The organism is Nocardia abscessus NBRC 100374 (genome assembly GCF_000308455.1).
Classification (GTDB): Bacteria; Actinomycetota; Actinomycetes; order Mycobacteriales; family Mycobacteriaceae; genus Nocardia; species Nocardia abscessus.
Genome location: NZ_BAFP01000071.1, coordinates 56,683 through 165,173, shown reverse-complemented (window position 1 = coordinate 165,173; position 108,491 = coordinate 56,683). Strand labels below are relative to the sequence as shown.

Here is a 108,491-nt window from a genome sequence, read left to right as displayed (position 1 = left end):
ACACCCCCGCCCTGACTCGGACCACGCCTTCCGGCGCTCCGGCAGCGGAGCCGCGAACCGTGCAGGAGGTCGACTCGTCCGCCATCCCCCAGGTACCGCACGCGCTGCCCGCAGGAGATGCGGCGGGCTCGCCGCTCACGGACACCCGTTCCGCGGCGAGTATGCCGGTTGCCGCGTCGAGCAGTCGGGTTCCCGGCGCCGCGCCGGCCCTGGACGGGCTGCCGCAGCCCGGGAAACGACCTGCGACAGCTGATGCCTCGCCGCAGGAGAGCAGGCCGGGGCAGTCGGGCGACCCTGGCTACCGCGGCGCGCTCTACGACCTCGGCGTCGCGATGTACCGGCGGGGCGAGGAAGAACAGGCGTGCGGCCTGTGGGCCCAGGCCTCCGAGGCGGGGCACGCGGGGGCCGCGTACGAACTGGGGATGGTGCGACTGCGGCGCGGCGATCCGGTCGGAGCCGAATCCTGGTGGCGCACCGCCGCCGACCGTCGCGAACCCCGCGCCATCGCCGAACTCGCCGATCTCCTCGATCAGCTTGGCAAGCACGCGGAAGCCAAGTCCTGGCGAACCTACGCCGCGGAGCAGCAGGACCCGAACGTGGTCGGCCAGTCGACGTCGCGCTGAACTCGGCGCGGCAATTCGGGCAAGGCGCCCCGGTCTCACTCATCGCCGAAAAGAAGTGGCACCCGACTGGGCGAATGTCGTACGTTCCGGGCATGTGTGGCAGTCCTGGTTTGAACGGAGCGTGCGCGGTCGGCGCGTACTACATCCGGCTGCGTACGGAGGCCTGGGCTCTGCCGGCGCACCGTAACGCTCCGATCTGCTGATCCGTTCGATCGGAATCCACGTCGGCGGCCGATAGGCCGCCGGACTCTTCGTGCCCTGGCATGGGTCCGGGCGAATCAACCTTCCTGATTCGACCACTCCGTTCGGAGGACACCCATGTCCCGTCATCGTTCTCTTTCGCATGCCCGCGGCAACAGCAGCCACTCCACGACCACCCGGAAGCGGCTATCGCAGAATTTCCTCACCGATGCCGGCGCCGCCCGGTTGATCGTGCGCACCTCCGGCGTCACCGGCGACGACCTCGTCCTCGAGATCGGACCCGGTGACGGCATGCTGACCAGGCAACTGCTCGGCACGGCAGGCCGGGTGCGCGCCTACGAGAAGGACCGGCGCTACGCGACCCTACTGCGCCGCCGATACGCCGATGATCCCCGAATCCGTCTGTATCACCAGGACTTCCGTACTGTGCGTCCGCCACGCGAGCCGTTCGCGGTCGTGGCCAACGTGCCGTTCGCCATCACGACCGACATCGTGCGGTGGTGCCTGGCGGCGCGAGCACTCACCTGCGCGACCCTGCTCACCCAGCTCGAGTTCGCCCGCAAGCACTCCGGCGCCTACGGCCGGTGGACCAAGCTCACCGTCGGCCACTGGCCCACGACGGCGATCGAACTCGGAGCGCGCGTCGGCAGGCACAGCTTCCATCCGGTGCCCCAGGTCGACGCCGCCGTCCTGCGGTTGCGCAACCGGCCCGTCGCGCTGCTGCCGCGTGAGCAGATCGCTGACTACCGCCGGGTGGTCGAGCTGGGTTTCTCCGGCGTCGGGGGCAGCGTCGCGGCGTCGTTGCGTCGAGAGTTCCCGTCCCGAACCGTGCGCAGCGCCTGCGCACTGGCCGGGATACCGCTCGAACAGCCGGTCGGACTGGTCTCCCCTGATCGCTGGTTGACCCTGTATCGCGCGTTGTGTGCCTGACCGGAACCGAGATCGCTACAGGAACGTATCGGATACATTCATGCATCGAGACGTGGACAGGAGCAGCGTGACCAACTTCGGCGACTACCAGAACGAGATCTACTTCCAGGGGCTCGGGGGTGTGCTGCCCGATCTTCCGATGACGTACGCCGAGCTGGAGGCGAAGGCTCGGGCGGCACTGCCACCGAGCATCTGGTCGTATGTGGCGGGCGGCGCGGGCGACGAACTCACCCAGCGTGCCAATGTGACGGCTTTCGAGAAACTGGGCCTGATCCCCCGCATGCTGTGCGCGAGCAAGACGCGCGACCTTTCGATCGAGCTGTTCGGGATGACGCTGCCGACACCGATCTTCCTGGCCCCGGTCGGCGTGATCGGACTGTGCGCCCAGGACGGGCACGGCGACATCGCCACCGCGAAGGCTGCCGCGCGCACCGGCGTCCCGATGGTCGCCTCCACCCTCACCGTCGATCCGCTGGAGGACGTGGCCGCGGAGTTCGGCGACACACCTGGCATGTTCCAGCTCTACACCCCGACGAACCGGGAGCTGGCGCAGAGCCTGGTCCGCCGGGCGGAGGCCGCCGGTTTCAAGGCCATCGTGGTCACCCTGGACACGTGGGTGCCCGGCTGGCGACCGCGCGATCTGGCGATGTCCAACTTCCCGCAGCTGCGCGGGCACTGCCTGGCCAACTACTTCAGCGATCCGGTGTTCCGCGCCTTGCTGCCCAGCCCGCCCGAGCAGGACCCGAAAACCGCCATCCTGACCTGGATCTCACTGTTCGGCAATGCGCTGACCTGGGACGACCTGGCATGGCTGCGGTCGCTGACCGACCTGCCGCTCGTGCTCAAGGGAATCTGCCATCCCGACGACGCGCGGCGGGCCAAGGACGCGGGCGTCGACGGCATCTACTGCTCGAATCACGGCGGCAGGCAGGCCAACGGCGGCATCCCGGCGATCGAGCATCTGCCGGAGGTGGTGGCGGCGGCCGGCGGCCTGCCCGTGCTGTTCGACTCCGGCGTCCGCACCGGCGCCGATATCGTCAAAGCGCTGGCGCTCGGCGCGACGGCCGTGGGTATCGGCCGCCCCTATCCGTACGGACTCGCCCTCGGCGGCGTCGACGGCCTCGTGCACGTGCTGCGTTCGCTGCTGGCCGAGGCCGACTTGCTCATGGCGGTGGACGGGTACCCGACGATCGCCGACCTCACCCCGGAGGCGATCCGGCGCGGCCCCTGACCCGGTACCTATGCCCGGGGCCGCATGCCGTGCGAAACGCCCCGCGCGTGCGGCCCGCCCCAACGGTTGGGCGGGCCGCACGCGCGGGGCGGCTCTCGATCAGGCCGACAGCGGCGTGAAGTCGCGGCTGCCGATGTAGCCCGGTCGCCGCGCCGGCGCGGCGAACGGCTCGACGAGCGTGTTGTGCACGCTGTTGAACACTACGAAGATGTTCGATCGCGGGAACGGCGTGATGTTGTTCGACGACCCGTGCATCAGGTTGGAGTCGAACAGCAGCGCCGAGCCCGCCCGGCCGGTGAACTGGCTGATCCCGTAGCGGTTCGCCAGCGCGGTGATGTCGTCGGTCGTCGGCACGCCGATCTCCTGCTCCTGCAACGACTCCCGATAGTGCTCCGCCGGGGTGCTGCCCAGGCACGGCACGAAGGTGTGGTGCGAGCCCGGCATCACCATGAGACTGCCGTTGATCGGGTAGTTGTCGGTCAGCGCGATCGACAGACTCACCGCACGCGGCGCAGGCATGCCGTCCTCGGCGTGCCAGGTCTCGAAATCGGAGTGCCAGTAGAAACCGGTGCCGCGGAAGCCGGGCATGTAGTTCACCCGGCTCTGATGCACGTACACCGGCGATCCCAGCACCTGCTCGGCCAGCTGGAGCACCCGCGGCTGACGCACCAGGTCGGCGATCGCCTCGCTCAGCTTGTGCACTTCGAAGACCGAGCGCACCCGGTTCGACGACTTCTCCACGATGACCCGGTCGTCCTCGCGCAGGGCCGGGTCGCTGGCGAGCCTGCTGATCTCGCCGCTGAATTCGGTCACTTCGTCGGGTGTGAGCAGCTGGTCGAGGATGGCGAACCCGTCGGCGTCGAACGAGGCGAGCTCCGGGCTCTCGACCTCCCCCCACACCGCGGGGTCGGCTCGCTCCAAGTGCGGAGCGGGCGCGCCGAGACGGGTCGGGTAGCGATCGTAGCGGGCCGCCTCGGGCCGGGTTTCGGTGTGCTGCAGAACCATTGGTGTTCTCAACCTCCGATCGTCGCGGCGACCAGCGGGTAGACGCCGTTACTGTCGTGAACCTCCTGCCCGGTCACCGGCGGATTGAACACGCACATCATCCGCATCGTGGTGCGCACCTCCAGGCGGTGACGTTCGTGTCCGTCGAGCAGGTACATCGAGCCGGGCGTGAGCTCGTAGGTGACGCCGTTGTCCAGATCGGTGAGGGTGCCCTCGCCTTCCACGAGCCATACGGCTTCCACGTGGTGCACATAGTGGAACTCGTGCACCGTCCCCGCGTCAATGGTGGTCTCGTGGAAGGAGAAGCCGACGCCGTCGCCACCGAGGACGATGCGCTTGCTGCGCCAGCCCTCGCCCGCCACGTCACGCTCGGTGCCGGTGATCTCCGCGGTCGTGCGCACGATCATGCGACCGCCCCCATTCCGCCGCACACCGACTCGACGGCGCCGGAGAGGATGTGCAGGCCCTGGTCGAGCTCCTGCTCGGTGACCGTCAGCGGCGGCAGCAGCTTCACCACCTCGTCGGTGGAACCGGAGGTCTCCACCAGCAGGCCGCGCTCGAAGGCGATCTGGCAGACCTTGCCCGCCTGCGAGGGGTCGTCGAACACGACGCCGTGCACCAAACCGCGGCCCCGAGTCGAGATACCGGGGAAGTATCCGGCCAGCTCACCCAGAGTGCGCGCGATCTTCTCGCCCTTGGCCAGGGTCGCGGTCTGCAGGGCGTCGTCGGACCAGTAGTGGCGCAGCGCGGTCGTCGCGGTGACGAATGCCGGGTTGTTGCCGCGGAAGGTGCCGTTGTGCTCACCCGGCGACCACTCGTCCAGCTCGGGCTTGAACAGCACCAGCGCCATCGGCAGGCCGTAGCCGCCGATCGACTTCGACAGCGTCACGATGTCGGGCGTGATGCCCGCGACCTCGAAGGAGAAGAACGGTCCGGTGCGCCCGCAGCCCATCTGCACGTCGTCCACGATCAGCAGGATGTCCCGCTCCGCGCACAGACCGGCGAGGTGGCGCAGCCACTCGGCGCGGGCGACGTTGACGCCGCCTTCACCCTGCACGGTCTCCACGATCACCGCAGCGGGACGGTCGAAGCCGGACGAAGTGTCGTCGAGCACCTTCTCCATCCACTGGAAGTCGGCGGTGGTGCCGTCGAAGTAGCCGTCGTAGGGCATGTGCGCGGCGTGCACCAGCGGCACACCCGCGCCCGCGCGCTTGGCCGCGTTACCGGTGACCGACAGCGCGCCGAGGGTCATGCCGTGGAACGCGTTGGTGAAGCTGACGATCGTTTCCCGGCCGGTGATCTTGCGGGCCAGCTTGAGTGCCGCCTCGACCGCGTTGGCGCCGGTCGGGCCGGGGAACTGGACCTTGTAGTCCAGTCCGCGCGGGATGAAGACGGTGTCGCGCAACGTCTCCAGCAGTTCCCGCTTGGCCGGGGTGGACATGTCCAGGCCGTGCGTGATGCCGTCGCTCGCGATGTAGTCCAGCAGCGAGCGCTTGAGCACGTCGTTGTTGTGGCCGTAGTTCAGCGCGCCCGCGCCCGCGAAGAAGTCCAGGTAGTCCTTGCCTTCCTCGTCGCGCAGCCAGCTGCCCTTCGCGGTGGTGAACACGGTGGGCCAGGCGCGGCAGTAACCGCGCACGTTCGACTCCAGGCTCTCGAAAACGGTGGTGTCGGCGTTGATCATCGGTGATCCTCCTCGGTGGTGCGGGCGGTCGGGGCGATGCGATACAGGTCTTCGGGTGCGTGGTTGTCAGGGAAGACGCCGGCGTCGAACAAGGGGCGCTTGGTCAGATCCGCGTCCCTCTCCTTCGCCACCGACGTGAACAGCGCGACGGAAGCGGCGTTGTCCGGCGAGATTGTCGTCTCGAGCACCGAAACGCCTTGCGCGGCAACACTGTTGAGCAGGGTGTGCAGAAGCTCCGCGGCGATGCCGCGGCCACGCTGCGCACGGTCCACCGCGATCTGCCAGACGAAGACGGTGTCGGGGGCCTGCGGGCGGACGAATCCGATCACGTATCCCACGACGCGGCCGTCCGCTTCGGCGACCACCGAGGTTCCGGCGAAATCCCGGCACCACATCAGGTAGGCGTAGCTCGAATTGACGTCGAGCACCGCGGAATCCTTGGCGATTCGCCACATCGGAGCGCCATCGCCCAACCGGGGCGTGCGCAGGACCACGGCCCGTCCGGTGTCTTTCCGGTTCGGGGTGACTCCCAGGGCGGCCGCGGCGTTGTCGACGCGCGATCGCTCGATCTCCGCTGGGGACAGGGTTGGCAGTGACATACAACTCCTCGTCGGTCAGCAGTACTTATCCAGGCTTACGAAGCGACTTTGAGGTGAACCAGTCGACTTCTTTACGGTCGTATTACGGATGGATGTCGCCGAGCCGGGGCAACCGCACGACGAATCGCGCGCCCCCGCCCGGCCGGTCGGTGCAGTCCACGCGGCCGCCGTGCGTGGCGACCGTCTCGGCGACCAACGCCAGACCGATGCCCGTGCCATCGGGCGAGCGGCGGCCGCTGCGGGCGGTCGCGAATCGCTCGAAGATCCGGGCGCGGTCCGCGGGCGCCACGCCGGGGCCCGCATCGTCGACGGTGAGTACGGCGTCGGTGCCGTCGCGGTCGACGGTGACCGCGACCACACCGCCGCCGTGGCGGTCGGCGTTGTGCAGCAGGTTGGCCACCGCACGTTCCAGCTCCACCTTGCGGCCGCGCACGGTGACGTCCTGACGCACCGTGAGCAGCTCGCCGGGGTAGCGCCGGTCGGCCAGGGTGTGGACCAGCAGGTCGCGCACCGACAGCGGCTCGGCGTCGCCGTGGTGCATACCCGCTTCCACCCGGGCCAGTGCGAGCAGATCGTCCAGTAGCTTGCGCAGGTGCTCCACCTCGGCGGTGACCAGGCCGAGCGCCCGCTGCGAACGTTCCGGCAGATCGCCGCGATGCCGGTTGAGCACGTCCACACTGGCCATCAGCGTGGTCAGCGGGGTGCGCAGCTCATGGCTGACGTCACCGAAGAGCCGGTGTTCGCGCTCGATGCGCCGTTGCAGTGAGTCCACCATGGTGTTGAACGACTCGACAGTGATGGCGAGGTCTTGGTCCGCGGTCGCGGGCAGCCGCAGGCCGAGGTCGCCGGAGGCGATCCGGGCGGCGGCGCCCGCGAGCTGGTGCAACGGGGTCAGCACCCGCCTGCTCGCCCACCAGCCGACCGCCGCGCCGATCAGGGTGACCACGGCGGCGCAGCCGATCAGCACGTTGCGCAGCAGATCGAGATCGGCGTTGAGATCGGCGGGCGACTCGGTGCCCGCATGCGCTCGTTGCGCCTCCAGGTAGCCACGGCTGATCACGAACACCGAGACGACCAGGACCAGCGACATCAGCGCGGCGATCGTCGCGAAAACGGCGGTCACCCGGCCGCGCAGGCTCCAGGCGTTCGGACTCCAGCGTTGGGCGTCGAGGCAGCGCTCAGCGCCGGACATCGAGGCGGTAGCCGAGCCCGCGCACCGTCACCACGATGCGCGGATCGGACGGATCCCGTTCGATCTTCGTGCGCAATCGGCGCATGTGCACGTCCACGATGCGCTCGTCGCCGAAAAACCCACGGTCCCATACCCGTTCGAGCAACACCGTGCGGCTGAGCACCCGTCCCGGCGACTCGGCCAGCTCACACAGCAAGCGGAACTCGGTGAGCGTGAGCCGGATCTCCTCGTCACCGCGGCGCACGACACCGCTGTCCTGGGCGAGCACCAGCGGCGCCGTTTCATCGGCCTCGAGCACCATTTCCTGCGGCGATTCCCGTTCGGCGGTGGGGCGGGAGCGCCTGCGCACCGCGCGCATACGGGCGGTGATCTCTTTGATCTCGAAGGGCTTGGTGACGAAATCGTCGGCGCCGGCCTCCAGCGCGGCCACTACGTCGTGTGTGTCGTCGCGGGCGCTGACCACGATGATCGGAACATCGTGGTCGCGGCGGATCTCGCGAATACACTCGAATCCGTCCATGCCACCGAGCATCAGATCGACGATCATCACGTCGGGAACACCATTGCTGCGCAGATGCGTGAGCGCGTCCTCGGCTTCCTCCGCCTCGTCGACGTCGTAACCCTCGTCCTCCATGGCGAGCCGCAACGCACCACGGACCCGGTCGTCGTCTTCCACGATCATCAGGTTTGCGCTCAAGACCTTATCCCTTGCAGACATGCGGAAGCGCGTCACGATGCGGACAACCGCATCCCCATACCGACGCGACCTTCCGCTTTTCGAGCAACCTTGCTCGGCTTGGGGTACCCGGGTTCGCGGCCGGTAAACGTCCGGCAGACCGATGCGGGCCCCTTCGTTCTTCTCTCGACGCTATACGCACGGCCGCCTCGGTGGGGCACAGGGGGGACCGGAGCAACCCGCCATTCCGGCAACAGCCGAACCTGAAGAAGGCGCACCTGCGCGCGAAAACAGCTCGGCAGCAGAGCTTTTCGATCGAAAAGCCGAATACCCCTGCGCCCGCATCGACCACAGGGCCGATAGCGAAGGTCACCTCGAATTCGTGCTCTGCGTCACATACTTCGCGTGCTCCGGTCACGAAGGCACGGCGGTGACCGGTCTCACGCCTGTTCCAGCGGTCCACCGGCTATCGCGGCGGCTCCAAGCGGTTGAAGTTGCTCGGCGGACGGTCGGAGCTCGGTTCCTGATACCAGAAACGCAGCTTCCTGTCATCGAACGTGGCGAACCACTCGTCCCATCCCACCCGGCGCAGTACGGCGCCCCCGTACCCGGGGAAGTCGAAGCGCAGCACCCCGAGCCGTCCGTTGTACTCGCTGCCCGGCACGGTCGCGGGCCGAGCGCCACGCTGTTCGGCCCAGCGGCGGATGACGTCGTGATTCCTGGTGACGGAAATCCCCTCGGCCTGGGTCGGCGCTGAACCACCCGGCCCGAACCGCGGATTCCGGGTGCGTGGTCGGCGCTGGTCGGTCATGACGAGCTCCTCGAGCCATCGGCATCTGTTCTCCGGCTCCTGTCTGACTACCCGTCGGACATAATCCGCAAACTGGTCGGACGAACCGGGCGCCGCACCGGCACGGCCCGGTTCGTCCGGCGATCGATGGGTAACCGCCCGATGATCGGCCGGACGCGTGGTTTTGCCGCGGCGCACGGCGATCGCCGACCACGAGGAGGAGTTCGCATGTCCAGCGTCAACGCGGCGCAACCGGTCCCACCCACACCCGAGCCGGACCCGGTGCCGCCGATTCCCGAACCGGATCCGGTGCCGCCGATTCCCGAGCCGGACCCCATTCCGGATCCGAATCCTGTTCCGCCGGAACCCGATCCGCATCCGCTGCCGCCGGTGCCCGGCCCCGCGCCGCGACCGCCCGGTCCGTCGCCGACGCCCCCGCTGCCGGACCCGGGCCGCCCGTCGCCGGACCCCGGGCTGCCCGGTCCGTCGCCGGACCCGGCGCCGCCGAACCCGGTGTAGCGACCGACGCTCAGTCCCGCAGCGCTTGCTCGCGCAGGGAGTTCAACGTCCTGGACAGGATGCGCGAGACATGCATCTGGGAGACGCCGAGCCGCTCGGCGATCTGGTTCTGCGTCAACGACTCGAAGAATCGCATGATCAGCACTTGTCGCTCCCGCTCGGGCAGCTCCCCGAGCAGCGGTTTCACCGCCATGATGTCTTCGACCAGGTGATAGGAGGGCTCCTCGATCCCGAGGCTGTCCAGCAGCGGCTGCGGAGCGCTCTCGACGTCCGCACCGGCGACCGCGTCGATGGACGACGACTGGTAGGCGTTGCCTGCGATCAGAGCCTGGGTCACTTCGACCAGATCGACGCCCAGCGCCGCCGCGATCTCCCTGGCTCGCGGCATCCGGCCCAGTCGCTGCGACAGCGTTTCGACGGTGGGGCCGATGCTCAGCTGGATCTCCTTCGTCCGGCGCGGCACTCGCACGGCCCAGGTGTTGTCCCGGAAATGCCGCCTGACCTCCCCCATGATGGTGGGCACCGCGAAGGACAGGAACGACGACCCGCGCGTGACGTCGAAGCGGTCGGCGGCCTGCACCAATCCCAAGCGGGCGACCTGCAACAGGTCATCGAAGTTCTCGCCGCGTCCGGCGAACTTGCGGGCGATGTGCTCGGCCAGGGGAAGACAGCGTTCGATCAGCTGTTGGCGCATCGGCTCGCGGCGCGGATCGTCCGGATCCAGAGCGGCGATCTTCTCGAACAGCGGCTCGATATTGTCGTAGGTGTCCCCCCGCGACCTCGGCTCACCCGCCATTCGGGGCACCCCGCACCCAACTGAAGTCGATCACAGTCGGATATCCGCCCAGCACGCTGTCGTAGGAACCCTGAGCCGCGGCGATCGAGTCGGTCAAGGTCCGCACGATGTGCCAGCCGAAGCCGGCTCGGCCGACCACCGAATCGGTCGCCGCGACCGAGGACACGTGCACGAACATCTTGTCGGTGTCGTAGGTGAACTCGCAGTCGATCATCGAACCGGCGGCCGCGTCCACGATGAGCGAGGTCGCCACCTCGTCGAGCGCGAGCCGGATGTCGGTCACCTCGTCCAGAGCGAAGTCGGCGATGAGGGCGACGGTCTCCGCGAGCGCGCGCAGCATGGTCAACTGCTCCAGCCGGGCGGGCACCCGTACCCCGACTGTCGTCGTCTCGGTAGAGGATCGGAAAGTCCACTCCCCCATTGCCCATCACCACCTTGTCCTCGCAGCCACTGCCCTGTGGCCTGGATACCGCTGCGGGTTCCGCTGAGCCACCGGAACACCGCCGACGCCGCGGACGGTGGAGCAGAAAGACCGCCCGTTCCTCGTCGAGGACGTACCCGCCGCAGGCGGATCGAAACGCCCGTCAGACGCCGTCGGTACGCTCGTGGGCGGTGAGCAGCAAATGATCGAACTCGGTCCGCAGACCCGGCGTGATGCCCGCGAGGCCCGGCAGATCGGCCACCAGACGCGCGGCCAGGATGCGCAATTTGACGTTGGTTTCCTGCGATCGCCAGCTCAGCACCCGGAACGCCTGCTCGGGGCCGATGCCGTAGACCAGCATGAGCGCGCCCTTCGCCTGTTCGATCACCGCTCTGGCGGCGTAGAGCTCGGGCAGGGCGCCGTCGAGCGTCTCCTGCCGGTGCTCCTCGAGGGTCTCGGTGACGTCGACGTAGTACCCGGAGGTGCCGACCACCGCACCGGACTCGTCGGCCAACCGATCGGCGACCAGGATCACGTGGCGCACGATGCCCGTGGTGTCGATGATGCGATGTCGGCTGGAGAACGGTTCCTCGTCCGCGACCGATCGCGCCAAGGCGCTGGCTACCGCGTCACGATCCTCCGGGTGTTTGTGCCGCAGCAGCAACTCCGTCGTCGGCGTCACCGTCCCCGGTGCGTAGCCGTGCATCGACGCGACCTCGTCGGACCATTCCCAGCGCTGGTCGGCGAACCAGAATCGGAAACTGCCGACACTCTGCGGCGTTCCCATACCGATCACCTGGTCCAGCGCGAGAGCGTCCTCGGGCTGCACCGACCTACTATCACTCACCGCTGAAGTATCCGATGCCGGTGCACCCGATGTGACCGGATCGGGTCGCGTCGCACCGGCAGGCTCCGCGGCGGCGCCCTGCTCAGGAGTCGAGGGCTGTCCGCATGGACGAGTAACTGGGGAACAACGACCGCACGCCGGTCACCTCGAGTGCCCGCTCCACTCCCGATCCGCCCGCGACGATGCGCAGATCCGGACGGCCGACCCCGTCCCTGCGCAGCGCGCCGAGCCGCACGGCAGCGCGCAGACTCATGAACCTCGCCGCCCGCAGATCGATCACCACGGCATCGCACGGGGACTGCAACGCACGGTCGACCGTCTCGAAGAACTCGGCCGACACGGCGGCGTCCAACTCGCCTTCGACTCGAACCACCACGCATTCGCGGCGGCGGTCCACCCGCTGTGCCCACAACCGGCTGTCCCTGCGACGTCCCGGTCCCGAACCATTGAGATGCACGCCCTCCGCGTGCTCCCGTAGCAGAGAAATGGCAGACAAGTCGAACCTCCCGTGTAGGGGGTATCCAGTCCTCGGCAGCGCTTCGGGGCGAGGGGCGGCGCGAACGCGAATCGGTTGCCGTGCCGTCCCATCGACCGGCTGCGCCGAATGCGTCGAACCGGGGTCGGCTGTGATCTCAACCTCCCTACAGTGTGGCACGGCCGACCCGCTATCGACAGCGTTCGGTAGGAGAACGTGACCGCCGCCGGACGCTCCACCCACCGGTACGAACCGACCGTTCGGCTGGCGATATGGCCGCTGAAGTGGGGTTTCATCGGGCCGCCCTGGGGCATACCCCGAACATCTATCCCGAACGTCACGCGATGCCGGTCGTAGGGCAGCCGCGCGGATTCGCGCGCCCGCGACAAGAACGGAGCACCCGGTGAAGATTGCCATGGTTTCCGAAGACGCCAGCCCGCTCGCCGAAGAAGGTCCCGCCGATGGGCGCGGCCGGGGCCGGTACGTGGCCGAACTGTCCGCGGCGTATGCGCGGCGCGGACACGAGGTGACCGTCTATACCCGCCGCACCGGTCCGCGCGCACCCGCCGAGCTGATCGCCGAGGGCGGCTACCGGGTAGTGCACGTCCAAGCCGGACCGCCGACTCCGCTGCCGATCGATCGCACACTGCCCTACCTCGGCGACTTCGGCACCTTCCTGCGGCGGCACTGGACCGCCGAGCAACCGGACCTCGTGCACGCGCACTACTGGAAATCCGGGCTCGCCGCCGAGCTGGCGTCACGCGCGCACGGCATCCCGGTGGTGCTCACCTTCCACGGGCTCGGCACCGTGCAGCGACGCTGCGAAGGTCTCGCCGACCCGAGCCCTCGCTCGCGCATCCGGTTCGAGCGGCTCATCGCGACGCGAGCGGCGCACGTCGTGGCGACCTGCTCCGAGGAGGTAGCGGAGCTGGCCAGGATGGGGGTGCCGCGATTCCGCATCTCGATGGTGCCGTGCGGGGTGGATCTCACCACATTCACCCCGGAGGGTGCCGCCGCCGACCGGCATGCCACCTACCGATTGGTCGCGGCGGGAGAGTTGGTGCGGCGCAGCGGATTCGACCCGGTCATCAAGGCGCTGCCGGACCTCCCGGACACCGAGCTGGTGATCGCAGGCGGCCCCGCCGCCGATGACGAGGACGACGCCGAAGGCCGCAGGCTGCGCCGCATCGCATCGGATCACGGTGTGCGTGAACGACTTCGGCTGGCCGGATCGGTGTCGCGGCCGATGTTGCCGCGGCTGTACCGCTCCGCCGACGTCGTGCTCTGCACACCCTGGTACGAGCCATCGGGCCGGGTGGCGCTGGAGGCGATGGCGTGCGGGAAGCCGGTGGTCGCCACCGCGGTCGGCGGTCTACTGGACACGGTGGTCGACGGCGTCACCGGACGGTTCGCCTCCCCGCCCGAACCCGACGCGATCGCACGGGCGGTGCGCCCGCTGCTCACCGACTCGACGTTGCGCGAAACATGGGGCGCCGCGGGCTATCAACGAGCCGCGAGCCGGAATTCGTGGGACCGGGTGGCGACCGAGACGCTCAGCGCCTACCACCGCGGTGCTCCCGCCCGCGCGGGAGAGGTCGTGTCCTGGGCCCGGTGAGTCAGCAGTGGTCGGCTCCGGCGTCCTTCTCGGACGCGCGGCGCCAGCGCCAAGGCGCGACGAGCCAGGTCGAGACGAACAGCGCGACGGTGACCACGCTGGTCACCGCCGCCGCGGCCGCCCCGGTCACGTAGTCCACCACGAGCACCACCGCGCCGATCAACGCCAGTCCCAGCAGTGCGACGCCTGCCATCGCACAGCGGTGCGCCGCGGCGACGACGTTGCCCAGGCGGTGCCGGCGGAACAGGATCCGATGCCAGGACACCGGCGCGATCAAGAACACCGTCGCCCCGACCACAGCGGCCAGGGTGGCTATGTACAGGGCCCGCATCCCCGGCGACAGCGTGCCGAACGACGCCTGGAACGGCAGGATCAGCAACGCCCCGAACAGGAACTGCACACCGGTCTGCACCACGCGCAGTTCCTGGACCAGGCTGCCCCAGTTCCGGTCGAGTCGTTCGAGTTCGGTCTCGCCACGCTCACGGCGCGCCCAGGCGTCGTCATTCTCGGGCACGCGCTGCCTCCTGGCGATTGCGTTTCTCGATCGCCTCGACCAGTTCGTCCTTGGTCATCCGTGAGCGCCCGGAAATCGCCAGCCGCCGGGCGATCCCCAGCAGGTGCTCCTTCGAAGCGTTGGCATCGACGCCCTCGGCGGTCTCCCCCCGCGCGTTCGGGCCGCCCTGTTCGGCTCGCTCGTCGGAGGGGCCACGGCTGGGCTTGGGCTCCCAACGGTCGCCGACCCGCTCGTAGCTGTGCTTGAGCGCCGCGTAGGCGACGCGATGGGCGCGCTCCTCGTCGCCGTCGTACTGTTCGAGCGCGGCGTCGTGCGCTTCGGCGAAGGTGCGCTGCGCCTTCTCCTCCGACCGCTCCAAAGTGCTCGGCAACTCGGATTTCTTGACTCCACCGCGTGCTGTCGTCTTGGGCATGAGTCGCTCCTTCCGGTTCCGAAGCCGAGGGTCCGAAAGCCCGGTGCGGTGCCGCGTGCGAGCCCCCGGTACCCGGTCGCATACCCGGAGAAACGCCGATTAACCCGGCATCCGCCGGGTACCACCGCTGCATGGTTGCGACTACCGATCAGCTGCTGCACGCGCTCACCCGCACGGTGAACGCACTGGCCGCGACGGACATCCGTTTCGCGGTGGCGGGCGGCTGCGCGGTCTACGCCCGCGGCGGCCCGGCCTCTCAGCACGACGTCGACATCTTCGTGAAACCCGAGGACAGCGCGCGGGCGATCCAGACACTGGCCCGCGCGGGTCTGCGGGTGTGCGACCCGCCGGAGAACTGGTTGCGCAAGGTCTACGCCGACGACATCCTCGTCGACGTGATCCACCGCCCGAACGATCGCGACGTGACCGACGAACTGCTCGACCGGGCCACGGAGATGCGGATCGGGCCCGCCAAGGCTCCGGTGATCAGCGGCACCGATCTGATGGTGGACAAGATGCTCGTCTTCGACGCGCACCGCCTCGACCTGAGCCCGATCCTGCACATCGCGCGCGACCTACGCGAACAAGTGGACTGGGAATCGGCGCGCGAGCAGACCAAGGCCTCGCCCTACGCGCGGGCCTTCATGGGCCTGCTGGACGATCTCGGCATCACCCGCACCGGAAAGGTGGAGTAGTAGATGGAGCAGCCGCAATACCTCGTCGCACGACTGCGCCGAGCGCTGGCCGAGGACCCCCGCACCGCCGAACTCGGTGTGCAGGTGACCATCCGCGGCGACGTCGTGGTGCTCGGCGGCGAGGTCAGCAGCGAGCAGCGCAAGCAGCAGATGGAAACCATTGTGCGGGAGCAGCTTCCGTCCGCGCGGATCCACAACGACGTCCATGTCACCCGTCCCACGGCGCCCGTCGACACCGAGACGCTGGAGCAGGACGGACCCGAAAGGAGTTGAGCGGCATGCGGATAGCCGCGGTCGGCGACGTACATCTAGGCGCGGATTCGCAAGGGCAGTGGCGGCCTGCCCTGCACGACCTCCCCGCGCGCGCGGACGCGCTCTTGCTGGCGGGCGACCTGACACGCCACGGCACCGTCGACGAAGCCAGGGTCGTCGCGGCGGAGTTCGCCGACTTGGGCGTGCCGGTCGTCGCTGTTCTCGGCAATCACGACTATCACGGCGACGCCGAAGAGGAGATCGCCACCGTCCTCGACGACCACGGCATCACGGTCCTGGAAGGGTCCGCGGTGACCCTGGATCTCGACGGGAGCACGCTCGGAGTCGCGGGCACGAAAGGCTTCGGTGGCGGGTTCGCGGGCAAATGCGCGAGCGTCTTCGGCGAACCCATCATGCGCGAATTCGCCGCGCACACCGTGGACGTGGCCGCCGCGCTCGGCGATGCGCTGGCGACATTGGACACCGACTTCACCGTCGCGCTCACGCACTACTCCCCGATCAGCGACACCCTGCACGGCGAGCCGAGGGAGATCTACCCGTTCCTCGGTTCCTACCTGCTCGGCGAGGCGATCGATGAGCACGGCGCCGACCTGGCGTTGCACGGCCACGCGCACGCGGGAGCGGAGCGCGGCACCACGCCGGGCGGCATCCGGGTGCGCAATGTCGCCCAGCCGGTGATCCGTGCGGCATACGCGGTCTACGACCTGCACCCTGCCGCGGTCTGAGCAGGCCGAGCTCAGAAGTCGGTCGAGATGGCCTCTACCGTGCTACCGGACTGGGCGTTCTCGACCGTGGTCGCGACGTCGGCCTGCGCGATGATGCCGACCAGCCGGCCCTGTTCCAGCACCGGCACGCGGCGTACCTGATGCTGCGACATCACCGACATCACCTTGCGCACGTCGTCGTCGGCGTCGACGGTGACCAACTCTCCGCCGAGCTCGCCCGCGTCGACCCCGAGCGGGTCCTTGCGCTGGGCGATCACTTTGACGACGATGTCGCGGTCGGTGAGCATTCCCTTCAACTTGTCGTCCTCACCGCAGATGGGCAAGGCGCCGACATTCAGCTCCGCCATTCGCTGCGCGGCCGCGACCACCGTGTCGCTGGACCGGACGCATTCCACATTCGGGGTCATGATGTCCCGTGCTGTTGTCATCGGGGTCCTCCACTTCTCGCCGGTACGAGCGCCCACCGAACGGGCTACTCGCTCACGTCGTACCCCCGTTTCGGATCCGCTAACGCGGGCATTCGTCCGGTATGGCCGCCCCGGATGGCCCGAGTCGAACGCTCCGGGACCGGGGCTGCCGCGCACCGAAATCGTTGCCGCTCAGGAGAAGGGACATCCGATGCTGCCAGCACCGAACGAATCGAGCGCGGGATCCGGCGCTGGGGAGCAGCACCGGTCCCACACGTTTCCCGACGACACCCGCACCTCCCGCACACACGCCGGAGAATCCATCGAAGACGCCCGTAACTGGCCCGGGATCATCCTGGTCGGCATCGGCATCGTGAGCCTCGCGCTCACGCTCACCGCTGCCGGATACGGATTCGAGGGCTGGGCGGTGATCGCCGGGGTGGTCAGCGGTCTCTGCATCCTCGTGGGCGTCGTCGTGATCGTCCTCGAGCACCGCAGGATCAAAGTGCGCGAAGGCAGACGGCTGCGGGACGCCGCCGGTCACTGATCAGCGGTCGACTTCGAGGGAGAAAGAATGACACACCAGCTCAACCGGCCCTTCGGTCGCCTCGCCCTGCTCGTCGGCGCGCTGGCGGCCGGTTCGGCGCTCACGGCATGTTCGAGCGACGACGGTGATCCGGGCGCGTCGACGCCCGAGCCGGCGACCGTCTCGATCACCATGCCGGGCCCGACCACCGCGCAGATGCCGAACACCGACCAGATCACCACGGAAGACGCGCAGCAGCTGTGCGACATGATGCGCGCCGATATCGATACCTGGCGCGGGCAGGGCGCGACGGTGGCCAAAGTGACGTTCAACGGCACCGTGCACAACTGGGCGGCCCGCAACGGCGGCCTGAACGATGTGGTCGTCACCGACCGCGGCAGGATCGACGCCATCACCACGCAGAACTGCCCCGACGTGCGTCAGCAAGCTGTCCAGGCGCTCGATGTGCCGGATCTGGCCTCGGCGCTGGCGGGGTTCGGCCGATGAGCGCCATGGGCCGGCCCGGCCGGATGGGCATCGCCGTTCTGGCGGCGCTGGCGGTGTGTGCGGGAGGGTGCGGCGACGAGCCGGAGAAGATCGTGAACAAGGGCGGCGACACCCCGTGCAACGAATACGTCGCCCAGGATCCCGACAAGCAGCGCATCACCACCGAGAAGTTTCTCGAGCAGGAACGTGAAGGTGACGGGACGCCCGACGCGAGGACCGTCGATGCCGCTATCGCGGCGATCAAGCTGATGTGCGCGGCACAGGCCAATCCGGACACCCCGATCCGGAAGGCCGATCTCACCGGCATTTTCGTGCCGAAATAACGCGCCCGCAAATACCGCTCCCGCCGTGGTTGTCCAGGCGCCGAACCGGGTGGGAGTACCGCCGGACTGCGGCGCAACCTCGACAACGGCGTCGAGTAGCGCACCGACCGGCGGGCTTCGAGACGCGTCTACCTCGAAGCTTTGTGGCACACCCGCCCCGGGCCGCCGACGACGTCGACCCGGTGGCGGGGTCTGTGCCGATAACGCCGAATCTGGAGGCATTCCGTGACTGTCACGCTCGCGCTGCGCGCTCATGGGCTGCGGGAGCTTTTGACCGCGATTCCCGCCCTGCGCGCCTTGCACGACGCCCAGCCGCGACACCGGCTCGTCCTCGCCGCACCCGGCTGGCTACGGCCCGTGATCGAATTGGCGAATTGCGTCGACGACCTGCACGCCACACCGATGGCGGGCGCACTGCGCTGGAACGCGCCACCGCCCACTTTCGCGGTCGATCTGCACAGCGCCGCGGCCGAGAGCACCGGTGCACTGCTCGCGATCGATCCGGAACGGACGATCGCCTATCGTCACAAAGATTTTCCCCAGCTACCGGGCCCACTGTGGGAGCCCGGCCTGCACGAAACCGTGCGGTGGTGCCGGCTGCTGGAATGGGCGGGCATCGCCGCCGACCCGGCGCGACTGGACATCACCCCGCCGCCGGAGAGCACCGGCGAGCGCCGCTGCATCGTCGTCTATCCCGGCGGTGCGCCTGCCCGGCGCTGGCCCGCCGAACGGTTCGCGGCCGTGGCGGCCGGCCTGCGCGACTGGGGCTGCCCGGTGCGTGTCGTCGGCAGCGCCGCCGACCGCCCGCTCGCACGCGATGTGGCCGAACAGGCCGGACTCCCCGAAAGCTGTGTGCTGGCAGGGGAACTCACGCTGCGGCAGCTGGCCGTGACCGTGGCCGACGCGTCCCTCGTGCTGAGCGGCGACACCGGTGTGGGGCATCTGGCCACGGCGTTCGGCACCCCGTCGGTGCTGATCTTCGGCCCCGATTCGCCCGCGATCTGGGGGCCGCCGCCCGAACGCGCGGCGCATGTCGCCCTCTGGGCCGGGCGGGTGAGCGATCCACTGGCGGGCACTCCCGCGCCCGGGCTGGCGATGATCAGCGCGGCCGAAGTACTCGCCGCGGCGGATCGGCAGCTCAGCAGTCGGGTGCGGGTGTGACGAGGATGCCGCACGGGCGTTTCACCTCGTCGAGACCGGCTATCTCGGGCTTATGACGTCCCTATGGTTGCACGAAGCGCAGGTCCCGGCGCGGTTGCGGTTGACGCCGGGATCGCGCTTCGACACGGTGGTGATCGGCGGTGGGCTCACCGGACTGGTGACCGCGCTGCTGCTGGTCGAGCACGGCGTGGAGGTCGCCGTCATCGAAGGCAGGCGCGTCGGGGCGGGGACGACCGGCGCCACCACCGGCAAAATCAGTCTGCTCCAAGGGACTCGGGCTCAGCAGATCGCCCGGCACCATTCCGACGACGTCCTGCGCGACTATGTGGCGGCGAATCGGGAAGGGCAGGAATGGCTGCTGCGTTTCTGCGCCGCACACGGCGTCGCGGTCGATCGCGTCGCCGCGTTGACCTACGCGCAGAACGACGACGAAATGTCGGCCGTACGCGCCGAGTACGCCGCGACCCAGAAGGCGGGACTGCCCACCGAACTGCTCCGCGATCTGGACGTGCCGTTCCCCGCGCACGGCGCGGTCCGCTTGGCCGATCAGGCCCAGCTCGACCCGATGGCGCTGCTGGCCGCGCTCGCGGCCGATGTGGAGGCGCACGGCGCGCCGATCTACGAATCCACCCTGGTGCGCGGCGTGCACCACGGCGCGCAGGGTGACCTCGTCGTCTCGACCGAACACGGCGACCTCGGCGCGCGCCGGGTGGTGCTGGCCACCGGCACACCCATCCTCGATCGCGGCGGGTTCTTCGCCCGCCTCGTCCCGCAACGTTCCTATCTGGCGGCGTTCACCCTGGACGAGCCGATTCCGCGCGATATGTACATCAGTGCGGGCAGCCCCACCCGTTCCCTGCGTCGCGCGGAGGGGCCGGACGGAGAGCTCCTGCTGGTCGGGGGGAACGGCCACGTCGTCGGCCGTGGCGGATCGACCCGCGAGAAAGTGGAAGACCTGGTGCACTGGGCGCGAACGTGGTTCCCCAGCGCCGAGCCGACGCACCGCTGGTCCGCCCAGGACTACTCGCCGGTCGCCGAGCTTCCCTACGTGGGTCCGCTGCTGCCCGGACAGCACGAGATCCAGCTGGCCACCGGCTACGCCAAATGGGGTCTGACCAATGGCGTCGCCGCGGCCATCGCGCTGGCCGGACGGTTCACCGGAGCGCCGCCGCGCTGGGCGGGCGCGCTGGCCAGCTGGCGCCTGGACGAACTCAAGGCGCTGCCCGCGGTGACCAAGACCAACAGTGCGGTGGCGCAACAGCTTTCGGCGGGCTGGTTGCGCGTCGCGACGCACCACGACGGCGTCGCTCCGGCCGAAGGCTGTGGCACGGTACTGCGCGAAGGCCTGCATCCGACCGCCGTGTGCACGGTGGACGGCGTCACCAACCGGGTCTCCGCCGTCTGCCCGCACCTGCACGGCATCCTCAACTGGAACGACGCCGAACGCACCTGGGACTGCCCGCTGCACGGCTCGCGCTTCGCCGCCGACGGCACACTGCTCGAAGGCCCGGCCACCAGTTCACTCACTCCCCTGCAGGTGCCGCGCGATTCCCAGTGAGCACACCCGGCTCGCACCGCGACCGGGACTTCAGTCCCGCACCGGCCTGGCGTCGGTGAGAATCCGATCGACCGTCTGCTCCACCGTCAACTCCGAGGTATCGAGCCACAGACCGATGCGGGGCGTATCCTCGCGCAGCACGTTGTCCAGGGCCGCGACGGTGAATTCGTCGTAGGCGTCTTTGCCGCGCCCGGCCTCGCGTGCGGCGACCACCTCGGGGCGCGGCGCCAGCACGACGACATACAGCGGCCGGGTGCGAATCAGATCCGCCGTCCAGGGTAGGGATTCGCCGAGGACGACGTCTTGCAGGACCGCCGTGAACCCAGCCTCGGCGTACGCGTCGGCCGTAGCGGCGGCCAGCCGATGCCGCAACCGCAACTGGGCGATCGCGTCCGGGGAGGGGACGGCGCTCATCTCCGCGCGCCCCTGCACCACGAATCGGCGGAACACGTCTCCGCGCACGTGTGCCGAGCGCGGCAGTCGTTCGGCCAGAGCCTGCGCGACGGTGGATTTGCCCGCGGCCTGGATCCCGGTGACCAGGTAGACAGCCGATGTCATGGCGTCGATCATGGCGAGCGCGCACCGCGGCGTCCAAATGTTTTCCGGCCGTCCGTCCGGCGCGACCGACTTCGGGCCGCTCAGCTCGCGGCGGCGCCCGCCTTCTCCTGGACATAGCGGTTCATCGCCCAGTTCAACCCGCGCATCGCGGCGTTGTAGGCGGGCGGGAAGTACCGCTGCGCCCAGAAGCCGACGCGGATGTCGGGCGAGGTGAAGACCAGGTAGCGGTTGCGCTCCACGCCGCGCACGATCGACCGGGCCGCGGCCTCCGGGGTGACCGCGTGCCGCATGAACAGCGCCATGCCACGCTGTACCGCCTCGGCCGTGCGGTCGACGCCCGCGATGTCGACGCTGTCGACCATGGGCGTGGCCATCGCACCCGGGCACACCAGGCTGACGCCGATGCGGTGGCGCGCCAAATCGAAACGCAGCACCTCCGACACTCCGCGCAGGCCGAACTTGCTCGCGCTGTAGGGGGCGTGCCAGGGCAATCCGAACAAGCCCGCGGCCGAGGACACGTTCACCACGTGGCCGCCGCGTCCGGCCGCGATCATCGGCGGAACGAACGCTTCGATCACGTGGATCGGGCCCATGAGATCGATGTCGATGGTGCGCCGCCATTGGCTGTGGGTCAGCCGGTCGACGGTGCCCCAGGTGGCGATACCCGCCACGTTCATGACGATGTCGACGCTGCCGACCGCGTCGTGCGCTTCGGCCGCGAGCGCGACGACCTGGTCGTAGTCGCTCACGTCGGCCGCCGTGGCCAGGTGGACGGTCGCGCCGGCGGCGCGCGCGTCGGCGGCGGTCCGTGCCAGACCCTCGGCGGCGATATCGGTCAGCACGAGCGCGGCGCCCTTGGCCGCGGCCGCGAGCGCCGTGCTGCGACCGAGACCGCTGGCCGCGCCGGTGATCAGGCAGGTTTTGCCGGCGAACTTCGTCATAGTCGATGACCATACGCAACCATGAACATCGCTGTCTATGGAACCGCTGAACGGCCCTCCCACGGGACGGGCGCCAGCGCGACCGTGATGTTGTCACCGCCGCCGCAACGCAAGGCGAACTCCGCGAGCGTGGCGGCCGCCGCCGCGGGAGCCGCACCCGCCACCTGCTCGGCCAGCGCGGACGGGGCGGGCGCGTAGTTCCACAGTCCGTCGGAGCACAGCAGCAGCATGCCCGGCCCCGAGACGCGCACCGTGCGCACGCAGTTGTCCGCCCAGGGCTTCTCCGGGCTGTCCGCGCCGAGCCAGCGGATCAGCGTGTGCGCCCTCGGGTCGGCCATCGCGGCGCGCTCGTCCATCGCACCGGCGTCGACCAGCGCCTGCGCCCACGAGTCGTCCACGGTCAACCGCTGAGCGGGCTCGCCGCCCTGGTCGGCGGGCAGCCAATATGCCCGGCTGTCCCCGACGTTGGCCACGGTGACCTCGGCCTCGCTGCCGTTGTGCGACACGATGGCGGACACGTAGGTGCACGACGGCGCCGGACCGTCGGGAACGTCGACATCGCGGACAGCCTGGGCCGCGGCCGCGAGCCCGGTCATGATCGCCTCGGCCGCGGGCTGTCCGGCGGCGAGCGCGGCGGCGGTGGCGCCGACGCCTGCCCGGACCGCCGCACCGGAGGCCACCTGGGGTCGCGACGAGGTCGACACGCCGTCGCTCACCGCGATCACGACGGTGGTCGGCGCCCCGGGCACCACCGCTTCGAGTACCCCGGCCGCGACGGCATCCTCGTTGCGCGCGTGGACGATGCCACGATCGGTGAGCACCGCGACCGCGCCGAGATCGGTGTCGAAGCGATCCGGCATCGTCCGGGACCGGCCGCACTGCGCGCAGCGGCCGTCGTCGTGGAACCGGTCTCCCCCGCAGTCGGCGCACGGCGCCGGATCGTTCCCGGGCAGCGCCACGTATCGGTAACCGAGTTCGAGATCGCAAGACGCGCACCGGCGGCTGTCGAGTCCGACCGCCGAGCATCCCGCACAGCGTAGGCCGGCGCCCTCCTCGCTCATCGGACGGTTTCCTCGGCCGACGGCGCCGTGGCGCCCACGGTATGCTCCGGAAGTCGTTGGCCCGACCGTAACCACAGTGGCTCGTTGCTGGTGCGAACTTCCACACCCTCCTCCTTCATCTCCCCGGCAGGCCGACTCCGATCGCGATAGTACGGGAGCGTTCCCGCTCTCTGATCCCAGTATTGGGTCGACCCGCCCGCCGCCCGGCCGCACGATAGTGGACGGTCTGCCCGCGCCGACGCGGTACGGCGGGCTGCGCCGGATGACCCGCCCGACCGGAGCCGATGCCGCTCAGACCAGTTCGGGCGTGCGATGCGACTGCCTGCCCCGTGAGCGGAACGTCTGCGGCGGGCAGCCCTGCCAGCGGCGGAAAGCGCGGATGAAGGAGGCCGCCTCCGCGTAGCCGAGCCGGGCGGCGACCTGTTCGGTGGTCATATCGGTGTGCGCGAGCAGCACCTCCGACATGGTCTGGCGCACCTCGTCCAGCAGCGCCCGGAACGATGTCCCCTCCTCGTGCAGTCGCCGAGAGAGGGTGCGCGAGCTCATGTACAGACCCAGGGCGACGGTCGCCTGGTCGGGGATCTCACCGGGAGTGCGCACCAGTCGGTCGCGTACCGACGCCGCGACGCCGGTGCGCGACCGGCGCCGGTCGAGCAGGTCGCGGCACAGTTGCCCGCAGTTGTCCCGCGCGGCGTCGCTCGCCGGTGGCAGGGGCAGATCCAGCATCCCGCGGTCGAAGACCACCGCGCTCACCGGCGCACCGAAGACCGGCACGACGCCGAAGATGTCGCGATAGCGCGTGAGGTCGCGCGGGCACGCGTGCCGGAAACTGACCCGCCGCACCGGGACGCCGATGGAGAACAGCTCTCGATCGAAGGCAGGCAGCCCCGCCAGCGTCGCTTCGGCGAAGAAGGCCCGCATACCCGCCGGGATGTCGGCGTCCCGGAACACCAGTCGCGCTTCGCCGTCGGCTTCCTCGACCGTCAACCGCCCGAACGGCACCGTGCGACCGACGCAGCGCAATCCCACCTCGATCAGCTCGCGCAGGGTCCGGCTGCCCAGCAGCGCGAGCCCCCACGGCCCGCGCGAGCGCAGGTGGTGGCGGACCGCCGCGGCGAGGCCGAGCCCCGGCTCGTCGCCGAACCGGCCGAGCACAGTGTGCACGATCCGCAATTCGTCGTGCGCGGTGATCTCGGCGGACGGGTCACCCAGTTCGGCAGGCGCCAGCGCCGTACCGGCCAGGCACTCCGCGGGCGCCATGCCCCGCTCTCCGGCGATGCGCACCAGAGCGCGCACGCCGACGGCACTGCGGAGGGAATCCGGATCGACCATGGCTCGCATCCTCGATGAAGCGGTACTGCGCGGTATCGGCGCAATGTATCAATCAGGTGTGCGGCGCATCGGCGCTTCGCCGAAATGGCGTTCCGGCAGCCGCTGGCGCACAGTCATTTTCGAGCCCGTGGGTAGTGGCGGCTGCACCGGCCACAGAGCCGTTTCCCAGAGACGCCAGGGCGGATTTCAATCCTGCACGGTGACGCCGACGGAACGCGCGAAGGCGGGCGCGAGATCCAGCAGCTGCAAGGTGGTGATCGTCGCGCCGCGCAGGCTGTCGAGCCCATCGGTGAAGTCGAGCGCGGTCGCACCGCGCAGGTCCACCTTCGCCAGCCGGGCCTTGCGCAACGACAGCCGGACCAGTGCCGAGCCGGGCACCGTGATGCCGGTCAGCGCGGCGTCGGCGAAATCGCAATCGCGCAGCACACAGTCGACGAAGGACACCTCGCGCAGCTGAGCCCCGCGGAAGTTGACCGAGTCGAACTTGCAGCCTTCGAACCGGACCCGTCGCAGGTTCGCGCCCGCGAAGTCGACGCCGGACATCGCCCCCGACACCACCTCGCCGTCGAGCCATCCGGTGTCGGCCAGTTCGGTACCCACCCAGCGCACGTGACGCAGCCACACGTCGACGAACCGGCTGTAGCGCAGGCTCCCCCGGGTGAACCCGACCGTCGTGAACACCGACTCGCTGAATCGCGCGTGCCGGACGTCGAGGTCGTCCAGTTCGCCGCCGTCCACCCGAACGCAGTCGTAGTCGCCTTCCGCCTCGAGATCGCCGTCCAGGTCGGTCAGATACCGCGCGTAGGGCAGGTCGTCGAGTTCGCGCGCCATGCGCACCTCCAGTTCGTCCAACGAAGATCGGTCGACGCCGAGTATGGCGGTGCGCCATGACAAGTTCGGCCGCGCTTCGGCGCGATCAGTCGGCGCTCACGGGCAGGCGGCAGCGCAGGTAGCGCTGCTGCGCGGTGCGCATCGTCGGGTGGGCGGTCGCCTTACGGAACACTCGATCAGGTTCAACCGGGGTGGTGTGGTCGGCAAGCCGACCGGTAGCTGTTCTCGACGCTGGTAGATGCTCAGGCCGGTCGTCGTTGCACGGCGTCGGAGATGACCGCTGCCACGAACTTTTCGACTGCTGACGTAGTCGGTGGGCCGGTGTCACGGTCGGTGAACAACAGATGCCCGCCACCGACCAGGGACAGGGTGAGCGAGTCGATGTCGGCATCGGCTGTGATGCGGCCCAGCTCCCGCTCGTCGGTCAGATAAGTGGAGATCGCGGTCGTCGCCTCGGCGAGAATCGCCATGCCGCCGCCGGGCCTGGCCTGGCGCAGTCGCGTGCGCAGCTCGTCACGGAAGGTGATGAGCGGGATGATCGCCATCGGAACCGGTCCCAGCAGATCGGTCAGCGCGCTGGTCAGATTGGCGACCACCGTGCCGACGCCTGCGGACGCGCGCAGCGCACTCCCCTGCGCCTCGAGCTGCGCGGCCCGGTCGAGTACAAGTGCGGTAAGGAACGCGTCGAAGTCGGTGAAGTGCCGGTGCAGAACGCCTTTGGCGCAGCCCGCCTCGTCGGTGACGGCCCGGCTGGTCAGTCCGTTCGGCCCGCCACGCAGCAGCACGCGTTCGGCAGCGTCGAACAGTTGCTGCCGCGCGTCGCGAAGGTGCACCCCAGTCGGCACTCACAGATCCTTTCGGGCGTCGAGTCACCGGCATTATTGCGCAGTGGGCATGCGCCCATTAAAGTGGGCGCATGCCCATTCTACCGCGGGAGCAACCCGAACCGTCCCCAGCGCCTCCAGAGGAGTCCCAGCCGATGGCCACGTCGTTCGGCGTGGACGCACAGCGCTACGACCAGGCCCGGCCCGGCTACCCGGAGGCGTTGGTGGCGCGGATCCTCGCCGGGACGCCCGGCGCGGACGTGCTCGACGTCGGCTGCGGTACCGGCATCGCGGCCCGTCAGTTCCAGGCTGCGGGGTGCACGGTGCTCGGCGTCGAACCCGATGCGCGCATGGCCGATTTCGCACGAGCCCGCGGTCTGCGGGTCGAGGTCGCTACCTTCGAGGCATGGCAGCCGGGCGACCGGATGTTCGATGCGGTCATCGCCGCGCAATCGTGGCATTGGGTGGATCCGGTGGCCGGCGTCGCGAAGGCGGCCGGCGTGCTGCGTCCAGGGGGACGGCTGGCGATCTTCGGCCACGCGTACGAGCCACCCGCCGAGGTGGCAGAACCGTTCACCGCCGCCTACCGGCGGGTGGCGCCGGACTCCCCGATCAGCGGCCAACCGGCTCGACGTCCCCTCGAGCTCTACCGAGCGGGATACGCGAAAATCGCCGACCAGATCCGCGAGACCGAACACTTCGGAGATCCCGAACAGTGGCGATTCGACTGGCAGCAGCCCTATACCCGCGACCAATGGCTGGAGCTGCTCCCCACCACAGGTGGCCTCACCCGACTCCGTCCTGATCAGCTGGCCGAGATACTGGACGCGGTCGGCAACGCCATCGACTCTCTGGGCGGATCCTTCACGATGGACTACACCACCCTGGCCGCGACCGCCACCCGCACAGGCACTTCCTGACGGCCACGCTCGGCACCGAAGCCGGTCAAGGGCCGACGGCTGCGGCGGCCGACACCGCTGCGAGCGCAGCCCGGAGGACAAACCCGCGCCCACCCGCGCCGGAAAGGCGCAATGCCGCTCCGCCGGGTTATGTTGCAGACGGAGCCCGGGTTCCTCGCCGCCGCCGACTGGACGTGATTCTGCCTTCGGTGGGACGGAGTCAATCCGTGGTGGATTGATCCCGATACTGTTCTACGAGGTGCTGGTAGAAGCTGTTCTCCGGCGATTCCAGCGAGATGGCCCGCAGGGCGACGGTGACCTTCCGGCCAACTACTGTCGAGTATCCGTCCTCGTCCAGGCCGAGATCCTCGGCAACCGCCAGTACCAGTTCATCCAGCTCGTCATCCGTCACATAGACGGCGAGACGGCATTCGACTGGGACGCGCGCCGGGTCGTACGCGTCCGCCCACGCGCGCTGAGCGAACTCATCGACCGCCGTGACCGGTCCGAAGCTGGTGAAGCACGGGATACGGTTCACCCCGCGGATCCGATGGGTGCTCTCTTCGAGCGCCAGCGCGACCGGGTGGATTCCCTCGCCGTCAAGGGCACCGGGCCCGGTCGCGTCCGGCAACCCGAGTCCTATCGCGAACTCCCACACTTGGCGTTCGTCGTCGTCCACGTACAACCCTTCCTGCTTTTCTCCGTGCTGTTATCGGGCAACTATGCCAACGATCGAGACCCGAGTTGCCGCAACACCTTCCGGTCGCTGAGTCGTTTCACGCCCGGACGCGACGACGGCCACCTGGTGCGGCGCCCGGGCCGGGCCGCCGCGGACCAGATGGCCGCTGGATCGATCGCCGCCAACCCGACAGGCGATCGATTCCGGGAACGCACGATCGGCGATCGGTGGGTTCGGCCACCGATCGCCGGTCGTGCTCATGGATTTGTCATCGCGACAGCCAGGTGCGCAGATCGGTGATGGTGGCGCGCCGCTCGTAGGCGATCCAGGCGAAGATCGCGGCCAGCACCAGCGGGAAGATCCCCATCGAGGGCTTGTCGGCGATGAAAGCCTGCGTCCCGGCGGCGAGCACGGTGAGAACGGACAGACCCGCGGCGGCAAGGGCGCTGAGCCGTGGCACCATCAGGCCGATACCGCCGGCGACCTCCACGACTCCGATGAAGATGAGCAGCCCGAGGGGGATGGTCAGATTCTCGGGGGCGTTGTCCGCCAAGGTGTTCGGGATAACGAGCTTCGGACCGCCGGAGGCGATGATGAAGAACAGGCCGAGCAGGATCTGCAGGGTCCACAGGACGCGGTTGCGGATTTTGCCGGGACGGTAGGTGACGTCGTCGGAGAAGTCGGCGGAGGGGTTGGCGGTGGTCATTTCTGGTCCTTCTGGTCGGTCGCGCCGGGTTGGTAGCGCGTTCAACAGATAGGACGGAGCACCGGCCAAGGACTCATCGCTGTCCGCGAAAATTTTTCGGACCCGCTGCTGAACCGCCGGTTCGGTTGTACTGGCCTGGGCGTCGAGTCCGCCAGCCAACGAGTTTCGACCAGCGTTCGTGGGCGGATCGACGGCTCATACCCGCGCCGCGGCCGATCAGACGGCCACGCCGACCCATTGCGCGAAGGCACTCACACTCTCGGAATTCCACCGTTCCGCCGCCGCTATCCCTACCAGCGTCTCCCGCACAGACGGATGCCGACGCGTTTGCTGCGGCGCCACCTTCCGCGCCAGTTTCAACGCCTTCAAGGACTTCGACGGCTCGCCCGCCAATAGCCACGCTCGTGCGACGTCCTGGTAGTGGTGCCCGGTTCGGGTCGGCGACGTTCCCGCCGGGATCTTCAATGTCCACCCGTTGGTGGCGGCCTTCTCCGGATCTCCGGCTTCCAACTCGATGGCACACGCGTAGAACTCGACATTCGTCGCATTCAGCTGCGGCAGACGCGGAAACGAGGACTCGTCGCCACGGGCGACGACACTGCGCGCCTCGTCAAGATAGTCGATCGCGGTGCCGTACCGCTGGCCGCGCGCCGCGATGATCGCTCCCGATAGGTGGCCGTAACCCCGCATCGCCGTCGCGCTGCCATCGTCACCGGCTACCGCGTCGATTCCGCGCTGCACTGCGTCGAGCCCGGACTGTATCGCGTCGTAGTACATCAGTACCTTGCCGCGTTGGACGTGGGTCAGCGTGCGATAAATCGGATCGTCCGCTTCCTCGGCGAGCGCCGAGACTCGCCCCAGCACCGACGATTGCAGCGATGTCAACCCGGTTCGCCCGGCAGAGAAATTCGTCAGCATGTAGGCGTTGCACAGCAGCGAATGCATACGCCGGACATCGGCCCCTGCTTCCGTGAGCGCGCCATACAAACGACGAATATGGCCGGGCAATATTTCGAACACTTCAGGAGTCTTGTCCCGAATGTGGTAGTCCTGCAACTTCGCGGATTCGAGTTCCAGTTGTGCGAGCGTCGACCCTCGCACCGGTTCGACATAGTCCCATTCCGCCACGATCCGGCGCATCTCGACAACGCCGGGTAACTCACCCAGCTCTCGGCTGTAATCCGCGACACCTGTCAGCAGTTCCGGCTCAACCTGCAACGCACGAGCGGCAGCTGCAACGAACGCGGGACTCGCGGGAACGCGACCCGTCTCCACTTTGGCGATCAGCGAATCGGACAGTCCGGCCTCTGCCGCAAGGCGCAGCTGCGTCCAACCCTTCAGCTTGCGAGCTCTTGCGGTACGAGCCCCGATACCGGCTTCGTCCATAGCTGCCAGTTTTGCAAATTCCTTGCCAGTACGCGACGACGCAGGCTGTCAGCCTGATTAACAGCCGCACCGCCACGAGATCGGCAACGTCTTCCACGGGCGCGAGGTGCCCAGCCTTATCACTTCGACGGCAGCGGCTTTCCATCGCAACGACAAGGAGAGACCGATGACGTGGTTTCAGGACTGGTGGGCGCTGGCGATTCCTCTCGCTCCCTGTCTAGCCGCGATCTGGTGGGCGGCGGTCGACGCTCGCCGTGCTTTCTCCCCCAAGCGCCGCCTCGCACAGGACGACTCGGTTCCCGGTTCGGGTGCGCAGCCTCTTCGCGTCACCGGCCGACACCGCCTGCGGGTCGGCGCGACGCGTGGTGGACGGCATCGAGGGCGGGGGAACTAGATGCCGAAGCGGAACGCTCTGATCTTCATCAACCGGGGCGCCCCGAGCCTGGCCCGGACCCACGCCCTGGACTTGCGGCGGGCGCTCGACCTCGCCGACGACCTCCGTTTGAATGTGCCGAGGTGTTATGTCGCCGGTCCGTTGCGTCCGGATACGTTGCGGCACACGATGTTCGACGCACGCCGACGGCAGGTCGGCATCGTGATCACACCCCGCGCGGAGACCGTCCGGCTCGACCTCATCCGCCGACAGTGCGACGTGATCGTCGTGGACACGGGAATCGTCTATCGAAGGTGGACGGCATTCCGCGAACCGATCAGCGCTCCCCGGCGACGGGAGGTGCGCGCGTGAGTCACGAGTCCGAGGTCCACTGCCACCGGGCCGACATCCCGAATTCCGCGCGAATCTGGAATTACTGGATCGGCGGCAAGGACCACTACGAGATCGATCGTCTCGTCGGCGATGCTTGCATCGAGATCCATCCCGACATCACCACCATCGCAACCCAGGCCCGCCAGTTTCTCGTCCGCGCAGTGCACTACCTCGCTGCCGACCGGGGGATCCGCCAATTCGTGGACATCGGTTGCGGTCTGCCCGCCGCACGCAACACCCACGAGATCGCCCAGTGCGTGGCGCCCGAGGCCACCGTCGTCTACGTGGACAACGACGCGCTCGTGCTCACGCATGCGCGGGCGCTGCTGACCAGCACAACGCCGGAGGGCACCACCGATTACATCGACGCCGACCTGCGTCGTCCGGAGCGGATCATCGAGCAGGCCGAGATGGTCTTGGACTTCCGCGAGCCGGTCGCGGTCCTGCTGATGGGTGTGCTCGGCCACGTCACCGGCCATGACGAACTGCTGCGGATCGTGCGCACGCTGATGGAGGCGATGCCTTCGGGCAGTTTCCTGGCGCTGTGGCACGGCACCGACGACAGTCGCCGCTACCGTGCGATGTGCGACATCTACGCGCAGTCCGGCGCCGCGCCGCTGGTCGCCCGGCCGCGCGACCGGATCGAGGCCGCTTTCGAGGGGTTGGAGATGGTCGAGCCGGGCTTCGTCCCGATCACTCGGTGGCGCACGCCCGAGACCGATGTGGGCGAGGTCAGGCCGGTCTCGGCTTACGGCGCGGTCGCCCGAAAACCCTGACGCCCCACACCCGTCGCGGGTCAGCGCAAGGTGCGTATCCAGCGGCGGGTGTCGGCGGGGTCGATGACGTCGTCGACTTCGAGCACGGTGGCGGCGGTGAGGGCCTTGCCGTTGGCGTAGGCGAGCTGCACCAATTTGTCGAACGCCTCCTGCCGCTGCACCGGATCCGCTATGGCGGCCAATTCTTTGGCGAACCCCAAGCGCACCGCGCCCTCGAGGCCCATGCCGCCGATTTCCCCGGTGGGCCAGGCGACGACGAACCGGGGTGAGCGGAAGGAGCCCGCGGCCATGGCCTGAGCGCCGAGACCGTAACCCTTGCGCACGATGACGGTTCCCAGCGGGACCGAGAGCGCAGCCGAGTCGATGAAAAGGCGACTGAATTTCGTGACAGTGGCGTCCTTTTCCGCGTCCGGACCGACCATGAAGCCCGGTGTGTCGCACAAGGAGACGATCGGCAATCCGTGGGTGTCGCACAAGCGCAGGAACGTGCTGAGCTTGTCGGCGGCGGGAGCGTCGATCGCGCCACCGTGGTGGTGGCAGTTGTTGGCGATCAAGCCGAACGGCCGTCCCTCCACCCGGATCAGTGCGGTGACGATCCCCACCGCCCAGTCCCGGCGCAACTCCAGTACCGACCCGACGTCCGCGACGGACTCGATGGCGGCGCGGATGTCGAACGCGCGCAGGCGGTTCTCCGGGACCACATGCCGCACCAAGCGCGGGTCCGGCGCGGTCCAATCCTCGATCGTGCCTCGGAAGTAGGCGAGATAGCGGCGGGCGATGGCCACCGCGTCCGCCTCGTCCGCCGCGACCACGTGCACGACGCCGTTGCGGCGCTGCACCTCGACCGGCCCGATGTCCTCCGGCGCGTACACGCCGAGCCCGCCGCCCTCGATCATGGCGGGACCGCCCATGCCGATATTCGCGTCGGGAGTGGCGATCACGACGTCACACATGCCCAGCAGCGCCGCGTTACCCGCGAAGCATCGTCCCGACACAATGCCGATCAGCGGAACCCGGCCCGAGAGCGCGCCCATCGCGCGAAAAGTGGTGACGTCCAGCCCCGAGATGCCGGGGTAGTCGGTGTCGCCCGGTCTGCCGCCGCCGCCCTCGGTGAAGAAGACCACCGGAAGTCGTTGCTCGCGAGCGAGTTCGAGCATGCGATCGGTCTTCACGTGGTTGCGCATGCCCTGGGTGCCCGCCAGCACCGTGTAGTCGTAGGACAGCACGACCGCGCGGGATCGGTCGGGACCGAATCGCTCGGCATCGATGGTCGCCACGCCCGCGATCAGCCCGTCGGCCGGGGTGTTCGCGATCAGATCCTCCTGGCTGCGACGCAGTCGTTGCGCGGCGACCGCGAGCGCGCCGTACTCGACGAAGCTGTCCGCATCCACCAGGTCGGCGATGTTCTCGCGCGCGGTGCGCCGCCCGAGCCGGTGCCGCTTCGCGACCGCCTCCGGCCGGGATTCGTCCAGGCCGACGCGGTGACGGGTGTGTACCTCGGCGAGATCGGCGCGGATCGCGTCCAAGTCGACCGCGACCTCGTCGATGACCGCTCCGTCGTGTTCGGCGGCGACGAAGACCAGCAGCGGCGCATGCGGATCGACGACCGCGCCCGGCGCGACGACGTGGCGGTGCACCCGCAAATCCTGCGCGGCGCGTACCACGTGCTGCATCTTCATGGCCTCCAGCACCGCGACCTCGCCGCCCGCGGGAACGATCGCGCCCGGCTCGGCGATGGCGACCACCGTGCCGCCCATCGGCGACAGCACCGCCTGTTCGTCGTCCGCCAGCGTCACCGCCGTCGCCACGACTTCCGCGATGGGCGAAACAGGCACGGGGCTCGGGAAATCCTCGGCACGCCCGACCAATTCATCGATGTGCCGCTCGAACCAAGTGGTCGGCACGACGCGACCGTCGGCCAGCTCCGCCAGGACCGCGCGCAGCACCGCGGCATTGGTGTCCACCCCGGCCACGACGGTCTCGGCCAGCGCGTCCGCACACCGGCGCAGCGCGGCCGGATACGACGGACCGGAGGCGATGATCTTCGCCAGCAGGGAATCGAAACGCGCGTCCTGCCGCATCCCGGCGAACGCGGCCGTGTCGACCCGTACGCCGCTGCCGGTCGGCGGGGCGAACTGAGCCAGTGTGCCGGTGCCGGGCAGTACATCGCCGCCCGAGGTGAGGATTTCGGCGTTCAGGCGCGCCTGCACCGCGTAACCGCGTGCGGTCCCCGGGCCAGGCAGAACGAGATCGGCCAGTGTCGCGCCACCGGCGAGATCGCATTGCACGGCGACCAGGTCGATTCCCGTGACCGCTTCGGTGACGGTGTGTTCGACTTGCAGTCGCGGATTGACCTCGAGAAACCACGCGTCCTCGCCGCGCACCAGGAACTCGACGGTGAGGACGCCGCGACAGCCGACGGATTCGACGACCCGCACGGCCCAGCTGTGCAATCGCTCGCGCAGCGCCGCGGACAGCCCGGGAGCGGGCGCCACCTCGACCAGCTTCTGCTGCCTGCGCTGCACGCTGCAATCGCGGTCACCGACGGCCGTTGCCGCTCGGCTGTCCGCGACGATCTGCACTTCTACGTGGCGCGCGTCGGTGACCAGCGCCTCCGCGTAGACCCCCGCGTCACCGAATCCGGCCAGCGCCTCCGCGCGGCAGCGCTCGAACGCCTCCGGGAGAGATGCCGCTTCGCGCACCGCCCGCATACCGCGCCCTCCGCCACCCGTCGTGGCCTTCACCATCACCCCATCGGGATGAGCGGTGAGCAGCGCCTCGATCTCGGCGACGTCCGCGCCGCGGCGGGTGGCCGGAATCGCCGGGACCCCCGCGCGCTCGGCCGCGGCGCGTGCCGCGGTCTTGTCGCCGAACACCTCGAGCGCCTCGGGTGACGGACCGACGAACACCAGCTCGGCCGCCGCGCACGCACGCGCCAATTCCGCGCTCTCACTGAGGAATCCGTAGCCCGGGTGCACGAGCGCACCCGGCGCCGCCTTCCCGGCCGCCGCGACGACGGCCGCCACGTCGAGGTAGGCGGCGGCTCCGACGCCCGGCAACACCACGGCCTCGTCGGCCAGCCGGACGTGCAGCGCGTGCTGTTCCTCGGCCGTGTGCACCGCCAGGGTTCGCCAACCCCGTTCCCGGGCGGTGCGCAGCACGCGAACCGCCACTTCTCCCCTGTTCACCACGACGACCTGCATGCCGCCCAGTCTCGTTGACGTTGACGTCAACGTCAATATGCGCGACGATGACCTGCGTGACCCAGTCCACCTGGTCGGTGCGCGCCGCGCGGGAGCGTTCGCATACCTCCCGGCACCGCGACCTCCTCGACGCCGCGGCACGGGTGTTCGCCGAGCGCGGCTACGACAACACCACGGTCGCCGCCATCACCGCGGAGGCGGGTGTCTCCCGCGCCACGATGTATGTCTACTTCGCCTCGAAGGAAGAGATCTTCTTCGCGCTGGCCGAGCGGGTGCGCGACGACTTCCTCGCCGCCCAGGAGCCGGGAGTCGAGGATGACGACCCGCGAACGATGTTGCGGGCCACCATCGAATCGTTCGCCGGCGCGGTCGCGTCGGCGGGACCGCTGCTGCGCCTGATCGACGAACGCGGAGCGGTGGATCCCAAGGTGGCCGCACTGGCCGCGGAGATCACCGAGCGCCCGATCCGCCGCTTCACCCGATACCTTCAGCGCCAGCTCGACGCGGGCCGCATCACCCCGGCGGTGGCGCCGCGCGTGATCGCGGAGACCATCGGCTATGCCCTCACCGCAGGCGTGCTGGCCCGCCGCGACGCCGACGCACCCAGCAGCGCCGAGTACCGCGACGCCATGGTGACGGTCTCGGAGACTCTGCTGGGTCTGTAGCGAACGAAGACGCGCGCAACCGTTCCTGATCCGCGCCGTCCACGATTACGGCGGGCACCTCGTCGTGCCCGCCGCGGTGAAACGCCCGACGGTACTCAGGCGCTGCGCGTACCTTCCAGCCGCGGTGCGGCGGTCGGCGCCTGCTCGGCACGAGCGAAGGAGAGCACCCCGTCCTCCAGCGCGCCCTTGCGCAGCAGCTTGCGGTCACGGAAGTAGTTGTTGATCACCTGCCACGGGCCGTTGGTGCCCTGCCTCGGCATCACCGCGTCGCCGCGCTGGATGTAGCCGGAGGTCAGCGCGCCGCCCATCACGGAGTCGGTACCGCGATCGCGGTCGGTGGCCACAGGCTCGACCCGGGTGAAACCGTTCGCCTTCATGTGGTTGAGCACGCGGCAGAAGTACTCGGCCGCGAGGTCGGCCTTCAGTGTCCAGGACGCGTTGGTGTAGCCGAGCACCATCATCGCGTTCGGTATGCCGTCGAGCATCGCGCCCTTGTAGACCACCCGGTCGCGGGTGACCACCGGCTCGCCGTCGATCTCCAGGCTCATGCCGCCGAGCATCTGCACGCTCAGACCGGTGGCGCTGATGACCAGGTCGGCGGGCAGTTCCTCGCCGGAGGCCAGGCGGATGCCGGTCTCGGTGAACGTCTCGATGCGGTCGGTGGCGATGGACGCCTTGCCACTGCGCAGGACCTTGAACAGGTCACCGTTGGGCACCACGCACAGGCGCTGGTCCCACGGGTTGTAGGAAGGGGTGAAGTGGCGCATGTCGATGCCCGAGCCGACCTGCATTCGCACGGCGGCCAGCAGCAGCTTCTTGGCCGCCTTCGGATTGGTGCGAGAGAGCTGGAAGCTGGCGCGCTGCAGGGCGATGTTGCGCGCCCGCCCGATCCGGTAGGCGAGCTTGGCGGGCACCTTGGCGGCCTTCATCCCCACCGCGACCGGGTCGTCGGCGGGCAGCGCGGTGATGTAGGTCGGTGAGCGCTGCAGCATGGTGACGTGCGCGGCCGCGTCGCTCATCGCCGGGATCAGCGTGATCGCGGTGGCGCCGGAACCGATCACCACCACTCGCTTGCCGGAGTAGTCGAGGTCTTCGGGCCAGTGCTGCGGGTGCACGATCTGCCCGCTGAAGTTCTCCTCGCCGGGGAACTTCGGACGGTGGCCGTTGTCGTAGTCGTAGTAGCCGGTGCAGCCGACCAGGAAATTACTGGTGTGGACCTCGGTCTCGCCGGTTCGCTCGTCGAGCGCCTCGACCGTCCAGGTGGCCGTCTCGCTGGACCAGCGCGCCGTGGTCACCTTGCGGCCGAACCGGATGTGCTCGGTGACGCCGTACTCGGCCGCGGTCTCCTCGATGTACCGGCGGATGTTCGGCCCGTCGGCGAGCACTTTCGTGCCGTTCCACGGACGGAAGCCGTAGCCGAACGTGTACATGTCCGAGTCGGATCGGATGCCGGGGTAGCGGAACAGGTCCCACGTGCCGCCGATGGCGGTCCTGCGTTCCAGGATCGCGTAGCTGCGTCCCGTCTGCTCCTTGGTGAGATGGCAGGCCATGCCGATTCCGGACAGCCCAGCGCCGATGATCAGTACGTCGACATGCCGCGTCATTGAGGTACTCGTTTCGTCCGTCCGCCTCGCACACCGTGGGGTGCGTGCTGAGGCCAGATTACGTGTTATCCGTGGTTACGTCTAGCACGGAATAGTGACACGTACGGACACGCGAATAAAAACCGGCCTGGTTCCAAACCGTGACCCGGGCCGGTCGAGCGCCCAGCATGGATCACTGCGGCGCGCTCACGAGGCGCACCGCCTCCATCTGTCCCGCTACCCCGAGGTGTCGCGTGTCCGTCATCGCTGCGGACCGGGAGCCGGTTCGGGTCGCTTCGCGTGCGCGGCGGTCACCACGGTGGCCCGGCCGCGGTCTCCGGAAGGGAGTTGACTCCGCATGAGTCTGTCGTTCCACTGGTTCCTCCCCACCTACGGCGATTCCCGCGGGCTGGTCGCGGGCGGGCACGGCACGTTCATGTCCGGCGACCGCCCGGCCAGCCTGCGGTATCTGAACCAGATCGGCGCCGCGGCCGAGGACAACGGCTTCGAGGCCGTGCTCACCCCCACCGGCGCGTGGTGCGAGGACGCCTGGCTGACCACCGCGATGATGGTCGCGACCACCGAGACGCTGAAGTTCCTGGTGGCCTTCCGCCCCGGGCTGGTCAGCCCGACGCTCGCGGCGCAGATGGCGGCGACCTTCCAGCGCCATTCCCGGGGCAGGTTGCTGCTCAACGTGGTGACCGGCGGCGAGCCACACGAGCAGCAGGCCTACGGCGACTTCCTGGACAAGACCCAGCGCTACGCCCGCACCGGCGAATTCCTGCACGTGGTGCGAGAACTGTGGACCTCCACCGAGCCGGTGACCTTCGAGGGCGAGCACATCCGGGTACAGCAGGCACTGCTGAGCAACCGTCCGGATCCGGTGCCGCCGGTGTTCTTCGGCGGTTCCTCCGAACCGGCCGGCCCGATCGCGGCCCGCTACAGCGACACCTACCTGACCTGGGGCGAACCGCTGCCCGCGGTGCGCAGGAAACTGGAGTGGGTCCGCCGCCTGGCGGTCGACCACGGGCGCGTGCTCGACTATGGCCTGCGCATCCACGTGATCAGCCGGGACACCTCCGAGCAGGCGTGGGCCGAGGCCGATCGTCTGCTGGCCGGCATCGATCCCGCCGACATCGAGCGGGTTCACGCCAGTCTGGCGCGCAGTGAATCCGAAGGCCAGCGACGGATGGCGGAACTGCACGGCGGCAGCACCGAGCGGCTGGAGATCGCGCCCAACCTCTGGGCGGGCGTCGGCCTGGTCCGCGGTGGCGCGGGCACCGCGCTGGTCGGCTCGCACGCCGAAGTCGCCGATCGCCTGGCCGAATACGCTGACCTGGGCATCGAGCACTTCATCCTCTCCGGCTACCCCCATCTGGAAGAGGCGTACTGGTTCGGCGAAGGCGTGCTGCCGATCCTCGAGCGCAAGGGCCTGTGGCGGCATCCCCACCGTGCGGCCCGCGTCGCCGCCGCCACGCCCTTCGCCACGTCCGCCAGCAGCTGAGCGACCCGCGGACGGTGCTGGCGTACCGCCCGCAACACCCCAGTTATTCCCAGCCGCGGCTACGCGGCGAGAATGGTCCATCGGTTCGGCATACCGGGCCGCGACCGACGGACAGTTCTCGTAAGGGAGTCATGACCACCGCATCAGCCCGGCGCTGGCGCCGCCGCCTGCCCGACACCGCCACGACCGAGGCGGGCGGGCCCACGCTGGCGCGCAGGCTCGGACGACTCGACCTCACCGCCATGGGCGTCGGCACCATCGTCGGCGCGGGGATCTTCGTCATCACCGGCGTCGCCGCCGCGGAAAAGGCCGGGCCCGCCATCGTGCTGTCGTTCGCACTGGCCGGAGCCGTGTGCGTGCTGGTGGCGCTGTGCTACAGCGAACTCGCGGCGATGGTGCCGGTCTCCGGCAGCGCCTACACCTACACCTACGCGACCCTCGGCGAAGGACCGGCGTTCCTGGTCGGCTGGAACCTGCTGCTGGAATTCGTCATCGCGGGCGCCGCGGTGGCGATCGGCTGGTCCGGCACCACCGTGTCCGCGCTGGACTCGCTGTTCGGCCTCACCGTTCCACACGCACTCGCCGCGGGGCCCGCCGAAGGCGGCGTGGTGAATCTGCCCGCCGTGCTGATCGTCGCCGTCGTCGTCGCGGTGCTGGCCGGGGAGGTCACCTTCACCGCGCGCATCACCAAAGTGCTGGTGGGCCTGACCATCGGCGTGCTCGTGCTGGTGATCGCCGTCGGCGCACCGCACGTCGAGGTGGACAACTGGATCCCGTTCGCCCCGTTCGGGGTCGGGGGCATCGTCGGGGGCGCGGCGATCGCGTTCTTCGCCTTCCTCGGTTTCGACGTGGTCGCCGCCTCGGCGGAGGAGGCCCGCAACCCGCGCCGCGACGTCCCGTTCGCCATCATCGGCACGGTGCTCATCGCCACCGCGCTCTACGCGCTGGTCAGCGTGGTACTCACCGGCATGGTGCCGTTCGCGACGCTGAACAACAGCGCGCCGATCGCGACCGCGTTCGGCGCGGTGCGCATCGGATGGATCGGCGACGTCATCGTGATCGCCTCGATCGTCGCGCTGACGAAGGGCCTGCTGCTGATCGTGTACGCGCAGGTTCGATTGATGTTCGCGATGTGCCGCGACCGGCTGCTCCCCTACCGACTCGCGGCGACCGGCAAACGCTCCACTCCGGTGCGGTTGACGTTGCTGCTCGGGGCGATCGGCGCGATCGTCGCGGGGCTCCTGCCGATCGATATCGTGGTCGAACTGGTCAACATCGGCGCCCTGTCGGCGTTCGCGGTGGTATGCGTGGGCGTACTGGTGCTGCGCCGGGTGGAACCCGAGCGCGAACGCCCGTTCCGCACTCCGCTCGTGCCGCTGGTTCCGATCCTCGCGCTGATCGGCTGCGTCCTGCTCGCGACCACCCTCGAGGCGCTGACCTGGGTGCGGTTCGGTGTGTGGGTGCTGGTGGGTATCGCGGTCTACCTCGGTTACGGCCGCAAGCGCTCCACCCTCGCCGAACCCCGCCCCAGCGCGCCGCCTGTCTGAGTCAGTCCGTCACGAAGAACAGCCCTGCACCGTAGGCGTCACGCGCGGAGACGAAGAAGCCCTCGTCGGTCGCGCGGACCGGCACACCCGCCCTCGCGATGACCTCGCGCGCGACGGCCAGATCATGCACGGCGATGGTCATGGCGGCCAGGTAGGACGGCGCGGGCGCCGCCTCGCCCGGCAATACGGCGCCTGCCTGGGACGCGCGCACCAGCTCCAGCCGTCCCGAGCCCATCTCCAACACGGTCAGCGGCCCTTTGCTCACGGCGGCCACGGCCAGGATGCGACCGTAGCGTTCGACGGTCGCGTCGAACGCGTCATCGTCCACCACGATCAGCACGGCGGCGATGGCGCGGGCGCCGTTCGGGTGCGACAGATAGCGCGGCTGGTGGACGTATTCGCGGGTGAGATGCTGCGCGACGCCCAGCAGCGCCTCCGGTGTCGACCCCGGGTCGACGTGCACGGCCCGCGCGCGCACCGTGCGGATGCCGTCCTCGGTCTCGACGTCGCGCTCCAGGTCGAGCACGCCGGTCGCGCGCACGCCCGCCGCCGTGAGCTGCCGCCGCGCCGACTCCGCGTCGCCGGTTTCGAAGTTGAGCAGGCGGAAGCCCTCGTACTCGTCGGCCATCGCCTTGGTGTGCCACGGGTCCGGCGCGGCCTCGTCCACGATGCCGAGCAGTTCGAGGTAGGAGCCGCCGAACAGCGCGCAGCGGTTGGCCGTGCATCCGGGTGTGGGCGGTTCGCCCGGTCGCGCGCTCAGCAGGTGCCTGGAGCGGGGACTCAAGGTGAAGCCGAGGTCGAGGTAGCGGCGTTCCAGACCGTCCAGATCACGAGTCAGGATTCCGGTGTGGTGGATGGCGTCGATCGGTTTCTGCACGCCGACGATGCTCGTCCGGTCCCCGGCGCGCCCGCCCGTCACCACGGGGGATCCGCCGGATTCCGACATTGCCCTACCCTGACGTGGTGGATTCGGTCAGCTTGGACGACATCGACCGAAGTTTGCTGCACGCCTTACAGCTCGATGGTCGTGCGCCGTTCAGCAGGCTCGCACCGGTGCTGGACGTTTCCGAGCGCACCCTGGCGCGCCGCTACCGGCGCCTGCTCGACACCGGAGGACTGCGGGTCACCGGGGTCGCCGATACCGGACGCGTCGGTCACGCCGAGTGGCTGGTCCGCCTGCGGGTCCGGCCGGAGGCCACCGTCGCGTTGGCCCGCGCGCTGGCCGGCCGCGCCGACACCGCCTGGGTGACGATCATCGCCGGTGGCGCCGAACTGGTCTGCTTGTTCCGCGTCCCCGGCGACGCTCCCCTTCCCGAACTCGCCCGCCACCCGGCCGTGGGGACCGTGGACGCTCACCGCGTGCTGCGGCACGTCATGCAACGCCGCTGGCAGGGCCGGATGTCGGCGCTGTCCACCGAGCAGAGCACGGCCCTGCGCGCGCCCGCTGCGGACCCACCCGCACCGGTGGCGCCGAGCGAACTGGATCAGCGCCTGATTCCCGCGTTGGCCGCCGATGGGCGGGCGACCTATCCGCGGCTCGCGCGGGCCGTCGGCTGGTCGGAATCCGCGGTGCGGCGGCGGGTCGAGGAACTGCGCGACGCCCGGGTCCTCGGTTTCGACGTCGAGATCGATCCCGCGCTGTACGGGTTCACCGTGCAGAGCCTGCTGTGGCTGACCGTCGCCCCCGCGCATCTGCTCGCCGTCGCGACCGCGCTGGCCGACGATCCGGAGGCGGCGTTCGTCGCCGCGACCACCGGACCGCACAATCTGCTGGCGTGCGTCGTCTGCCATGACGCGGACGCCCTGTTCCGCTACACCACCGAGCGGCTCGGCGCGCTGCGCGGGATAGATCGGATGGAGATCGGGCCGATCAGCGGCTACACCAAGCGCGCCGCGCCACCGCGACGCATCTGACGCACGATTGCACTCGCTGCCGAATTCGAAGGGCGACAGCTGCTTTCGCGACATCGAGTGCAGCGCGGGTTCCACGTGAATCACGGCCGCCGCCCCCTGCTGTCCATCGGCCCTCATGCTCCTGCTGCGGAGTTGTGAATCACAACAGCCGACCCGGCGCACCGGAGCGCAGGCGATTAGGGTCGTGTGGGTGACCTGGACCGTGGGCTTCGACCTCGACATGACGCTGATCGATTCCCGGCCGGGTGTCGCTCGAGCCATCGACCTGCTCGGCGCCGAGTTCGATCTGCCGCTGTGCGGGACGACGTTCGCCGATCGTCTCGGCCCTCCGCTGGCCACCCTGCTCGTCGAAGCGGGCGCGCCGGAGGAACTGGTTCCGGCCCTGGTGACCCGCTACCGAGCGCTCTATCCGACGCTCGTCTCGACCATTCCCCCGATGCCGGGCGCGCAGGCCGCGCTGGCGGCCGTCGAGGCCAACGACGGACGGGTGCTCGTGGTCACCGGCAAGCACGCTCCGCTGGCGCAGCTGCATATCGCCGAACTCGGTTGGCGCGTCGACCATCTCGCGGGTGACCTCTGGTCGGCGGGCAAGGCGGCGACGCTGCGCGAACAGGGTGCGGATCTGTTCGTCGGCGACCACGTCGGCGACATGAACGGCGCACGGGCCGCGGAGGTGTTCGCGGTGGGCGTCAGCACCGGGCCGTGCACGGCCGAGGAACTGCGCGCGGCGGGCGCGGACGTGGTGCTCACGAGCCTCACCGAGTTCCCCGCCTGGCTCGCGACCGAATTCAGGGCGGTCACCACCGGCTGACCGCGGCGTCAGCCCGTTCGGCGGCGCGCACCACCCGGAGAAGAACGCGGTGTCGAACTCGCCGCGCCGGCCGTCGCGGCGGAGATTTTGCGCCACTCGATCGAGCAGCGGAACTGGGTCGCTCCGCAGGACTCCTCCCAACTAAACTTGCGGTGCTAGTTTAACCGTCGCTAGCCTACTGCCCATGAATCTCGAACTGTCCGACGAGCAGACGGCGGCACGGCAGCTCGCGGCCGATTTCGTCGACCGGGAAATCACCCCGCACGCCGCACGGTGGGACCGCGAGGAAAGCGTGGACCGGGCGATCGTCGGCCGCCTCGGCGCCCTGGGATTCCTCGGGCTCACCATCCCCGAGCAGTACGGCGGCAGCGCGGGCGACCACCTCACCTACTGCCTGGTCCTGGAGGAGTTGGGGCGCGGCGATTCGGCCGTGCGCGGCATCGTCTCGGTCTCCCTCGGCTTGGTCGCCAAGTCGATTCATCACTTCGGCACCGAGGAGCAGAAGCAGACCTGGCTCACGCGGCTCGTCGCGGGTGAGGCGCTCGGCTGTTTCGCGCTCACCGAGCCGGGCACCGGGTCCGACGCCGCCCAGTTGCGCACCCGCGCCGTGCGCGACGGCTCGGACTGGGTTCTGTCGGGCACGAAGATGTTCATCACGAACGGCACCTGGGCCGAGGTGGCGCTGGTATTCGCGCGCACCGGCGGCGAAGGACACCGGGGCATCACTGCGTTCCTGGTGCCAACCGACTCGCCCGGATTCACCGCACGCGAGATCCACGGCAAGCTGGGGTTGCGGGGGCAGGCGACCGCCGAGCTCGTGCTCGACGGGGTGCGAGTACCCGACAGCGCCCGGCTACACGCCGAGCGCAAAGGCTTCACCGTGGCGATGGCCGCACTGGCCAAGGGCCGCATGTCGGTCGCGGCCGGATGTGTCGGCTTGGCCAAGGCGTGCCTCGACGCCGCGGTGGGCTACGCCACCCAGCGCGAACAATTCGGCAAGCCGATCGCGGCACACCAGCTCGTCCAGGAACTGCTCGCCGACATCGCGCTGGACGTGGACGCGGCGCGGCTGCTGGTGTGGCGGGTCGCCGATCTCGTCGACCGCGGCGAGGACTTCGCCGTGGCGTCCTCGCAGGCGAAACTGTTCGCTTCCGAGGCCGCGGTCCGCGCGGCCGACCGCGCGGTGCAAGTGTTCGGCGGGTACGGCTACATCGACGAGTTCCCCGTCGGCAAGTACCTCCGCGACGCCAAGGTGATGACCCTCTACGAGGGGACGAGCCAGATCCAGAAATTGCTCATCGGCCGCGCCCTCACCGGCGTCGCCGCGTTCTGACCGGAGGATATTCGATGCATCGCTTCACCGATCGGGTCGCCGTCGTCACCGGCGCGGCCCAAGGTATCGGCGCGGCCACCGCGCTGCGCCTGGCCCGCGAGGGCGCGGCCGTCGCCGTCCTGGACCGCAACGCCCCCGACGAGACCGCCGCGCAGATCACGGCGGCGGGCGGCGTGGCGCGCAGTTACGTCTGCGACGTCACCGAGCGCGAATCGGTGCAGACCGTGTTCGACCGCGTCGCCACCGATTTGGGCAGCCCGCAGATCTTGGTGAACAACGCGGGCATCACCCGCGACGACCTGTTCTTCCGCCTGTCCGAGCAGGACTGGAACGCGGTGCTCGCCGTGAATCTGACCGGCGCCTACCACTGTGCGCAGGTCGCCCAAAGATTCATGGTGGCCCAGCGTTACGGCAGGATCGTGTCGCTGTCGAGCCGGTCGGCGCTCGGCAATCGCGGCCAGGCCAATTACGCGGCCGCCAAAGCGGGCATCCAGGGATTGACCGCGACCCTCGCCCTCGAACTCGGCCCGTACGGCGTCACCGTCAACGCGGTGGCGCCCGGTTACATCGCCACGGCCATGACCGCCGCCACGGCGAACCGCGTCGGCATGAACGCCGAGGACCACCAGAAGGCCGCCGCGGAACGTACCCCGCTGGGCCGGGTGGGCCAGCCGGAGGAGGTCGCCGCGGTGATCGCCTTCCTCGCCAGCGACGAGGCCGGCTACGTCAGCGGCCAGACGCTGTACGTCAACGGCGGCGCCCGCTGACCGACGCCGATCGCTCGGCCACAGCGATCGGAAAGCAACGCGATGGGTAGCTCACTCCAGGTGGAATAACAGGATTTGAGACGCACGTGTCGGGTGTTGGAGTAACCGGCCCGTTAACTCGAGCCGCTGTCTGGTCGATCTATTACTGTGACCGACATCGGATTCTCTATTTTCGGGGGTTTCACATGCTGATATTCGGCTGGCAGAGGCGTATCCACACGCTCGTCATGATCACTTTGGTCTGCGGCCGCTGCGGCAATCCCGCCGCACACGCGCTGCGCAAACTCGTCACCAAGTTCACGCTCTTCTTCATCCCGCTCATCCCACTGAGCACCAAGCACTACCTGGAATGCACCTGGTGCGGCGCATCGTCACCGATCGCCGCACCCCAGATCCCCGACCTGCTCGCCCGGGCCGACGCCGGAGCCATGGGCCCCGGCCAGTCGGCCCCCGGCGGCCCCAACGCGCACCGGCAGCAGGCCGCCCTCAGCGCACCCAGCCCCCAAGGGCAGCAGCAACCCGCCTTCGGCGCACCCAACGCCCCATGGCAGCAGCAGCCCGCTCCCGGTGCGCCCAACGCCCACTCGCCGCAGCCCACCCGCACCCCCAACGCCTACTGGCAGCAGCGCTGACCCGAGCAACGCACGCTGCCCCACGGCAGTTCGCGCCGCAGCAACCTGGTCAGCCGGTACGCCGGCCGGCCAGGTGGTGCGTCCGGAGACGGCGTACCAGGTCCATCAGTGCCTGGAGCTGCGATACCGACCCGGCGACGACCGCCTGCGGCATTATCGAGATGTGGATCGAACCGAGCTGGCCGCGTTGCTCAAACAGGCACGCGACCGCGTGCGTCCGGGCGATGTCGGCCTGCCCGCGGGCCCGCGCAGACAGGTGCCGGGGCTGCGCCGCGAAGAGGTCGCCCAGCTGGCCGGGGTCAGCGTCGATTACATCGTGCGCCTGGAGCAGGGGCGCGGGCCGCGTCCGTCCAGCTCGGTGCTGGCCGCGCTCGCCCGCGCCCTGCGGCTCAACGACGAAGATCGCGCCTTGCTGTTCCAGTTCGCGGGCGCGGCTCCCCCGCAGCAGGGCCGCATCGATATGGTGGTGCGGCCGAGCGTCTTACGTCTGCTGGACCGGATGGCGGACCTGCCCGCACTGGTGCTGTCGGCGAAAGCCGATGTGCTGGCATGGAATCCGATGGCGACCGCGCTGCTGGGCGATTTCTCCGCATGGCCGCCCGCCCAGCGCAACATCATCTGGCAGCGTTTCCTCGGCACCGAGCCGGGTCGGGTCGCGATGACGCCCGCCGAAGCCGAAAATGCCGCGTCCTTCTCGGTCGCCGGCCTGCGCAGCGCCCGCGCACGCTACCCGGACGATCCCGGCCTCCTGCGCTTGGTCTCCGAACTCCGTTCGCGCAGTCCACGATTCGAGCAGTTGTGGACCGCGCGACGATCCGGGCAGTGGCGCAATGCGACCAAGACGATCGACCACCCTGATTTCGGATCCCTGCGGCTGGACTGCGACACCTTGCTGGTCCCGGACACCGACCAAGCCGTCGTGGTCTACTCGGCGGCGCCCGGGAGCCGGGAAGCTTCGGCGCTGGAGGTGTTGCGGGTGACCGGGACCCAAGGGTTCCCGACGGCGGATCCCTCCGGGTAGCTACCACTCGACCAGGCCGTCCGTCAGCACCAGCAGCGTGTCCGCGTCGCCGGGCGCCCGCGCAGCTCCCGCGGACGCCCTTCGGTGCGGAATCGCCGCATCTGCTCCCGGGTCTTCTCGCTCGACGTCGAGCTGTCCCGCTGCGGCCGGCAGACCATGGACGCACAGACCGGGCAAGGGCGCGATGTTCGGTTCGTCCTCGCTGGGTACGACTGTGAAGTGGTCCGACGGAGTGAAGCGCTCGAGGGCGGCACGGCGTTCCTGGCTACCGCGGTGGCCGGGCTGCTGCTGGTCGTGCCGCTCAGCTACGGCCGGACCTGCCTTTGCACGCCCTACCAGGTCAACCGGCTGGTCCTCAGCGTGCCCCGCGAGGCGGCGATCGGGGTGCTGGTCGCGGCGGTCACGGCCGTGGTGGCGGTCAGTCTGGCCCGCTCTCGTACCGCGTGGTGGATCGCGCTGGGAGCCACACTGCTGCTGTTGATCACCCACACCATCGAAGCGCACAGCGCCTCACCGGACATCTTGACGACCGCGGCATACCTCGACGCGATCGGCAGTGGAATCCTGCTCGGCGCGACGGGCGTGGCGGTACTCGGCCGCCGCATTCCCGCGACCGGTTTCGTCCTGGGCGGCGTGGGCGGTTTCGTCGTCATCACGCTCTCGCAGGCCTCGGGCCTGCTGGGGAATCCGCATCGCGCGACGTCCGAACCGCACGTGTGGTCGGTATTCGGAACGCAGCCCCTCTGGTTGCTCGCGGCGGTGGTCGTGCTGATCCTGGCGTGTCAGCTGGTCACGCGAGAACGGTTCGCGCCGGAACCGATCTACCCGGAGCTGCCGCTCAGCCCCGTGATCGCCGCGATCGTGCTGGTGATGACGGAGCTGGCCGTCGCGCAGTGGCGCTTCCGCCACGACGACGGCGGCGTCGAACTGCTCGTGACGGCACTGTGTACGCTGCTGGCCGCGACCGTCGCGGCATGGCTGCTGCCGCGCCGGGACGGGATCGCGATCTACCTCGCGGTCGCGCTCAGCGCCACCGGCAGCGCGGTGGGCAACGGGCCGCGACCGGCATGGAGCGTGCCACTGCTGCTGGGGCTGATCGTGCTGGGCTACCTGGCCGGAACCCGAACATGGAATCGGCCGTCCGGAACCCGGTCGTCGAAGCCGCCGGCCCGAAGCCGTTTACCGAATCCGCTGGTCGGCGTTGGATTGCTCGCGGCTGTCGCGTTATTCGCAGCCACCGCTCCGGCAGGTGGCGTGCGCAACTTCACCACGGCCGCGCTCGCCGTCGCCGCGGGGTACTGCGCGGCCTTCATCCGGCCGCGAACCGCGGGCAGCATCCTGGCGATCGCGGTCCTCTGGCGGCCGTCCACCGTGGCACCGATTCGTACCGAGTCATTCGACTGGACGATGGTTCCGCCGCGGTATCTCGGCGACTGGGGCCCGCTCACCGTGGTCTCCGGTTCGGGATGGGCGGCATTCGCCATCGTGGCCGGCTGTGCGATCGGCCTCGTCATCCGTGCCGTGCCGAGGAAAGCCCCCGCTCGGATCACCGTGCTACGGCCGCAGCGCCGATACGGCCTGATCAACGGACAGGTGATCCCCAAGCGGTGGCAGCGGCTCGAGCCGAGCTCGCCGAACCGAGTTGCCCGGCGCACGTTGTGGGTAGCGCGAAAACATGGCGGCCACAACGTTTCATGACCGGCACGACGCAGGCCGATGGTCGACGTCGCAGGCAAGACGGTGATCGCGGTGGATACCTATCCGTATGCCGTCGGAGCGGTCCACGGGCCGTGATCTGGCACCAGTCGACCGAGCGGCATTTGCGGCTGGGGCGGGGCGGGCGGAAGGAATCGCAGAATCCCGGAGAAACCCTGGAATCCACCGGGTATGGGCACCTCCGCCGGAATATCGGGTGCCCTGCTCGACGCAGGCTGCGCGGTTGCGGGCGCGGCGCTGAGCACTGCCGCGGCGGCCAGGGCGGCAGCGCCCGCCGCGACGGCCTGCCACGAACTTCGGTGCGAGCGTCGATCAGATCGAATATCGGCGTCGAACGCCATGGCGCGGTCCTCCGATCTCCGTCGGCAGGCCCGGCGCGACCCATGGGGTGCCACAGGGACGTCACCGAGCCTCGAAATGATTCGATACACCACGGTGCTGTCGGTCCACTGGATCCGGCAGTCATGCTTCCGCAGGAAATCGGAGAGCCCCAACGAGACACGCCCACTGGCGATAACGAAACGATCACAACCGTCTTGCCGCGTCAAAGGGGTGCCCGCTCGCCGTGCGGCAAGCGGGCACGCCGAAGCGACCGTCGTCACGCCTGACGGACGCGTCTGTCAGGCTTTGGCCTGCGCCGACGAGCGAGCCGGATTGGCCTGGTCGGCCGCCTTCGGGTCGCGTTCGTCCTGCTTCGCGCGCACCCCGGCCTCGACCCGGTCGCCGAGATTCTTGTCGACGTTGCGCCAGTACTCGAACGCTCGCTCCAGCACGGGCGCGGAGACACCGTTCAGCAGGTGTCCGACGATGTTGTCCACCAGCCGCTCGCGCGCCGCGTCGTCGAGCACGTCGCGGACCATGGTCCCGGCTTGACCCCAATCGTCGTCGTCCCGGTGCATGGTGTACGCCGAGCGCACGAGTTCGCCGTCGGCGTACCAGGTCGCGGGCGGGCCCGCGGCGGCGGGATCGGCGTGCGGGCCACCCTTCGAATTCGGCACATAGACCGGATCGCCCGGGTTGTGGTGGCGCAGCGCGCCGTCCTTGCTGTTCGAACGGACGGTGGTGGCGTGCGGCGTATTGACCGGCACCTCCTTGTAATTGGCGCCGATGCGGTACCGGTGGGCGTCGGGGTAGGAGAACCAGCGGGCCATCAGCATCTTGTCCGGGCTCGGGCCGGTGCCCGGCACCGAATTGCTCGGCTCGAACGCCGCCTGCTCGATCTCGGTGTGGTAGTCCGCCGGGTTGCGGTTGAGGGTCATCTTGCCGACATCGATCAGCGGATAGTCGCCGTGCGGCCACACCTTCGTGAGGTCGAAGGGGTTGAACCGGTAGGTCTTCGCCTCTTCGAACGGCATGATCTGCATCTTCAGCGTCCAGCTCGGATAGTTGCCGCCTTCGATCGACTCCCACAGGTCGCGCGTGTGGTAATCGGTGTCCATCGAGGCCATCTGATCGCCTTCGTGCTGGGTGAAGAACTCGATGCCCTGATCGGTCTTGAAGTGGTACTTGACCCAGAACCGTTCCCCGGCGGCGTTCACCCACATATAGGTGTGACTGGAATAGCCGTTCATGTGCCGCCAGGTGCGGGGGATGCCGCGGTCGCCCATCAACCAGGTCACCTGGTGGGCGGATTCGGGCGAGAGCGTCCAGAAGTCCCACTGCATGTCGTGGTCGCGCAGATTGTTGTCGGCGCGGCGCTTCTGGGAACGGATGAAATCCTGGAACTTCATCGGGTCGCGGACGAAGAAGATCGGCGTGTTGTTGGCGACCATGTCGAAATTGCCCTGCTCGGTGTAGAACTTCAGGGCGAACCCGCGCGGATCCCGCCAGGTGTCCGGGCTGCCGCGCTCGCCCGCCACGGTGGAGAACCGCGCCAGCATCTCGGTCTTCTTGCCCGGCTGGAACACGTCGGCCATCGTGTAGGCGCTCACGTCGTGGGTAACCTCGAAGACGCCGAACGCGCCGCCGCCCTTCGCGTGCGGCTGACGCTCGGGCACCCGTTCGCGGTTGAACGCCGCCATCTTCTCGATCAGATACCAGTCCTGCAGCAGGATCGGTCCATCCGGACCGACGGTCAGCGAATGCTCGTCACTGGGAACCGGGATTCCGGCGTCGTCGGTGGTGTAGTTCGGAACAGGCATTTCTCTCCTCTCCTCCGAGCACGGGCGGAAAGCCCGGCGACGAACCGTCGGGACGAGCGGCGCGGTACCGCGGTGCGTGGCGGCGATGGTTCACGGGGTCGGCGGGCCGGCTGATGCCGGTCGGCTCTCGGAGCCGGACTGCCGGCCGAGGAGCGCGGCCCTCGCCGACCGAATGCCGCGATGGCCCTTCCGTCGGTTCTGTCGATCGACTTCCCAGGGGCCCGGTCCTCAAACTATCGCTGACCGGGGCAGCCGCCGTAAAAGCGGCGGCGGACGCGACCGGTTCGCGGAGGCCGTCGGCCGCGAAACGGCGCGTGTTGCGGGCTGACCGGAATTCCGGTCTTCGTTGGGTAGATTCCCCCGCGATGTCCAGAATCCCTGCCCCGTCGGGTGCGAACGAAGTGACCGATCCCGCGGTTCCCGCCTCGATGGTCGGGCGCCGGTATCGCAGCGGCGATCACTATGAGGTCGGTCGCGAGAAGATCCGCGAGTACGCCCGCGCGGTGCGCAATCATCATCCCGCGCACTGGTCGGAGGACGCCGCCGCAGACCTCGGCTACGACGGCCTGCTCGCTCCCCCGACCTTCGGGGCGGTGCCCGGCTACCTCGCCTACGCCGAAGTGTTCGACACGATGCTGCCCGGCTACGACCTGAGCCGGACCATTCAGACCGATCAGATGATCGAATTCCACCGCCCGCTCCTGGCCGGCGACCGGATCGGCTTCGAGATGTGCCTGGACTCGTTCCGGCACGCGTTCGGCGGCGATCTGATCGGGCTTCGCCAGACCATGCTGGACCAGGACGATCGGCCCGTCCTCACGTCTCGGACCAGTTTGGTCGGACGGTCCGACGAGGCTCTTCCGCCGTGGTTCGACGCGGTCGTGATGCACGGCGCGCGCCCGGAAGCCCAGCGGGCTCGCCGGGCGCCGCAGCCGCGATACGTGGGAAACGGCACCGAGCCGGTGAGCGAGGCGCGCACCGCGCCCGCGGGCCCGCGGCTGCGCCGGTTCGACGCGGTGGCTGCCGGGGCGGAGCTTCCCCCGCGCACCCTCACGGTCAGCCGGGGCGACCTGGTGAACTACGCCGGAGTCGCCGGCGACCCCAATCCCATCCATTGGAGTACCGAGACGGCCGCGCGAATGGGGCTGGAAACCGTTGTCGCCCAGGGCATGTACACTATCGGCCTCAGTGTGGACTTGATCACGTCGTGGTTGGGCGACCCCACCGGCCTGCGCTCCTACAACGTGCGCCTGACCAATCCCGTCCACGTAGGCGTGACCGGCGGCAGCATCGAATTCTCGGGCCGGGTGAAACACCTGGACGCGCAGACCCGCACCGCCACCCTCGCGATCACCGCCGAGCACGACGGACGCAGGATCTTCGGCCGCGCGACGGCCGAGGTCGTCCTCGCGTGATCCCAGCAGCTGTTCGCGGCACCGGAATCGTGTGTTTGGTCCGGAGACGCCGGGGCACGTTGGAGTACGGAGCGCGCGACCGCCGGGATCGGCGGATGCGAACTCGGCACCCGATCGAGTGGGCAGCAGGCCCGCTCGCACCCGAAAGGACCGGTATCTGTCGTGGTTGTGCTTCTTGCTGTGATCGGCTCGGCTTCCCTTGCCGTCATCGCGATCCATGCCACGGTCGTCGCACGCAGCTTGGCGGAACTTCGCTCCCCGCGCCGCGCCGGCGCAGCGCGGGAGGACGTGCGGGACACCGCGCGGCTCACGGGCACCTCGGTCTGATTCTCGGCGGCACCGTTCGCCGTCCTTCCCTTCCACACAGGTCAACGCCTTATGTCTCGATCGGATAAAAGATCCGATACGATCTTGGCTGGCTCTCGGTCCAGCAAACGGCCGCTGAGACAGTCGGCGTGCGCTCGTGCCGCCCCTTGGTGATCGGAGACCGGGTTGTCGGTGTCGGCCGACGTCGGCAGTAGTGCTGCCATTCGATCCGCCACAACTGGACCCGCGACCGGTGGTTTCCGTGCGGCGTGACGGTACGGACGACGATCCCGAGGTGATCGTGAACGCGGATTGGCCGTGGCAGCAACCTTCGGTGCTGCTGATCGAGGACGATCCCGGGGACGCGCTGCTGGTGGAGGAACTGGTCGTGGACGGCGCCCCCGGCCTGCGGCTGCACTGGGTCCGGTCACTGGCGGAGGCCGCCGAGCATCTGGCCGCGGCGGAACCCGATTGCGTGCTGCTGGACCTGCACCTCCCCGATGCCCAAGGGCTCGAGGCGGTGGACCGCATCCGCCAGCACACCGATCAGGTCGCGATCGTGGTGATGACCGGCCTCGACCAGGAGCAGACCGGTTTGGCCGCGGTCGCGGCGGGAGCCCAGGACTACCTGGTCAAAGGGCGGGTCGAGCCCGAACTGTTCGGGCGCGCCGTGCGCTACGCGATTCAGCGCAAGCAGGCCGAGCGCACCAGCGCGGCGTTGCAGGCGAGCAACATGCGGGCACAGGAGAACGCGCGCCTGGAACGAGGCCTGCTGCCCACCCCACTGCTGCGCGAACAGCGCGTAGTGGACGTGGTGGCGCGCTACCGTCCCGGCCGGGCGCATTCACTGCTGGGCGGCGATTTCTATGACGTGGTGCAGGACGCGGACGGCACCGTGCACGCCGTCATCGGTGACGTGTCCGGACACGGGCCCGACGAGGCGGCTACCGGTGTGGCGTTGCGCCTGGCCTGGCGCACCCTGGTGCTGAGCGGGGTGACCGGCGACCGGCAGCTGCGGCTGCTCGAACAGGTCCTGCTGGCCGAACGCACCCGCAGGCAGACCTTCGCGACGGTCACGAGCCTGATGTTGCACCCCGGCCGGCGGCGCGCGCAGGTATTGCGGGCCGGGCACCCCGGGATGCTGCTGCGCTCGGCCACCGAGCTGACCTGGGTGGAGGTCCCCGGCGGGCCCGCGCTCGGCTTCCTTCCCGGACGCGCCGAATGGCCCGTCCACGACCTCGACCTGCCGCTGGGCTCCGGGCTGATGGTGTTCACCGACGGGCTGTTCGAGGGTCGAGTCGGCACGGACCAGGAACGACTCGGCGAGCAGGGCCTGATGGAGGTCGCGCGCGCCGTCCGAGCCGCCGATCCCGACTGGTTCGTCGACGAGCTGATCGGACGGGTCGAGTCGCTGGCGAGCGCATCGGGTGGTTTGGACGACGATGTCGCGATCCTGTATCTGGGGTGGAACCGCGACGATCGAGAACAGGACGAAAAGCGATGACCACCGAGACCGGCCGGACGCCCCTGAGCGCGCGGTTGACCGCCCAGGCCTGGTTCCAGCTGGTGTTGGCCGCGATGGTGCTGGTGGTGATCATCGGCACCGTGGCGGGCGCCCAGGTGATCGCCCAGACCAACCGGGTGACCGATCGGTTGCTGGACAAATCCATGCCCGCGGCGACGGAGGCCTACCGGTTGCAAAGCGCACTGGTGGATCAGGAGACCGGTCTGCGCGGCTACGGGATCACCGCCGACCCGCAGTTTCTGCAGCCCTACCGCGACGGCACCCGGGACGAGTCCCAATCGGTCGCCCGCCTGCGGGAGTTGCTCGCCGACCGGCAACCACTGCTCGACGAACTCGACGCCGTGGAGGCCGCCGCGTGGCGGTGGCGCACCGAGTACGCCGAGCCGCTGGTCGCGGCGCTGGCTTCCGGCTCGGCCCGTGGCAGCGATCCCGCCACCCCGACCCGCGGTAAACCGCTGTTCGACGAACTGCGCGCGCGCTTCGAAATCCAGAACAACAGCCTCGCGGCGGCCATCGCGCGTGACGAAGAGCAGCTCGCGCACACCCGCGCGGTCCGGGACGCGGTGCTGGCCGGGATGGTCATCGCGTTCCTGCTGACCGGCGTGCTGCTGACCGTGCTGGTCCGGCGCCTGATCGCCCGCCCGCTCAGCTATCTGACGGATGCGTCGTTGCGGGTCGCGGGCGGCGACTTCGATCATCACATCGACGCGCACGGCCCGGCCGATCTCGCGAGCGTCGCGAACGCGGTGGAGGGCATGCGCCGCCGCATCGTCGCCGAGCTGAGTTCCTCGCGGGCCCAGGAAGCCGTGCTCGCCGAGCAGAAGACCGATCTGGACTTGCAGGCCGAGGAGCTGCGCCGGTCCAATACCGAGCTGGAGCAGTTCGCCTACGTCGCCTCGCACGATCTGCAGGAGCCGCTGCGCAAGGTGGCGGCGTTCTGCCAGCTGCTGGAGAAGCGGTACGGCGACCAGCTCGACGAGCGCGGCAAGCAGTACATCGACTTCGCCGTCGACGGCGCCAAACGGATGCAGGTGCTGATCAACGATCTGCTCACCTTCTCCCGCGTGGGCCGGATCACCGACCGCAACGTCCCGACCGGCCTCGGCCAGACCCTGGACAAGGCGCTGACCAATCTCTCCGCGGCGATCGACGACACCGGCGCGCTCGTCCGGCGCCCGGACGAGCTTCCCGAGATCATCGGCGATCCAACACTGCTGACGATGCTCTGGCAGAACCTGATCGGCAACGCCGTCAAGTTCCGCGAACCCGACCGCGACCCGGAGATCGAGATCACCTGCGAACAGGCCGAGCACAGCAGTGGCTGGCTGCTGTCGGTCTCCGACAACGGCATCGGGATCGCACCCGAATTCGCCGAGAAGGTGTTCGTGATCTTCCAGCGCCTGCACAATCGGGAGGAGTACAGCGGAACCGGCATCGGGCTGGCCGTCTGCAAGAAGATCGTGGAGTACCACGGCGGCCGGATCTGGATCGACACCGAGTACACCGCGGGCACCCGCTTCTGCTTCACGCTGCGCGCCGCCGATGCCGACAGCGCCGCCCGTACCGCCGACGCCCCCGCTCACGAAGGAGTCACCGCATGACCAATCCCGGCCGGCCCATCGACATCCTGCTCGTCGAAGACGACCCGGGCGACGAGCTGATGACGCGAGAGGCCTTCGAGGACAACAAGATCGGTAACAACCTGCACGTGGCCCGGGACGGCGAGGAGGCCCTCGACTTCCTCTACCGCCAAGGGGCGCACGCGGACGCGCCCCAACCGGACCTGATCCTGCTCGACCTCAACCTGCCCAAGTACGACGGCAGGCAGGTGCTGGAGAAGATCAAGGCCGATCCCGATCTGTCGCACATTCCGGTCGTGGTGCTGACCACTTCCGCGGCCGAAGAGGACATACTGCGCAGCTACCGGCTGCACGCCAACGCCTACGTCACCAAACCGGTCGACCTCGACCAGTTCGTCGCCGCCATCAAGCAGATCGACGATTTCTTCGTCCAGGTCGTCCGGCTCCCCCGTCAGAGCCAGTAGCGTCCGCAGGCCCGACACCGCGTCGTCGCGACTGCGGCACAGCGCTTTACGGGATCGCCGCACGCGGGGCGGGGCGGGGTTGCCACGAGCGGAACCGCGGAAGTGAATGCCGGTTGATCGACTGGGTATAGCTTCGGGGAGCATGGCACACGCACGGCGAACACGGCAGCCGAGCCCGACGACGGCCCGCGTGCTCGTCGTGGCGCGGATACAGCGCACCGATCCCCGACAGGGAGGTAACGAGGTGACGGCGCATCGACGCCCTAGGGACGGCACGACGACGAGAAGCGCGGGCCGCGAGAGACGCACGACTACGGCGGCTGGTACGCGCTCGTGAGCGCGGGCGACCGGGTCCCGCTACCCAGCGCCCTGACGCCGCTGGAGTTGGATTTCCCTGCCGAGGCCGTCCAATTGGCAACCGTCCGGCACGCGCTCCAGGAATGGCTCACCGACTCCGGAATGGCGACGGGTCCGGCCTACGACGTGCTGCTCGCCGTCGGCGAGGCGTGTACCAATGCCGTCGAGCACGGTCATCGCGGGAACGGGGGCGTGGTCCGTTTGCGGGCGTCGATCAGCGGAGACGAACTCCGGGTGACCATTGCCGACAGCGGGCGATGGAAACCACCCGATCCGCAAGCCGATTCGATGCGCGGGCGCGGCATGCCGCTGATTCGCGCGCTCATTCCAGAGGTCAGCGTCATCACCGGCGATTCCGGCACGGTCGTGGATCTGCGCACACGCTTCACGGAGTGATCGGCGGACCTACAACTCCGACGGGCTGTCCTGCGCGTCTCGTAAACGGACGTTGTCGGCATGCAATCGGTTGTTGTCGGCGTGCAGGTCGGCATTGGCATCCTCCAAGTCGAGAATGCGGCGGATGCCTGCCAGGTTCACGCCGGTGGCGACCAAGTCGGTGATCCGCCGCAGGCGGGCCAGATCGTCGCCGCTGTAGCGGCGGGTGCCCCCGTCGCTGCGCGCGGGAGTAAGCAACCCGTGGCGCTCGTACAGTCTGAGCGTCTGCACGCCGATTCCCGCCAGTCCGGCCGCCACCGAGATCCCGTACACGGCCTGGCCGGGATCGGGCAGATGCCCCGAGTCGCCCCTCTCCTGCGCCATCCATCCTCACTTCGCGTCGTCCAACAGATTTCCTAGTTTAGCGCCTTGCGCTCAACTTCTCTCGATGCTATAAAAAATCTGTACCAGGTGACAGAGGTTATCTGGCCCCTACTACAAAGAATGGAGTGAGGTGGAGGTGGCGACCATGCTGATGCGCACCGATCCGTTCCGCGATCTGGACCGTCTGACGCAGCAGGTGTTCGGCACGAAGGCACATCCAGCGGTGATGCCGATGGATGCCTGGCGCGCGGGCGAGGAGTTCGTCGTCGAGTTCGATCTGCCCGGAATCGACCCCGAGTCCCTGGACCTGGACATCGAGCGAAATGTGGTGACCGTGCGTGCGCGTCGTCCGGAACTCGACGCGGGCCGCGAGATGATCGCCGCGGAACGTTCCCGCGGCGTGTTCAGCCGCCAGCTGTTCCTGGGCGAGAACCTCGACACCGACAATATCCGCGCCGACTACACCGACGGTGTCCTCCGCCTGACGATTCCCGTCGCGGAGAAAGCCAAGCCGCGCAAGATCGAGATCGGTCGCGGCAACGGGCACAAAGCGATCGACGTCTGACCCGGCCGCGCCGACCGGGCGGGCTCGGAGTCCCGGGCCCGCTCCGGAACGCGTAGGACATCGCCGCACAGAGGTTATTCTCGAGCTACGGAACACCTGATGGAGAACCCGATCATGGCATCCACCGAAGTACGCGACCCTCTGCTCACACACGCCGAGGCCGCAGCCGGGGTTTCGCCCGAAGCAGCGGTTGTCTGGCCGGACCCAAGCCCCCTGGACGCTTGGTGGAACCGGATCATGCATTCCGATCCGACGCGCCGCAGCGCCGCGTGACCCGGCCCCATCGCCCCGTGACCGATCAGCCCGAGCACCGCACCGCGGCGGATTTCTGGCGCCGCGGCACGGTGGTCTGGTTCAACATCGAGAAGGGCTTCGGATTCCTTCAGCCAGCCGACCACCCCGTGCCGGTCTTCGTCGAGTACACCAGTATCGAGACCACCGGATACAAGTCACTGATGGCGGGCCAACCCGTTCTTTTCCGCGCCACCATGCGCAAGCGGGGGCCCGAAGCCACAGCGGTGCGCCCCCTCCTTCCGGACGCTCGAGCGACCCAGCTCGATGATCAGGCGTGAGCCGAGATCTCGCGGGACCGACCTCGGCCGCTACCCTGCAGTGATATAACCGGACATATATGTCCGGTGCTGCCGGATCTGTAGCCGAAAGTCGCAATCCCTCGGAGGTGGTCGGGTGACGACGGACATGCCGCGCCCTGATCCGGTTACGCCGCACAGGAGGGGCAGAACTTCCGGCGGTCTGGAGTTCGGGATCTACGTTCCCCAGATCGTCGCGGACTACGAGACGTTGTCGGGCCTCGCGCGAACGGCCGAGCGCACCGGCTTCGACACATTGTGGTTGTTCGACCACCTCTACGCTCCCGGGCTCCCCGACCACCCGGCGCTCGAGGCGTGGACCACAGCCACCGCACTGCTCGCCGAAACCACGACGCTGCGTGTCGGAACTCTGGTCCTGTGCAACAACTTCCGGCACCCCGTGCTGCTCGGGCGCATGGCCACCACACTCGATGTGATCTCCCGGGGTCGGCTCGAATTCGGGCTGGGCAGCGGTTCGATCCCAGCGGAGCACCGGCAGGCGGGCTTGCCGTGGGGGTCGGCGGCGGAGCGATCGGAGCGGCTCGGTGAAGCGCTCGAGATCATCACCCGCATGTTCGCCTCCGAGCGCACCTCGTTCCAGGGCCGCCACTACCAGGTGAGCGACATGCCCAACCGGCCGCGACCGATGCAACAGCCGCGTCCGCCGATCCACATCGGAGGCGCGGGGCCGAAATACACCCTCCCCCTGGTCGCTCGCTATGCCGACGTCTGGAACGTCCCCACCTATGGGCTGCGCGACTGGGCGGCGCTCACCGGCGTGCTCGAGACGGAATGCGCACGCGTCGGCCGGGATCCGGGCCATATCCGCAGATCGCATCAGGCCGTCCTGGCGGTGGCCCCGCACGAGCGTGACCTCCCTGAACTGCGCTCGCGAATCCGGCACCGCTTCGCCGCGGAGGCGTTCGGAGTCGACGACGGTTACATCGGGACGCCCGCCATGCTGGTGGACCGGCTGGGTGCGCGAGCGCAGCAAGGCATCTCGTCTTTCGTCTTCATGACGGGCGCGAAACAGGCCGCCGCGACGATGGAGCTTTTCGCCGCCGAGGTCATGCCACAGCTGTGAGCGCGGTACCGGCACACCTGCTCGTCGACGGCGGCGTCGTCGCGCCCTCCGCGCCTCGGCCGCGGTCGGCTGACGCGACCGCCGCCGGCCCGGACAGAACGGACGATCGATGATGCCTGCCGAGCACGCATTCCACCCCGACTTGCGAATGGCTCGCTTCCTGCCCCGTTCCGTTGGCGGTCCACGCGCGCTCGCCCTTTCCAGGCGGCTGACCCGCCTCGCGGGGAACAGCCGTCCCTCGGGTGGAACGATCGTGCAGATCGACGCGAATGTTTCCGTGCGCGTGTTCCGGCCGCAGCAGGCTGCGCGACCCGCGCCCGCGGTGCTGTTCATTCACGGCGGCGGATACGTCATCGGCTCGGCCGCGCTCGGTGATCGCTTCTGCCGCCACGCGGCGGGGCAGCTCGGCGCCGTCGCCGCATCGGTGGAATACCGTCTGGCACCGCGATATCCGTATCCGGCGCCCCTCGAAGACTGCTACGCCGCGCTGCGCTGGCTCGCCCGGCAACCCGACGTCGACCCCGAACGCGTGGCGATCGCCGGGGAGAGCGCAGGCGGGGGTCTGGCCGCCGCCCTGGCGCTGCTGTCCGTCGAGCGTGCCGAGGTCCGCCCGGTATTCCAGGCGCTGTCCTACCCGATGCTCGACGACCGGACCACGGCACGCACCGATATCGCGCCGGGAAGCCTGCGCATGTGGAGCCAGCGGAACAACCGCTTGGGATGGCGCGCCTACCTCGGCCGGGACGCCACCGACGCGGTACCGCCGTTGGCCGCGCCGGCCCGCTACGAGGATCTCTCAGCGGCAGCGCCGGCCTGGATCGGCGTCGGCACCAACGATCTGTTCTACGACGAGAACATCCTCTATGCCGACCGGCTGCGCGAGGCGGGTGTCCCGTGCACCGTGCACGAAGTGCGCGGCGGCTACCACGGCTTCGACCTGATCGAGCATCGCACGCCCGTCGCACGCGCCTTCGCCCGAGCCCGGATGACAGCGCTCGACAAGGCGCTCAACGGAATCGGCCGAACCTGATCGGCTCGTCCGAGTCATCCGAGTCACCCGGTCAGGGATTTTCTCGATCGGCACCCACCGCAACCCAGGCCGCGATCTGGGCGCGCGAGGTGAAGCCGAGTTTGGTCAGGATGTGCTCGACGTGGCCTTGGGCAGTGCGCTGCGAGATCACCAATCTGGCGGATATCTGCTTGTTGCTGAGTCCTTGGGCGACGAGGTCGGCGACCTGCCGCTCACGCTTGGTCAGCTGCGCGGACGCACCTGAGGGCGGCGTGTCGGTGGGGCGGTTCCCGAGGGCGAACGTCATGGCAGCGCCGATGTCCATCGCTCGGCCTCGTCGAAGCGCCGCATCGAAGCCCTGCGCCCCGAGGGTGCGCCGAGCCGTGCGCTCGCACTCCTCGTGAAAACCCGACAACCTCGCGAAGACGGTCGTGAACCCGTCCGCCGGCCAGAGCCCCTGCGCGGCTCCCATCAGCACGGCCGCGCGCTCGGCGCCGCCTTCGTCCGCGACGATCCAGGCCATTGCCTCGAGAACGAGCGCGGCGATGACCGGACTGTTGACCTGCCGGTTGACGCGCAACGCCTCCTCCAGCATTCGCCGCCCCGTCTCCCGGTCGCCTTGTCGCCATGCGGCGACACCGATGCCGCGCAGTGCCACCGACCGGCCGAGCGATTCGCCTCTGGCCTCGGTGATGGCGAGAACGTCGCGATAACACTCCACCGCGCGCGCGACGTCACCACACATCTCGCAGGACAGACCCAGCGAGGTCAGGGCACTGACGAGGAGCGTTCCCGGTTCGTGCGCACCGAGTAACTCGATGGCACGTTCGAGTGCGGACGACGCGCGAGCCGGATCTCCGCGAGCGAGTGCGAGGGCCCCGGACCCGTAGGCGATCTCGATGTGGGTCGCCGAGGTCCCGGCTTTCTCGTCGAGCGCCCGCGCCTCCAGCATGAGAGCGGCCGCGGAGTGAAAGTCACTCTGCCCTACGACCAGTTGGCTGCCGACGCGAAGAGCCTTCACCCGGTCGGGTACCGAGCGCGCCGCGGGGTGGGCGAGGACACGGTCGAGCCAGGACCGGCCCTCGCCGAACAGCCCGCGTACGGCCCAGAACTCGAACAGGGCCGCGGCGGTGCGCAACCCCGCCGTCGCGGCTTCCTCGGTGTCCTCGGCCAGGAAGGCTTCCAGCGCTTCCCGGAGGTTCGGTTGTTCGCGTTCCAGCCGGGCGATCCAGTCGGGCTGCCGGTGGCTGATCCATTGGTCTTCCGCCTCGAGTGCCAAGTGGTGATACCAGTCGCGGTGGCGGCGGCGCAGCTGGGCGTATTCGCCGGAGGCGCGGAGCTTTTCGCGGCCGTAGTCGCGCAGCGTCTCGAGCATCCGGAACAGCACCACGGTGTCGGAATCCTGCCGAACCAGGATCGACTTGTCGACCAGGGAGGACAACACGTCCAGCAGGGTCCGCCCGGCGGCGTCGGGTTCCGGGTCCTCGATCGGGTCCGCGCCGCACACCTGCTCGGCGGCATCGAGTTCGAAAGTGCCCGCGAAGACCGACAGCCGCGCCCACAACCGCTGCTCGGCCCGCGTGCACAACTCGTAGCTCCAGTCCATGCACCACCGCAGCGTCTGTTGCCGCGACGGGGCGCCGCGACTGCCTCTGGTCAGCAACGCGTACCGATCGGTGAGCCGGGTCAGAATCTGCTGCGGCGACAGCGATCGCAGCCGCGCCGCCGCCAATTCGATCGCCAGCGGCAACCCGTCCAGCCGGGCACAGATCCGGGCCACCGCCGTCTTGTTGCCCTCGTCGACCGCGAAACCCGGCACCGCCGCCGCCGCGCGATCGGTGAACAAGGTGACCGCGTCGAAGCTCGGCAACGCCCGCAGCGTCGGCTCGTGATCCGGATCGGGGACCGCCAGCGGCGGCACCCGCAGCACCGCTTCTCCGGCGATGTTCAACGATTCCCGGCTGGTGAGCAGGATCCGCACATCGGAGCAGGTCCGCAGCACCGTGCCGGTCAGCTCCGCGACGGCGTCCACCACCTGCTCGCAATTGTCCACCACGAGCAGCGCTTGCCGCGGATTCAGGAAGGCGACCAGGGCATCGAGCAGAGGAGTGGCCGACTCGTCCCGTAGCCCGAGGGTGGCCGCCACCATGTCGACGAGCAGCGAGGCATCGGACACGTCGGCCAATTCCACCAACCACACCCCGTCGGCGAAATCGCGTCGCGCCCGCGATGCGGCATGCAGCGCCAGCCGCGTCTTGCCGACACCGCCGATGCCGGTCAACGTCACCAGCCGCGAGGTCGACAACAGATTCCGCACCTCCGCCAGCTCGGCGCGCCGGTTGATGAAACTGGTCAACTCCAGCGGCAGATTTCCGCCACTGGCGTCGGCTGCGAGGTCCGGCGGACGGTGGCCGCGCGCTGGAACCTTGTCCGCCCCTTCGGGATCGGATGCTGTCCGCAGTGCCATCGCACCGACGGGAAAGCCGTGGCGTTGCTGAATCCGCCGGATGGCCTGCCCGAATTCCTCCGCCGTCGGGCGCTCGTGGCTGTCTCGGCTCATCGCGGTTTCCACCAGTGCCGCCACATCCTCGGGAATGCCGCCTTGGCGCAGGTCCGGCACGGGCTGGGAGGCGATTCGCAGAAACTGCGTCACCACATTTTCCCCGCTGCGACGCTCGAACGCGGCATGCCCCGTCAGCGCGCAGAACAACGTCGCCGCCAGTCCGTACACATCGGCCGCCGGAGTCGGCGGATTCCCCTCGAGCACCTCCGGCGCGATGAACGCCGATGACCCTGTGACCATGCCCGAAGCCGTCTCGAACCCACCGGCGATGTGGGCGATACCGAAATCGGTCAACGTCGGCTCGCCGTACTCGGTGAGCAGGATATTGCCCGGCTTCACGTCCCGATGCACGATCCCCAGTCGATGCGCGCCGGCGAGCGCACCGGCGATCTTCACCCCGATCACCAATACGTTCTCCACCGTGAGAGAACCGTGCGTGCGGATCCACGCGTCCAGCGAGTCCAGTGCGTGATACGGCATGACCAGAAACGGATGCCCGCCCGCCGTAGCCCCCACCTCCAGGACGGTCGTGATATTCGGATGCCCGGTCAACCGGCCCATCGCCCGCTGCTCGCGCAGGAACCGCGCCTGATTGTCGGCATCCAGGTCCGCGGTCAGCACCTTCACCGCTACCGTCCGGTCCAGTTCCGGTTGCCAGCAGCGGTACACCACGCCGAAGCCGCCTCGGCCGATCTGCACCGCGTCCTCGAAACCAGCCGCGTCCAACTCCGCCGTGATCGGTGTGCTCACCGCACGGCGGGTGTGCGACGGATCGTCACCGGTCACACGCGATCCAGCATCAGTTCCGGACACCAGGCAATGCACTCACCTCTCGCCAGGGCCAGCGTATCGCCGGGCGACCTGCGGCGGAGCGAACTCGGAGGAGATACGCGCCGTCGGCAGAAATAGGTATATCCGCGGCCGATCGGCCGTCGCGGGTGGGCGTGCGCGCGCGAGACGCTGGCGTGGTTGGTTACATCAGCACGATCACACCGAGGCTTCTATGGACCAGTACGATCCGGAGCACGCTCGAGCCGGCGGCGACAACCCTGCCGGCTGCGCGGAGACGACGTTGATGATCCGGCGTTGCGGGTGCTGTGACAGGTTGCTGGCGCCAGTGTTCGAAGCGTGTTCGTCCTGCCGATCCGAGGACCTGGAGTGGGTGCCGTCCTCCGGTGCTGGGTCGATCGTCTCGTGGCGGGTGCTGAACTGCGCCGCGAACTCGCACACCGAGACGAAGCGATCCCCGATCGCCATCGTCGAACTCGACGAGGGTCCGTGGCTGTACACGACGATCCACGGCCAGCTGCCGCCCTCCTCCGCTACGCCGGTCCGGGTGCGATTCCACGCGCGTCCGCGCGGGGACAGATTCCCGGTGTTCGCCGTCAATCCTGGTCCGCGCAGCTCGAACAATGCCGCTCAACCGGCACAGCCCGGCAGGTAACGCGCCCCGGCCATTCCGTTGCTCTGAAGTCGCCATCGCGCACCGATGACGACTACGGCCCTTTGCGCCGTGCTATCTTCGGAATTGACATTCTCGTGATAGAGAATGCAATTACCAATATAGAGGGGCGTCCGAGGCATCGCCTATGAGTCCGGGACCGCCGGCGCCGAGCAGGAGGAACCGTGACGATCGTGCCGAGCAGCCTGGAGGAACGCGGTCGCATCCTGCGCGAACTGGGCTTCGCGACCCGCCGGGTGGGCGAGGAACTGCACGGTTGCGCCGAGATCACGCCCGAGATGCACGTCCCCGGCACCACCGTGCTGCGCACGTCTGTGCTGGCGACCTGGGCAGACACCGTTTCCGGCCTCCTGGCCTCGCTCGTGATGGGCCCGCGCGTGCCGGTCACGCTGGAACTCGACGTCGGCCTCTACCGCCCCGCCCCCGGAACGGGCGAGGTCCGCGCCGTCGGACGGACGGTGAAGGTGGGCCGCTCGGTGTTCGTGGCCGAGTTCGAATTCAGCGTCGACGCCGAGCCGATCGCCCTCGGGGCGGCTTCCTTCATGGTGGCGCCGGATCCGGACGTGCAGCTGCCGCCGCAGCTGAGCGTCGAACTGCCTGCCACCGGTGAGCGGCTGCCGATGCCGCTGGCCGAACGGGCCCGCTGCGAGCGCGTCGCCCCCGGAACGGTGGTACTCCCGCGATCGATGGAGGGGCTGAACGCCTCGGACACCATCAACGGCGGCCTGATCGCCTTGGCCGCCGAGGAGGCCGTGCTCTCGCTCGCCCCTGGCGACACCCTCAGTTTTCTCGGTCTGCGCTATCTGCTCGGCGCGCGGGTGGGACCGGTGGTCGCGCGGGCGCGGCTGCACGAGGGCCTCGGCCGGGTCGAACTCCGCGACAGCGGCAACGACAACCGGCTCACCACGCTGGCGACGGCCCGCACCTTCGGCGGCTGAACGGCCTCAGCTCAGCCGCGCGACGCCGCGCGGCAGCGTGAGTGGCAGGTCGTTGTAAGTCACGATGCCGGGGTCGGCGGCCACGACGACGGGAATGGCGTTGATCACCGGCATCGCGGTCATGATGTGCCCGAGGGTCATGAAATCGGCGATCGTCTCGGCCTGGAAATCCGGCGGCGGCACGAAGCTGACGACGTTCTTCACCGTCGGACGCCCGTCGACCTGCAGGACCCACCCGTCCTGATCGATCTTCCAATCAGGTTCGAGCGTTTGCCCTTTGCGCCAGCGGACGTCGATCTCGACAAGGGTCCGGTCTCCGACCCGCCCCTTCCAGCTCGCATGCACGCCGGCCACACATCCCGCCGGGATGGTCCACGATCCGAGATCCAGATCGGCTGTCGTCTGCGCGTATTCCGCGTCGCAGCGCACCTCGTCGAGTTCCACACCGAGCGCGTCGCCGATCAGCCGCACGGCCTCGCCGAACACCCCCGTGCCGTGCGCGGTCATCGCGGGCAGGCCGGGATCGCCGATCGGCCTGCCGAACCCCACCGGCTTCTCCGTCTCCGGCGAGTCGTAGAACGTGGTATCGGCGGCCTCGTTGACGGTCACCTTGTCGACCCGGTCGCAGATGCTCGCCGACAGGATGGCCAGCAGATTGATGTACCCGGGGCTGATGCCCGAACCGAACATGGTCGACCCGCCGCGGCGGCATGCCTCGGCGATCCGCTCGCGCCCCTCCCCCTGGTTGTGGCCGGTGATGAACGAAGCGGTCGCGACGACATCGACACCCGCGGAGAGGATGCGGACCAGCTCGTCCACGTCGATCCACATCGGGTTGTAGACCACGCAGTCCGGCTTCAGCGCCAGCAGCGCGTCGACGTCGCCGGTGGCGGTGACACCCAGGGGTTCGATACCGCACAGTTCGCCCACATCGCGCCCCACCTTGTCCGGCGACCACGCGTAGCAGCCGACCAGTTCGAGCAGGGGATTCGCCACGATAGCCCGCACCGAACTCTTCCCGACGTTGCCGGTCGTCCACTGGACGACTTTGTAGGTAGCTGTGTTTGGCACCCGCTCAGCATAGGCACACGCAGCGTCTCCCAGAAGGAAAATTCTCGCATTCGAGAATTGAGTTTTCAGTGGTCGCGGGCCAGCCCGAGGAGCAGGACGTCGAGCAGTCCGTCGGCGCCGTGCGGGAACGGTGGACGGCGAGCGAGGACGCGGTAGAGGAGGGTGCCGATGATCGCGTCGGCCGCGGCATCGAGGTCGGCCCCGACGCGTAATTGCCCTTGCTGGACGCCGGCGTCCAGCCGGTGCATCAGTTGCTGCCGGGCGGGACCGGTCAGCCGGTCGTAGAGGCGCTCGGCATCCGCCTGGCTGTCGGCCGCCGCGGCCGCGAGGCCGCGGATCAACGCGGCGGCGGCGGGTTCGCCGTGCCGAATCGACAGTTCCCGCAGCCACTTACGCAGATCAGCGGCGATGTCGCCGCTGTCGGGAAGCGGCTCGGCCGCGCTGATGAGGTAGCCGTCCAAGACCGCCTCCGCGACGACGGCCGCCTTCGAGCGCCACCGCCGGTAGACGGTCTGCTTGCCGACCCCGGCCCCGGCCGCGATGGCCTCGATGGCCTCGATGGCCTCGATGGCCTCGATGGCCTCGATGGTCATCTGCTCGTAGCCGACGGCGGCCAGCAGGTCCCGCGCGGAGTCCAGGATCGCCTGGTGTGCGCTGGCGCTGCGTGGTCGACCGCGCTGTGATTCCGACATCGGCTACGAGCCTAGAACATCGCATTGCCCTGGCAGTCCACGCAATTGCGCGGCGACAGCCGCGCCGCCGGTGCGGCAGCCGCCGTCCTACACCGCGGCGGAGACGCCGAGCACCGCCGGCGTCGCCACACCGACGCAGACCTGCACCCTGTCCTGATAGAAGGCGACGTGCCCACGCAGACGCGCCACTTGGCCGACCGGGTGGTCATAGCTCCAGCACACGGCCGCATCGCCGTCGCCGTCGAAACGCCAGTAGGTCGCCTGCCCTTTGAAGGGGCATCGGCTGCTGCGCGCGTCGTCGCGCCGAAGCGCGACCCGCACGTCCTCGCGCGGGAAATAGAACACGAGCCCGTGATCCTGTTCGTCGACGAGCAGGGGCCGGGTCGTCTCGGCGACGAGCCGGTCACCGAGACGGGCCGTGACGAGATTGCGGCGGCGGTGGATGTCGACGCGATAGTCGGGTCTGGCCGCGAAGCCGGAGACCTCGACGTCCGCGGCCGCCCGCTGTTCACCCATCCGAAGACTCCTTCCCAAAGACTCGCGTGGTCCTACAGACGAGAATCCGCGGGGATCGCGGAATGTTCCCGGCGCAGCGGGCGGATCATCGCCTCCTGCGTGAACGAGGCGATCAGCCGGCCGTCCTCGGTGTGCACCTGACCACGGACATAGGACATGCCCGCGCCCACCTGCGTGCTCTCGTGGGAATACAGCAGCCAGCCGTCCCATCCGACGGGCTCGTGGAAACTCACCGTGACGGTCATGACCGCCGTGGAGATGGTGTGGTGCGCCTGGCTGGTGCCGACACCGGCGTGCGCGCGCATGGTCGTCGACACCGACAGGTGACCGGTGAAGTGGGCGAGCAGGGCTTTGGCGAGATCGTCACGAACCGGAATCGGTTCGTAGCGCAGCCAGGCGGACAACTCGGGCGGGCCGACCTCCGCGGGATCGTTCACGTCGGCGACGCCGACGATGCGCAGCTCGCGGCCTGCCATCGGCATATCGGCCTCGATCGACTCGGCAGGCCCGGCTACCCGAGGGCGCGGCGCGTGATGCCGGATGACGTCCGATGCCGCCGTGTCGGCCAGGACGGAGACCGATGCGCAGCGCCGCCCGTGCTGATTCACCGCCACCGACGCGGCGGCTATCGAACGCCCCTCGTGGGTCACGTCGACGACGAACTCCACGGGCTCGTCCGGATCCGCGACCCGGATGAAGACGGCGTGCGCCGACCGAATAGTTTTGCCGGGCAGTCGTTTCGCGACCGCGACGACGGATTGGGCGAGCAGCTGGGTGCCGTCGACCACCTTGCGCGATCCGCCGTCACTGCTACCGGTGAAGGTGTTCGCGCCGACCGGAGCGACATCGAAGATCTCGAGCATCCGCGTCACGGAGGACTCGGGCGCGGAGGTCTGCTCCGTGGCGCTCATCGCGTCGCCCAGGACGATCCGATCGTGCTCGGTATGCGTCATCTCGTGCCCTCTCTGCGGTGCCGCGGCCCAGCGGCCCTGCCCCGGCGCGGCGGACCCGCCGTCACCCGGCGCAGCGCCTCCACGTACTCCCCCGGACCGGGATGAAAGCCCTCCAGCCACCAGGTGGCGCCTGCCGCCGCGATGGCTTCGACCGTGGCACAGGCTGTGCCGGGCCGGTCGGCGGGCGTGCGCCCGGTGATGACGACGTCGAAAGGAGTTGCGCCCACGCGATATTCGGTGACGGCGCCGATCAGTTCGGTGACGATCTCCGGGGTCGGACCGAAGGAGCCGTCGGAGCCGATGATCATCGGGGCGATGCCGTCCCAGCGGGCGGCACGCCGCAGCGGCAGGCGGTTGGGCCAGTTGCAGCCGATCCAGATCGGCGGGCGGGGGCGCTGCACCGGGGTCGGCAGAAACGTGACGTCGGTAGCGGACAGGTGCGCGCCGTGGAAGTCGACTTTCTCGCCGGACCACAGTTCGGTGAGCAGAGCCAGCCCTTCGTCGAGCCGTTCGGCTACCTCACGTGGCTCGGCCGGTTCGCCCCAGGTGCCGTATTCGGCTTCCAGCGTGAAACCGAGTCCGGCGCCGAGCACCAGGCGGCCGCCGCAGAGCCGGTCCACCGAGGTCGTCTGCCGCGCCAGCGTGCCGGGGCGGCGGCGCGCGACCGGAGTCACCAACGGGCCGAGACGGATTCGCTCCGTCGCGGCGGCGACCAGCGTGAGCAGCACCCACGGATCGGCGATGTCGACGGCGCCGTAGGGGAACACCACGTGGTCCCACACGAAGAAACCGTCCCACCCCGCCTCCTCGGCACGCCGGGCCAGGTCGGCGACCTGACGCGGCTCGGCGAACTCGCCGAGGCAGGGCACACACAGGCCGTATCGCATACCGTTCTCGCCCCCGGACATAGTTGAGCCTTTCCGTGACAACGACGGCTCCCCGCGCGCCATTCGACGGCGGGCGGGGCCCGCCACACGGCCGAGCACCGGCTCCTGGCGAGCGGCTGCGGACGCTTGCCAGGAACCGGTGCGATACCGCCGCTGCCTACTTGAGCATGCTGCCCGCGTCGATCGGCAGCGGAACACCGGTGACGAAACGGGATTCGTCGGAGGCCAGGTACAGAACCGCGTTGCTGATGTCGACCGGCTCAACCCACGGTATCGGCAGGGTGTGGAACATCCGGCAGATCGGCTCCAGATCGGCCGGGCCCGGGTTCTCCAGGTCCGGACGGAAAAGCTTGTAGGTGCCCTCGTTCATCACCATCGGCGTGTTCACGTGCGTCGGGTGCACCGAGTTGACCCGGATCGAGTGCTGGCCGAGTTCCACGGCGAAAGTCCGCATGAGACCGACGACGCCGTGCTTCGCGGCGACATAGTGCCCCACGTTCGGGTATGCCTTGAGCCCGCCGACGGAGCTGGTGAGGACGATCGAACCACCGCGTCCACCGGCGATGAGATGCGGCGCACCGGCTTTCACGGTCTTCCACACGCCGCCGAGGTTGACATCGATCATGTCGTCCCACAGATTCTCCTCGAGGTCGAGCAGTTGCCCGCCCTCGTTGCCGATACCCGCGTTCGCGACGATGACGTCCAGCCGCCCGAGCTGCTCGACGCCGCTGTCCACGGCGGTCTTCAGCGCGGCGTAGTCGCGCACGTCCACCTCGGCCGTGAATACGCGCCTGCCTTCGGCTTTGACCAGATCGGCGGTGGTCGCCAGATCCTCGGGCGTGGACATCGGGAAGGGCACGTTGTCCAGCTGCTTGCAGACGTCGACGGCGATGATGTCGGCGCCCTCCTGCGCCAGCCGCACCGCGTGGCTGCGGCCCTGGCCGCGCGCCGCGCCGGTGATGAACGCGACCTTTCCTTCGACCCGTCCGGTCATGGTTACCTCTATTCGTTGTCTCGCCGAAACGGCTTGCTCGTGAATGGCTTCGGAGCGAAGGGAATTCGCGCCCGGTCACTCAGGGGTTGGGAGTGAAGGTGATGTGCAGTTCGGTGAGCCCACGCAGGATGAAGGTGGGTTCGTAGGTGTAGTCACGCTGCCCGGCGGCACCGTGCCGGTCCGCATCGATCGAGATGTCGAGCATCCGGTCCAGGATTCGTTCGATCGAGACCCGGCCTTCGACGCGCGCCAGCGGGCCGCCGGGGCAGGAATGCACGCCACGGCCGAAAGCCATGTGCTCGCGGAAGTTCGGACGATCCAAACGGAATTCGTGCGGATCGTCGAAACGGCGCGGATCACGATTGGCCGCACCCGGACAGAACATCACCGTCGAACCCACCGGAATATCGGTGTCACCGATCGTCGTCGCCCGCTTCGCCAACCGGAACCCGCTCTTCACCGGCGAATCCATCCGCAGGGTCTCCTCGATGAACACCGGAATGAGGCTGCGGTCGGCCCGCAATCGCGCCTGCACCTCGGGATGGTCACCCAGAATCCGCAACGAGGCGCTCAGCAACTTCGCCGTGGTCTCCTGGCCGGCCGCGAACAAGAAGGTGGCCGAGCGCACGACGTCGATGACCTCGGGCGTCGATCCGTCCGGGTACTTCGCCAGCGCCAGCGACGTCAGCACATCATCTTGTGGCTCACGCCGCCGATCACTGATATACGAACTGAATTTCTCGTCCAGCCACTCCAGCGGATTGCTCGACACGATTTCGTTGTCGATCGCACCGACCCTCGACCCGGGACGCTCGGCGCCGAGCGCGATGCGGAACGCCTCGTGGTCCTCCTCCGGCACGCCCAGCATGTCGGCCACCACCAGCAAGGAGAACGGCTTGGCGTACTCGGCGAGGAACTCACACCGGCCACGCTCGAGGAACTCGTCGAGCTGGCGATCGGCCAGCCGCCACATGAAGTCCTCGTTCTCCTTCAATCGCGCCGGCGTCAGCAAACGATTGAGCAGCGAGCGCGCATAGGTGTGCTGCGGCGGATCCATCGTCACCATGTGCTCGAACATCGGCAGCTGATCACGGTGCCGCTCGATCAACTCGGTGATGTCGTCACCCTCGACCTCGAAGGGCAGCGGGGGAAACGGCCCGCCGACCGCGATAGCCGAGGAGAACACATCGGCGTTCTTCAACACCGCTGTCGACTCTTCGTACCCCGTCACCGCGTACACGCCGTAACGGGATTCCTGCGTCACCGGACACTTCGCCCGCAGATGATCGAAATACGGGTGCGGGTCCGGAACGAGCGCCGGATCGGTGAAGTAGTCGACCGAATCGAAGTCAGTCATGTGGAGCACTCCTGGATGGATAGAAGCAACCTTCTCGATGGTAACAGGATTCTTCAGTTATGCGAATATCGTTCTCATCAGGCTGCAAGGGGAATAAGCGGATCAGCTATCAGGGCAGGTAGACGCGGCTCGCCAGCCAACGGCCGTCGACGAGTTCCATGGTCATCAGGACCCGGCTGCGATCGACCCGCGGATCCGCCGAGGCGGTGTTGGTCACCGTCTGATCGATGAACAGCAGCACTTCGACTTTCGTCTCCGTCGCCGACTTGACCGCGGCGTCGAGCACCGTGCCCTTACCGGTCGCCTTGTTGTCCAGCAGCAGCTGCCGCAACTGTCCGCTGGAGCGGGTGTACATGTCGTGGAACTCACCCGTCGACCCGTCGAGCACGGCGGCGAAATCACGGTCGAGCGTGCCCGAGTCCACGCTCGTGAGCGTGACGGCGTACGAGCGCGCCGCGGCGAGCCCGGCCTCGGCCGCGGCGTCCACGTCACGTTCCTTCTTCAGCTGCCATCCCAGCACGGCCGCGGCGACGATCGCCGCGACCGCGACCGCCGCGCCGACGGGCAGCAGCCCTCGGCGGACCAACGGAAGCACCCGGGACATCCGTCCCCGCCGCGTGCTCTCGCTCGGCCCCGGTTGCGCCGCGGCGCTGTCGGCGGGCTGCTCAGCCGGGGCGGAGTCCGTCGTGGCGGCGGCCTCCTCGGGCTCGTCCTGCCCCGTCGACGGCTTCTCCTTCGTCGCTACCGATGTCTCGGTGTCACTGTGGCTCATAGCGCTTCCTTTCTCCGGTCGGTCATCGCCGCGGCGCGGGCGGCGGGGGCGGCAGTGGCGGTCCCGCGAACGTGAGCGGAAGCGACAGCGGCCCGATCGGGGTGGGTGTGGCTTGCTGGTCCGCACGGATGCCCGGCGGCGGCCCGTCCGGAATCTCCTCTCCCGGCGGGCGCGGCGCGTTGCGCGCGCCGCGGATGAGCACCGAGGGATCGTGGTTGGGGCACGACGTGTACAGGTAGGGCTCGGGGAAGTCCGGCAATGACGGCGGGCGCCGGGGAAGGTCGTAGTCGCAGGTGTACCGGGGGTACAGATTCACCAATCCCCATACGCCACCGTCGTGGAACGCCACGCCGATCGCATCCAGCGTCGAGCCGGAGCGCTCGGTCGGGAAGAAGAACTCCTGGAGAGCGGGCACGCGCTTCGACGTCGTGTCGGCCACCACCGCCAGGTTCGCCAGCAGGCTCGCGCCCGCGGCGGAGTTCTCCGCGAGCACGGCGTCGAGCGCGCGCAAAGTTCCGGGTGCGGCTGCGAGCAACTCGACATACCCACCGGACTTCCGCTCGACGCCACTGAGCAAGGCATTCGCGTCGGCGGCGAATCTGCCCAGGCCGGGACCGAAATCACGGACCGTCGCGAGCACCGACCGACTGTCGCGCAGCAGGCTCACGGTCTGCGGAAGCACCGAATCCAGGGTCGAGATCAGGAACAGGCCGCCGTCGATGATGTCGGCGAGTTTGCCCGGCCCCTCGGGACCGACACCGAGTTCGTCCACGATGGCCGCCAGCTCGGCGGGATCGACCTGGGCCAGCGCCGAATCCAGTTCGGTGAGCGTCTTCCACAGCGGTGTCGGCGTCGTGGTGCGCTCGACCGCGATCTCGGCGCCGTCGGCGAGATACGGTCCGTCGTCGCGGGTGGGGCGGAAGTCCAGGTACTGCTCGCCTGCCATCGAAAGGCTCGCCACGCGGACCTCCCCGTCGGCGGGCACCCGCGCACCCGCGTCGACGGCGGCGACCGCGACCAGACCGGTGCTGGTCAGCTCCACCGACTCGACCCGGCCGATCGGCACGCCGCGCAAGGCGACCTGCCGACCGGCCAGCAGGCCGCCGGAGTCGGCGAGGTGCACCCGCACGGTGATCGTCGAGGCCACCGGATCGACGCCCAGCGCGCCGAAGACCAGATAACCCACTCCCAGCACCAGGGTGAGCACGAGCGCGCTCGCGGAAAGGAGCGAGCGCCTGGCTCGTCCCGCGCGCACTGTCGTCACCAGCACGCGCGCGGGCATCTCCAGCGCCGTCGCGCCCGCCGCGCGCAGCCGGGTCGACCTGCTCATCGGCCACCTCCGCTCAGCCGCTGCTGGAGCTTCAGCAGGGTGTAGGTGAGGCTCCCCACGAACGCCGCCCAGTCCCCGGCGTCGGGCATCCGGCTTTCCGGATCACCGGTGTGGTTCGGGTCGGGCAAGGCGCCGATCGCCAGATCGCGCATGTCGGCGTCCACGCTCGCCGACGTGCTCGTGGTGATGGCGATGACCGGTCCGAGCATCGCGTTCATCGCCGCCACGCTCGCGTTCGGATCTGTTGCGGCGGCGTTCAGTTCGGCCGCGATCCGGTCGATATCGGCGACCATGCCGGTGGTGGCGGCGCCGTTCAGTCCCGGGAACTTCGCGAGCTGCCCGCTGATCTGGTCCACTCTGCGAACCAGGTCCAGCGCTTGCCTCGCATTGTCCTCGAGGGTGGTCAGCGCGGGCCCGGCCGCGAAGACCACATCATCGATCGTGCGACGTTGCGCGTCGAGTTGTCCGGCCAGCTGGTCGATCTGCGCGAGGGTGGTTCGGATGTCCTCCGAGCGCGCGGACAGCGCCTGGACCACTCGGGTCGACTGTTCGATCAAGGCGCCGACCCGGTCGCCGCGGTCACCGACCGCTTGCCCGAGACCGTTGACCAGGGTGGTGAGATTGCGGATCGCGCCACCGTTCACCAGCAGGGAGGCCGTCGTCAGCAGCTCCTCGATGGTGGCGGCGGCCGCCGTGGCGGTGCGAGCGATGCTGTCGCCGTCGCGCAGGACGGGAGTGTCGGGCGTGGCGTCCGCCGGTGCCGTGAGCGAGACGAAGACGTCGCCGAGCGGGGTGGCGGTGCGCAGTTCCGCGCGCGTCCCGAGCGGCAGCACCACGTCTTGCCCGATGCTCATCGTGACGACAGCGGTGAAGTCGCGCACCGCCATACCGGTCACTTCGCCGACGTCCGCTCCGGCGAGCCGGACCTTCGCCTTGGCAGGCAGGTTGAGCGCGTTGGCGAAGTCGGCATGAATGGTGTAGTTCGCGCCGCCTACGCCGGGCGCGGGCAACGGCAGGTCCTCCAGCCCGACCGAACACGCCGTGGTCGTCGCCAGCACCGCCGCGCCGAGTGCCGCCGCACGGAATCCTTCTCGCCAGGGCCTCATCGCGGCAACCTCGACATCGCTTCGAGCATGTCGGTGATCCCGAAATCCGGCCCGAAGTCCTGCAAAGTACCGGTCGCACAGCCGAGTTGGCGCAAGCCCAGGATGTTGCACACCTCTTTGACGAGCTGGCTGTCGAAGAACACCTTGTCCAGCAGCGCGTGTACCCGCACACCGCGATGCTCGAAATCGACCGCCTTGTAAGCGTTGTTCAGCAGCAGCGGCGTCACGTCGATGAATTCGGCCAGCTCGCGCCGGTAGTCGGCGAGCGCCCGCGTCACCGTGTTCGCGTCGGAGACCGTGGCCGAGATACTCCCGGCGTTGTGCGCGAGCAGATCGCTCGCCTGCAACAGGATCTGGTTGATCTGCGCACCCGTGTCGCCGGTGCCGATATCGAGATCCGCCAGCGCATCGCCCAATTGCCCGGTGGCGGCACCGAATTCGCGGATCGCGCCTTCGTTGCCGGCGACCGCGCGCACCAGGGTGGCCAGCTGGTCGATGATCCGGGTGATCGCGTCGCGGACCTCGGCGCCGCCGTCGTCGCCCAGGCGTATCGCGGCGGCTAGTTCGTCCATGGTCGCACGCAGCTGGGGACCGCTTCCGGTGGCGATCGCCGCGGAGACGCCGAGCAGCTTCGCGATCGGACCGTCGCCGGGCTGCGCGCCTTTCAGCTCGCCCGCCATCCGATCGGCAGCGCCCAGCAGGCGATCGAATTCCACCGGAGTCCTGGTGCGGTCGAGACCGATCCGGGCGCCGTCGGCCAGCGTGGGGCCGCCGCGGTATGCCGGGGTGAACTCGACGTGCCGGTCGGTCAGCACCGACGTCGACAACGTGACGGCTGTCGCGTCGGCGGGGATGTCCACCTCGGCGTCGATCTCCATCGTCACCTCGACGTGCGAGCCGCGCGCGACGACCGCGGTGACCTCGCCGATCGGCATGCCGAGCACGGCCACCGCGTTGCCGACGTAGAGACCCGCGCCGTTGTCGAACGAGGCCGTCACCGTCTTGCCGGTGTCCCGCAGGCCCACCGCGTCACCGGCGCATCCGGCCAGCGCGCCGACCATCAGCACCGCGCCGAACCGGATCAGCAGACCTATCGCTCTCATTGGCAGTCCTTGAAGTACGGGGGCAGATCGGCCTGCAGGGCGCGGCTGCTGATGGCGCACATCCAGGAGTCGACCAGTGGCCCGGCCGGCGCGGTGAAATCGACCTCGTTCGCGGTGCCGGAGGCGTTGGCGAAATTGCGCACCGGGACGGGCAAGATCTCCAGCGTGTTCCGCAGCAGTTGGTCGTTGCGCGCGAGGCTGCCGAGCAATCCGTTCAAGCCGGTGATCAGCTCTTCGAGCTTGGGCCGGTCGTCGACCACGAGCACGCGGAGCTGGTCGGCGAGACGCCGGGTTCCGTCCATCAGTCGCTGGATGGCGTCACGGCGCGCGACGATCTCGGTGAGCAGGTCGCGGCCCCGGGTCGTGATCGCGGCCAGATCCGCACGCTGCTCGGTGACCACCGTGGTCAACCGCTGGGTGCCGGCCAGCAGCGCGCCCAGCTCCCCGCGGCGATCGCCGATGATCTCCGACAGCGCGCGCATGTTCTCCAGCAGACCGGGCAGCACCGTGGGCACCCCGTCCAGTTGGGTGGCCAAGCTGTCGAGCGACTTGCTGATCTGCCGAGCGTCGATCTGATCGAAGGTGACCGTGGCGTTCTCCAGCGCCCGCTGCAGGTCGTAGGGAACGGCGGTGTGGCTCAAACCGATCCGCCTGCCGGGCAGCGAACCCTCACCCGCCGGACGCAGTTCCACGTAACGAGCGCCGAGCAAGGTGGTCAGCTTGATGGCGGCGCCGGTCTCCGAGCCGATGGCGACGTTCTCGTCGACTTCCAGGGTGACCACCACGTGGTCGCCGGCCAGCCGCTGCGCCCCGACGGTCCCGACCGGCACGCCGGCGACGGTCACCGAGTCACCCGGGCGGATCCCGGCGGCTTGGGCGAATTCCGCCTCGTAGGTCACCTTGCCGACGCCGAGCGCGTTGAATCCCAGCGCGGCGCCCAGGACGGTCAGCAGCGCCACCAACGCGACCACGCCCAGCGCGCCGCGCGGGTGCGTCTCGATCGGCTGCCGCACCGTCAGCACAGCCTGTCTCGCAATATTTTTCAGTCTCATACTCTCACCTGCAGATCGGTGATTGCTGGGGCTTCCCGGTGGCCGACGCGAGCCCCACCACGGTGGGCACGAGCGTCGTCAAGCTGGGAAACAGGTCGACGCCGAAATTGCACAGGTAGGTGCCGAGGTAGGCGCCTTCCTGACTCACCCTGGCCAGGCCCTTCATCAGGGCGGGCAGGTTGAATCCGAGGTAGGCGAAGTTCTCCTTGTTCGCCATGAAGTGCCGGGTGAAACCCGGTTCGCGGTACAGCATTTCGTCGAGCTCGGGTTGCACGCCCGCGACCGTCGCCGCCATCCGGTCGGTCACCGTCGCGGCGGTGGACAGCGTGCCGAGCAGCTCGTCGCGATGCTGTGCGAGCCCGTCGATGATCGAGCGTGACCGCGTGATGAGCGAGCTCACTTCACCGCTGTGCACCGCCAGATCGCCCACCACCCGATTCAGGTTGGTGATGACGGAGCCGAGCACCTGATCCGGTCCGGCCAGCGATTGAGCCAGGGTCGACACCTGCTGGATCAGCAGGACCACCGAGGTGTTGTCGCCCTGCAACGCCTTGATCAGGGCACCGGTCACGTTGTCGACCTGTTTCGGGTCGAGCCCGCCGAACAGCGGCTCGAATCCGTTGAGCAGCGCGGAGATGTCGAACGAGGGCTCGGTGCGCTCGAGCCGGATCTCCCCGCCCGGACGCAGCGGAGAGGGATCACCGAAATCGGCCGGCGACAGACCGAGGTACCGCTGGCCGATGACGTTCTGATAGGTGATCGACGCCTTCGTGTTGCCGGACAACTTCTGGGCGTCCTCGACCCGGAACCGCACCCGGGCGCGCGTGCCGTCCAGCTCGATCTTGTCGACGCGGCCCACCCGGACTCCGGCCATGCGCACGTCGTCGCCGACCCGCAATCCGCTGACATCGCTGAACACCGCCGAATAGGGGTGGGTTCCGCCGTTGACCCCGCGGTCCAGTGTCACGAAGGTGACCCAGAGCAGGCCGACAGCGACGGCGACGAACAGGCTCACCCCGATCAGGGAACGGCGATAACTCATCGAGCGCCTCCGGGGAAGGGGCCGTCGCCCAGCAGGGGCGCGAGGGTCGACTCCGCGCCGTTGGCCTCTCCGCTCAGTACCCGGCGGATCAGCTCTTGCAGATCCGCGGGCAGGACAGGCGCCGGTGGATACGTCCGCGGGTCCATCGTGGGCGGCAGCTCCTGGGTGGGGACGGCGGTCGGCGCCGTGCCGCAGTTGGGCGCGGCCAGCTCGCCGTAACGTGCGCAATCCGCCCTGGTGTACAGCGTGTGCGGGGTGAAGCGGAACTGGAACTTGCCGCGCCCGCGCGGGCTGTCCTGGTTCCAGAACTCGGTGAACCACTGGTCGGACAGTTTCTTGATCCGGACCACGATCGGCCCGAACGCCGGCGATCCCTCGGCGAACACGTCGAGGACCGGGCCCATCTGGTTCGCCACGGTGACGATCTGGTCGGTGCGCCGGTCCAGCGTGTCGCCGACGGTGGACAGGGTCGTACCACCGGCCGACAGGAGGCCGACGAGTTGCTGGTTGTGCTCGGCGAAGGTCCGCATAGGTGTGACCGCGTGGTGCAGCGCGTCGAGCAGGTCGGGTGCGGAGGCGTTCAGTCCGCGCACGGCGTCGGCCATCAGGCTCAGCGTGGGCGGCCCGCCATCCGGGGTGAGCAGCGCGTCGAACTCCTTGGTGATGCGCTCGAGCCGAACGCCCGCCGCGACGATGTCGGCGCCACGACGGTCGGTCGCCGTCGCGACCGCGGCGAGCACACCCACCGTGTTGCTCGCGCCGATCCGCGCTGTGCTCGCGATGATCTCGCGCAGTTTGGTGAGGGCGGTCTGCAGTTGCACTGTCGAAAGGCTGCGGTCCTGACGGATCTCGGCGTGCGCCGGCAGCGCCGCGCCGGGACCGTTGTCCACCAATTGCACCGACGACACGGCGAAGACGTTGCTCGGGACGACCCGCGCGGTCACCGTCCGCGGAATCCGCGCCACCGCCGACGGATCCAGCAGCAGCCGCACCCGGTTGGGGCCGCTGCCGACGGCTGGTGCGACCTCGGCCACGGTGCCGACCAGCATCCCGCGGAACTTCACGTCCGACCGGGCGGGCAGTCCGTCGCCGAGCTGCTCCAGCAGTGCGGTCGCCTCCACCTTGTCGTCGAAGCGGCCGGTGGACTTCATCAGCAGCACCGACACGACCGCCACGGTGACAACGACGAGAACCAGTCCGCGTAGGAGCAGCGCGACCGCCGAGGGGCCGCGCCCGTCTTTCTCGAACAGGATCGACATGGTCATCCTCCGAGCCTCGCGCTGGCGCCGATGCCCCAGAGCGCAACCGTGAGCAGCAGATTGACGACGATCATCAACGAGATCGCCGCTCGCATCGCCCGTCCGGCGGCGATACCGACCCCTTGCGGGCCACCGGCGGCGTAGAAGCCGTAGTAGCACTGGACGGTCGAGGTGAGAACGACGAAGACGACCGCTTTGATCAGCGAGTAGACGATGTCGGGCCCGTTGAGCACCAGTTGGAAGTAATGCTCGTAGGTTCCCGCCGACAGCCCGCCGGACAGCCCGACCACCACCCGCACCGCGAGATAGTTCACCGCCAGGCACACCACGTAGAGCGGAATCATCGCGAGCACCGAGGCCAGGATCCGGGTGCTGACCAGGTATGGAATGGAACGGATACCCATCGACTCCATCGCCTCGATCTCCTCGGCGATGCCCATGGCGCCCAGCTGCGCGGTGAAACGGCAGCCCGCCTGCGCCGCGAACGCCAGCGAGGCCATGATCGGAGCGAGTTCGCGCGTGGAGGCGGTCGAGGCGATCAACCCGACCGTCGGCTCCATCCCGAGCAGATGCAAGGCGTTGTAGCCTTCCAGGCCCACGATCGCCCCTCCGGCGGCGCCCAGCACGATGATGACGCCCGCGGTCCCGCCGCCGACGACGATCGAACCGTTGCCCCACGTGACATCGGACAGGATGCGCACGAACTCGGTTCGGTAGTGGCGCAGCATCACCGGAATCGAGAACACGGCGCGCACGAAGAACGTCAGCATGTGCCCGAGGCGCATGATCGCCGTCCCCAGCAGGGTGAAGCTCTGTAGCGCCAGGCGCGTCCCCGGCGGGCGGTAGGGCGCGGCCATCACAACCCCTGCCTGGGGAACAGGATCATCGACAGCTGCGTGACCGCGACGTTCACGGTCATCAACAGCAGGATCGACGCGACGACGGTCGAGTTGACCGAGTTCGCCACGCCCGCGGGACCGCCTTTGGTCGACAATCCCTTCTCGCACGCCACGACGGCCACGATGGCGCCGTACACGACCGCCTTGAACAGGGTCAGCACCAGGTCGCTCACCGTCGCGAACGACGCGAAGGTGGTGACGAAACTTCCGGGCGCACCGCTCTGGACGAAGACGTTGAACAGGTAGCCGGCCAGGAAGCCGACGAAGCAGACGACACCGGTCAGCGACACGCCCACCACCACCGCGGCGGCCAGGCGCGGTACGACCAGCCGCCGCACCACCGAAACCCCCATGACCTCCATCGCGTCCAGCTCGTCCCGGATCTTCCGGGAGCCGAGGTCCGCGCAGATGGCCGAGCCGACGGCCGCGGCCATGAGGAGCGCGGCCACCATCGGCGCCCCCTGCCGGATGACCGCCAACCCGCTCGCGGCGCCCGCCAGCGAGGTGGCGCCGACCTGCCCGGCCAGCAGGCCGAACTGGATGGACAGCGTCACCCCGATCGGCAGCGACACGAAGATCGTCGGCAACACGGCCGCCGAGGCCATGAAGGCGGCCTGCCTGACGAACTCCGCGAACGCGAAACGCCCGGTGAGGACGTCCACGCACAAGTACTGCAGTGCGCGCACGCCCAGAACGAACTGGCCGCCGACGGTTTCCAGGGCGGTGATCGGATGCCTGCGCAGATAACCGCGGAACCACGCCGTGATCGCCCGAGTCGCCCACCTCTCCGGCGGCGCGTCGCCACCGGCGGCGGCGCACGTGTCTGCACGCGCGTCGGCTTCTCGGGGAATAATCATCGCTCTCGAAACTCTCCAGGTCCGGCATCCATCGCCCGCACACGGAAACAATTTGAAACAGTCTTGTTTCATGCGACGGACGCACTGTTTGCACAACGAATTATCCGGACATTCGAACGGTCCAGTGACTGCCGCGCTTCCGGAGGGTGGGAAATCCGCGCCCGAGACGTCGGCCCACCTGCCCGACTCGAATCTCGCCCCGAGTGCTCGCTCCGGAACGAAGCGTCACATCGTTATTGTGCGGGCAGGCACATCACGAGTCAATAGCGTTCGAGCAAAAAGCTTCGCGCGATTTCGCCGGGCCGAAGTGAATAATATTGGACAACAGAATGAAAGCACAAATGGAGTGGCAGGTAATTTCCTGCCACTCGAACAGTCGACGCCGCCGTCGACCGAACGACTCGTTACGCCGAACTAAGGAGTCGTCATTTCGGCGACCGAGCCGCCGTGCGAGAAATCGCGCGCACCACAAATAGCTACCGCGGATTGCGCGCCGTATCACCGCGAGCCCGCACAGGCCTCCTGACTACCTGATGTTCACGTGTCGGGTACCGCGCGGCATCGGTGCACAGCGGCCGGATCGACCGTCCCGACACCGGATGCCGAGCGGATGCTCAGCAAGATGCTGTGCACATGCATAGCATGTGTCGAGACAACGCGTCAATAGAACCGGTGTCCGGTACTACGATACGAATTGATCCCACGACCAGCTTTCTCGAAGGAGGACGGCGGATGCCATCGCCCCGCAGGATCGGAGCCCCTGACGCCAGAAATCGCGGCGTCCTGCTCGACGCCGCTGAACAGCTTTTGCTGGAGGAGGGCTGGGCAGCGGTGACCTCCCGCCGCGTGGCCGACCGCGCCGGACTCAAACCACAGCTGGTGCATTATTACTTCCGCTCCATGGACGAACTGCTGCTGGAAATCTTCCAGCGCCGCGCCGAGCAAGGACTCGAACTCCAGGCCGAGATGATGAAGACGAACAAGCCACTGCGCGCCCTCTGGGATTTCAGCACCGATCCGGCGGCAGTGCGCTTCACCATGGAATTCGTCGGACTGTCCAATCATCGGCCCGCCATACGGGAGGCGGTGGCCGACTACGCGGAGCGATTCCGCACCATCCAGACGGACGTGCTGCAGAGAATTCTGAACGAATACGAATTCGACACCACGCGATTTCCGCCCGCCGCGATGGCGGTGCTGATGACCAGCGTCTCCCGAGTGGTCGTACTGGAGCGGGCGCTGGGCATGTCCGGCGGGCACGCCGAAGCCTTCGAGTTGGTCGAACGAGAGATCGAGAAGCTCGAAGGCGAACGCGGCGACGCCGGACCGGCCCCCGCCTGACCGGCGGCGCGATCGGCCGCCGTCAGGCCGGAACGAGATCCACCTCGCACCGGTAGGTCGACGGCCGAAGCTCTCCGGTCCGGAACACCTCGCTCGACCCCACCACCTCGGCGGGCAGCCCCGCCGCGGTGAGGGCGCACGACTTGAAAGCCCTTGCCGCCATGCTCATTCGATGCCGCGCAGGGCCGACGCGCTGATCCAGTTCGGCGGGCAGGTCCGCACCCCATACGGCGACCTCGGTCAGGCCGCGGTCGAGGCACTCGAGCACCCCGTCGCGAACCCGGGCGTCGGACCGGTAGGTCTGCGCGGCCACGGCCACGGCCGTCGGCCAGGTGTCGTGCACCGGGGTGGCCAGCGACTGCTCCAGGTCGAGCACCGTGGCGCCGAGGATCCGCAGCGGACGCACATCGGCGTGGTCGGAGACCAGCACTGTCACCTCCCACCCCGCGGTGGTCCGGTCGAACAACCAGCCGCCCGCGTGGCGGATCACCTCGGTCGCACTCGGCGCCACCACCGCCAAGCGGTAGCGCAATGGGTGTCGTCGCGCGTGGGCTCGCCAGCGCGACACAGAGTGGAGTTCCCGAACACCTCGGTCAACGGAATCGACGGATCGTCTGGCCATGGTTACTCATCCCGCTATCGAACGTGCAGTTCCGGGCAGGTCCGACCGCGGGCCCGGGCACCGGGCGCCGCTGGTCGCGCCGACACTGGAATCGGCGCAACCATCGCCTCGACGGCGGCCGCACGCCGAGCCGAGAGGTCGATCCGGGGAGCGAAACGGTGCGCCAGGGCTGATGACGGACCATCGCTTCGCCCCACCGGGAACCTACCGATCACACCGTAAGTTGGTTCTCGCAATCGTGATACCTACCTTACAAATATGCAGTATGTGATCTACATCACTATCCGTGCGGCGTGCGCCCGGTCCGGCCATGCCGCTCTACGGCCGCGGATACGGGAAATCATTTGGCGCGGTTCATCACTCGATCCGCCGCGGACCAGTGCTCGTCGGCCACCCAGAGCCGGGCGAACGCCGCGACGGCCTCTTCCGGAGGCACCCCGCCGACCACCCGCTTGATCGCGGCGGCAGACGAGTTCGCCAGCGACCGGGCCGCCGCCCGCCAGCCCTTGTCGAATTCGGCGCGCGGCAGCACCTGGTCGACCAACCCGACCCGCGCGGCGGACGCGGCGTCGAGGATGACCCCCGAGCCCGCCAGCATCAGCGCCCGGCCCGGCCCGACCAGCCGGGCGAGCCGCTCGGCGCCACCCCATGCGGGCATGATCGCCAGCGACACCTGATTGAATCCGATCTTGATGTCGTCGGCCGCGATCCGGATGTCCGCGGCCACCGCCACCTCCGCGCCACCGCCGAGGGCGTGCCCGTTGAGCGCGGCGACCACCGGGCCGGGGAACGCGGCGAGCTGGTCGCAGATGCCGCGCATCCGCCGGGCCATGGCCGCCGCCTGCTCCTCGGTCCGCAGCGCGGCGAGTTCCTTCAGGTCCCCGCCGGAAACGAAGGCACGGTCCCCCGCCCCGGTGATGACCAGGGCCCTGGCCCCGGAGGCGGCGTCGATCGCCTTCTCCAGTTCGTCCATCGTGCCCGGGGCGATGGCGTTGCGGGCGTGCGGGCGATTGATCGTGACGACCGCCAATCCCGCGTCCAGCTCGAGCTCGACCATGTCTTGTTCTCCCATGAGGAAATGTGATTCTCTGTTTCCGAGAACAGTATACGTATCTCGCGCGGCGCACCGCCACGGGATGGGAGTTCGACGATGCGCAAGATCCCCCTCGACCTGGTCCATCGCTACCAGGAGGAGGGTTGGTGGACCTCGGAGACGATCGGCGACCTCTTGGCCGCCGGGCTGGCCGCCGCGCCGGACACCGCCTTCCGCGTCCACTCCGCGGTGCGCCCTTGGGCGGGCACCTTCGGGGAGGTCGAGAACGTCGCCCGCAGGCTGGCCGCCGGATTGCGCCGCCGTGGCGTGGGGCCGGGCGACGCGGTCGCCTTGCAATTGCCGAACTGGATGGAGGCGGCGGCGGTGTTCTGGGCGTCGGCCTTCCTCGGGACGACGGTGGTACCGATCGTGCACTTCTACGGACGCAAGGAGGTCGCCCACATCCTGGCGGCGGTCCGGCCGAAGGTGTTCGTGACCACCGATCGGTTCGGCAACGCCGAGTTCGCTCCCGACCTGCGCGACGCCGTCCCGATCGTCGGCGTGGTCGGCGACGATTTCGAGGACCTGCTCGATCCGGAACCTCTGCCGGGGACCCTTGCCGTCGATCCCGCGGGCCCCGCGCTGATCGCGTTCACCTCCGGCACCACTCGCGCCCCGAAAGGCGTGGTGCACAGCCACCAGACGCTCGGCCACGAGACCCGGCAACTCGCCGGCATCTACCCGGCCGATCGGGGAGACCAGCTGACCGGCGCGCCGATCGGTCACTTCATCGGCATGGTGAACGCCTTCCTGATCCCGGTGCTCGACCGGATGCCGATCCACCTCCTCGACGTCTGGGATCCGGGCAAGGTGCTCGAATTGATGCTCACCGAGGGGCTCACCGTGGGCGGCGGCGTGCCCTATTACGTCACCAGCCTGCTCGACCATCCGGACTACACCCCCGAGCACCTGCCTCACCTGCGCTACGCGGGTCTGGGTGGCGCGGCGGTGCCCGCCGTGGTCACCACCCGGCTGGCCGGGGTCGGCATCACCGTGTACCGCTCCTACGGCAGTACCGAGCACCCCTCGATCACCGGATCGCTCCACACCGCACCGGAGGCCAAGCGGCTGTTCACCGACGGCGCCGCACTCCCCGGCGTGGAATTGCGGTTGGCCGAGGACGGTGAAATCCTCAGCCGCGGACCGGATCTGTGCCTCGGCTACACCGATCCCGAACTCACCGCGGCCGCCTTCGACGACGACGGCTGGTACCACACCGGCGACATCGGCGTGCTGGACGCGGACGGTTACCTGACGATCACCGACCGCAAGTCCGACATGATCATCCGCGGCGGCGAGAACATCAGCGCCCTGGAAGTCGAGGAAGTGCTGCTGACCCTGCCCGGCGTGACCGAGGCGGTGGCGGTCGCCGTGCCCGATGCCCGGCTCGGCGAGCGCACCGCCGCGGTGCTGCGGCTGCAGCCGGACCGATCCGCGCCGAGCCTGGACGAGCTACGCGCACACTTCGCCACCGCCGGACTGGCCAAGCAGAAATGGCCGGAGGAAGTGCACGTCGTCGAGGACTTCCCGCGGACAGCCAGCGGCAAGATCCGCAAGTTCGTGGTCCGCGAGGATCTCGCCGCCACGCGCGCCGTCGCCGAGAGCGTTGCGGTGCAACCCTGAAGAGAATAACATTCTCATTATTCGCCAAGGAGGATTCCATGACCAAAGTCGAGCTGCCCTATCAGCTCTTCGACGCCGACAACCACCTGTACGAGACCAAGGACGCTCTCACCAAGTACCTGCCCAAGGAGTACGCGGGGACGATCCAGTACGTCGAGATCAACGGGCGCACCAAGATCGCGGTTCTCGGCCAGATCAGCGAGTACATCCCCAATCCCACCTTCGACGTCGTGGCCCGGCCCGGCGCCATGGAGGAGTACTTCAAGCACGGCAATCCCGAGGGCAAGAGCAGGCGCGAGATCTTCGGTGAGCCGATGCGCGCCATCCAGGCCTTCCGCGACCCGGTGGAACGCCTGAAGGTCATGGACGAGCTGCAGCTGCAGCGCGCGCTGATGTTCCCGACCCTGGCCAGTTTGGTCGAGGAGCGCATGCGCAACCATCCCGAGCTGATCCACGCGGTGATCCACTCGCTGAACCAGTGGATGCTCGAGACCTGGGGCCAAGACGGCAACTTCGTGCACTCCGACCGGATCTTCACCGTCCCGGTGGTCACCCTGCCGATCGTCGAGAAGGCGATCGAGGAGCTGAACTGGTGCGTGGTCGAGCACGGCGCCAAGGCGATCCTGATCCGCCCGGCTCCGGTGCCCGGCTTCAAGGGCATGCGCTCGTTCGCACTGCCGGAGTTCGATCCGTTCTGGAAGCGGGTCGTCGAACTCGACGTGCTGGTCACCATGCACTCCTCGGACAGCGGCTACTCGCGCTTCGACGCCGAATGGGAGGGCAGCTCGCTCGAGATGCTGCCGTTCAAGACCAACACCTTCGCGATGACCAACCAGTGGCGTCCGGTCACCGACGCGGTGGCGTCCTGGGTCTGCCACGGCGCGCTCAACCGCTTCCCGGAGCTGAAGATCGCCGTCATCGAGAACGGCTCCGCCTGGCTGGAGCCGCTGCTGCAGCAGCTTTCCGACGTCTACAAGAAGGCGCCGGAGGGCTTCGGGTTCCGCGACCCGATCGAGGCCATCAAGCAGAGCCTGTACGTCAGCCCGTTCTGGGAAGAGGATCTGGAACGGCTGTCCAGCGTCATCGGCGCCGATCACGTGCTGTTCGGCTCCGACTGGCCGCATCCGGAGGGCTTGGCCGAGCCGGCGCGCTACATCCACGAGATCAAGGACATGCCGCTGGAGAACCAGGCCAAGATCATGGGCGGAAACCTGGCGCGGCTGCTGAAAGTATGACTTGGCAGACCATCCCGCAGATGGTCCTGACGACGGCCGACCGCTTCGGTGATGCCGAAGCGGTCGTCGACGGGGACCTGCGGTGGAGCTTCGCCGAACTCGCCGACCGGGTACGCCGGGCAGCGGGGGCGTTCGCCGCGGCGGGAATCGAGAAGGGCGACCGGGCGGCGATCTGGGCGCCGAATTCGGCCGAGTGGATCGTCGCGGCATTCGGCCTGCTCACCGCGGGCGGCGTGCTGGTGCCGGTGAACACCCGGTTCAAGGCGGAGGAAGCCGGCGACGTCATCCGCCGCAGCGGCGCCAAAGCGGTGCTCGTCCAGCAGGGCTTCCTCGGCGTCGACTACACCGGCGCCGCCGAGGTGCCGGTGATCGATCTGAAGTCGGATTTCCTGGACAGCGGCGCGCCGTTCGAGCGGAGCGTGGCAGGCACCGACATCGCCGACATCATCTACACCTCCGGCACCACCGGGCGTCCCAAGGGCGTGATGATGAATCACGCGCAGACGCTGCGGCTCTACGCGGAGTGGTGCGATCTGGCGGATCTGCGGGAGGGCGACCGCTATCTGATCGTCAACCCGTTCTTCCACACCTTCGGATACAAAGCGGGTCTCGTCGCGTCGCTCATCCGTGGCGCGACGATCCTTCCGGTGCCGGTGTTCGACGTCGATCGGGTGCTGGAACTGGTGGCGCGGGAGCGGATCACGATGCTGCCCGGCCCGCCGACCCTCTACCACTCGCTGCTGGAGGCCGCGGGCGAGCACGATCTGTCGTCGTTGCGCGCCGCGGTCACCGGAGCGGCCGACATCCCGGTCGAACTCATCCGCCGGGTGCGCGAGGAACTTCCGTTCCAGTCGATCATGACCGGATACGGGTTGACCGAGGCGGGCACCGCCACCGCGTCGCGGCCCGGGGACACCTTCGAGCAGATCGCGACGACCGTCGGACAGGCTTGCGACGGTATCGAGATCCGCATCGCCGATGACGGTGAGGTTCTCGTTCGCGGCTACAGCGTGATGCAGGGCTACCTGGACGACCCGCAGGCGACGGCCGAGGCGATCGACGCCGACGGCTGGCTGCACACCGGCGATCTCGGCAGTCTCGATCCCGACGGCAGGCTGCGCATCATCGGCCGCAAGAAGGACATGTTCATCGTGGGTGGGTTCAACGCGTATCCGGCCGAGATAGAAGGATTTCTGCTGGAACATCCCGCGGTCGCGCAGGTCGCCGTCATCGGTGTCCCGGACGAACGGCTCGGACAGGTCGGCCGGGCCTTCGTGGTGACCAAGAACCCGGTCACCGAAGACGAGCTGATCGCCTGGAGCCGGGAGCGGATGGCGGGCTACAAGGTTCCGCGCTCGGTGTGCTTTCTGCGCGCACTGCCGCTGAACGCGACCGGCAAGGTGATGAAGAACCAACTGCGGTAACGGCGGCGAGGCCGAAGGTTCACGCGCCGGATATCGTGCTCACGTCGATCGTCGAAGGGATGCCGCATGACCGAGTTCCATGATTTCGACGCCTTGCGCGCCGCGGTGGGCACCGTGCTCGGGCCCGGCGAGTGGATCGAGATCGAGCAGCGGCGCATCGATCTGTTCGCCGAGGCGACCGGCGACCACCAGTGGATCCACGTCGACCCCGACCGCGCCGCCGACGGCCCGTACGGGGCCACCATCGCGCACGGGTTCCTCACTCTCGCGCTGCTCGCCCCGATCAGCCAGCAGCTGATGACCGTGCGGTCGGCCCGGATGGCGATCAACTACGGGCTGAACAAGGTGCGCTTCGTCAGTCCCGTCCTGGTCGGCAGCCGGGTGCGCGGCACCGTCACCCTCACCGCCGTCACCGATGTGCCCGGCGGGGTCCAGGCCGAACGCACCGTGGAGATCATCGCCGAGGGCGCGGACAAGCCGGCCTGCGTCGCCGAGCACGTGGTCAGGTACCTGGCCTGAGCGGCACATGCTGATTCGCAACGCCTCGCTGCCCGGTAGCCCGCACACCGACGTGCGATGGCGCGGCGGGCGCATCGTCGAGTGCGCCACGGGGTTGCGTCCGCTGCCCGGTGAGGACGACCTGGACGCCCGCGGCGGATGGTTGCTGCCCGGACTGCACGACCACCACATCCATCTGCGGGCGCTCGCCGCGCAGGCCGGGTCGGTGCCGGTCGGCCCGCCCGGAGTGCGCGACGCCACCGAGTTCGCCGCGGCGCTGCGCCGGGCGGACGCCGAACTGCCGGCGGGACAGTGGATTCGCGGTGTCGGCTACCACGAGAGTGTCGCGGGTCCGCTCGACCGCGCTGTGCTCGACCACTTGGTCCCGGATCGTCCGGTGCGGATCCAGCACCGGTCCGGTGCGCTGTGGGTGCTGAACTCCCGCGGCTGTCAGGAGACAGGGGCGAATGCCTGCGCGCTTGCAGGCGTGGAGCGCGACCCGCACGGTGCGGCGAACGGGCGGCTGTGGCGGTTGGACTCCTGGCTCGGCACCCGCGTGCGGGCCACCACGGCCGATCCGGCGCTGATCAGCGCTCCAGCCGCAGCGGCAGGCGTCACCGGTTACACCGACGCCACGCCGGGATTGTCCCAGGACGACGTCGATGCCCTCGGCGAGGCGGTGGCGGCCGGGACGATCCGGCAGCGCGTGCACTGCATGGCGCCGCCCGGCGTGACCGATCCCGGGCAGCCGCGATTCTCGCTGGGGCCTACCAAAATCCTGCTCGACGACACCACGCTTCCCCCGCTGCCGGAATTCGTCGCACTCGTCCGGGCAGCACATCTGGCGGGCAGACCCGTCGCGGTGCACTGCGTGACCCGGGTGCAGCTGATCCTGACCATCGCCGCCATCGATGAGGCCGGAGTGCTGGCCGGTGACCGGATCGAGCACGGCGCGATGGTGCCTGCCGACAGCATGGAATGGTTGCGCCGCAACAGGATTCCGGTGATAACCCAACCGCATTTCCCGGTGGAGCGGGCCGAGCAGTACGCCCGCGAGGTGGCGGCCGAGGACCGGTGCGACCTGTGGCGGCTCGGCTCCCTGCAGGCCGCGGGAGTCGGTGTCGCGGCGGGAACCGACGCTCCGTTCGGCGACCCGGACCCGTGGCGGGTGGTGCGCGCGGCCATCCAGCGCGAGCCGGGCTCGGAGCGGTTGTCGCTGGCTGCCGCACTCGCCTTGTTCGCCGGACACCTCGCCCGGCCGAACGTGCCACGCGGCATCGCCGCCGGGGAGGTCGCCGACCTGACCCTGCTCCGCGTGCCGCCGCAGGAGGTCACCGTCCCGGACCGGGACCTCGTCGCGGCCACGATCGTGGACGGCACCCCTGTGCATGTGGCGATCGGCTAGTCCGCACGGCTCAGCAGTACCGGGGTCAACGTGCCGATCCCGCGGATGTCCGCCGATTCCGAGGGGATGAGCCGGAATTCGGGATGCCCGTCCAGTTCCGCGGCCAACGCCGGCGCGATCAGAGCGGTGTCCGGCCGCGCCAGGGCGGTGAGGCGGCTGGCCAGGTTGACAGTGGTGCCGAAGACGTCGCCCAGCTGGTGGATCAGCGGCCCCCATGCCGCGCCGACCCGCAGCCCGGGGATATCGGGGTCGGCGGCGAAGGCGCGTGCCAGCCGGGTGGCGATCTCCGCGGTGACGAGCGCGGAGTCCGCGGTGAACAGGATCTCGTCGCCGAGCAGTTTCACGACGCTGCCGCCGCATTCGGCGACGACGTCGATGCAGCGGTGTTCGAAGCGCGCCACCACTCGCAGCAGGTCGGCGGCTCGACGGTCCCGGCTCAGCTCGGTGAACCCGATGACGTCGGCGAATCCGACGCCGGCGTCGCGGCCGGCCGGCGCGTCGGAATCGAGGTCCAGCAGATGCATCGCGTCTTCCAGCCTTCGGCGCCACAGCTGACCGAGAAGCCATTGCACCTCCGGTAGCCGTCGCGCGAGCGCGGAGGCGGTGTCGACCGTCTCGGGCGCCCGCTGCATCTGCCCGGCCACGATCTCCACCTGCAACCGGGCCAGCTGGCCGATGGAACGGGCCAGCACGCCGCTCAGATGCAGCGCCTCGGCCTCGTTCACCATCCCCACGTCCACATAGCCGGTGAGCAGGCGCACGAGGTCCGCGTCGGAGGCGCTGAAGTCCACGGCTCCCTCCTCCGCCGTCGAGTAGCCGAGCGCGCGCCAGTAGCGCCGCGCCCGCGCCCGCGGCACCCCCGCGGCGTCCGCCGCCTCGTCCGCGGTGAAGCAGCGGGTCTCTCCGAATCCCAGCGCCGAAGGCGATCGCCCGGGCCGGGATTCCGGCGAGCCGGTCACGGCGGTGGGCGCCCGATGGCCACCGGCGTGACGCGCTCGGCCGCCGAGGTCAGCCGGTCGCGCCAGATGGCGCCGAATCCGCCCGGGGCGCGGACGTTCCCGGCCGCAAGCTCGCCATGGTCGGTGCACGCGAACACCTCGCCGATCGCGTCGATGCGGCCCACCACCGTTGCGGCGCCGCCAGGGCAGACCGAAGACTCGGCACGCACCTGGTCTCCGCGCTCACGCAACCATTCCCGGAGCCCGCGCTGTTGCTCGGCGGTCGGGTTCGAGTCCGGATCCCACCTCGCGTGCCACGGGCGGGTCAGTCGCAGTCGCGCACCGAAGACCGCCGCGATGGTCGCGAAGGCGTCCAGGCGCGCCACGTTGTGCCGGGTCACGGCGACCGAGAGTTCGAATTCGTAGACACCGCTGGAGGACAGCAGTTCCATGGCGCGCACCGCCGCGCGGTAGGACCCCGCGCCGCGCACCGCGTCGTCGGCCGCCGCTGTGGCGCCGTCCAAACGGATCCGCACCAGGATCGAGCCGTCGCGTGCGATCCGCCGCGCCGCGTCCGGGGTGATGCGGATTCCGTCCGTGGTGAATTCGACACCGATCCCCCGCGCGCTCGCGTAGGCGGCGATCTGCCAGAAATCGTCCCGCGCGGTGGGTTCGCCACCGCCGATCTCGACGGCCGATACTCGTATCGACTCGAATTCGTCCAGCAGCGCGAAGCACTCCGACGTCCCGAGTTCGCGCGGGTCGCGTGGGAACCCGCCGGTCCGGCCGCGCTCGCCGGGCAGATCACGGCCACCGGTCAGCTCCCAGGCCAGGCGGATGCCGGGCACGGGTCCGCGCCGCGCGTCCTCGACCAGGGGGTGCGGCGCGCTCATGCCGGCCTCCGGGGCCGACGCATCCCGGATGCTGCCCGCCCGGCCGTCGCAAGCGGCTCCCGTGGTGCCGCTGCGGTGCGGTGGTTGTCGTTCATTCGGGGACCTCCTGGGATTGCGGGTCCATGGGCGATCGCGTGCGGAAATGTAATTCTCTTTTTAGGATAGTTTCATTTTACCGTCACAACAAGGCTCGCGGGCGACGGAGACCGAACGCTGCCGCACCGATGGAGTGTCGACCCGGCCCCAACCGTGGGTGTATCGTCTATTGCAGCTATGAGAGCGGCATTCTCTTCATTGAAGATTTATCGTCTCGGATCGCCAGGGCGCAGACCCGGCGCAGCGCACGAACAGCGAGGAGTCACGTGAACATCGACGACATGATCCTGGTGAGCATCGACGACCATGTGGTCGAGCCGCTCGACATGTTCGACGGCCACGTTCCGAAGAAGTGGGCCGATCTCGCACCGAAGGTCGTCGCGGACGACAACGGCATCGACCAGTGGGTGTACCGGGACCGGCCCACCGGTGTGGCCGGTCTCAACGCCGTCGTCACCTGGCCCGCCGAGGAATGGGGCAGGGACCCGGCCGGATACGCCGAGATGCGGCCCGCGGTCTACGACGTGCACGACCGCGTCCGCGACATGGACGCCAACGGCGTCCTCGCCTCCATGTGCTTCCCCACGTTCACCGGCTTCAGCGCGGGACATCTCAGCCGCGGCGGCCAGGACGAGATCACCGTCGCGATGATCTCGGCGTACAACGACTGGCACATCGAGGACTGGGCGGGCGCCTACCCGGGCCGGTTCATTCCGATCGGAATCCTGCCGATGTGGGACCCGGCGCTGGCGGTCGCCGAGATCGAGCGGCTGGCCGCCAGGGGCTGCCACTCGGTGACGATGCCTGAGCTGCCGCACATCGACGGCCTGCCCAGCTACCACGATCTCGACTACTGGGCGCCGGTCTTCCAGGCCCTGTCGGACAACGAGACGGTGATGAACCTGCATATCGGCCAAGGCTTCGGCGTGCTGCGGCTGGCGCCGGACGCGCCCATCGACAACCTGATGGTGCTGGCGCCGAGCATCTCGCTGATCGCGGCCCAGGATCTGTTGTGGGGCCCCGCGTTCCGCAGCTACCCGAAACTGAAGGTCGCGCTGTCGGAGGGCGGTGTCGGCTGGATCCCGTTCTTCCTGGACCGCTCCGACCGGCACTACACCAATCAGCGCTGGCTGCGCCGCGACTTCGGCGGCAAGCTGCCCAGCGAGGTATTCCGCGAGCACGTGCTCGCCTGCTACGTCACCGACAAGACCGCGCTGAAGTTCCGCCACGACATCGGCATCGACAACATCGCGTGGGAGTGCGACTACCCGCACTCGGACTCGATCTGGCCCGATGCCCCCGAGTTCGTGCTCGGGGAGCTGCAGGCCGCCGGGGCCGACGACACCGACATCCACAAGATCACCTGGGAGAACGCCACCCGCCACTTCAATTGGGACCCGTTCGCGCACATCCCGAAGGAGCAGGCGACCGTGGGGGCGCTGCGGGCGAACGCGACCGACGTCGACACCTCGACCACGTCGCGCAAGGATTACGCGGCGGCCTACGCCCAGCGCGCGAGCTGAGGCGGCGGAGTGCGGCTGCTGATCTTCTCCACTCCGCGTGACGGAATGGACGCCGAGTACAACGAGTGGTACGCCGGGACGCACATCCCCGAGATGCTCGCCGTGCCCGGCGTCCTGTCGTGCACCCGCCACCGGTTGCTCCGGGGTGGCGAAGGAGAGGCGCGCTACCTCGCGGTGTACGACATCGACGGCGACGTCCGCACCGTGCTCGCGGAACTCGGCGAGCGGGCCGCCGACGGACGCATGGCCGTCACCCCGGCCGCCGACCCGGCCCGCACCAGGATCACCGTCTGGGAACCGATCTGAGCGACGACAGCCCCGGTGCGCAACGGCCGAGACCGTTGCGCACCGGGGCTGTCCGCTGCCGCGGCGCGCCTCAGTGCGGCCCTTCGAGAATCGTCACCGCCGACACCGCGGTCGGCCCGCCGAGGTTGTGCGCCAACCCGATTCGCGCGCCGTCCACCTGGTTGACCGCGTGGCCGCGCAGCTGCTCGAACAGCTCCACGCACTGCGCGACGCCGGTCGCACCCGGTGGATGCCCCTTCGTCTTCAGCCCGCCACTGGGATTGACCGGCAGCACGCCCCCGACCGCCGTGGCTCCGGCCTCGACCAGCTTGTGCGCCTCGAAGCGCTCGGCGAAACCGAGGTCCTCGTAACTGATCAGCTCGATGCCGGTGAAGAAATCGTGCACCTCGGCGACATCGACGTCGCGCGGGCCCAGCCCCGCCATCGCGAACGCCGCGCGCGCCGCGCGCACCGTCGCGGGGAAGGTGGTCAGGTCCCGCTTGTGCTGGTGCATCACCGAATCCAAGCCGAGACCGACGCCGCGGATCCACACCGGGCTGTCGGTGTAGCGGTCCACCACGTCCTCGGCGGCGAGTACCAGGGCCGCCGCGCCGTCGCTCTGCGGGACGCAGTCGTACACGCCGAACGGGTCGGCCACGATCGGCGCGGCCAGCGCCTGCTCGAGCGTGATCTCGAACCGCAACCGCGCCTTGGGGTTGCGTGCGCCGTGCCGGTGGTTCTTCACCGCCACCATCGCCAGGTGTTCGCGCGTCGCCGACGACTCGTACAGATACCGGTTGACGTGCAACGCGAAACCGGCGGGCGCGAACAGGCCGAGCTGGTAGTCCCAGGCGTTGTCCCTGGTCAGCGTCTCCCACGCGCGGAGCAGGTCCTTCTGCGCCGTCTCACGCAGCTTGTCCGCGCCGATCACGAGCGCGACGTCGACCGCGCCGGATGAGATGGCGAACAGCGCGTTGCGGACCGCGTCGTTGCCGGTGGCGCAGGAGTTGTCGATGTGCGTCACGGGCAGGTCCGGTAGATCGAGCGCGTCGGCCAGCACCCCGGCCGGGAAACCGCCGGTGGTGCCCATGGCGCCGAACCAGGCGGCCTGCAGGTCGGCCGTGCGCAGACCCTTGTCGACCGAGGCCGCGCAGTCGGCGAACGCCATGAGCAGCAGGTCCTGGATGCCGAGTGCGAAGTGTTCGGCGAAGGGCGTCATCCCCGCGCCCACAATGGCCACTTTCCTCATGCCGCCTCCGGTTCCGGTTCGAACGCGTATCCGTAATCGGGCACGCCGGAGCGCACCGCCACCCGGCGCAGCACCATGCGCCCGCGGTCGCCGATGGCCACCGTGCCCGGGTCGGCGCCGGTGACCTTGGCCAGCGCGCGGACCCCGACGTCGTCGAGCTCCACGATCACCAGCGAGTACGGGCTCTTCAGCCCCGGCACCGGGATCCGCACGGTGGTCTCGGCGTAGACGCTTCCGGTCCGCGGCAGCGGCACCAGGGTGTAAGCGGTGCTGAGTGTGCCGTCGGGGCCTACCCGGTAGCGGGGCGGGAAGTCCAGCTCCGCGCTGTCGCCGTGCCTGCCCGCCTCCCAGCGGACCTTGGCTTCGAACGCGCGCTCGTACGCTGCCAGGGAGATCGGCAGGTCCGCGCCGGGCAGGGACACGACTTCCGGAAGCGCTCGCGCGGGCGGTTCGTTGCGCCGCACCCGTGCCGCGCCCGGGACCACCATGATCCCGGACAGGTTGGCCTGTTCCACTCCCACCAGCAACCCGGCCCCGCCCCAATCGGCCATCGCGGCGAGTGCGAAAAGCCCCGCGCTGGCGCCAAGCGTCGGCAACTGCGGTGGCGCGGCCAGGCACAGCGCCGCGGCCTGCTTGTAATCGACGCCGGCCACCGCGACCGGGGTGTCCAGCCAAGCCGCCGAGAGCGAGGCGACCAGCCCCCGTTCGTGCAGCAGCCGGGGATCGCCGTAGTCGTGCACCGCACCGAGCGCGTTGCGGGTGCGCACCGGCAGGCTGCGCGTGACCCGCGCCGCGGTGCGCACCTGCAGGCCGTCGCGGTCGGAGACCCAGGCCGCCGCCGCACCCGCCGGTTCGAGGTCGACACCGATCACCAAGGTGCGCGGGCGGGCCGAGCTCAGAGCGTCCAGCGCCGCCGGTGCGCCGCCGAGCCGCTCGATGACCTCGAGTTCGGGATCCAGGCCGAGGCCGGCCAGCAGCACCGCGGCGTTGCTGCCCTCCACCAGCGGCAGGTCCCGGCTGACCAGCACCACCCGTTCCACCGGCTCGCCCAGGGCGACAGCGGAACGCCCCGCCTCCACCGCCAGGGTGACGGCGTCTTCGTCGTCACCGGGAATCCGGCTGCGCTGGCTACCCCAGCAGGGCAGATACGTGCCCAGCGATGCGACGTACGGCATCGGTCCCTCTTTTCCCACGCTCAGGCGACCGCGCCCGCGGCCTTCAGCGCGATGATGCGATCCCAATCCAGGCCGAGTTCGAGCAGGACCTCCTCGGTCTGGGCGGCGAATTCGGGCCCGGGCCGCAGTTCCGGTGCGCCGACGTCGAACTGCACCGGGCTCGACACCAGCTCCAATTCGCCTGCGGGCAACAGATATTCGTTCGCCCTGATCTGCGCGTCCTGCGTCACCTGCCACGAGTCCTGCACCGGAGCCCACGGTCCGGCCAGGGTGGCGAAGCGCTCGGTCCACTCCGCCAGGGTGCGTCCCTTGATCACCTCGCGCAGGATCTGCACCGCATCGGCGGTGTGCGCGGCGATCTGCCCGGCGTCGGCGAAACGCGGATCGTCGGCCAACTCCGGCCGGTCGATGTGGCGGCAGACGTCGGCCCAGAACTTGGCGGGCTGCAGCATGACGAACGACAGATAGCGGTCGTCGGCGGTGGCGTAGAGGCCCGAGAGCGGATTGGTCGGCGCGCCGTGGGCGCCCGGCACCGGCGCCACCAGCGGTTTGTCCTGGCTGGCCGACAACGCGACGGTGTGGCCCATCGCCCACAGCCCACTGCCGAGCAGCGAGACGTCGACCACCGAAGGTTGTCCCGTCCGTTCCCGTTTCAGCAGCGCGGCGGCGATCCCGCCGGCGAGATTCGTGCCGGAGATGGTGTCGCCGAACGCCGGGCCGGGCGGCTGGATCATGCCCTCGATGCCGGGCGGGGTGATGGTGGCCGCGATGCCGCCGCGGCACCAGAACGCGGTCATGTCGTAGCCGCCCCGGTCGGATTCGACACCGCGCGGTCCCAGCGCGCTACCCCGCGCGTAGACGATGTCCGGGTTCACCGCGCGGATGTCGTCCACGTCGATGCCGAACTTGGCGCGCGCCTGCGGCAGGAAGCTGGTCAGGAACACGTCCGCACGACGGGCCAGGTCGTAGATCACCTCACGGCCCTCGGCCACCGACATGTCGACGCCGATGCTGCGCTTGCCGCGATTGGCGTGCTCGACATTGGGATTCGGGTTGCCTTCGACCTTGAACGCCCCGACCTGCCGCAGGCCGCGCTGCGGGTCACCGGTGACGGCGTGCTCGACCTTGACCACGTCGGCGCCCCAGTCGGAGAGCACGGCGCCCGCCGACGGGACGAACCCGTACATCGCGACTTCGAGCACGCGGATGCCTTCCAGCGGCTTGCTCACGACACCACCTCGCCCGTGCTCGGCCCCGGCGCGCACGAGTGCGCGCTGTGCCCTCGGTGCACTCGCCGGCGCCGGCTCACGCGACCACCTCCGCGAGGGTCTTGCGCTCCAGGAATTCCTCCAGCCCGACGCGGCCCATCTCCCGGCCGATGCCCGACTGCTTGTATCCGCCGAACGGCGCGTCGGGATGGAAGTAGTTGCCGCCGTTGATACTGAGGGTGCCGGTGCGGACGCGGCGCGCGACGGCCTTCGCCCGGTCCGAGTCGGCGCTGAACACCGCTCCGGACAGGCCGTAGATGGAGTTGTTCGCGATGCGGACCGCCTCTTCCTCGTCGGTGTAGGGAATGAGCGTCAGCACCGGCCCGAACACCTCCTCCTGCGCGATCTCGCTGTCGGGGTCGACATTCGCCAGCAGGGTGGGCTTGTAGAAGTAGCCCGGGTTCAGCTTCTCGCCGCCGGTGACGAGGGTGGCGCCCGCAGCCACCGCGCGCTGCACCATGCCGTGCACCTTCTCGCGCTGGCGTTCACTGATCAGCGGGCCCATATAGGTTTTCGGATCGCTCGGGTCGCCGTGGGTGACGTGGGCGAAGTTGCCCGCGATCAGCTCGGCGAGCTTGTCGTGGTCCTGCCGCGGCACCAGCACCCGGGTGGTCAGCGCGCAACCCTGCCCGGCATGGGTGACCACGCTGAACGCCGCGAACAGAGCGGCTTTCGTGTAGTCGGCGTCGTCGAGCAGGATCATCGCGGACTTGCCGCCCAGCTCCAGGAACACCCGTTTGAGCGTGCCGCTGGCGGCGGCCATGATCTGGCGGCCCACCGGCGTGGACCCGGTGAAGGTCACCACGTCGACGTCGGGGTGGGTGGTCATCCGCTTGCCGACCTCGACATCGGAGGAAGCCAGGACGTTCACCACGCCGGCCGGGATGTCGGTGTGCCGCGCGATGATCTCCCCCAGCGCCAAGGTGGCCAGCGGAGTGTCGGGCGCGCCTTTGAGCACGATGGTGCATCCGGCGGCGAGCGAGGGCGCGAGCTTGGCCAGCGCCAGCTGATGCGGGTAGTTGTAGGCGGCGATGGCGGCCACCACGCCGGCGGCTTCCAACTCCACCCAGCGCCGGTGCTGCTGACCGCGGATCTCGACCACGCCGAGGTCTTCGCTCCAGGCGTAGTCCGCCAGCAGCCCCGCGTAGTAGCGCACGATCTCGAACGGGATCTCGAGCTGGTTGCCGTGAGTGAGCGTGCGCGTCGCGCCGACCTCCGCGATGGTCAGCTCGCGCAGTTCCTCCACGTTGTCGCGCAGCGCTTGGTACAGCTGGTTCAGGCAGTGCGCCCGGAACTGGTGATTCGTCGCCCAATCGGTGGTGTCGAACGCCCGCCGCGCCGCCGCGACGGCCGCGTCCACCTCCGCCACACCGGCTTCCGGCGCGTGGCCGTACACCGCACCGGTGGCGGGATCGAGCGATGCGAGCGTGCGCCCGGTCTCGACCAGCTGTCCGTCGATCAGCAGCCGCCGCGCCACCGCTACCGCTTGTTCCTGCGTTGACATCCTGTCTCCTCGCCGGATGTGGAAATAACATTCTCTATATCCGAGAATTTAACACTCGCCATACCGAAATGCAGCCACTATCGCCAACCTGCGCCCGCACCACCCACCGCCGCGAGCCCGCCAGGCCGGACTCCGCCGCTCGGCAGCGCGGCTCTTGCGCACCCGATCAGAACGAGAGTACGGTTCTCACATTCGGAAGGGAGATTCTTGTGGTCGACACAACACGCCACCCGGCCTCGACCGAGCCGGGCGAGCGCCGGGCGCCGGTCGGCTCGAGTACCGGAGAGGGGTCGCACGCGTGAAGACGGCAGTGGTCACCGGAGGGGCGTCCGGAATCGGGCTGGGGATCGCACGACGATTGCGCAGCAACGGTTTCCATGTCGCCTCGCTGGACCTCAATCCGCCCGCCGACGACGACTTCGCCTACCGCGCCGACGTCACCGAACCGGAGCAGATCGCCGAGGCGCTGACCGCCATCCGCGGCAAGCTCGGCCCGGTCACCGTGCTGGTGAACGCCGCGGGCGTCGACGGTTTCAAACGCTTCCAGAACATCTCGTTCGAGGAATGGCAGCGAGTGATCGATGTCAACCTCAACGGCGTCTTCCACTGTGTCCAAGCGGTGCTGCCGGACATGCTGGCGGCGGGCTGGGGGCGCATCGTCAACATCTCCTCCTCGAGCACGCATTCGGGCCAGCCGTTCATGACGCACTACGTCTCGGCCAAGTCGGCGGTCAACGGCCTGACCAAAGCGCTGGCGCTGGAACTGGGCCCGTCCGGCATCACCGTGAACGCGGTGCCGCCCGGGTTCATCGACACCCCGATGCTGCGCAAGAACGAGGAGGCCCGCCGGCTCGGCGGCACCGTCGAGGACCACATCCAGCGGACTCCGGTCCGCCGGGTCGGCACACCCGAGGACATCGCGGCCGCCTGCGCGTTCCTCATCTCCGAGGAGGCCGGCTACATCACCGGCCAGATCCTCGGCGTCAACGGCGGACGCAACACCTGAGACCCGTCGCGCACCGAGCGTGCGGGACGGATGCAGCCCGAATGAAGCAGGATCGAAAGGAAGGCCCGTGGGACGTGTAGAGGGCAAGGTCGCCTTCGTCACCGGAGCCGCTCGTGGCCAAGGCCGCAGCCATGCGGTACGGCTGGCGCAGGAAGGTGCCGACATCATCGCGGTGGACATCTGCCGCGACATCGACACGATCGGATACGCGCTGTCGCGCCAGGAAGACCTGGACGAGACCGCGCGGCTGGTCGAGAAAACCGGTCGCCGCATCGTCGCCGAACCGGCCGACGTACGCGAGGCCGGGCAGTTGCGCGCCGTGCTGGAACGCGGTGTCGCGGAGTTCGGGCGGCTGGACATCGTGATCGCCCAAGCCGGCATCGCGGGCATGAAGGGCACGCCGCAGTGGCAGGCCTGGTCCGACGTCATCGATACCAACCTGGTCGGCGTGATCAACACTATCCAGGTCGCGCTGCCGCATCTGGGCGCGGGCGGCTCGATCATCGCCACCGGGTCAGTGGCCGCGTTGATGGACGTCTCGAAAGTGGACCAGCCGGGTAAGGATCCCGGCGGCATCGCCTACGTGGTCGCCAAACGCGGCCTGGCGCAGTATGTGCACGCGCTCGCCCTGCACATCGCGCCGCAGAACATCCGAGCCAACGTCATCCACCCCACCAACTGCAACACCCCGATGCTGCAGAGCGAGCCGATGTACCGATCCTTCCGCCCGGATCTGGAACATCCCACCCGCGCGGACGCCGAACCCGCCTTCCATGTGCAGCAGGCCATGCCGACCCCCTACGTCGAGCCCGAGGACATCAGCGACGCGGTGTTGTTCCTGGCCTCCGACGAGGCGCGCTACATCACCGGCACACAGTTGCGCGTCGACGCGGGCGGCTACCTGAAGTGGTACGACTACCACATCTGAGAGGAAGAAACACCGTGAAGGTCCGAGTCGATCAGCAGCGCTGCCAAGGGCACACGCTGTGCGCGATGATCGCCCCGCAATCGTTCGAACTCAGCGAGATCGACGGCCACTCCTCGCCGGTCGGCGAATCGATTCCGGCGGATCAGCAGGATCAGGTACGCGAGGCCGTCCACTCCTGCCCGGAACGCGCGATCTCGATCGCCGAGTAGGGGAAGCGCCATGACCGTGGAAAACGCCACCGACCGCAAGCAGCCTCGGTTTCATTTCGACCGGTACGCACCGGAATACCGGGAGAATTTCCAGTCGATCACCGAGGAGATGCAGAGCGAGTGCCCGCTCGCCTGGACCGACACCTACGAGGGTCACTGGGTGGCCGCGGGCAACAAGGAAGTGTTCGAACTCGCGCGCTGCCCGCACGTCTCCAACGATAACGACCCGCAGGGTGTTCGAAAGGGCTACAAGGGGATCTCCATTCCGGCGCCGCCCCGGGCGCGTGGCATCCGGGGCGGCATCCTGGAGATGGACGAGCCCGAGCACCGGGAATTGCGCTCCGCGCTCAACCCGTATCTCTCCCCCGCCGCCGTCAAACGCTGGATTCCGTTCGTGGACGAGGTGGTGCGCGCGGCCCTGGACGAGAAGATCGAGAGCGGCCGTATCGATTTCGTCGACGATCTGGCCAATGTCGTTCCCGCCGTGCTGACCCTGGGGATGCTGGGCGTCCCGTTGCGGAAGTGGACCATCTACAACGAGCCGGTGCACGCGGCGGTGTACACGCCGCCGGACTCGCCGGACTACCCGCGCATCGCGGAGATGCACCGCACGATGGGTCTGGACCTGCTGACCAACCTCGCCGAGATCCGGGAGAATCCCCGTCCCGGCCTCATCCACGCGGTCGCCTCCGCGCCGGTCAACGGGGAGCCGCTGCCGGACATGGAGATCCTGGGCATGCTCAGCCTGCTCATCGGCGGCGGTTTCGACACCACCACCGCGCTCACCGCGCACGCCCTCGAATGGTTGTCCGAGCATCCGGGCGAGCGCGAAACCCTCAGCCGGGAACGGGATCTGCTGCTGGACTCGGCCACCGAGGAGTTCCTGCGCTACTACACCCCGGCGCCGGGCGACGCGCGCACCATCGCGGAGGACTGCGAGGTGGCGGGAGCCTCCTTCAAAGAAGGTGATCGGGTCTGGTTGTCCTGGGCGATGGCCAACCGCGACCCGGCGGTGTTCGACAATCCGGAGGAACTGATCCTGGATCGGAAAGGCAACCGGCACTACAGCTTCGGTCTCGGCATCCACCGCTGCATCGGCTCCAATGTGGCCCGCACGGTGTTCAAGCGGATGCTGGTTGCGGTGCTGGACCGGATGCCGGACTTCCGGTGCATCCCGGAGGAGACCGTGCACTACGACACGATCGCGGTCATCCAGGGCATGCGGCACCTGCCCACCGAGTTCACCCCGGGTCCCCGGCTCGGTCCCGGGCTCGACGAGACCCTGGAGAAGCTGCAGAAAGTCTGCGACGAGCAGCGGCTCGCCGAGCCGGTGACCGTGCACAAAGGCACGGCACAGATCTGACCGGAAACGGTCGGCGACAACGGAACCGGACGACCCGCCGCGTGTGGCCCGAGGCCGGACACACGCGGCTGTCGGCTGCGACGACTACGAGGAGGCGCTGTGGCAGACGCGGAGGAGAAGACCCCTGCGACGACGGCCGAGCCGTCGGGCCGGCCGCTGCCGCTGCTCGGCCTGGACACCGAGTTCTTCTGGACCTCGGGGGCCGACGGCAAGCTGCGCATCCAGGAGTGCCGATCCTGCACGGCGCTCATCCATCCGCCGCAACCGGTGTGCCGGTACTGCCGCGGGCACGATCTCGGTGTGCGGGAGGTCTCCGGCGCGGCCACCCTGGCGAGCTTCACGGTGAACCACCGCTTCGCCGTGCCGGGCCTGCGACCGCCGTACGTGGTGGCGCAGGTGGCGCTGGTCGAGGATCCCCGAGTCCGGTTGACCACCAACATCATCGACGCCGATCCCGGCGACCTCGCCCTGGGCATGCGGGTGGAGGTGGTCTTCCGGCAGGACGCCGACGTCTGGCTGCCGCTGTTCCGTCCCGCCGCCGAGCAAACCGAGCCCGCACCGCTGCCGGTGGACGAGATCGAGCCGGAGCGTTTCGCCGAATATGTGCGGCCGATGCTGCGGCAGGAGAAGTTCGAGGAGAAGGTCGCGCTCACCGGCATCGGCATGTCCCGGATCGGGCGCAGGCTCATGGTGCCACCGCTGGAGCTGACGATCGAGGCGTGCGAGCGCGCCGTAGCCGACGCGGGCCTGACGCTCGACGACATCGACGGCCTGGCGTCCTATCCCGGCGGCGGCAATCTCGGCGGCTTCGGCGAGGGCGGGGTGACCGCGCTGGAAGCCGCGCTCGGTCTGCGCCCCAGCTGGCACAACGGCGGTATCGAGACCTTCGGGCCGGGCGGGTCGGTGGTCGCGGCGATGACCGCGGTGGCGGCCGGACTGGCCCGGCACGTGCTGTGCTTCCGCACCGTCTGGGAATCGACCTTCAACGAGCTGGCGAAGGCGGGACGGATCCCGTCCTCCGGTGGCCGCACCACGAGCTGGCTGACGCCGTTCGGCGCGATCTCCGCCGCGCACACGCTCGCCCAGAACGCGCAGCGTCACTTCCATCGCTACGGCACCACGCGCGAGACGCTGGGCTGGATCGCGCTCAATCAGCGCGCCAACGCCGAACTGGAGCCGACCGCGGTCTACCGCGACCCGATGACCATGGACGACTACCTCTCGGCGCGGCCCATCACCACCCCGTTCGGGCTCTACGACTGCGACGTCCCCTGCGACGGCGCGGTGGCGGTGATCGTCTCGGCGATCGACGCCGCACGCGATCTGCCCACCGCGCCGGTGCTGGTGGAGGCGGTCGGCACGCAGATCATCGAGCGCGTCGAGTGGGACCAGAGCACGCTCACCCACGAACCACAGGTGCTCGGCCCGGCCGCGCACCTGTGGACGCGCACCACGCTGCGCCCCGAGGACGTCGACGTCGCCGAACTCTACGACGGGTTCAGCTTCAACTGCCTGTCCTGGATCGAGGCGCTCGGCTTCTGCGGAATCGGCGAGGGCAAGGACTTCCTCGACGGGGGCAAGAACATCGCCCGCGACGGCACGATCCCGGTCAACACGCACGGCGGCCAGCTCTCCCACGGCCGCACACACGGCATGGGCCTGCTGCACGAGGCGGTGGTGCAGCTGCGCGGCGCGGGCGGGGAGCGGCAGGTCGCAGGCGCCCGGGTCGCGGTCGTCTCCAGCGGCGGGCTCACGCCCGGCGGGGCGATGCTGCTGCGCGCCGATTCCTGATCGCGGCGACATAGACAGGCACGCGATGACACTCACCGAATCCGACCTCAGCCCCCTCGCCGACGCCGGACCGCTGCCCGTGGAGGCCGAGGTCGACGGCATCCCCGTGTCGGGGCTGCTGGCCGATGCGCCCGCGCCCCGCGCGGTGCTGGTCGCCCTGCACGGCGGCGCCACCACCTCGGCGTACTTCGACTGCCCTGGGCATCCCGAACTCTCGCTGCTGCGGACGGGGCAGCGTCTCGGTTACACCGTGCTCGCGCTGGACCGGCCCGGCTACGGCGCTTCGGGTCCGTTCGCCGACCAGCTCGTATCACCACGGCGGCGTGTCGATCTGATGTACGGGGCCGTCGAAGCCCACCTCGACGACCGGCCGCGTGGCGCGGGCGTCTTCCTGCTGGCGCATTCGGCGGGATGCGAACTCGCGCTGCGCATGGCCGCCGACGAGCGCGGCCGCGGACTGCTCGGCCTGGAGTTGGCAGGCACCGGCCGCACGCACCATCCCGAAGCCCAGGAAGTGCTGTGGGGCCCGCGCCCGGAGGGTACCCGGCCCGCCGGGCTCGGTGACCTGCTGTGGCGGCCGCAGCGGCTGTATCCACCCGAACTCGTGGGCGGTGCGTCGATCGCCGTACCCGGTCCCCGGCTGGAAGCCGCCACCATCGCCAACTGGGCCGATCGGGAGTTCCCGCGCTCGGCCGCGCGGGTGCGGATCCCGGTGCGGTTCACCGCCGGCGATCATGAGACGGTGTGGCGCAACGACATCGAGGAACTGACCCGCATCGGCGAACTGTTCCGCGCGGCGCCGCGGGTGGTGCTCAATCTGCAACCCAACACCGGGCACAACCTCAGCTTGGGCCACACGGCGGCGGCGTACCACCTGACGGTGCTCGCCTTCGCGGAAGAGTGCGTCGTCGCCGAGACGACCGGCGAGTTCACCGGTCCCGTAATGCAATTCGACGGCGGCGCACCCGCGCGGCCAGGAAGGTGAGGCCATGGAAGTCACCGATGTCGCGCTGCTGCTGCTGCGGGTGGTCGTGGGAGTCACCATGATCGCGCACGGCGTCAATCATTGGATCGGCGGCGGCCGGATCCCCGGGACGGCGCGGTGGTTCAGCGGGCTGGGGCTGCGCAACGGAGTGCTGCAGGCCTGGCTGAGCGTGATCACCGAGATCGGCGCTGGCGCCCTGCTGGTGCTCGGCCTGCTCACCCCGCTGGCGGCCGCGGCGGTCGTCTCGGTCATGCTCGTCGCCGGATTGCTCGCGCACCGCGCCAACGGATTCTTCGTCTTCAAGGAAGGCTACGAGTACGTACTCGTGCTGGCCGTCGTCGCGCTGGCGCTGGGTCTGCTCGGGCCCGGGTGGCTGTCGCTGGACCACGCGGCGGATATCGAGATCACCGGCTGGGCCGGTGGCGGCATCGCGCTCGGTGTGGGCGTGCTGGCCACGGCCGGACTGCTGGCCGTCTTCTACCGGCCCGCCCCCGTGCCGGAAACCACTACCGAGGAGGTGCGCTGATGCGCGTCGGGTTCATCGGGTTGGGCAGTCAGGGCGCGCCGATGGCGCGCCGCATCGTCGAGGGCGGCTACCCGACCACTTTGTGGGCGCGCCGCCCCGCTGCGCTGGAGCCGTTCGCCGACACCGCGGCGGTGACGGCCCCGTCACCCGCCGCCCTGGCCGCGCGCAGCGATCTGGTCTGCCTGTGCGTGGTCGGCGACGCCGACGTGCGCGAGGTGGTCACCGGGGACAACGGCGTGCTGGCCGGACTCGCACCGGGATCGATCATCGCCGTGCACTCCACCGTGCACCCGGACACCTGCCGGAAGCTGGCGGAATCGGCTGCGGCCCAGCAGGTCGCGCTGATCGACGCGCCGGTCAGCGGCGGCGGGCCCGCCGCCGCGGAAGGCAGGCTGCTGGTCATGGTCGGCGGCGCGAGCGAGGCCGTCGAGCGCAGCCGCCCGGTCTTCGAGACCTACGCCGACCCGATCGTCCACCTCGGCGATGTGGGTTCCGGGCAGGCCACCAAACTGCTGAACAACCTGTTGTTCACCGCGAATCTCGCCACCGCCGCCAGCACCCTGGCGCTCGGCCAGGGGCTGGGCATCAGCCCCGACCGGCTCGGCGAAGTGATCTCGCACGGCACCGCGAACAGTTTCGCGCTGGGCCGGATCGTCTCCGCGGGCGGCACGTTGGACCGGCTGGCCGCGCACGCGGGCGATCTGCTCCGCAAGGACGTCGGACTGGTGGCCGGCTTGGCCGACGCGGCGGGGATCGCCCCTGGAATCGTGCTCGGCGCCGCCGACGCGACGCTCGCGCTGATGGACCGGCAGCGCTGAAAGGAGGACCCGCGTGCGCATCGGATTCGTGGGAGCCGGGCGGATGGGCCGCCCGATGATCCGGCGCCTGGTGCAGGCCGGGCACAGCGTCCGAGCGGTCGGGCGCTCCGCCGAGGCGCGTGCGGCGCTCGCCGAGACCGGGGCCGATCCGGTCGAATCCGTCACCGCGGCCGCCCGCCACGCGGAAGCCGTTGTGTTGTGCGTGTTCACCGATGATCAGGTGCGCGAGGTGTGCCTCGGCGGGCCCCTGCTGCGCGCTCTGCCACACGATGCCGTGCTGATCGTGCACACCACGGGAAGCCCCGCGACGGTGGTCGACATCGCCGCGGCGGCGCCCCCTGGGGTCGGTGTCGTGGACGCGCCGGTGAGCGGCGGACCGCACAGCATCGCCGCGGGCGAACTCACCGTCTTCCTCGGCGGCGCCGAGGACGCGGTGGCTCGCGCGCGAGCGGTGGTGCGGGCGTATGCCGATCCCGTCCTGCACGTGGGTCCGCTGGGTGCCGGGCAGCGGGTCAAACTGGTCAACAACGCGCTGTTCGCGGCGCAGATCGGCCTGGTCGCCGACGCGATCCGGCTGGGCGCCCAGCTGGAGGTGGACGAGGCAACCCTGCTCGCCGCACTGCCGCACGCGAGCAGTAGCGGCCGTGCCGTCACCAGCGTCGCGGCGAAGGGGGCGGTCGAGGTGTTTCGTGCCTCGGTGGGCGAGTTCCTCCGCAAAGATGTGGCGGTAGCGCGCGCGTTGGTCACCGAATTGGGCGGCGACCTGGGGATATTGGACACCGCCATCGACGCGGGCGTGCCCGCCGACCGGAGCTGATCAGCGCTCCGGGCGGCGTGCTCGCCGCTGCGCTCACTCGACGACGATGGCACGCTCGGGGCAAGACTGCACCGCTTCGTGCACCTGTGCCTCGAGGTGTGCGGGCACCTCGGCGACGGTGGCTTCGGCGTAACCGTCGTCGGTCAAGGAGAAAACGTCCGGGCACAGGCCGAGACAGACGCCGTGGCCCCGGCAGCGATCCGCGTCGACGGTGACCTTCATCGGGCCCCGCCCTCCGCGACGTCGAACTCCAGGTGCAGCGCGGTGAGCCCGCGCAAGATGAACGTCGGCAGATAGCGGTAGTCGCGCGCGCCCTCGGGGCCGTGCACGCTCTCATCGATACGGAAGTCGGTGGTGCGCTCGAGCAGCCGCTCGATGGCGACCCGGGCTTCGGCACGCGCGAGCGGCGCACCGGGGCAGGTGTGCACACCGCGCCCGAAGGCCAAATGCGAGCGCGCATTCGAGCGTTCCGCCGCGAAGGTGGTCGGATCCTCGAAGCGGCGCGGGTCCCGGTTCGCGGCGCCGTTGACCACCATCAGGACCGTGCCCACGGGCACCTCGGTCCCGCCGACCGAAGTGGATACCTTGGCCAGCCGGAAGTCGCCCTTGACCGGGCTCTCCATCCGGAGGCACTCCTCGATGAAGTTCTGGATGCGGCTGCGGTCCTCGCGCAGGTACTGCTGGATGTCCCGGCGCTCGGCCAAGATCTTGAGCGCCGAACTGAGCAGCCGGACAGTGGTCTCCTGGCCTGCCGAAAAGAGGTTCGCCGCCACCCGCACCACATCGAGCACCTCGGGCTCGCGGCCGTCCGGGAAGGTCGCGGTGGCCATGCTGGTCAGCACGTCGCCACGCGGGTTGGTCCTGCGGTCCTCGACGTAGTCGGAGAACTTGGCGTAGAGGAATTCGATGGGGTTGTGCGACATGTTCTCCCCCGCGGTGCTGCCGACGCTGGCGCCCTCGCGGTGCGGATCACGTTGCAGCGCTTGGAGGAACTCCTCCTGGTCGTCCTCGGGGACACCCAGCAGATCGGCGATCACATACAGCGTGAAGGGGCCCGCGAATTCACGCATG

Annotated in this window: 109 protein-coding genes and 1 pseudogene (1 of these 110 running past the window's edge); 55 read left to right on the top strand and 55 right to left on the bottom strand. The window is 69.1% G+C overall.

All coding sequences use genetic code 11. The features are described from left to right. The 3 genes and pseudogenes from ON19_RS14600 to ON19_RS14590 all read left to right on the top strand — a co-directional run. Positions 1–623: pseudogene (locus ON19_RS14600) on the top strand (tetratricopeptide repeat protein); the annotation flags it as partial. Between the two features lie 318 nt (positions 624–941). Next, positions 942–1,754: a 23S ribosomal RNA methyltransferase Erm gene (gene erm / locus ON19_RS14595; protein ID WP_043691484.1), complete on the top strand. Its 813-nt coding sequence runs from the start codon at positions 942–944 to the stop codon at positions 1,752–1,754. A gap of 67 nt (positions 1,755–1,821) precedes the next feature. Next, on the top strand, positions 1,822–2,985 hold the full coding sequence (locus tag ON19_RS14590) for a lactate 2-monooxygenase (RefSeq protein WP_043691482.1): 1,164 nt from the start codon (positions 1,822–1,824) through the stop codon (positions 2,983–2,985). Between the two features lie 99 nt (positions 2,986–3,084). Here ON19_RS14590 and thpD read toward each other — a convergent pair whose 3' ends face one another. From thpD to ON19_RS14555, 7 genes are all read right to left on the bottom strand, one after another. Further along, on the bottom strand, positions 3,085–3,990 hold the full coding sequence (gene thpD, locus ON19_RS14585) for an ectoine hydroxylase (protein ID WP_043691479.1): 906 nt from the start codon (positions 3,988–3,990) through the stop codon (positions 3,085–3,087). Positions 3,991–3,998: 8 nt separating this feature from the next. Beyond that, a complete protein-coding gene (locus tag ON19_RS14580) occupies positions 3,999–4,397 on the bottom strand; it encodes an ectoine synthase (protein WP_043691477.1) in 399 nt (132 codons plus the stop codon). Then, entirely contained in the window at positions 4,394–5,671 is a 1,278-nt protein-coding gene (ectB, locus tag ON19_RS14575; protein WP_043691474.1) for a diaminobutyrate--2-oxoglutarate transaminase, read from the bottom strand. The genes ON19_RS14580 and ectB overlap by 4 nt, the downstream gene beginning before the upstream one ends. Continuing rightward, positions 5,668–6,126, bottom strand: a complete 459-nt coding sequence (ectA, locus tag ON19_RS14570) for a diaminobutyrate acetyltransferase (RefSeq protein ID WP_255218385.1) — start codon at positions 6,124–6,126, stop codon at positions 5,668–5,670. Before ectA ends, ectB begins: the two co-directional genes overlap by 4 nt. A gap of 226 nt (positions 6,127–6,352) precedes the next feature. Then, complete coding sequence (locus ON19_RS14565) at positions 6,353–7,462, bottom strand: ATP-binding protein (RefSeq protein WP_043691472.1); 1,110 nt, start codon at positions 7,460–7,462, stop codon at positions 6,353–6,355. Next, the gene (locus ON19_RS14560) at positions 7,449–8,159 is read right to left on the bottom strand and encodes a response regulator transcription factor (protein ID WP_043691470.1); all 711 of its coding nucleotides are present in this window, start codon (positions 8,157–8,159) and stop codon (positions 7,449–7,451) included. Before ON19_RS14560 ends, ON19_RS14565 begins: the two co-directional genes overlap by 14 nt. Positions 8,160–8,604: 445 nt before the next feature. Beyond that, positions 8,605–8,949 carry a hypothetical protein gene (locus ON19_RS14555; RefSeq protein WP_043691467.1) on the bottom strand — a complete coding sequence of 115 codons (345 nt, stop codon included), beginning with the start codon at positions 8,947–8,949 and terminating at the stop codon, positions 8,605–8,607. Between the two features lie 207 nt (positions 8,950–9,156). On the opposite strand from ON19_RS14555, the gene ON19_RS14550 reads away from it, so the two are divergent. Next, positions 9,157–9,447 carry a hypothetical protein gene (locus ON19_RS14550; protein ID WP_043691465.1) on the top strand — a complete coding sequence of 97 codons (291 nt, stop codon included), beginning with the start codon at positions 9,157–9,159 and terminating at the stop codon, positions 9,445–9,447. 10 nt (positions 9,448–9,457) lie between these two features. Here the strand turns inward: ON19_RS14550 and ON19_RS14545 are convergent, their stop codons facing one another. The 4 genes from ON19_RS14545 to ON19_RS14530 all read right to left on the bottom strand — a co-directional run bounded on the left by ON19_RS14545 (position 9,458) and on the right by ON19_RS14530 (position 12,007). Next, positions 9,458–10,243, bottom strand: a complete 786-nt coding sequence (locus tag ON19_RS14545; protein ID WP_043691462.1) for an RNA polymerase sigma factor SigF — start codon at positions 10,241–10,243, stop codon at positions 9,458–9,460. Beyond that, positions 10,233–10,664 (bottom strand): ATP-binding protein, encoded by a 432-nt coding sequence (locus ON19_RS14540; protein WP_043691459.1) that lies wholly within the window; start codon positions 10,662–10,664, stop codon positions 10,233–10,235. The genes ON19_RS14545 and ON19_RS14540 overlap by 11 nt, the downstream gene beginning before the upstream one ends. A gap of 163 nt (positions 10,665–10,827) precedes the next feature. Beyond that, positions 10,828–11,451 (bottom strand): PAS and ANTAR domain-containing protein, encoded by a 624-nt coding sequence (locus ON19_RS14535; protein WP_051168872.1) that lies wholly within the window; start codon positions 11,449–11,451, stop codon positions 10,828–10,830. Between the two features lie 142 nt (positions 11,452–11,593). After that, on the bottom strand, positions 11,594–12,007 hold the full coding sequence (locus ON19_RS14530; RefSeq protein WP_043691455.1) for an STAS domain-containing protein: 414 nt from the start codon (positions 12,005–12,007) through the stop codon (positions 11,594–11,596). Positions 12,008–12,389: 382 nt separating this feature from the next. On the opposite strand from ON19_RS14530, the gene ON19_RS14525 reads away from it, so the two are divergent. Further along, positions 12,390–13,601: a glycosyltransferase gene (locus ON19_RS14525; RefSeq protein WP_043691453.1), complete on the top strand. Its 1,212-nt coding sequence runs from the start codon at positions 12,390–12,392 to the stop codon at positions 13,599–13,601. Position 13,602: 1 nt separating this feature from the next. Here the strand turns inward: ON19_RS14525 and ON19_RS14520 are convergent, their stop codons facing one another. After that, entirely contained in the window at positions 13,603–14,115 is a 513-nt protein-coding gene (locus tag ON19_RS14520; protein WP_227954731.1) for a DUF6328 family protein, read from the bottom strand. Beyond that, positions 14,102–14,527 carry a ChaB family protein gene (locus ON19_RS14515; protein WP_043691451.1) on the bottom strand — a complete coding sequence of 142 codons (426 nt, stop codon included), beginning with the start codon at positions 14,525–14,527 and terminating at the stop codon, positions 14,102–14,104. The genes ON19_RS14520 and ON19_RS14515 overlap by 14 nt, the downstream gene beginning before the upstream one ends. A gap of 131 nt (positions 14,528–14,658) precedes the next feature. Here ON19_RS14515 and ON19_RS14510 point away from each other — a divergent pair, with 131 nt between their 5' ends. From ON19_RS14510 to ON19_RS14500, 3 genes are read left to right on the top strand one after another with little or no spacing between them, the layout of a single operon-like run. Next, the gene (locus tag ON19_RS14510) at positions 14,659–15,222 is read left to right on the top strand and encodes a nucleotidyltransferase family protein (protein ID WP_043691449.1); all 564 of its coding nucleotides are present in this window, start codon (positions 14,659–14,661) and stop codon (positions 15,220–15,222) included. 3 nt (positions 15,223–15,225) lie between these two features. Further along, positions 15,226–15,495 carry a BON domain-containing protein gene (locus ON19_RS43720; protein WP_043691447.1) on the top strand — a complete coding sequence of 90 codons (270 nt, stop codon included), beginning with the start codon at positions 15,226–15,228 and terminating at the stop codon, positions 15,493–15,495. A 5-nt stretch (positions 15,496–15,500) separates the two neighbouring features. After that, on the top strand, positions 15,501–16,220 hold the full coding sequence (locus tag ON19_RS14500; protein WP_043691445.1) for a metallophosphoesterase family protein: 720 nt from the start codon (positions 15,501–15,503) through the stop codon (positions 16,218–16,220). A gap of 11 nt (positions 16,221–16,231) precedes the next feature. Here ON19_RS14500 and ON19_RS14495 read toward each other — a convergent pair whose 3' ends face one another. After that, positions 16,232–16,648, bottom strand: coding sequence for a CBS domain-containing protein (locus ON19_RS14495; protein ID WP_043691442.1), 417 nt, complete (start codon positions 16,646–16,648; stop codon positions 16,232–16,234). Positions 16,649–16,838: 190 nt separating this feature from the next. On the opposite strand from ON19_RS14495, the gene ON19_RS14490 reads away from it, so the two are divergent. The 5 genes from ON19_RS14490 (at position 16,839) to ON19_RS14470 (ending at position 20,702) form a co-directional block, all read left to right on the top strand. After that, positions 16,839–17,174: a hypothetical protein gene (locus ON19_RS14490; protein ID WP_043691440.1), complete on the top strand. Its 336-nt coding sequence runs from the start codon at positions 16,839–16,841 to the stop codon at positions 17,172–17,174. 27 nt (positions 17,175–17,201) lie between these two features. Continuing rightward, a complete protein-coding gene (locus ON19_RS14485; protein WP_043691438.1) occupies positions 17,202–17,660 on the top strand; it encodes a hypothetical protein in 459 nt (152 codons plus the stop codon). Then, complete coding sequence (locus tag ON19_RS14480) at positions 17,657–17,983, top strand: hypothetical protein (protein ID WP_227954730.1); 327 nt, start codon at positions 17,657–17,659, stop codon at positions 17,981–17,983. Before ON19_RS14485 ends, ON19_RS14480 begins: the two co-directional genes overlap by 4 nt. 225 nt (positions 17,984–18,208) lie before the next feature. After that, the gene (locus tag ON19_RS14475) at positions 18,209–19,144 is read left to right on the top strand and encodes a glycosyltransferase family 9 protein (protein WP_043691433.1); all 936 of its coding nucleotides are present in this window, start codon (positions 18,209–18,211) and stop codon (positions 19,142–19,144) included. Between the two features lie 52 nt (positions 19,145–19,196). Further along, positions 19,197–20,702: an FAD-dependent oxidoreductase gene (locus ON19_RS14470; protein WP_043691430.1), complete on the top strand. Its 1,506-nt coding sequence runs from the start codon at positions 19,197–19,199 to the stop codon at positions 20,700–20,702. Between the two features lie 30 nt (positions 20,703–20,732). Here the strand turns inward: ON19_RS14470 and ON19_RS14465 are convergent, their stop codons facing one another. The 6 genes from ON19_RS14465 to ON19_RS14440 form a co-directional block, all read right to left on the bottom strand. Then, positions 20,733–21,260, bottom strand: coding sequence for an AAA family ATPase (locus ON19_RS14465; RefSeq protein ID WP_227954729.1), 528 nt, complete (start codon positions 21,258–21,260; stop codon positions 20,733–20,735). Between the two features lie 80 nt (positions 21,261–21,340). Next, the gene (locus tag ON19_RS14460) at positions 21,341–22,201 is read right to left on the bottom strand and encodes an SDR family oxidoreductase (RefSeq protein WP_043691426.1); all 861 of its coding nucleotides are present in this window, start codon (positions 22,199–22,201) and stop codon (positions 21,341–21,343) included. A gap of 35 nt (positions 22,202–22,236) precedes the next feature. After that, complete coding sequence (locus ON19_RS14455; RefSeq protein ID WP_051168862.1) at positions 22,237–23,262, bottom strand: PP2C family protein-serine/threonine phosphatase; 1,026 nt, start codon at positions 23,260–23,262, stop codon at positions 22,237–22,239. A 291-nt stretch (positions 23,263–23,553) separates the two neighbouring features. Beyond that, the gene (locus ON19_RS14450) at positions 23,554–24,594 is read right to left on the bottom strand and encodes an AraC family transcriptional regulator (protein WP_043691424.1); all 1,041 of its coding nucleotides are present in this window, start codon (positions 24,592–24,594) and stop codon (positions 23,554–23,556) included. 186 nt (positions 24,595–24,780) lie between these two features. Next, entirely contained in the window at positions 24,781–25,446 is a 666-nt protein-coding gene (locus tag ON19_RS14445; RefSeq protein WP_227954728.1) for a pentapeptide repeat-containing protein, read from the bottom strand. 221 nt (positions 25,447–25,667) lie between these two features. Beyond that, the gene (locus ON19_RS14440; protein WP_043691422.1) at positions 25,668–26,270 is read right to left on the bottom strand and encodes a TetR/AcrR family transcriptional regulator; all 603 of its coding nucleotides are present in this window, start codon (positions 26,268–26,270) and stop codon (positions 25,668–25,670) included. A 71-nt stretch (positions 26,271–26,341) separates the two neighbouring features. On the opposite strand from ON19_RS14440, the gene ON19_RS14435 reads away from it, so the two are divergent. Further along, positions 26,342–27,169: a class I SAM-dependent methyltransferase gene (locus ON19_RS14435; RefSeq protein WP_043691419.1), complete on the top strand. Its 828-nt coding sequence runs from the start codon at positions 26,342–26,344 to the stop codon at positions 27,167–27,169. Positions 27,170–27,368: 199 nt separating this feature from the next. Here the strand turns inward: ON19_RS14435 and ON19_RS14430 are convergent, their stop codons facing one another. From ON19_RS14430 to ON19_RS14420, 3 genes are all read right to left on the bottom strand, one after another. Further along, positions 27,369–27,827 (bottom strand): hypothetical protein, encoded by a 459-nt coding sequence (locus tag ON19_RS14430; protein WP_157229701.1) that lies wholly within the window; start codon positions 27,825–27,827, stop codon positions 27,369–27,371. A gap of 268 nt (positions 27,828–28,095) precedes the next feature. Next, positions 28,096–28,533, bottom strand: a complete 438-nt coding sequence (locus ON19_RS14425) for a DoxX family protein (protein ID WP_043691415.1) — start codon at positions 28,531–28,533, stop codon at positions 28,096–28,098. Between the two features lie 216 nt (positions 28,534–28,749). After that, positions 28,750–29,919, bottom strand: coding sequence for a helix-turn-helix domain-containing protein (locus tag ON19_RS14420; protein WP_043691413.1), 1,170 nt, complete (start codon positions 29,917–29,919; stop codon positions 28,750–28,752). 394 nt (positions 29,920–30,313) lie between these two features. Between ON19_RS14420 and ON19_RS14415 the strand changes: the two genes are divergently transcribed. Both ON19_RS14415 and ON19_RS14410 read left to right on the top strand, forming a co-directional pair. Then, on the top strand, positions 30,314–30,664 hold the full coding sequence (locus ON19_RS14415) for a hypothetical protein (RefSeq protein ID WP_043691411.1): 351 nt from the start codon (positions 30,314–30,316) through the stop codon (positions 30,662–30,664). After that, entirely contained in the window at positions 30,661–31,461 is an 801-nt protein-coding gene (locus tag ON19_RS14410; RefSeq protein WP_043691409.1) for an SAM-dependent methyltransferase, read from the top strand. Before ON19_RS14415 ends, ON19_RS14410 begins: the two co-directional genes overlap by 4 nt. Before the next feature lie 20 nt (positions 31,462–31,481). On the opposite strand, the gene ON19_RS14405 is transcribed toward ON19_RS14410, so the two are convergent. Continuing rightward, a complete protein-coding gene (locus ON19_RS14405; protein WP_043691407.1) occupies positions 31,482–34,664 on the bottom strand; it encodes an acetyl-CoA carboxylase family protein in 3,183 nt (1,060 codons plus the stop codon). Positions 34,665–34,720: 56 nt separating this feature from the next. Between ON19_RS14405 and ON19_RS14400 the strand changes: the two genes are divergently transcribed. Next, on the top strand, positions 34,721–35,329 hold the full coding sequence (locus ON19_RS14400; RefSeq protein WP_157229700.1) for a TetR/AcrR family transcriptional regulator: 609 nt from the start codon (positions 34,721–34,723) through the stop codon (positions 35,327–35,329). A 95-nt stretch (positions 35,330–35,424) separates the two neighbouring features. Here ON19_RS14400 and ON19_RS14395 read toward each other — a convergent pair whose 3' ends face one another. Then, positions 35,425–36,933 carry a flavin-containing monooxygenase gene (locus ON19_RS14395; protein ID WP_043691404.1) on the bottom strand — a complete coding sequence of 503 codons (1,509 nt, stop codon included), beginning with the start codon at positions 36,931–36,933 and terminating at the stop codon, positions 35,425–35,427. Positions 36,934–37,270: 337 nt separating this feature from the next. Between ON19_RS14395 and ON19_RS14390 the strand changes: the two genes are divergently transcribed. Together ON19_RS14390 and ON19_RS14385 are read left to right on the top strand one after the other, a co-directional pair. Then, positions 37,271–38,416, top strand: a complete 1,146-nt coding sequence (locus ON19_RS14390; RefSeq protein ID WP_043691402.1) for an LLM class flavin-dependent oxidoreductase — start codon at positions 37,271–37,273, stop codon at positions 38,414–38,416. 131 nt (positions 38,417–38,547) lie between these two features. Beyond that, complete coding sequence (locus ON19_RS14385; protein WP_043691401.1) at positions 38,548–39,963, top strand: amino acid permease; 1,416 nt, start codon at positions 38,548–38,550, stop codon at positions 39,961–39,963. A 1-nt stretch (position 39,964) separates the two neighbouring features. Here ON19_RS14385 and ON19_RS14380 read toward each other — a convergent pair whose 3' ends face one another. Continuing rightward, on the bottom strand, positions 39,965–40,909 hold the full coding sequence (locus tag ON19_RS14380) for a VOC family protein (protein ID WP_043691399.1): 945 nt from the start codon (positions 40,907–40,909) through the stop codon (positions 39,965–39,967). A 17-nt stretch (positions 40,910–40,926) separates the two neighbouring features. On the opposite strand from ON19_RS14380, the gene ON19_RS14375 reads away from it, so the two are divergent. The 7 genes from ON19_RS14375 to ON19_RS14345 all read left to right on the top strand — a co-directional run bounded on the left by ON19_RS14375 (position 40,927) and on the right by ON19_RS14345 (position 48,139). Next, positions 40,927–41,877, top strand: a complete 951-nt coding sequence (locus ON19_RS14375; RefSeq protein ID WP_043691613.1) for an Lrp/AsnC family transcriptional regulator — start codon at positions 40,927–40,929, stop codon at positions 41,875–41,877. A gap of 190 nt (positions 41,878–42,067) precedes the next feature. Continuing rightward, a complete protein-coding gene (locus ON19_RS14370; protein ID WP_043691610.1) occupies positions 42,068–42,688 on the top strand; it encodes an HAD family hydrolase in 621 nt (206 codons plus the stop codon). A 184-nt stretch (positions 42,689–42,872) separates the two neighbouring features. Beyond that, complete coding sequence (locus tag ON19_RS14365) at positions 42,873–44,021, top strand: acyl-CoA dehydrogenase family protein (RefSeq protein WP_043691396.1); 1,149 nt, start codon at positions 42,873–42,875, stop codon at positions 44,019–44,021. A gap of 14 nt (positions 44,022–44,035) precedes the next feature. After that, positions 44,036–44,788 carry a 3-oxoacyl-ACP reductase FabG gene (gene fabG / locus ON19_RS14360; protein ID WP_043691395.1) on the top strand — a complete coding sequence of 251 codons (753 nt, stop codon included), beginning with the start codon at positions 44,036–44,038 and terminating at the stop codon, positions 44,786–44,788. Positions 44,789–45,015: 227 nt separating this feature from the next. Further along, on the top strand, positions 45,016–45,420 hold the full coding sequence (locus ON19_RS41865; protein ID WP_218006412.1) for a zinc-ribbon domain-containing protein: 405 nt from the start codon (positions 45,016–45,018) through the stop codon (positions 45,418–45,420). Between the two features lie 163 nt (positions 45,421–45,583). Then, positions 45,584–46,441, top strand: a complete 858-nt coding sequence (locus ON19_RS14350) for a helix-turn-helix transcriptional regulator (RefSeq protein WP_043691393.1) — start codon at positions 45,584–45,586, stop codon at positions 46,439–46,441. A gap of 219 nt (positions 46,442–46,660) precedes the next feature. Next, a complete protein-coding gene (locus ON19_RS14345; RefSeq protein WP_157229699.1) occupies positions 46,661–48,139 on the top strand; it encodes a hypothetical protein in 1,479 nt (492 codons plus the stop codon). A 638-nt stretch (positions 48,140–48,777) separates the two neighbouring features. On the opposite strand, the gene ON19_RS14340 is transcribed toward ON19_RS14345, so the two are convergent. After that, positions 48,778–50,298 carry a catalase gene (locus tag ON19_RS14340; protein ID WP_043691389.1) on the bottom strand — a complete coding sequence of 507 codons (1,521 nt, stop codon included), beginning with the start codon at positions 50,296–50,298 and terminating at the stop codon, positions 48,778–48,780. Positions 50,299–50,663: 365 nt separating this feature from the next. On the opposite strand from ON19_RS14340, the gene ON19_RS14335 reads away from it, so the two are divergent. The 6 genes from ON19_RS14335 (at position 50,664) to ON19_RS14315 (ending at position 56,341) form a co-directional block, all read left to right on the top strand. Next, on the top strand, positions 50,664–51,713 hold the full coding sequence (locus ON19_RS14335; RefSeq protein ID WP_043691387.1) for a fused (3R)-hydroxyacyl-ACP dehydratase subunits HadA/HadB: 1,050 nt from the start codon (positions 50,664–50,666) through the stop codon (positions 51,711–51,713). A gap of 162 nt (positions 51,714–51,875) precedes the next feature. Then, entirely contained in the window at positions 51,876–52,040 is a 165-nt protein-coding gene (locus ON19_RS41860) for a hypothetical protein (RefSeq protein WP_157229698.1), read from the top strand. Between the two features lie 241 nt (positions 52,041–52,281). Then, a complete protein-coding gene (locus tag ON19_RS14330) occupies positions 52,282–53,523 on the top strand; it encodes a PP2C family protein-serine/threonine phosphatase (protein ID WP_051168870.1) in 1,242 nt (413 codons plus the stop codon). Then, complete coding sequence (locus ON19_RS14325) at positions 53,520–55,145, top strand: sensor histidine kinase (protein ID WP_051168860.1); 1,626 nt, start codon at positions 53,520–53,522, stop codon at positions 55,143–55,145. The genes ON19_RS14330 and ON19_RS14325 overlap by 4 nt, the downstream gene beginning before the upstream one ends. Then, positions 55,142–55,588 (top strand): response regulator, encoded by a 447-nt coding sequence (locus ON19_RS14320; protein ID WP_043691385.1) that lies wholly within the window; start codon positions 55,142–55,144, stop codon positions 55,586–55,588. Before ON19_RS14325 ends, ON19_RS14320 begins: the two co-directional genes overlap by 4 nt. Before the next feature lie 333 nt (positions 55,589–55,921). Then, complete coding sequence (locus ON19_RS14315) at positions 55,922–56,341, top strand: ATP-binding protein (RefSeq protein WP_043691383.1); 420 nt, start codon at positions 55,922–55,924, stop codon at positions 56,339–56,341. Between the two features lie 9 nt (positions 56,342–56,350). On the opposite strand, the gene ON19_RS14310 is transcribed toward ON19_RS14315, so the two are convergent. Beyond that, positions 56,351–56,704: a MerR family transcriptional regulator gene (locus ON19_RS14310; protein ID WP_043691381.1), complete on the bottom strand. Its 354-nt coding sequence runs from the start codon at positions 56,702–56,704 to the stop codon at positions 56,351–56,353. Positions 56,705–56,849: 145 nt separating this feature from the next. On the opposite strand from ON19_RS14310, the gene ON19_RS14305 reads away from it, so the two are divergent. The 4 genes from ON19_RS14305 (at position 56,850) to ON19_RS14290 (ending at position 59,973) form a co-directional block, all read left to right on the top strand. Next, positions 56,850–57,269, top strand: a complete 420-nt coding sequence (locus tag ON19_RS14305) for an Hsp20/alpha crystallin family protein (protein WP_043691598.1) — start codon at positions 56,850–56,852, stop codon at positions 57,267–57,269. A gap of 290 nt (positions 57,270–57,559) precedes the next feature. Next, entirely contained in the window at positions 57,560–57,841 is a 282-nt protein-coding gene (locus ON19_RS14300; protein WP_051168869.1) for a cold shock domain-containing protein, read from the top strand. A 115-nt stretch (positions 57,842–57,956) separates the two neighbouring features. Further along, on the top strand, positions 57,957–58,943 hold the full coding sequence (locus ON19_RS14295; RefSeq protein ID WP_227954727.1) for an LLM class flavin-dependent oxidoreductase: 987 nt from the start codon (positions 57,957–57,959) through the stop codon (positions 58,941–58,943). Positions 58,944–59,196: 253 nt separating this feature from the next. Next, entirely contained in the window at positions 59,197–59,973 is a 777-nt protein-coding gene (locus ON19_RS14290; protein WP_306307043.1) for an alpha/beta hydrolase, read from the top strand. 31 nt (positions 59,974–60,004) lie between these two features. Here the strand turns inward: ON19_RS14290 and ON19_RS14285 are convergent, their stop codons facing one another. Next, entirely contained in the window at positions 60,005–63,301 is a 3,297-nt protein-coding gene (locus tag ON19_RS14285) for a protein kinase domain-containing protein (RefSeq protein WP_043691377.1), read from the bottom strand. Between the two features lie 331 nt (positions 63,302–63,632). Between ON19_RS14285 and ON19_RS14280 the strand changes: the two genes are divergently transcribed. Together ON19_RS14280 and ON19_RS14275 are read left to right on the top strand one after the other, a co-directional pair. After that, positions 63,633–63,959 carry a Zn-ribbon domain-containing OB-fold protein gene (locus ON19_RS14280; protein WP_255218384.1) on the top strand — a complete coding sequence of 109 codons (327 nt, stop codon included), beginning with the start codon at positions 63,633–63,635 and terminating at the stop codon, positions 63,957–63,959. A 182-nt stretch (positions 63,960–64,141) separates the two neighbouring features. Further along, complete coding sequence (locus tag ON19_RS14275) at positions 64,142–64,915, top strand: hotdog domain-containing protein (protein ID WP_227954725.1); 774 nt, start codon at positions 64,142–64,144, stop codon at positions 64,913–64,915. A 6-nt stretch (positions 64,916–64,921) separates the two neighbouring features. Here the strand turns inward: ON19_RS14275 and ON19_RS14270 are convergent, their stop codons facing one another. The 16 genes from ON19_RS14270 to ON19_RS14195 form a co-directional block, all read right to left on the bottom strand. Further along, complete coding sequence (locus ON19_RS14270) at positions 64,922–65,986, bottom strand: NAD(P)H-dependent amine dehydrogenase family protein (protein ID WP_043691375.1); 1,065 nt, start codon at positions 65,984–65,986, stop codon at positions 64,922–64,924. A gap of 65 nt (positions 65,987–66,051) precedes the next feature. Further along, positions 66,052–66,678 carry a TetR/AcrR family transcriptional regulator gene (locus tag ON19_RS14265; protein WP_043691373.1) on the bottom strand — a complete coding sequence of 209 codons (627 nt, stop codon included), beginning with the start codon at positions 66,676–66,678 and terminating at the stop codon, positions 66,052–66,054. A gap of 87 nt (positions 66,679–66,765) precedes the next feature. Next, the gene (locus ON19_RS14260) at positions 66,766–67,194 is read right to left on the bottom strand and encodes a DUF427 domain-containing protein (protein ID WP_051168857.1); all 429 of its coding nucleotides are present in this window, start codon (positions 67,192–67,194) and stop codon (positions 66,766–66,768) included. 32 nt (positions 67,195–67,226) lie between these two features. Beyond that, a complete protein-coding gene (locus ON19_RS14255; protein WP_043691579.1) occupies positions 67,227–68,105 on the bottom strand; it encodes an acyl-CoA thioesterase in 879 nt (292 codons plus the stop codon). A 38-nt stretch (positions 68,106–68,143) separates the two neighbouring features. After that, positions 68,144–69,055, bottom strand: a complete 912-nt coding sequence (locus ON19_RS14250) for an LLM class flavin-dependent oxidoreductase (RefSeq protein ID WP_227954724.1) — start codon at positions 69,053–69,055, stop codon at positions 68,144–68,146. Between the two features lie 136 nt (positions 69,056–69,191). After that, the gene (locus tag ON19_RS14245; RefSeq protein WP_043691371.1) at positions 69,192–70,028 is read right to left on the bottom strand and encodes a mycofactocin-coupled SDR family oxidoreductase; all 837 of its coding nucleotides are present in this window, start codon (positions 70,026–70,028) and stop codon (positions 69,192–69,194) included. A 79-nt stretch (positions 70,029–70,107) separates the two neighbouring features. Next, the gene (locus ON19_RS14240) at positions 70,108–71,385 is read right to left on the bottom strand and encodes a cytochrome P450 (protein WP_051168855.1); all 1,278 of its coding nucleotides are present in this window, start codon (positions 71,383–71,385) and stop codon (positions 70,108–70,110) included. 109 nt (positions 71,386–71,494) lie between these two features. After that, entirely contained in the window at positions 71,495–72,157 is a 663-nt protein-coding gene (locus tag ON19_RS14235; RefSeq protein ID WP_051168854.1) for an Rv1363c family protein, read from the bottom strand. Positions 72,158–72,179: 22 nt separating this feature from the next. Next, positions 72,180–73,487: an MlaD family protein gene (locus ON19_RS14230; RefSeq protein ID WP_083899367.1), complete on the bottom strand. Its 1,308-nt coding sequence runs from the start codon at positions 73,485–73,487 to the stop codon at positions 72,180–72,182. Continuing rightward, a complete protein-coding gene (locus ON19_RS14225; RefSeq protein WP_043691367.1) occupies positions 73,484–74,593 on the bottom strand; it encodes an MlaD family protein in 1,110 nt (369 codons plus the stop codon). The genes ON19_RS14230 and ON19_RS14225 overlap by 4 nt, the downstream gene beginning before the upstream one ends. After that, complete coding sequence (locus tag ON19_RS14220; protein WP_086006642.1) at positions 74,590–75,696, bottom strand: MCE family protein; 1,107 nt, start codon at positions 75,694–75,696, stop codon at positions 74,590–74,592. Before ON19_RS14220 ends, ON19_RS14225 begins: the two co-directional genes overlap by 4 nt. Next, entirely contained in the window at positions 75,693–76,748 is a 1,056-nt protein-coding gene (locus tag ON19_RS14215; protein ID WP_043691365.1) for an MCE family protein, read from the bottom strand. Before ON19_RS14215 ends, ON19_RS14220 begins: the two co-directional genes overlap by 4 nt. Before the next feature lie 4 nt (positions 76,749–76,752). Beyond that, positions 76,753–77,790, bottom strand: coding sequence for an MlaD family protein (locus ON19_RS14210; RefSeq protein WP_043691361.1), 1,038 nt, complete (start codon positions 77,788–77,790; stop codon positions 76,753–76,755). Beyond that, positions 77,787–79,055: an MlaD family protein gene (locus tag ON19_RS14205; RefSeq protein WP_227954723.1), complete on the bottom strand. Its 1,269-nt coding sequence runs from the start codon at positions 79,053–79,055 to the stop codon at positions 77,787–77,789. The genes ON19_RS14210 and ON19_RS14205 overlap by 4 nt, the downstream gene beginning before the upstream one ends. After that, a complete protein-coding gene (locus tag ON19_RS14200) occupies positions 79,052–79,906 on the bottom strand; it encodes an ABC transporter permease (RefSeq protein ID WP_043691359.1) in 855 nt (284 codons plus the stop codon). Before ON19_RS14200 ends, ON19_RS14205 begins: the two co-directional genes overlap by 4 nt. Further along, positions 79,906–80,805: an MlaE family ABC transporter permease gene (locus ON19_RS14195; protein ID WP_083899366.1), complete on the bottom strand. Its 900-nt coding sequence runs from the start codon at positions 80,803–80,805 to the stop codon at positions 79,906–79,908. Before ON19_RS14195 ends, ON19_RS14200 begins: the two co-directional genes overlap by 1 nt. 732 nt (positions 80,806–81,537) lie before the next feature. On the opposite strand from ON19_RS14195, the gene ON19_RS14190 reads away from it, so the two are divergent. Continuing rightward, a complete protein-coding gene (locus ON19_RS14190) occupies positions 81,538–82,146 on the top strand; it encodes a TetR/AcrR family transcriptional regulator (protein ID WP_043691356.1) in 609 nt (202 codons plus the stop codon). A 22-nt stretch (positions 82,147–82,168) separates the two neighbouring features. Here ON19_RS14190 and ON19_RS14185 read toward each other — a convergent pair whose 3' ends face one another. Both ON19_RS14185 and ON19_RS14180 read right to left on the bottom strand, forming a co-directional pair. Then, positions 82,169–82,678 (bottom strand): hypothetical protein, encoded by a 510-nt coding sequence (locus ON19_RS14185; protein ID WP_043691355.1) that lies wholly within the window; start codon positions 82,676–82,678, stop codon positions 82,169–82,171. A gap of 430 nt (positions 82,679–83,108) precedes the next feature. After that, entirely contained in the window at positions 83,109–83,825 is a 717-nt protein-coding gene (locus ON19_RS14180; protein WP_083899372.1) for an enoyl-CoA hydratase/isomerase family protein, read from the bottom strand. 93 nt (positions 83,826–83,918) lie between these two features. Here ON19_RS14180 and ON19_RS14175 point away from each other — a divergent pair, with 93 nt between their 5' ends. From ON19_RS14175 to ON19_RS14155, 5 genes are all read left to right on the top strand, one after another. Then, positions 83,919–85,484, top strand: coding sequence for an AMP-binding protein (locus tag ON19_RS14175; RefSeq protein WP_043691352.1), 1,566 nt, complete (start codon positions 83,919–83,921; stop codon positions 85,482–85,484). Positions 85,485–85,522: 38 nt separating this feature from the next. Beyond that, on the top strand, positions 85,523–86,719 hold the full coding sequence (locus tag ON19_RS14170) for an amidohydrolase family protein (RefSeq protein WP_043691351.1): 1,197 nt from the start codon (positions 85,523–85,525) through the stop codon (positions 86,717–86,719). Then, entirely contained in the window at positions 86,716–88,143 is a 1,428-nt protein-coding gene (locus ON19_RS14165; RefSeq protein WP_043691349.1) for a FadD3 family acyl-CoA ligase, read from the top strand. Before ON19_RS14170 ends, ON19_RS14165 begins: the two co-directional genes overlap by 4 nt. Before the next feature lie 66 nt (positions 88,144–88,209). Continuing rightward, the gene (locus ON19_RS14160) at positions 88,210–88,662 is read left to right on the top strand and encodes a MaoC family dehydratase (protein ID WP_043691346.1); all 453 of its coding nucleotides are present in this window, start codon (positions 88,210–88,212) and stop codon (positions 88,660–88,662) included. Positions 88,663–88,669: 7 nt separating this feature from the next. Next, on the top strand, positions 88,670–90,046 hold the full coding sequence (locus ON19_RS14155; protein WP_043691345.1) for an amidohydrolase family protein: 1,377 nt from the start codon (positions 88,670–88,672) through the stop codon (positions 90,044–90,046). Here ON19_RS14155 and ON19_RS43130 read toward each other — a convergent pair. Next, positions 90,043–91,005 carry an adenylate/guanylate cyclase domain-containing protein gene (locus ON19_RS43130; protein ID WP_051168853.1) on the bottom strand — a complete coding sequence of 321 codons (963 nt, stop codon included), beginning with the start codon at positions 91,003–91,005 and terminating at the stop codon, positions 90,043–90,045. The genes ON19_RS14155 and ON19_RS43130 overlap by 4 nt on opposite strands. Next, entirely contained in the window at positions 91,002–91,877 is an 876-nt protein-coding gene (locus ON19_RS14145; protein ID WP_051168852.1) for a radical SAM protein, read from the bottom strand. Before ON19_RS14145 ends, ON19_RS43130 begins: the two co-directional genes overlap by 4 nt. A 362-nt stretch (positions 91,878–92,239) precedes the next feature. On the opposite strand from ON19_RS14145, the gene ON19_RS14140 reads away from it, so the two are divergent. Together ON19_RS14140 and ON19_RS14135 are read left to right on the top strand one after the other, a co-directional pair. Beyond that, entirely contained in the window at positions 92,240–93,496 is a 1,257-nt protein-coding gene (locus tag ON19_RS14140) for an amidohydrolase family protein (RefSeq protein WP_043691343.1), read from the top strand. Positions 93,497–93,505: 9 nt separating this feature from the next. After that, positions 93,506–93,802, top strand: coding sequence for a DUF4286 family protein (locus ON19_RS14135; protein ID WP_051168851.1), 297 nt, complete (start codon positions 93,506–93,508; stop codon positions 93,800–93,802). A gap of 70 nt (positions 93,803–93,872) precedes the next feature. On the opposite strand, the gene ON19_RS14130 is transcribed toward ON19_RS14135, so the two are convergent. The 4 genes from ON19_RS14130 to ON19_RS14115 form a co-directional block, all read right to left on the bottom strand. Further along, complete coding sequence (locus tag ON19_RS14130) at positions 93,873–95,030, bottom strand: thiolase C-terminal domain-containing protein (RefSeq protein WP_043691341.1); 1,158 nt, start codon at positions 95,028–95,030, stop codon at positions 93,873–93,875. Next, complete coding sequence (locus tag ON19_RS14125) at positions 95,027–96,205, bottom strand: OB-fold domain-containing protein (RefSeq protein WP_043691338.1); 1,179 nt, start codon at positions 96,203–96,205, stop codon at positions 95,027–95,029. The genes ON19_RS14130 and ON19_RS14125 overlap by 4 nt, the downstream gene beginning before the upstream one ends. Positions 96,206–96,225: 20 nt before the next feature. Beyond that, on the bottom strand, positions 96,226–97,434 hold the full coding sequence (locus ON19_RS14120) for a CaiB/BaiF CoA transferase family protein (RefSeq protein WP_043691544.1): 1,209 nt from the start codon (positions 97,432–97,434) through the stop codon (positions 96,226–96,228). Between the two features lie 76 nt (positions 97,435–97,510). Beyond that, positions 97,511–98,977 (bottom strand): aldehyde dehydrogenase family protein, encoded by a 1,467-nt coding sequence (locus tag ON19_RS14115; protein WP_083899364.1) that lies wholly within the window; start codon positions 98,975–98,977, stop codon positions 97,511–97,513. A 298-nt stretch (positions 98,978–99,275) separates the two neighbouring features. On the opposite strand from ON19_RS14115, the gene ON19_RS14110 reads away from it, so the two are divergent. The 9 genes from ON19_RS14110 (at position 99,276) to ON19_RS14070 (ending at position 107,420) form a co-directional block, all read left to right on the top strand. Then, positions 99,276–99,983 carry an SDR family NAD(P)-dependent oxidoreductase gene (locus tag ON19_RS14110; RefSeq protein WP_043691336.1) on the top strand — a complete coding sequence of 236 codons (708 nt, stop codon included), beginning with the start codon at positions 99,276–99,278 and terminating at the stop codon, positions 99,981–99,983. Positions 99,984–100,050: 67 nt separating this feature from the next. Continuing rightward, the gene (locus ON19_RS14105) at positions 100,051–100,911 is read left to right on the top strand and encodes a mycofactocin-coupled SDR family oxidoreductase (protein WP_043691333.1); all 861 of its coding nucleotides are present in this window, start codon (positions 100,051–100,053) and stop codon (positions 100,909–100,911) included. 14 nt (positions 100,912–100,925) lie between these two features. Continuing rightward, positions 100,926–101,120 (top strand): ferredoxin, encoded by a 195-nt coding sequence (locus tag ON19_RS14100; RefSeq protein WP_043691331.1) that lies wholly within the window; start codon positions 100,926–100,928, stop codon positions 101,118–101,120. Positions 101,121–101,130: 10 nt separating this feature from the next. Further along, the gene (locus tag ON19_RS14095) at positions 101,131–102,483 is read left to right on the top strand and encodes a cytochrome P450 (RefSeq protein ID WP_043691328.1); all 1,353 of its coding nucleotides are present in this window, start codon (positions 101,131–101,133) and stop codon (positions 102,481–102,483) included. 99 nt (positions 102,484–102,582) lie between these two features. Then, positions 102,583–104,274 (top strand): thiolase C-terminal domain-containing protein, encoded by a 1,692-nt coding sequence (locus ON19_RS14090; protein ID WP_051168850.1) that lies wholly within the window; start codon positions 102,583–102,585, stop codon positions 104,272–104,274. Positions 104,275–104,299: 25 nt separating this feature from the next. Further along, the gene (locus tag ON19_RS14085; protein ID WP_051168849.1) at positions 104,300–105,259 is read left to right on the top strand and encodes an alpha/beta hydrolase; all 960 of its coding nucleotides are present in this window, start codon (positions 104,300–104,302) and stop codon (positions 105,257–105,259) included. A gap of 4 nt (positions 105,260–105,263) precedes the next feature. Continuing rightward, positions 105,264–105,785, top strand: coding sequence for a DoxX family protein (locus tag ON19_RS41340; protein WP_043691325.1), 522 nt, complete (start codon positions 105,264–105,266; stop codon positions 105,783–105,785). Beyond that, positions 105,785–106,603: an NAD(P)-dependent oxidoreductase gene (locus tag ON19_RS14075; protein ID WP_043691323.1), complete on the top strand. Its 819-nt coding sequence runs from the start codon at positions 105,785–105,787 to the stop codon at positions 106,601–106,603. Before ON19_RS41340 ends, ON19_RS14075 begins: the two co-directional genes overlap by 1 nt. A 13-nt stretch (positions 106,604–106,616) precedes the next feature. Next, positions 106,617–107,420 carry an NAD(P)-dependent oxidoreductase gene (locus ON19_RS14070; RefSeq protein WP_043691321.1) on the top strand — a complete coding sequence of 268 codons (804 nt, stop codon included), beginning with the start codon at positions 106,617–106,619 and terminating at the stop codon, positions 107,418–107,420. A 33-nt stretch (positions 107,421–107,453) separates the two neighbouring features. Here the strand turns inward: ON19_RS14070 and ON19_RS14065 are convergent, their stop codons facing one another. Both ON19_RS14065 and ON19_RS14060 read right to left on the bottom strand, forming a co-directional pair. Beyond that, positions 107,454–107,642 (bottom strand): ferredoxin, encoded by a 189-nt coding sequence (locus tag ON19_RS14065; protein ID WP_043691318.1) that lies wholly within the window; start codon positions 107,640–107,642, stop codon positions 107,454–107,456. Next, positions 107,639–108,491: the 3' portion of a cytochrome P450 gene (locus ON19_RS14060; RefSeq protein ID WP_218006411.1), read on the bottom strand. The gene runs 449 nt beyond the window's last position; only the last 853 of its 1,302 coding nucleotides appear in the window; its start codon lies off the right edge, out of view; its stop codon occupies positions 107,639–107,641. Before ON19_RS14060 ends, ON19_RS14065 begins: the two co-directional genes overlap by 4 nt.

Coding starts and splice junctions, on each gene's coding strand:
- fabG (WP_043691395.1), top strand. CDS start 44,036: ATGCATCGCTTCACCGATCGGGTCGCCGTCGTCACCGGCGCGGCCCAA.
- ON19_RS14390 (WP_043691402.1), top strand. CDS start 37,271: ATGAGTCTGTCGTTCCACTGGTTCCTCCCCACCTACGGCGATTCCCGC.
- ON19_RS14335 (WP_043691387.1), top strand. CDS start 50,664: ATGTCCAGAATCCCTGCCCCGTCGGGTGCGAACGAAGTGACCGATCCC.
- ON19_RS43720 (WP_043691447.1), top strand. CDS start 15,226: ATGGAGCAGCCGCAATACCTCGTCGCACGACTGCGCCGAGCGCTGGCC.
- ON19_RS14415 (WP_043691411.1), top strand. CDS start 30,314: ATGCCGAAGCGGAACGCTCTGATCTTCATCAACCGGGGCGCCCCGAGC.
- thpD (WP_043691479.1), bottom strand. CDS start 3,990: ATGGTTCTGCAGCACACCGAAACCCGGCCCGAGGCGGCCCGCTACGAT.
- ON19_RS14405 (WP_043691407.1), bottom strand. CDS start 34,664: ATGCAGGTCGTCGTGGTGAACAGGGGAGAAGTGGCGGTTCGCGTGCTG.
- ON19_RS14555 (WP_043691467.1), bottom strand. CDS start 8,949: ATGACCGACCAGCGCCGACCACGCACCCGGAATCCGCGGTTCGGGCCG.
- ON19_RS14485 (WP_043691438.1), top strand. CDS start 17,202: ATGACACACCAGCTCAACCGGCCCTTCGGTCGCCTCGCCCTGCTCGTC.
- ON19_RS14210 (WP_043691361.1), bottom strand. CDS start 77,790: ATGAGTTATCGCCGTTCCCTGATCGGGGTGAGCCTGTTCGTCGCCGTC.
- ON19_RS14395 (WP_043691404.1), bottom strand. CDS start 36,933: ATGACGCGGCATGTCGACGTACTGATCATCGGCGCTGGGCTGTCCGGA.
- ON19_RS14500 (WP_043691445.1), top strand. CDS start 15,501: ATGCGGATAGCCGCGGTCGGCGACGTACATCTAGGCGCGGATTCGCAA.
- ON19_RS14340 (WP_043691389.1), bottom strand. CDS start 50,298: ATGCCTGTTCCGAACTACACCACCGACGACGCCGGAATCCCGGTTCCC.
- ON19_RS14545 (WP_043691462.1), bottom strand. CDS start 10,243: ATGGCGGGTGAGCCGAGGTCGCGGGGGGACACCTACGACAATATCGAG.
- ON19_RS14115 (WP_083899364.1), bottom strand. CDS start 98,977: ATGTCAACGCAGGAACAAGCGGTAGCGGTGGCGCGGCGGCTGCTGATC.
- ON19_RS14540 (WP_043691459.1), bottom strand. CDS start 10,664: ATGGGGGAGTGGACTTTCCGATCCTCTACCGAGACGACGACAGTCGGG.
- ON19_RS14165 (WP_043691349.1), top strand. CDS start 86,716: ATGACTTGGCAGACCATCCCGCAGATGGTCCTGACGACGGCCGACCGC.
- ON19_RS14380 (WP_043691399.1), bottom strand. CDS start 40,909: ATGTCGGAATCCGGCGGATCCCCCGTGGTGACGGGCGGGCGCGCCGGG.
- ON19_RS14155 (WP_043691345.1), top strand. CDS start 88,670: ATGCTGATTCGCAACGCCTCGCTGCCCGGTAGCCCGCACACCGACGTG.
- ON19_RS14450 (WP_043691424.1), bottom strand. CDS start 24,594: ATGGTCGATCCGGATTCCCTCCGCAGTGCCGTCGGCGTGCGCGCTCTG.
- ectA (WP_255218385.1), bottom strand. CDS start 6,126: ATGTGGCGAATCGCCAAGGATTCCGCGGTGCTCGACGTCAATTCGAGC.
- ON19_RS14220 (WP_086006642.1), bottom strand. CDS start 75,696: ATGAGAGCGATAGGTCTGCTGATCCGGTTCGGCGCGGTGCTGATGGTC.
- ON19_RS14255 (WP_043691579.1), bottom strand. CDS start 68,105: ATGAGCGCCACGGAGCAGACCTCCGCGCCCGAGTCCTCCGTGACGCGG.
- ON19_RS14305 (WP_043691598.1), top strand. CDS start 56,850: ATGCTGATGCGCACCGATCCGTTCCGCGATCTGGACCGTCTGACGCAG.
- ON19_RS14190 (WP_043691356.1), top strand. CDS start 81,538: ATGCCATCGCCCCGCAGGATCGGAGCCCCTGACGCCAGAAATCGCGGC.
- ON19_RS14200 (WP_043691359.1), bottom strand. CDS start 79,906: ATGGCCGCGCCCTACCGCCCGCCGGGGACGCGCCTGGCGCTACAGAGC.
- ON19_RS14240 (WP_051168855.1), bottom strand. CDS start 71,385: ATGACTGACTTCGATTCGGTCGACTACTTCACCGATCCGGCGCTCGTT.
- ON19_RS14265 (WP_043691373.1), bottom strand. CDS start 66,678: ATGTCGGAATCACAGCGCGGTCGACCACGCAGCGCCAGCGCACACCAG.
- ON19_RS14490 (WP_043691440.1), top strand. CDS start 16,839: ATGCTGCCAGCACCGAACGAATCGAGCGCGGGATCCGGCGCTGGGGAG.
- ON19_RS14535 (WP_051168872.1), bottom strand. CDS start 11,451: ATGGGAACGCCGCAGAGTGTCGGCAGTTTCCGATTCTGGTTCGCCGAC.
- ON19_RS14515 (WP_043691451.1), bottom strand. CDS start 14,527: ATGCCCAAGACGACAGCACGCGGTGGAGTCAAGAAATCCGAGTTGCCG.
- ON19_RS14480 (WP_227954730.1), top strand. CDS start 17,657: ATGAGCGCCATGGGCCGGCCCGGCCGGATGGGCATCGCCGTTCTGGCG.
- ON19_RS41865 (WP_218006412.1), top strand. CDS start 45,016: ATGATCACTTTGGTCTGCGGCCGCTGCGGCAATCCCGCCGCACACGCG.
- ON19_RS14180 (WP_083899372.1), bottom strand. CDS start 83,825: ATGGTCGAGCTCGAGCTGGACGCGGGATTGGCGGTCGTCACGATCAAT.
- erm (WP_043691484.1), top strand. CDS start 942: ATGTCCCGTCATCGTTCTCTTTCGCATGCCCGCGGCAACAGCAGCCAC.
- ON19_RS14170 (WP_043691351.1), top strand. CDS start 85,523: ATGACCAAAGTCGAGCTGCCCTATCAGCTCTTCGACGCCGACAACCAC.
- ON19_RS14320 (WP_043691385.1), top strand. CDS start 55,142: ATGACCAATCCCGGCCGGCCCATCGACATCCTGCTCGTCGAAGACGAC.
- ON19_RS14225 (WP_043691367.1), bottom strand. CDS start 74,593: ATGAGGCCCTGGCGAGAAGGATTCCGTGCGGCGGCACTCGGCGCGGCG.
- ON19_RS14260 (WP_051168857.1), bottom strand. CDS start 67,194: ATGGGTGAACAGCGGGCGGCCGCGGACGTCGAGGTCTCCGGCTTCGCG.
- ON19_RS14130 (WP_043691341.1), bottom strand. CDS start 95,030: ATGAGGAAAGTGGCCATTGTGGGCGCGGGGATGACGCCCTTCGCCGAA.
- ON19_RS14145 (WP_051168852.1), bottom strand. CDS start 91,877: ATGAGCGCGCCGCACCCCCTGGTCGAGGACGCGCGGCGCGGACCCGTG.
- ON19_RS14075 (WP_043691323.1), top strand. CDS start 105,785: ATGCGCGTCGGGTTCATCGGGTTGGGCAGTCAGGGCGCGCCGATGGCG.
- ON19_RS14385 (WP_043691401.1), top strand. CDS start 38,548: ATGACCACCGCATCAGCCCGGCGCTGGCGCCGCCGCCTGCCCGACACC.
- ON19_RS14230 (WP_083899367.1), bottom strand. CDS start 73,487: ATGAGCAGGTCGACCCGGCTGCGCGCGGCGGGCGCGACGGCGCTGGAG.
- ON19_RS14175 (WP_043691352.1), top strand. CDS start 83,919: ATGCGCAAGATCCCCCTCGACCTGGTCCATCGCTACCAGGAGGAGGGT.
- ON19_RS14195 (WP_083899366.1), bottom strand. CDS start 80,805: ATGATTATTCCCCGAGAAGCCGACGCGCGTGCAGACACGTGCGCCGCC.
- ON19_RS14495 (WP_043691442.1), bottom strand. CDS start 16,648: ATGACAACAGCACGGGACATCATGACCCCGAATGTGGAATGCGTCCGG.
- ON19_RS14565 (WP_043691472.1), bottom strand. CDS start 7,462: ATGTCCGGCGCTGAGCGCTGCCTCGACGCCCAACGCTGGAGTCCGAAC.
- ON19_RS14250 (WP_227954724.1), bottom strand. CDS start 69,055: ATGTCCGGGGGCGAGAACGGTATGCGATACGGCCTGTGTGTGCCCTGC.
- ON19_RS14455 (WP_051168862.1), bottom strand. CDS start 23,262: ATGAGCGAGGAGGGCGCCGGCCTACGCTGTGCGGGATGCTCGGCGGTC.
- ON19_RS14365 (WP_043691396.1), top strand. CDS start 42,873: ATGAATCTCGAACTGTCCGACGAGCAGACGGCGGCACGGCAGCTCGCG.
- ON19_RS14310 (WP_043691381.1), bottom strand. CDS start 56,704: ATGGCGCAGGAGAGGGGCGACTCGGGGCATCTGCCCGATCCCGGCCAG.
- ON19_RS14235 (WP_051168854.1), bottom strand. CDS start 72,157: ATGAGCCACAGTGACACCGAGACATCGGTAGCGACGAAGGAGAAGCCG.
- ON19_RS14245 (WP_043691371.1), bottom strand. CDS start 70,028: ATGACCGGACGGGTCGAAGGAAAGGTCGCGTTCATCACCGGCGCGGCG.
- ON19_RS41340 (WP_043691325.1), top strand. CDS start 105,264: ATGGAAGTCACCGATGTCGCGCTGCTGCTGCTGCGGGTGGTCGTGGGA.
- ON19_RS14550 (WP_043691465.1), top strand. CDS start 9,157: ATGTCCAGCGTCAACGCGGCGCAACCGGTCCCACCCACACCCGAGCCG.
- ON19_RS14085 (WP_051168849.1), top strand. CDS start 104,300: ATGACACTCACCGAATCCGACCTCAGCCCCCTCGCCGACGCCGGACCG.
- ON19_RS14095 (WP_043691328.1), top strand. CDS start 101,131: ATGACCGTGGAAAACGCCACCGACCGCAAGCAGCCTCGGTTTCATTTC.
- ON19_RS14465 (WP_227954729.1), bottom strand. CDS start 21,260: ATGACATCGGCTGTCTACCTGGTCACCGGGATCCAGGCCGCGGGCAAA.
- ectB (WP_043691474.1), bottom strand. CDS start 5,671: ATGATCAACGCCGACACCACCGTTTTCGAGAGCCTGGAGTCGAACGTG.
- ON19_RS14160 (WP_043691346.1), top strand. CDS start 88,210: ATGACCGAGTTCCATGATTTCGACGCCTTGCGCGCCGCGGTGGGCACC.
- ON19_RS14065 (WP_043691318.1), bottom strand. CDS start 107,642: ATGAAGGTCACCGTCGACGCGGATCGCTGCCGGGGCCACGGCGTCTGT.
- ON19_RS14205 (WP_227954723.1), bottom strand. CDS start 79,055: ATGACCATGTCGATCCTGTTCGAGAAAGACGGGCGCGGCCCCTCGGCG.
- ON19_RS14470 (WP_043691430.1), top strand. CDS start 19,197: ATGACGTCCCTATGGTTGCACGAAGCGCAGGTCCCGGCGCGGTTGCGG.
- ON19_RS14460 (WP_043691426.1), bottom strand. CDS start 22,201: ATGACGAAGTTCGCCGGCAAAACCTGCCTGATCACCGGCGCGGCCAGC.
- ON19_RS14325 (WP_051168860.1), top strand. CDS start 53,520: ATGACCACCGAGACCGGCCGGACGCCCCTGAGCGCGCGGTTGACCGCC.
- ON19_RS14580 (WP_043691477.1), bottom strand. CDS start 4,397: ATGATCGTGCGCACGACCGCGGAGATCACCGGCACCGAGCGTGACGTG.
- ON19_RS14510 (WP_043691449.1), top strand. CDS start 14,659: ATGGTTGCGACTACCGATCAGCTGCTGCACGCGCTCACCCGCACGGTG.
- ON19_RS14125 (WP_043691338.1), bottom strand. CDS start 96,205: ATGCCGTACGTCGCATCGCTGGGCACGTATCTGCCCTGCTGGGGTAGC.
- ON19_RS14435 (WP_043691419.1), top strand. CDS start 26,342: ATGCCCATTCTACCGCGGGAGCAACCCGAACCGTCCCCAGCGCCTCCA.
- ON19_RS14425 (WP_043691415.1), bottom strand. CDS start 28,533: ATGACCACCGCCAACCCCTCCGCCGACTTCTCCGACGACGTCACCTAC.
- ON19_RS14215 (WP_043691365.1), bottom strand. CDS start 76,748: ATGAGACTGAAAAATATTGCGAGACAGGCTGTGCTGACGGTGCGGCAG.
- ON19_RS14420 (WP_043691413.1), bottom strand. CDS start 29,919: ATGGACGAAGCCGGTATCGGGGCTCGTACCGCAAGAGCTCGCAAGCTG.